This is a genomic window from Massilia sp. CFBP 13721 (assembly GCF_014842025.1).
In the GTDB taxonomy this organism is placed as follows: domain Bacteria; phylum Pseudomonadota; class Gammaproteobacteria; order Burkholderiales; family Burkholderiaceae_D; genus Telluria.
Genome location: NZ_JACYUY010000012.1, coordinates 1 through 114,248, shown reverse-complemented (window position 1 = coordinate 114,248; position 114,248 = coordinate 1). Strand labels below are relative to the sequence as shown.

The 114,248-nt window shown below is 63.4% G+C and carries 104 protein-coding genes, 2 tRNA genes and 2 pseudogenes (1 of these 108 running past the window's edge); 48 read left to right on the top strand and 60 right to left on the bottom strand.

Annotated elements, in window-relative coordinates:
- Positions 1-567, top strand: the end of a protein-coding gene (locus IFT60_RS13695; RefSeq protein ID WP_192052526.1) for a glycosyltransferase. 615 nt of this gene lie to the left of the window's left edge; only the last 567 of its 1,182 coding nucleotides appear in the window; its start codon lies off the left edge, out of view; the stop codon is at positions 565-567.
- Positions 568-605: 38 nt separating this feature from the next.
- Here the strand turns inward: IFT60_RS13695 and IFT60_RS13690 are convergent, their stop codons facing one another.
- From IFT60_RS13690 to IFT60_RS13680, 3 genes are all read right to left on the bottom strand, one after another.
- A complete protein-coding gene (locus IFT60_RS13690) occupies positions 606-2,054 on the bottom strand; it encodes an oligosaccharide flippase family protein (protein ID WP_192052525.1) in 1,449 nt (482 codons plus the stop codon).
- A 111-nt stretch (positions 2,055-2,165) separates the two neighbouring features.
- Positions 2,166-3,395, bottom strand: coding sequence for a pyridoxal-dependent decarboxylase, exosortase A system-associated (locus IFT60_RS13685; protein WP_192052524.1), 1,230 nt, complete (start codon positions 3,393-3,395; stop codon positions 2,166-2,168).
- Positions 3,392-4,978, bottom strand: coding sequence for an acyl-CoA ligase (AMP-forming), exosortase A system-associated (locus IFT60_RS13680; RefSeq protein ID WP_192052523.1), 1,587 nt, complete (start codon positions 4,976-4,978; stop codon positions 3,392-3,394). The genes IFT60_RS13685 and IFT60_RS13680 overlap by 4 nt, the downstream gene beginning before the upstream one ends.
- A gap of 153 nt (positions 4,979-5,131) precedes the next feature.
- On the opposite strand from IFT60_RS13680, the gene IFT60_RS13675 reads away from it, so the two are divergent.
- The 7 genes from IFT60_RS13675 (at position 5,132) to IFT60_RS13645 (ending at position 11,752) form a co-directional block, all read left to right on the top strand.
- Entirely contained in the window at positions 5,132-6,328 is a 1,197-nt protein-coding gene (locus IFT60_RS13675; RefSeq protein ID WP_192052522.1) for a DegT/DnrJ/EryC1/StrS family aminotransferase, read from the top strand.
- The gene (locus tag IFT60_RS13670) at positions 6,325-7,359 is read left to right on the top strand and encodes a GNAT family N-acetyltransferase (RefSeq protein ID WP_192052521.1); all 1,035 of its coding nucleotides are present in this window, start codon (positions 6,325-6,327) and stop codon (positions 7,357-7,359) included. Before IFT60_RS13675 ends, IFT60_RS13670 begins: the two co-directional genes overlap by 4 nt.
- Positions 7,360-7,378: 19 nt before the next feature.
- A complete protein-coding gene (locus tag IFT60_RS13665) occupies positions 7,379-7,627 on the top strand; it encodes an acyl carrier protein (protein ID WP_197986323.1) in 249 nt (82 codons plus the stop codon).
- The gene (locus tag IFT60_RS13660) at positions 7,624-8,463 is read left to right on the top strand and encodes a hydrolase 2, exosortase A system-associated (RefSeq protein WP_192052519.1); all 840 of its coding nucleotides are present in this window, start codon (positions 7,624-7,626) and stop codon (positions 8,461-8,463) included. The genes IFT60_RS13665 and IFT60_RS13660 overlap by 4 nt, the downstream gene beginning before the upstream one ends.
- Positions 8,460-9,290: a hydrolase 1, exosortase A system-associated gene (locus IFT60_RS13655; RefSeq protein WP_192052518.1), complete on the top strand. Its 831-nt coding sequence runs from the start codon at positions 8,460-8,462 to the stop codon at positions 9,288-9,290. The genes IFT60_RS13660 and IFT60_RS13655 overlap by 4 nt, the downstream gene beginning before the upstream one ends.
- Positions 9,260-10,537, top strand: coding sequence for a glycosyltransferase (locus IFT60_RS13650; protein WP_229510857.1), 1,278 nt, complete (start codon positions 9,260-9,262; stop codon positions 10,535-10,537). The genes IFT60_RS13655 and IFT60_RS13650 overlap by 31 nt, the downstream gene beginning before the upstream one ends.
- A 171-nt stretch (positions 10,538-10,708) precedes the next feature.
- A complete protein-coding gene (locus IFT60_RS13645) occupies positions 10,709-11,752 on the top strand; it encodes an acyltransferase (protein WP_192052517.1) in 1,044 nt (347 codons plus the stop codon).
- 121 nt (positions 11,753-11,873) lie between these two features.
- Here the strand turns inward: IFT60_RS13645 and IFT60_RS13640 are convergent, their stop codons facing one another.
- Both IFT60_RS13640 and IFT60_RS13635 read right to left on the bottom strand, forming a co-directional pair.
- The gene (locus IFT60_RS13640) at positions 11,874-13,577 is read right to left on the bottom strand and encodes a 6-pyruvoyl-tetrahydropterin synthase-related protein (RefSeq protein WP_192052516.1); all 1,704 of its coding nucleotides are present in this window, start codon (positions 13,575-13,577) and stop codon (positions 11,874-11,876) included.
- A gap of 315 nt (positions 13,578-13,892) precedes the next feature.
- A complete protein-coding gene (locus IFT60_RS13635; RefSeq protein WP_192052515.1) occupies positions 13,893-14,774 on the bottom strand; it encodes a glycosyltransferase family 32 protein in 882 nt (293 codons plus the stop codon).
- Between the two features lie 328 nt (positions 14,775-15,102).
- On the opposite strand from IFT60_RS13635, the gene IFT60_RS13630 reads away from it, so the two are divergent.
- The gene (locus IFT60_RS13630) at positions 15,103-16,146 is read left to right on the top strand and encodes a glycosyltransferase family 2 protein (RefSeq protein ID WP_192052514.1); all 1,044 of its coding nucleotides are present in this window, start codon (positions 15,103-15,105) and stop codon (positions 16,144-16,146) included.
- Between the two features lie 2 nt (positions 16,147-16,148).
- Here the strand turns inward: IFT60_RS13630 and IFT60_RS13625 are convergent, their stop codons facing one another.
- The 21 genes and pseudogenes from IFT60_RS13625 to IFT60_RS13525 form a co-directional block, all read right to left on the bottom strand.
- Positions 16,149-17,036, bottom strand: a complete 888-nt coding sequence (locus IFT60_RS13625) for a glycosyltransferase family 32 protein (RefSeq protein ID WP_192052513.1) — start codon at positions 17,034-17,036, stop codon at positions 16,149-16,151.
- A gap of 102 nt (positions 17,037-17,138) precedes the next feature.
- Positions 17,139-18,101 (bottom strand): glycosyltransferase family 2 protein, encoded by a 963-nt coding sequence (locus IFT60_RS13620; protein WP_192052512.1) that lies wholly within the window; start codon positions 18,099-18,101, stop codon positions 17,139-17,141.
- A gap of 56 nt (positions 18,102-18,157) precedes the next feature.
- On the bottom strand, positions 18,158-19,609 hold the full coding sequence (locus IFT60_RS13615; protein WP_192052511.1) for an oligosaccharide flippase family protein: 1,452 nt from the start codon (positions 19,607-19,609) through the stop codon (positions 18,158-18,160).
- Between the two features lie 166 nt (positions 19,610-19,775).
- Entirely contained in the window at positions 19,776-21,002 is a 1,227-nt protein-coding gene (locus IFT60_RS27075; protein ID WP_192052510.1) for a carboxylate--amine ligase, read from the bottom strand.
- A gap of 1 nt (position 21,003) precedes the next feature.
- On the bottom strand, positions 21,004-21,615 hold the full coding sequence (locus tag IFT60_RS13605) for an arsenate reductase/protein-tyrosine-phosphatase family protein (RefSeq protein WP_192052509.1): 612 nt from the start codon (positions 21,613-21,615) through the stop codon (positions 21,004-21,006).
- On the bottom strand, positions 21,612-22,670 hold the full coding sequence (locus IFT60_RS13600) for a polysaccharide deacetylase family protein (RefSeq protein ID WP_192052508.1): 1,059 nt from the start codon (positions 22,668-22,670) through the stop codon (positions 21,612-21,614). The genes IFT60_RS13605 and IFT60_RS13600 overlap by 4 nt, the downstream gene beginning before the upstream one ends.
- A gap of 68 nt (positions 22,671-22,738) precedes the next feature.
- Positions 22,739-24,463 carry a 6-pyruvoyl-tetrahydropterin synthase-related protein gene (locus IFT60_RS13595; protein WP_192052507.1) on the bottom strand — a complete coding sequence of 575 codons (1,725 nt, stop codon included), beginning with the start codon at positions 24,461-24,463 and terminating at the stop codon, positions 22,739-22,741.
- The gene (locus IFT60_RS13590) at positions 24,460-25,428 is read right to left on the bottom strand and encodes a glycosyltransferase family 2 protein (protein WP_192052506.1); all 969 of its coding nucleotides are present in this window, start codon (positions 25,426-25,428) and stop codon (positions 24,460-24,462) included. Before IFT60_RS13590 ends, IFT60_RS13595 begins: the two co-directional genes overlap by 4 nt.
- 56 nt (positions 25,429-25,484) lie before the next feature.
- Positions 25,485-25,910 carry a GtrA family protein gene (locus IFT60_RS13585; RefSeq protein WP_192052505.1) on the bottom strand — a complete coding sequence of 142 codons (426 nt, stop codon included), beginning with the start codon at positions 25,908-25,910 and terminating at the stop codon, positions 25,485-25,487.
- Between the two features lie 147 nt (positions 25,911-26,057).
- A complete protein-coding gene (locus IFT60_RS13580; RefSeq protein ID WP_192052504.1) occupies positions 26,058-27,497 on the bottom strand; it encodes a right-handed parallel beta-helix repeat-containing protein in 1,440 nt (479 codons plus the stop codon).
- A complete protein-coding gene (prsR, locus tag IFT60_RS13575; protein WP_192052503.1) occupies positions 27,494-28,855 on the bottom strand; it encodes a PEP-CTERM-box response regulator transcription factor in 1,362 nt (453 codons plus the stop codon). The genes IFT60_RS13580 and prsR overlap by 4 nt, the downstream gene beginning before the upstream one ends.
- Before the next feature lie 26 nt (positions 28,856-28,881).
- Positions 28,882-30,960, bottom strand: coding sequence for an XrtA/PEP-CTERM system histidine kinase PrsK (gene prsK, locus IFT60_RS13570; RefSeq protein WP_192052502.1), 2,079 nt, complete (start codon positions 30,958-30,960; stop codon positions 28,882-28,884).
- Between the two features lie 78 nt (positions 30,961-31,038).
- Positions 31,039-32,442, bottom strand: coding sequence for a TIGR03013 family XrtA/PEP-CTERM system glycosyltransferase (locus IFT60_RS13565; protein ID WP_192052501.1), 1,404 nt, complete (start codon positions 32,440-32,442; stop codon positions 31,039-31,041).
- 1 nt (position 32,443) lies between these two features.
- Complete coding sequence (locus tag IFT60_RS13560; RefSeq protein WP_192052500.1) at positions 32,444-33,511, bottom strand: SDR family oxidoreductase; 1,068 nt, start codon at positions 33,509-33,511, stop codon at positions 32,444-32,446.
- A gap of 106 nt (positions 33,512-33,617) precedes the next feature.
- Positions 33,618-34,908, bottom strand: a pseudogene (locus IFT60_RS13555) (nucleotide sugar dehydrogenase).
- A gap of 430 nt (positions 34,909-35,338) precedes the next feature.
- Positions 35,339-36,892 carry a glucosyltransferase domain-containing protein gene (locus IFT60_RS13550; protein ID WP_192052499.1) on the bottom strand — a complete coding sequence of 518 codons (1,554 nt, stop codon included), beginning with the start codon at positions 36,890-36,892 and terminating at the stop codon, positions 35,339-35,341.
- A complete protein-coding gene (locus IFT60_RS13545) occupies positions 36,889-37,263 on the bottom strand; it encodes a GtrA family protein (protein ID WP_192052498.1) in 375 nt (124 codons plus the stop codon). Before IFT60_RS13545 ends, IFT60_RS13550 begins: the two co-directional genes overlap by 4 nt.
- A complete protein-coding gene (locus tag IFT60_RS13540) occupies positions 37,256-38,215 on the bottom strand; it encodes a WxcM-like domain-containing protein (protein WP_192052497.1) in 960 nt (319 codons plus the stop codon). Before IFT60_RS13540 ends, IFT60_RS13545 begins: the two co-directional genes overlap by 8 nt.
- Positions 38,199-39,146, bottom strand: a complete 948-nt coding sequence (locus IFT60_RS13535; protein WP_192052496.1) for a glycosyltransferase family 2 protein — start codon at positions 39,144-39,146, stop codon at positions 38,199-38,201. The genes IFT60_RS13540 and IFT60_RS13535 overlap by 17 nt, the downstream gene beginning before the upstream one ends.
- 2 nt (positions 39,147-39,148) lie before the next feature.
- Positions 39,149-40,252: a DegT/DnrJ/EryC1/StrS family aminotransferase gene (locus IFT60_RS13530; protein ID WP_192052495.1), complete on the bottom strand. Its 1,104-nt coding sequence runs from the start codon at positions 40,250-40,252 to the stop codon at positions 39,149-39,151.
- 462 nt (positions 40,253-40,714) lie between these two features.
- A tRNA-Arg gene (locus IFT60_RS13525) sits at positions 40,715-40,790 on the bottom strand.
- A 197-nt stretch (positions 40,791-40,987) separates the two neighbouring features.
- Between IFT60_RS13525 and IFT60_RS13520 the strand changes: the two genes are divergently transcribed.
- Positions 40,988-41,893 (top strand): c-type cytochrome, encoded by a 906-nt coding sequence (locus tag IFT60_RS13520; protein WP_192052494.1) that lies wholly within the window; start codon positions 40,988-40,990, stop codon positions 41,891-41,893.
- A 97-nt stretch (positions 41,894-41,990) separates the two neighbouring features.
- Here the strand turns inward: IFT60_RS13520 and IFT60_RS13515 are convergent, their stop codons facing one another.
- Positions 41,991-42,464 (bottom strand): hypothetical protein, encoded by a 474-nt coding sequence (locus IFT60_RS13515; protein WP_192052493.1) that lies wholly within the window; start codon positions 42,462-42,464, stop codon positions 41,991-41,993.
- Between IFT60_RS13515 and IFT60_RS13510 the strand changes: the two genes are divergently transcribed.
- A complete protein-coding gene (locus tag IFT60_RS13510) occupies positions 42,448-44,439 on the top strand; it encodes an RIFT barrel domain-containing protein (protein ID WP_374001111.1) in 1,992 nt (663 codons plus the stop codon). The genes IFT60_RS13515 and IFT60_RS13510 overlap by 17 nt on opposite strands.
- Positions 44,440-44,593: 154 nt before the next feature.
- On the opposite strand, the gene IFT60_RS13505 is transcribed toward IFT60_RS13510, so the two are convergent.
- From IFT60_RS13505 to IFT60_RS13495, 3 genes are all read right to left on the bottom strand, one after another.
- Positions 44,594-46,663 carry a M13 family metallopeptidase gene (locus tag IFT60_RS13505; RefSeq protein WP_192052492.1) on the bottom strand — a complete coding sequence of 690 codons (2,070 nt, stop codon included), beginning with the start codon at positions 46,661-46,663 and terminating at the stop codon, positions 44,594-44,596.
- A gap of 150 nt (positions 46,664-46,813) precedes the next feature.
- Positions 46,814-48,898 carry a M13 family metallopeptidase gene (locus tag IFT60_RS13500; protein WP_192052491.1) on the bottom strand — a complete coding sequence of 695 codons (2,085 nt, stop codon included), beginning with the start codon at positions 48,896-48,898 and terminating at the stop codon, positions 46,814-46,816.
- A gap of 312 nt (positions 48,899-49,210) precedes the next feature.
- The gene (locus tag IFT60_RS13495) at positions 49,211-49,801 is read right to left on the bottom strand and encodes a hypothetical protein (RefSeq protein ID WP_192052490.1); all 591 of its coding nucleotides are present in this window, start codon (positions 49,799-49,801) and stop codon (positions 49,211-49,213) included.
- A gap of 280 nt (positions 49,802-50,081) precedes the next feature.
- Here IFT60_RS13495 and IFT60_RS13490 point away from each other — a divergent pair, with 280 nt between their 5' ends.
- A complete protein-coding gene (locus IFT60_RS13490) occupies positions 50,082-51,527 on the top strand; it encodes a S41 family peptidase (RefSeq protein WP_192052489.1) in 1,446 nt (481 codons plus the stop codon).
- 95 nt (positions 51,528-51,622) lie between these two features.
- On the top strand, positions 51,623-52,744 hold the full coding sequence (locus IFT60_RS13485) for a beta-ketoacyl-ACP synthase III (RefSeq protein ID WP_192052488.1): 1,122 nt from the start codon (positions 51,623-51,625) through the stop codon (positions 52,742-52,744).
- Positions 52,745-52,862: 118 nt separating this feature from the next.
- On the opposite strand, the gene IFT60_RS13480 is transcribed toward IFT60_RS13485, so the two are convergent.
- From IFT60_RS13480 to IFT60_RS13455, 6 genes are all read right to left on the bottom strand, one after another.
- A complete protein-coding gene (locus tag IFT60_RS13480; protein ID WP_192052487.1) occupies positions 52,863-54,893 on the bottom strand; it encodes an NADPH-dependent 2,4-dienoyl-CoA reductase in 2,031 nt (676 codons plus the stop codon).
- A gap of 76 nt (positions 54,894-54,969) precedes the next feature.
- The gene (locus tag IFT60_RS13475; protein ID WP_192052486.1) at positions 54,970-55,425 is read right to left on the bottom strand and encodes a hypothetical protein; all 456 of its coding nucleotides are present in this window, start codon (positions 55,423-55,425) and stop codon (positions 54,970-54,972) included.
- A 30-nt stretch (positions 55,426-55,455) separates the two neighbouring features.
- The gene (locus tag IFT60_RS13470) at positions 55,456-55,911 is read right to left on the bottom strand and encodes a DUF2721 domain-containing protein (RefSeq protein WP_192052485.1); all 456 of its coding nucleotides are present in this window, start codon (positions 55,909-55,911) and stop codon (positions 55,456-55,458) included.
- A gap of 102 nt (positions 55,912-56,013) precedes the next feature.
- Positions 56,014-56,970, bottom strand: coding sequence for a prolyl aminopeptidase (gene pip / locus IFT60_RS13465; RefSeq protein ID WP_192052484.1), 957 nt, complete (start codon positions 56,968-56,970; stop codon positions 56,014-56,016).
- Between the two features lie 51 nt (positions 56,971-57,021).
- Complete coding sequence (locus IFT60_RS13460) at positions 57,022-58,338, bottom strand: amino acid deaminase (RefSeq protein WP_192052483.1); 1,317 nt, start codon at positions 58,336-58,338, stop codon at positions 57,022-57,024.
- A 4-nt stretch (positions 58,339-58,342) separates the two neighbouring features.
- The gene (locus IFT60_RS13455) at positions 58,343-58,759 is read right to left on the bottom strand and encodes a DUF2750 domain-containing protein (protein WP_229510856.1); all 417 of its coding nucleotides are present in this window, start codon (positions 58,757-58,759) and stop codon (positions 58,343-58,345) included.
- 75 nt (positions 58,760-58,834) lie between these two features.
- Between IFT60_RS13455 and IFT60_RS13450 the strand changes: the two genes are divergently transcribed.
- Positions 58,835-59,494 (top strand): nucleotidyltransferase domain-containing protein, encoded by a 660-nt coding sequence (locus IFT60_RS13450; RefSeq protein WP_229510855.1) that lies wholly within the window; start codon positions 58,835-58,837, stop codon positions 59,492-59,494.
- On the top strand, positions 59,442-59,855 hold the full coding sequence (locus IFT60_RS13445; RefSeq protein WP_192052481.1) for a hypothetical protein: 414 nt from the start codon (positions 59,442-59,444) through the stop codon (positions 59,853-59,855). The genes IFT60_RS13450 and IFT60_RS13445 overlap by 53 nt, the downstream gene beginning before the upstream one ends.
- Positions 59,856-59,975: 120 nt before the next feature.
- Here the strand turns inward: IFT60_RS13445 and phbB are convergent, their stop codons facing one another.
- Together phbB and IFT60_RS13435 are read right to left on the bottom strand one after the other, a co-directional pair.
- Entirely contained in the window at positions 59,976-60,716 is a 741-nt protein-coding gene (gene phbB / locus IFT60_RS13440) for an acetoacetyl-CoA reductase (RefSeq protein WP_192052480.1), read from the bottom strand.
- A gap of 52 nt (positions 60,717-60,768) precedes the next feature.
- Entirely contained in the window at positions 60,769-61,947 is a 1,179-nt protein-coding gene (locus IFT60_RS13435) for an acetyl-CoA C-acetyltransferase (protein ID WP_192052479.1), read from the bottom strand.
- 479 nt (positions 61,948-62,426) lie between these two features.
- On the opposite strand from IFT60_RS13435, the gene minC reads away from it, so the two are divergent.
- The 12 genes from minC (at position 62,427) to IFT60_RS13375 (ending at position 75,003) form a co-directional block, all read left to right on the top strand.
- On the top strand, positions 62,427-63,218 hold the full coding sequence (gene minC / locus IFT60_RS13430; protein ID WP_192052478.1) for a septum site-determining protein MinC: 792 nt from the start codon (positions 62,427-62,429) through the stop codon (positions 63,216-63,218).
- A 59-nt stretch (positions 63,219-63,277) separates the two neighbouring features.
- Positions 63,278-64,093: a septum site-determining protein MinD gene (minD, locus tag IFT60_RS13425; protein ID WP_192052477.1), complete on the top strand. Its 816-nt coding sequence runs from the start codon at positions 63,278-63,280 to the stop codon at positions 64,091-64,093.
- 1 nt (position 64,094) lies between these two features.
- Positions 64,095-64,346 carry a cell division topological specificity factor MinE gene (gene minE / locus IFT60_RS13420; protein ID WP_192052476.1) on the top strand — a complete coding sequence of 84 codons (252 nt, stop codon included), beginning with the start codon at positions 64,095-64,097 and terminating at the stop codon, positions 64,344-64,346.
- 430 nt (positions 64,347-64,776) lie between these two features.
- Positions 64,777-65,469, top strand: a complete 693-nt coding sequence (locus tag IFT60_RS13415; RefSeq protein WP_192052475.1) for a response regulator transcription factor — start codon at positions 64,777-64,779, stop codon at positions 65,467-65,469.
- A gap of 163 nt (positions 65,470-65,632) precedes the next feature.
- Complete coding sequence (hemA, locus tag IFT60_RS13410) at positions 65,633-66,919, top strand: glutamyl-tRNA reductase (RefSeq protein ID WP_192052474.1); 1,287 nt, start codon at positions 65,633-65,635, stop codon at positions 66,917-66,919.
- Between the two features lie 90 nt (positions 66,920-67,009).
- Positions 67,010-68,086 (top strand): peptide chain release factor 1, encoded by a 1,077-nt coding sequence (gene prfA / locus IFT60_RS13405; RefSeq protein ID WP_192052473.1) that lies wholly within the window; start codon positions 67,010-67,012, stop codon positions 68,084-68,086.
- A 103-nt stretch (positions 68,087-68,189) separates the two neighbouring features.
- The gene (locus IFT60_RS13400) at positions 68,190-68,666 is read left to right on the top strand and encodes a disulfide bond formation protein B (RefSeq protein WP_192052568.1); all 477 of its coding nucleotides are present in this window, start codon (positions 68,190-68,192) and stop codon (positions 68,664-68,666) included.
- Positions 68,663-69,493: a peptide chain release factor N(5)-glutamine methyltransferase gene (prmC, locus tag IFT60_RS13395; RefSeq protein WP_192052472.1), complete on the top strand. Its 831-nt coding sequence runs from the start codon at positions 68,663-68,665 to the stop codon at positions 69,491-69,493. Before IFT60_RS13400 ends, prmC begins: the two co-directional genes overlap by 4 nt.
- Positions 69,494-69,787: 294 nt before the next feature.
- On the top strand, positions 69,788-71,755 hold the full coding sequence (locus IFT60_RS13390) for a DUF885 domain-containing protein (RefSeq protein ID WP_192052471.1): 1,968 nt from the start codon (positions 69,788-69,790) through the stop codon (positions 71,753-71,755).
- Positions 71,756-71,859: 104 nt separating this feature from the next.
- Positions 71,860-73,458: a glutamate--cysteine ligase gene (gene gshA, locus IFT60_RS13385; RefSeq protein WP_192052470.1), complete on the top strand. Its 1,599-nt coding sequence runs from the start codon at positions 71,860-71,862 to the stop codon at positions 73,456-73,458.
- 28 nt (positions 73,459-73,486) lie between these two features.
- Complete coding sequence (locus tag IFT60_RS13380; protein WP_192052469.1) at positions 73,487-74,533, top strand: histone deacetylase family protein; 1,047 nt, start codon at positions 73,487-73,489, stop codon at positions 74,531-74,533.
- Between the two features lie 17 nt (positions 74,534-74,550).
- Positions 74,551-75,003: a GNAT family N-acetyltransferase gene (locus IFT60_RS13375; RefSeq protein WP_192052468.1), complete on the top strand. Its 453-nt coding sequence runs from the start codon at positions 74,551-74,553 to the stop codon at positions 75,001-75,003.
- A 17-nt stretch (positions 75,004-75,020) separates the two neighbouring features.
- Here the strand turns inward: IFT60_RS13375 and IFT60_RS13370 are convergent, their stop codons facing one another.
- From IFT60_RS13370 to IFT60_RS13360, 3 genes are all read right to left on the bottom strand, one after another.
- Positions 75,021-76,319 (bottom strand): MFS family transporter, encoded by a 1,299-nt coding sequence (locus IFT60_RS13370; RefSeq protein ID WP_192052467.1) that lies wholly within the window; start codon positions 76,317-76,319, stop codon positions 75,021-75,023.
- Between the two features lie 125 nt (positions 76,320-76,444).
- Entirely contained in the window at positions 76,445-76,894 is a 450-nt protein-coding gene (locus IFT60_RS13365; protein ID WP_192052466.1) for an FKBP-type peptidyl-prolyl cis-trans isomerase, read from the bottom strand.
- Positions 76,895-76,985: 91 nt separating this feature from the next.
- The gene (locus tag IFT60_RS13360; RefSeq protein ID WP_192052465.1) at positions 76,986-78,863 is read right to left on the bottom strand and encodes a potassium transporter Kup; all 1,878 of its coding nucleotides are present in this window, start codon (positions 78,861-78,863) and stop codon (positions 76,986-76,988) included.
- 167 nt (positions 78,864-79,030) lie between these two features.
- On the opposite strand from IFT60_RS13360, the gene rarD reads away from it, so the two are divergent.
- The 3 genes from rarD (at position 79,031) to IFT60_RS13345 (ending at position 82,383) form a co-directional block, all read left to right on the top strand.
- Positions 79,031-79,921: an EamA family transporter RarD gene (gene rarD, locus IFT60_RS13355; RefSeq protein ID WP_192052464.1), complete on the top strand. Its 891-nt coding sequence runs from the start codon at positions 79,031-79,033 to the stop codon at positions 79,919-79,921.
- A gap of 65 nt (positions 79,922-79,986) precedes the next feature.
- Entirely contained in the window at positions 79,987-81,654 is a 1,668-nt protein-coding gene (gene ettA / locus IFT60_RS13350; protein ID WP_192052463.1) for an energy-dependent translational throttle protein EttA, read from the top strand.
- Between the two features lie 150 nt (positions 81,655-81,804).
- Entirely contained in the window at positions 81,805-82,383 is a 579-nt protein-coding gene (locus tag IFT60_RS13345) for an REP-associated tyrosine transposase (RefSeq protein ID WP_197986321.1), read from the top strand.
- A gap of 89 nt (positions 82,384-82,472) precedes the next feature.
- Here the strand turns inward: IFT60_RS13345 and IFT60_RS13340 are convergent, their stop codons facing one another.
- Positions 82,473-83,042 carry a porin family protein gene (locus IFT60_RS13340; RefSeq protein WP_192052462.1) on the bottom strand — a complete coding sequence of 190 codons (570 nt, stop codon included), beginning with the start codon at positions 83,040-83,042 and terminating at the stop codon, positions 82,473-82,475.
- Between the two features lie 180 nt (positions 83,043-83,222).
- Positions 83,223-83,819 (bottom strand): alpha-ketoglutarate-dependent dioxygenase AlkB family protein, encoded by a 597-nt coding sequence (locus IFT60_RS13335; RefSeq protein ID WP_192052461.1) that lies wholly within the window; start codon positions 83,817-83,819, stop codon positions 83,223-83,225.
- A gap of 51 nt (positions 83,820-83,870) precedes the next feature.
- Here IFT60_RS13335 and IFT60_RS13330 point away from each other — a divergent pair, with 51 nt between their 5' ends.
- A complete protein-coding gene (locus IFT60_RS13330; RefSeq protein ID WP_192052460.1) occupies positions 83,871-84,476 on the top strand; it encodes a putative pterin-binding protein in 606 nt (201 codons plus the stop codon).
- 4 nt (positions 84,477-84,480) lie between these two features.
- Here IFT60_RS13330 and IFT60_RS13325 read toward each other — a convergent pair whose 3' ends face one another.
- From IFT60_RS13325 to IFT60_RS13290, 8 genes are all read right to left on the bottom strand, one after another.
- Positions 84,481-84,843 carry a hypothetical protein gene (locus tag IFT60_RS13325; RefSeq protein ID WP_192052459.1) on the bottom strand — a complete coding sequence of 121 codons (363 nt, stop codon included), beginning with the start codon at positions 84,841-84,843 and terminating at the stop codon, positions 84,481-84,483.
- 124 nt (positions 84,844-84,967) lie between these two features.
- Positions 84,968-85,345, bottom strand: coding sequence for an MAPEG family protein (locus IFT60_RS13320; RefSeq protein ID WP_192052458.1), 378 nt, complete (start codon positions 85,343-85,345; stop codon positions 84,968-84,970).
- A 31-nt stretch (positions 85,346-85,376) separates the two neighbouring features.
- Positions 85,377-86,210 (bottom strand): Rossmann-like and DUF2520 domain-containing protein, encoded by an 834-nt coding sequence (locus tag IFT60_RS13315; RefSeq protein WP_192052457.1) that lies wholly within the window; start codon positions 86,208-86,210, stop codon positions 85,377-85,379.
- Positions 86,210-86,788 carry a DUF924 family protein gene (locus IFT60_RS13310; protein WP_192052456.1) on the bottom strand — a complete coding sequence of 193 codons (579 nt, stop codon included), beginning with the start codon at positions 86,786-86,788 and terminating at the stop codon, positions 86,210-86,212. The genes IFT60_RS13315 and IFT60_RS13310 overlap by 1 nt, the downstream gene beginning before the upstream one ends.
- A gap of 30 nt (positions 86,789-86,818) precedes the next feature.
- Complete coding sequence (locus IFT60_RS13305; protein ID WP_192052455.1) at positions 86,819-87,562, bottom strand: MgtC/SapB family protein; 744 nt, start codon at positions 87,560-87,562, stop codon at positions 86,819-86,821.
- Between the two features lie 78 nt (positions 87,563-87,640).
- Entirely contained in the window at positions 87,641-87,904 is a 264-nt protein-coding gene (locus IFT60_RS13300; RefSeq protein WP_192052454.1) for a hypothetical protein, read from the bottom strand.
- 2 nt (positions 87,905-87,906) lie between these two features.
- Positions 87,907-89,736, bottom strand: coding sequence for an aminopeptidase P family protein (locus tag IFT60_RS13295; RefSeq protein WP_374001115.1), 1,830 nt, complete (start codon positions 89,734-89,736; stop codon positions 87,907-87,909).
- 262 nt (positions 89,737-89,998) lie between these two features.
- Positions 89,999-90,685, bottom strand: coding sequence for a Crp/Fnr family transcriptional regulator (locus IFT60_RS13290; RefSeq protein WP_374001116.1), 687 nt, complete (start codon positions 90,683-90,685; stop codon positions 89,999-90,001).
- A gap of 157 nt (positions 90,686-90,842) precedes the next feature.
- On the opposite strand from IFT60_RS13290, the gene IFT60_RS13285 reads away from it, so the two are divergent.
- From IFT60_RS13285 to IFT60_RS13245, 9 genes are all read left to right on the top strand, one after another.
- Complete coding sequence (locus tag IFT60_RS13285) at positions 90,843-92,807, top strand: AMP-dependent synthetase/ligase (RefSeq protein ID WP_192052452.1); 1,965 nt, start codon at positions 90,843-90,845, stop codon at positions 92,805-92,807.
- Complete coding sequence (locus tag IFT60_RS13280) at positions 92,807-93,661, top strand: ABC transporter ATP-binding protein (protein ID WP_197986320.1); 855 nt, start codon at positions 92,807-92,809, stop codon at positions 93,659-93,661. Before IFT60_RS13285 ends, IFT60_RS13280 begins: the two co-directional genes overlap by 1 nt.
- A complete protein-coding gene (locus IFT60_RS13275; RefSeq protein WP_192052451.1) occupies positions 93,658-94,554 on the top strand; it encodes a branched-chain amino acid ABC transporter permease in 897 nt (298 codons plus the stop codon). Before IFT60_RS13280 ends, IFT60_RS13275 begins: the two co-directional genes overlap by 4 nt.
- 3 nt (positions 94,555-94,557) lie before the next feature.
- On the top strand, positions 94,558-95,616 hold the full coding sequence (locus IFT60_RS13270) for a branched-chain amino acid ABC transporter permease (protein WP_192052450.1): 1,059 nt from the start codon (positions 94,558-94,560) through the stop codon (positions 95,614-95,616).
- Between the two features lie 42 nt (positions 95,617-95,658).
- On the top strand, positions 95,659-96,960 hold the full coding sequence (locus IFT60_RS13265) for an ABC transporter substrate-binding protein (protein ID WP_192052449.1): 1,302 nt from the start codon (positions 95,659-95,661) through the stop codon (positions 96,958-96,960).
- Positions 96,961-97,014: 54 nt separating this feature from the next.
- Positions 97,015-97,833 (top strand): ABC transporter ATP-binding protein, encoded by an 819-nt coding sequence (locus IFT60_RS13260; protein WP_192052448.1) that lies wholly within the window; start codon positions 97,015-97,017, stop codon positions 97,831-97,833.
- A gap of 26 nt (positions 97,834-97,859) precedes the next feature.
- Positions 97,860-99,113 (top strand): phenylacetate--CoA ligase family protein, encoded by a 1,254-nt coding sequence (locus tag IFT60_RS13255; protein WP_192052447.1) that lies wholly within the window; start codon positions 97,860-97,862, stop codon positions 99,111-99,113.
- A 10-nt stretch (positions 99,114-99,123) separates the two neighbouring features.
- On the top strand, positions 99,124-99,567 hold the full coding sequence (locus tag IFT60_RS13250; RefSeq protein ID WP_197986319.1) for a PaaI family thioesterase: 444 nt from the start codon (positions 99,124-99,126) through the stop codon (positions 99,565-99,567).
- A gap of 87 nt (positions 99,568-99,654) precedes the next feature.
- Positions 99,655-100,290 (top strand): hypoxanthine-guanine phosphoribosyltransferase, encoded by a 636-nt coding sequence (locus IFT60_RS13245; RefSeq protein WP_192052446.1) that lies wholly within the window; start codon positions 99,655-99,657, stop codon positions 100,288-100,290.
- Between the two features lie 457 nt (positions 100,291-100,747).
- Here the strand turns inward: IFT60_RS13245 and IFT60_RS13240 are convergent, their stop codons facing one another.
- The 4 genes and pseudogenes from IFT60_RS13240 to IFT60_RS13225 form a co-directional block, all read right to left on the bottom strand.
- Positions 100,748-101,710, bottom strand: a complete 963-nt coding sequence (locus IFT60_RS13240; RefSeq protein WP_192052445.1) for an NAD(P)H-dependent flavin oxidoreductase — start codon at positions 101,708-101,710, stop codon at positions 100,748-100,750.
- Between the two features lie 365 nt (positions 101,711-102,075).
- Positions 102,076-102,858, bottom strand: a pseudogene (locus IFT60_RS13235) (MBL fold metallo-hydrolase); the annotation flags it as partial.
- 37 nt (positions 102,859-102,895) lie between these two features.
- Positions 102,896-103,099: a DUF1289 domain-containing protein gene (locus IFT60_RS13230; RefSeq protein WP_192052443.1), complete on the bottom strand. Its 204-nt coding sequence runs from the start codon at positions 103,097-103,099 to the stop codon at positions 102,896-102,898.
- Positions 103,096-103,533 (bottom strand): thioesterase family protein, encoded by a 438-nt coding sequence (locus IFT60_RS13225; RefSeq protein WP_192052442.1) that lies wholly within the window; start codon positions 103,531-103,533, stop codon positions 103,096-103,098. Before IFT60_RS13225 ends, IFT60_RS13230 begins: the two co-directional genes overlap by 4 nt.
- Before the next feature lie 140 nt (positions 103,534-103,673).
- On the opposite strand from IFT60_RS13225, the gene IFT60_RS13220 reads away from it, so the two are divergent.
- The gene (locus IFT60_RS13220) at positions 103,674-104,087 is read left to right on the top strand and encodes a ribbon-helix-helix domain-containing protein (RefSeq protein WP_192052563.1); all 414 of its coding nucleotides are present in this window, start codon (positions 103,674-103,676) and stop codon (positions 104,085-104,087) included.
- 32 nt (positions 104,088-104,119) lie between these two features.
- Positions 104,120-105,232, top strand: coding sequence for an extracellular catalytic domain type 1 short-chain-length polyhydroxyalkanoate depolymerase (locus tag IFT60_RS13215; RefSeq protein WP_192052441.1), 1,113 nt, complete (start codon positions 104,120-104,122; stop codon positions 105,230-105,232).
- A gap of 220 nt (positions 105,233-105,452) precedes the next feature.
- Here IFT60_RS13215 and IFT60_RS13210 read toward each other — a convergent pair whose 3' ends face one another.
- Positions 105,453-105,653 carry a cysteine-rich CWC family protein gene (locus tag IFT60_RS13210; protein ID WP_192052440.1) on the bottom strand — a complete coding sequence of 67 codons (201 nt, stop codon included), beginning with the start codon at positions 105,651-105,653 and terminating at the stop codon, positions 105,453-105,455.
- Between the two features lie 180 nt (positions 105,654-105,833).
- Here IFT60_RS13210 and argB point away from each other — a divergent pair, with 180 nt between their 5' ends.
- Both argB and IFT60_RS13200 read left to right on the top strand, forming a co-directional pair.
- Positions 105,834-106,763, top strand: a complete 930-nt coding sequence (argB, locus tag IFT60_RS13205) for an acetylglutamate kinase (RefSeq protein ID WP_192052439.1) — start codon at positions 105,834-105,836, stop codon at positions 106,761-106,763.
- A 37-nt stretch (positions 106,764-106,800) separates the two neighbouring features.
- A tRNA-Thr gene (locus tag IFT60_RS13200) sits at positions 106,801-106,875 on the top strand.
- Between the two features lie 17 nt (positions 106,876-106,892).
- Here the strand turns inward: IFT60_RS13200 and IFT60_RS13195 are convergent.
- On the bottom strand, positions 106,893-107,777 hold the full coding sequence (locus IFT60_RS13195; protein WP_229510854.1) for a TraB/GumN family protein: 885 nt from the start codon (positions 107,775-107,777) through the stop codon (positions 106,893-106,895).
- Positions 107,778-107,804: 27 nt separating this feature from the next.
- Here IFT60_RS13195 and IFT60_RS13190 point away from each other — a divergent pair, with 27 nt between their 5' ends.
- The 3 genes from IFT60_RS13190 to pabB are packed head-to-tail and all read left to right on the top strand — an operon-like array spanning position 107,805 to position 110,990.
- On the top strand, positions 107,805-108,545 hold the full coding sequence (locus tag IFT60_RS13190) for an HAD-IA family hydrolase (protein ID WP_374001118.1): 741 nt from the start codon (positions 107,805-107,807) through the stop codon (positions 108,543-108,545).
- A gap of 18 nt (positions 108,546-108,563) precedes the next feature.
- Positions 108,564-109,142, top strand: coding sequence for a nucleoid occlusion factor SlmA (gene slmA / locus IFT60_RS13185; RefSeq protein WP_192052436.1), 579 nt, complete (start codon positions 108,564-108,566; stop codon positions 109,140-109,142).
- Between the two features lie 18 nt (positions 109,143-109,160).
- Positions 109,161-110,990, top strand: a complete 1,830-nt coding sequence (gene pabB, locus IFT60_RS13180) for an aminodeoxychorismate synthase component I (protein ID WP_192052435.1) — start codon at positions 109,161-109,163, stop codon at positions 110,988-110,990.
- Here the strand turns inward: pabB and IFT60_RS13175 are convergent.
- A complete protein-coding gene (locus tag IFT60_RS13175) occupies positions 110,987-111,580 on the bottom strand; it encodes a glutathione peroxidase (RefSeq protein WP_192052434.1) in 594 nt (197 codons plus the stop codon). The genes pabB and IFT60_RS13175 overlap by 4 nt on opposite strands.
- A 30-nt stretch (positions 111,581-111,610) precedes the next feature.
- Positions 111,611-112,033 (bottom strand): CoA-binding protein, encoded by a 423-nt coding sequence (locus IFT60_RS13170; RefSeq protein WP_192052433.1) that lies wholly within the window; start codon positions 112,031-112,033, stop codon positions 111,611-111,613.
- A 119-nt stretch (positions 112,034-112,152) separates the two neighbouring features.
- Here IFT60_RS13170 and IFT60_RS13165 point away from each other — a divergent pair, with 119 nt between their 5' ends.
- A complete protein-coding gene (locus tag IFT60_RS13165) occupies positions 112,153-112,773 on the top strand; it encodes a peptidoglycan recognition protein family protein (RefSeq protein ID WP_192052432.1) in 621 nt (206 codons plus the stop codon).
- A gap of 60 nt (positions 112,774-112,833) precedes the next feature.
- Here IFT60_RS13165 and senA read toward each other — a convergent pair whose 3' ends face one another.
- Positions 112,834-114,042 (bottom strand): selenoneine synthase SenA, encoded by a 1,209-nt coding sequence (senA, locus tag IFT60_RS13160; protein ID WP_192052431.1) that lies wholly within the window; start codon positions 114,040-114,042, stop codon positions 112,834-112,836.
- Positions 114,043-114,248 lie beyond the last annotated feature (206 nt).

The window sequence follows — 114,248 nt, the reverse complement described above, 5'->3', positions numbered from 1 at the left end:
CCGGTCATCACGCTCGTCGGCGGGCTGATCGACTGGAAAGGACAGGACATCTTGCTCGACGCCGCACCGCGCCTGTTCGCCCGCTATCCGCGCGCGCGTATCCTGCTGGTCGGGTCGGCCTATGGCCGCGACGATCTGTTCGCGCGCCAGATCGCGCATCAGGTCGCGGCCCCGGCCATGGCCGGACGCGTGCTGCTGCTGGGTGGACGCAGCGATGTCGCCGATATCCTCGCAATCAGTTCGGTGGTGGTGCACGCCTCCACCAAGCCCGAACCATTCGGCCGCACCTTCCTCGAGGGCATGGCGGCCGCTCGCCCGGTGATCGCCGCGGCCGAAGGCGGCCCGCTCGACGTCATCACCCATGAACACGACGGCTTGCTGGTTCCACCGCGCGATCCCGGCCTGCTGGCGCAAGCCATCCTGCGCATCCTCGACAACCCGGAGTGGGCCGCCGGCATGGCGCGCAACGCAGCGCAGACTGCGCAGCGCTATTCCATCGGGCAGCACACCGACGCCGTATCGGTGATCCTGCAGCGCCTGACCGCAAAGGTGCGCGCGCACGCTTAGAGACAATCCAAGGAGGGTTTTTTAGCGACGCGATGGCATCAAGCCATCCGCGCGCGCACCAATCGCGACTTCAGTCCCGCCGCCAGCAGATGCACTTCGCCCAGCAAGGCATGGCGTGTGACCCGCAGCGCCAGATACCAGGTGGCCGCAAGCAGCAGCGCCATGGTCAACAGGCGCGCGACGACGGGCATCGATTCCGGCAGCACCAGCTTCAACCCCAAACAGGCGATCACGCACAGGAGCGTTACAAGCGCGCTCAAGCGCACGCTGCCCAGCGCTGCGCGGACCGGATAGCCAAGGTGCCGCCGCTGCTGCAAGGCCATCACGGGAGCCGCAGCCAGGGTCGCCAGGCAGATGGCCCAGGCAAAGGTATTCAGGGAACCGTCGAACAGCCAGAAACCGAACCCGATCCGGGTCAGCAAGGTGACCGCCACTGGAATCGCGCCCAGGTAAGGCAAGCCGATGGCGGTCAGCGCAGCGGGCGCATACTGGAACATCATCATCACGGCTGCGGCGATCGTCAGCGGCAGGATCGCCGGCACGGACCCGATCCATGTCGCGCCATACAGTACCAGCACGATCTCCTTGCCCAGCAGGGCGGTCAGCGCATAGGCCGGCCAACCGATCCCGGTCAGCAGCGCGGTTGCGCGACTGAGCACAGGCGACAGCGATTCGCCGCGGTGGTGCGACTGCGACAGATAGGAAACCGCGCCATAGTTAATGGTCGAGCCCGCAGCATGGGTGAAAATCGACACGGTCGAGTTGGCACGGCTGAACAGGCCGACGTGGTGCGCGCTGCCGAGCTTGCCAAGCAGTATGTCCGGAATCGCATTGTTGACTGCCGCCGTGCAGTTCGTGATGAGCGTGCCAACCCCGAAGTGGGCGATGCTGCGCCAATGGCGCAGCGACGGTAGCCACGGCATGCCCTGGGGACGCAACGGAATATAACAAAGCGCGCTGGTAACAAGGCTGATCAGGTTCGCCCAGGCCAGGCTCATGGTCCCGAAGCCGAGCGCGGCCAACACCAGGCAACTGACGCAATAGGCGACAGTCGAGGCGGCGATGACAATGGCCTGCTTGTCGGCGGCAAATTCGCGGATGAGCAGCGATTGCGTAATCGACCCGAATGGAATGACGAAGAACCCGAGCGCCAGCACCCGCATCACCGGCACGATGCCCGGCTCTTGAAACCAGGCGCCCAACCAGGAACTGCATGCGAACAGCAGCAGCGCGATCAGCCACGACGAGGCGAACAGCACGCCAATGGCCGAGCGCATCTTTTCCACCGTCAGGTCCGGCTCGCGCTGGACGTACGCGGTCACCCCGAAATCGCGAAAAATGTGGGCAACGTTGACGAACACGACCGTCATCGAGAACACCCCGATTTCACTCGGGCTGAGCATGCGCGCGAGCAGCACGCTGACGATAAATTGCAGGAAGGCCGCGCCGGAAGAGGAGAAAAAATTGATGACCAGCGAGCGACGCAAATTTGCCATGGTGATCCTGATGCTTCCTGATGTGCACGTGTTCGCACCGAGCGATCAAGTCAATCTCATCGGCGAATCGTCGATTTTACACTGACACCGCTCTTGTTTCCCCTAAACAAGTACCTCGGCCGCTGCCGGATGACCGAGAAAGGCCGCGGGACTGGCCGTGAGGCCATAGGCACCCGACTGGAACACCACGACGAGGTCGCCCGCTTTGGCCGCCGGCAGGTCCATCCGGTCAGCCAGCATGTCGAGCGGCGTGCACAGCGGGCCGACCACGCTCACGCTCTCGCGTTCGTCCGCATCCATCCGGTTGCCGATCGCAACCGGGTAGTTCTTGCGGATCACCTGCCCGAAGTTACCCGACGCCGCCAGGTGGTGGTGCAGGCCGCCGTCGGTGACGAGGAACACCTGGCCGCGCGACTCCTTGCGCTCGACCACGCGCGCCACGTAGACCCCGGCTTCGCCCACCAGGTAGCGCCCCGATTCCAGCGATACCCGCACCTGGCCCAGTCGCGCGCGCACGCGCGCCAGCCACTCGGCCAGGCCGGCGGCGACCGGCGCCAGGTCGAGCGCCGCTTCGCCGGGAAAATACGGGATGCCGAAGCCGGCGCCGAGGTTCAGCATCTGCGGCGCGAAGCCGCATTCATCGGCCAGGCGCAGCGCCAGCTCGAAGCTGCGCGCATGGGCTTCCACGATGGCATCGGCCTTCAGGCTCTGCGAACCCGAGAAAATGTGCAGGCCAAGCGGCGCGATGCCGAGCGCGCGCAGCTGCGCCAGCGCTTGCGGGATCCGTTCGGCATCGATGCCGAACGGCTTGGCGCCGCCGCCCATGCGCATGCCCGACGCCTTCAGCTCGAAGTCGGGGTTCACGCGCAGCACCACGCGCGGGGCGATGCCGAGCGCATCGGCCTGCTGCCCGATGCGTTCGATCTCGCCTGGCGACTCGGCGTTCAGGCACACGCCGGCGGCGATCGCGCGGCGCAGCTCGGGCGTGCTCTTGCCCGGGCCGGCGAAGCTGATGTGCTGTGGATCGAATCCGGTGTCGAGGGCAGTCGCCAGTTCGCCGCCGGAGGCGACGTCGAGCCCGTCGGCTAATCCGGCCATCAGCCCGACCACGGCCGCCATCGGGTTGGCCTTGATCGAGTAATGCAGCTTGAGCTCCTGCGGCAAGACTGCGCGCAGCGCGCCCATGCGGCTGGCGATCAGGGCGCGGTCATAGGCGTAGAACGGCGTCGAGCCGACCCGCTCGGCCAGGCGCGACAGCGCGATGCCGCCGACCTGCAGCTCTCCGCCGGCGACCGGAAACTGCGTTTGCGGCGCGTGGACAGGCTTGTTCATGGGGACTGGCTTTCAAAAAGGTCGAGGTAGGCCATGCGCAGCGCCGGACGATCGATCTTGCCGTTCGGATTGCGCGGGAAAGGCTCGGTGCGCAAGGCCACGTGCGCCGGCACCATGTAGGCCGGCAACTGGCGCTTGTACTCCTTCAGCAGGGCCGCCGCGCTTGTCTCGCCGGCCACGGCCAGCAAGACCACCGCCTGTCCCAGTTCGGGATGCGGCACGCCGAAGGCGACCGCCTCCTCCACCAGTCCGCTGGCATAGGCCTGTTCCTCAATTTCGGTGGGGCTGATGCGGTAGCCAGACACCTTGATCAGGTCGTCGGTACGCCCGACGAAATACAGGAAACCCTCCTCGTCGCGGCGCACGGTGTCGCCCGACCAGACGGCCATCTCGACCAGCGGCAGCGCCGGATCCTGGCCCGGGGCCGGGCGGAAACGCTCGGCGGTCTTGGCCGGATCGTTCCAGTAGCCAAGCGACACCAGCGCGCCACGGTGCACCAGCTCGCCCGGTTCGTGCGGCGCGCACGGCGTCCCGTCCGCGCGCACCACCATCACCTCGGCGTTGGGGATCGCGCGCCCCATCGAATCGGGGCGCCGGTCCAGTTCCGCCGGCGGCAGGTAAGTCGAGCGGAAGGCTTCGGTCAGGCCGTACATCAGGAACACCTCGGCCCGCGGCAGGGCGGCGCGCAGGGCCGCGAGGGTGGCGCCGGGCATCGCGCCGCCGGAATTGGTCAGATAACGCAGGCTGCAGTCGGCCGGCCACGGCAGGCGCGCGAGCTGGCTCCACAGCGGCGGCACGGCGGCCAGGCCGGTGATGCGCTCGGCCGCCACCGCCGTCACGATGTCGCGCGCGAACAGGTGATTGATCAGCACCACCGAGGCGCCGCCGAGGAAAGCGCAGGTCAGCTGGCTCAACCCATAGTCGAAGCTCAGCGGCAGCACCGCCAGGATGCGGTCCGCCGGCGTCATGGCGAGATAGGCGCAGACGCTGCGCGCCCCCGCCACCAGGTTGCGGTGCGACAGCACCACGCCCTTGGGCTTGCCGGTCGAGCCGGAGGTGTACAGGATGGCGGCGACGTCGGCGTCGATGCGGCGCGGCGCCGCCGGGGTGGGCTGGCACGCGGCCGCGTCCAGTGCGTCCTCCCAGGCGGCCAGCTCGACGCCGGCAGGCACGGCATGCCCTGCCTGCAAGCCGGTGGCGAGCACCGCGCGCAGGTCGGGGCAGGCGGCCAGCACCGGCGCCAGCGCCTTCAGGCGCTCGTGCGACGTGACCAGCACGCGCACGTTGCAGTCCTGCAGGATGTGGGCGACCTGCTCGGGCTTGAGCAGCGGGTTGACCGGCACGAACACGGCGCCGGCAGCGGTGGCGCCGAACATCGCCGCCACGTTCTCGACACGCTTTTCCAGGAAAACCGCCACCCGTTCGCCGGGCGCACGCAGGCGCGCCCCGAGTACGGCGGCGGCGCCATGCACGGCATCGGCCAGTGCCGCGTAGTCGAGGCGCTGCTCGCCATGGACGAGCGCAGGTGCGAGGGGAGTGCGCGCGGCGGCGGCAAAAATGAAATCGTGGACCAGCTCGCTCATGAGTGTTTCAGGTGTGCTTATCGGGCGTAATACGGACGTGACACGGATGTGATGCGGGTGTCATGTTGCAGTGCAAATAAGACGCTATGTTACCATTTCGTTTGCGAAACAAGGCACAATGACGCTGATACGCCATCCAGATACCGCACCTCCATGCCGCTTCCCGCCACCATCCCGCTCACGCCGCCCGGGCGCCCCTTCGTGCCGCTCGCGCCGGTGCTGTCGCGCGCGTCGTTCGGGCGCGGCCGGGCCAGCCTGCGCGGCGTGCTCGATGCCGGCCCGGCGCAACTGGTGACCAGCGGCCGGGTCGCGCTGGCGCTGGCGCTGCGCGAACTGGGCGTGAGCGCAGGCGACACTGTGCTGCTGCCGGCCTACCACAGCCTGTCGATGGTGCCGCCGGTGCTGTGGCGCGGCGCCGCACCCGCGTTCTACCGCGTCGGGATGGACACGAAGGTGGACCTGGACGACGTGGCGGCCAGGCTCGGACCGCGCGTAAAAGTCCTGGTGGTGACGCATTATTTCGGTTTTCCCCAGGACCTGAGCACCATCCGCGCCTTCTGCGATGCCCATGGCCTGGCGCTGGTCGAGGATTGCGCCCACTGCTTCTTCGGCGAGCACGCGGGACGTCCGGTCGGGTCGTTCGGCGACTACGCCATCGCCAGCAGCATGAAATTCTTCCCTGCCTACGACGGCGGAGTGCTGGTGTCGAACCGGCGCCCGCTGGCACTGGCCATGCGCCCGGCCGGCCCCGGATTCGAGATCAAGGCGCTGCTCAACACGCTGGAACTGGGTTTCACTTACGGCCGCCTGCCGCTGCTGCGCGCCCTGCTTGCGGCGCCGCTGGCCGCCAAGGACCTGCTGTGGCGCGCGCTGAAATCCGCGCGTCCCCAGGGCGCGCCGGCACTCGCGCCCGCCTCCTCCGAGAGCGGCGTCGAATTCGACCCGGCCTGGATCGACAAGCCGGCTTCGTGGATCGCGCGCCGCCTGTTGCGGCGCGCATCCGGGGCGCGCATCGTCGCGCAGCGCCGCGCCAACTACCTGCGGCTCGAACGGACGCTCGGCCAGTTGCCCGGCTGCCGGCCGCTGTTCGACCGCCTGCCGGAGGGCGCCTGCCCCTGGCTGTTCCCGCTGCTGGTGGACGATCCGGAACCGGCATTCGCACGCCTGTGCGCCTGGGGCGTGCCGGTGACGCGTTTCGCCTCCACCCTGTGGCCCGGCGTCGACGCGGCTACCTGCGCCAGCAGCGCCGCGCTGTCGCGCCGGGTGCTGGCCTTTCCGGTGCACCAGGAACTGCTCGAGCACGAACTTGCCTGGCTCTGCGAACGCGCCCGCGCAGCGCTTACGCCATGAGGTGGCGGCTGCTTCCCGCGGCGCGCTTCGACACGGTGGCGCCGCACTGGGCCGCCCTGCACGCTGCCGGGCCGGCCGCGCCGATGCTGGCGCCGGCCTTCGTGTCGGCCCTGCTGGCAGAACTTGCCGATGGACGCGAACTGCTGGCCTGGTGCGAGGATGGCAACGGCCCTTGCGCGGCGGCCGTGCTGGCGCCACAGGGACCGGGCCGCTGGGCCACGTTCCAGCCGGCGCAGGCGCCGCTCGGACTCTGGCTGCAACGCCCCGGCCTCGACACCGGGCGCCTGCTCTCTGGCCTGTCCGGCGCCCTGCCCGGCTTTGCGCTGCAGCTCGGCCTGACCCAATGCGACCCGCTGCTGCTGACGCGCCCCGCCGACGGCGGCCAGGCGCGCACCCTGGACTACATCGCCACCGCGCGCATTATGGTTGCCGGCAGCTTCGACGACTACTGGAACGGACGCGGCAAGAACCTGCGCAGCAACCTCAAAAAGCAGCGCAACCGGCTGGCCGCCGACGCTGTCGCGACCCGGCTGGAAACCGTGACCGACCCGCAGGCCATGGCCGCCGCGATGGCCGACTACGGCCGCCTGGAAAGCGCCGGCTGGAAGGCGCACAGCGGCACCGCCGTCGATGCCGCCAACGCCCAGGGGCGTTTTTACGCGCGCATGCTGGAAGCCTTCGCCCATCAGGGCGGCGCACGCGCCTACCGCTACTGGTTCGGCGAGCGGCTGGTGGCGATGGACCTGTGCATCCTGGAGCGCGACACCATCGTCATCCTGAAGACGGCCTACGACGAAAGCGTGGGCAGCGCGTTCTCGCCGGCGCTGCTGATGCGCGAGGAAGCCTGCCGCACGCTGTTCGCCGAACAGCGCTTTGCGCGCATCGAATTTTACGGACGGGTCATGGAGTGGCACACGCGCTGGACGGACCAGGTGCGCACTCTTTACCATCTCAACCATTACCGGTGGCCGGCGCTGGCACGCCTGCATGCACTGCTGCAGGAACGCGGCGCCACCACCGCTCGTAGCTGAATATGCAATGGAGCATGACATGTATCTGGAAGAAGTGAAGACCCTGCTGGCCGACGTGCTGAACCTCGGCGACGCCGGCCAGGCGCTGAGCGCCGATTCGCCGCTGCTGGGCGCCCTGCCCGAACTCGACTCGATGGCCGTGATCAGCGTCATCGCCGCCATCGAAGACCGCTTCGGCATCATGATCGACGATGACGACATCAGCGCGCGTACTTTCGAAACGCTGGGGAGCCTGGCCGCTTTTGTTGCCGATAAAGCACAGCAATGAGCGCAGCGGAGAACGCCGCCGCCCAGCCCTTCTTCCTCCCACGGGAAGATGGGCAGCGCTTTTGCATGTACCACCCGCCCGCCGGCGTCACCTGCCGCGGCGCCATCCTGTACGTGCATCCGTTTGCCGAAGAGATGAACCGCTCGCGCCGCATGGCCGCACTGGCTGCGCGCGCGCTGGCGGCGCACGGCTACGGCGTCCTGCAGATCGACCTGCATGGTTGCGCCGACAGCAGTGGCGACTTCGGGGACGCCCGCTGGCATGCCTGGAAGGCCGACCTGCAGGCGGGCTGCGCCTGGCTGCAGGAGCGCCTTGGCCAGCCGGTCACGCTGTGGGGGCTGCGCCTGGGCGCGCTGCTGGCGCTTGATTACGCCGCCACGGCAGCGGTGCCGCCGGCGCGGCTGCTGCTATGGCAACCGGTGATCAGCGGCGCGGCCTACATCACCCAGTTCCTGCGCCTGCGCATTGCCAGCGACATGCTCGGCGGCGAACCGACGGGCGCCGGCACCGACGCGCTGCGCGTCGCGCTGGCCGGCGGCGAGGTGCTGGAAATTGCCGGCTACGACCTCGCGCCGGCCCTGGCGGCAGCCATCGACGGCGCCGATGCCACCAAACTGGTGCCCATCGGGATACCGGTGGATTGGTTCGAGATCGTCGCCAGCGCGGAGCGCCCGGCGTCCCAGGCGGCCGAACGCACGACGTTCAACTGGCGCCTGGCCGGGGCCCGGGTGAACCTGCAGGCGGTCGCCGGCCCGCCATTCTGGTCGACCCCGGAAATGACCGAATCCGCAGCGCTGATCGAGGCCAGCTGCCGCACCTTGCTGGAGGAGCAATGACTGAAGAACGGGCGCTCGCCTTTCGCTGCGAGGAAGACTGGTTGTACGGTGTCGCCAGCCTGCCGCAGCAGCCGTGCACGCGCGGCGTGCTGATCGTGGTGGGCGGCCCCCAGTACCGTGCCGGCAGCCACCGCCAGTTCGCCCTGCTCGCGCGCGCCCTGGCCGACCAGGGCATCGCGGCGCTGCGCTTCGACTACCGCGGGATGGGCGACAGCCAGGGCGAGCCACGCAGTTTCGAGTCCGTGGATGCCGACCTGCGGGCCGCGCTCGACGCCTTTTTCGCGGCCGTCCCCAGCCTGCGCGAGGTAGCGCTGTGGGGCCTGTGCGACGGCGCATCGGCGGCGCTGTTCTACGCGGCGCAGGATGCCCGCGTGAGCGGCGTGGCGCTGCTCAATCCCTGGGTGCGCACCGAACGAGGCATGGCCAAGGCGACCATCAAGCACTACTACCGGGCACGCTTACTCGACCCGACGTTGTGGCGCAAGCTGCTGGCGGGACGCTTCCAGTTGCGCGCCGCCCTGTCCTCATTGCGCCAGCTGATGGGCAGCGCGCAGCAGCCTGCCGCAAGCAGCGCCGCCACCCTGCCCGAACGGATGCGTAGCGGGCTCGAGGCGTTCAACGGAAAAGTCCTGTTGATCACCAGCGGCAAGGACCTGACGGCGCGCGAATTCGACGACCTGGCGGCGGCCTCGCCGGCCTGGAAGCGCCTGCTGGGCGCGGCGCGCGTGACCCGCCACCGGCTGGGCGCGGCCGATCACACCTTCTCGCGCCGCGCCTGGCGCGACCAGGTCGCCGCATGGACGGCGCAGTGGGTTCGTACGTGGTGAAACGGGTGCTGATGGTGGCGTTTCATTTTCCACCGCAGCGCGGCAGCAGCGGTGTGCAACGCACGCTGGCGTTCTCGCGCCACCTGCCTGCGCTTGGCTGGCAGCCTGCCGTGCTGACCGCGCACCCGCGCGCCCATGCCAGCCGCGGCCAGGAGCAGGTCGGAGAAATTCCACCGGACTTGCCGGTCGAGCGTGCCTTTGCGCTCGACAGCGCGCGCCATTTGAGCATTCGCGGCCGCTATCTGGGCGCACTGGCCCTGCCCGATCGCTGGGTCGCCTGGTGCCTGGGCGCGATTCCCGCCGGCTTGCGCATGGTTCGCCGGCTGCGGCCGGCGGTGATCTGGTCGACCTATCCGATCGCCACCGCCCACCTGATCGGGCTGGCGCTGCATCGGCTGACCGGACTGCCGTGGGTCGCCGACATGCGCGACCCGATGATCGATGCCGGCTATCCGTCCGGACGCGCGGTGCGGGCCGCCTTCGGCTGGATCGAGGCGCGCACCATCCGGCATGCCGCGCGGGTGGTCTGCACCACGCGCGGCGCGCTGGCCGCCTACCGCGACAAATACCCGGATGCCGATCCCGCCAAATTCGTGATGATCGAGAACGGCTACGACGAGGACAATTTTACCGGCGCGCAAGCGGCTGCGCCGGCTGGCGCAGCGCGGCCCTTGCTGCTGCTCCACAGCGGCATCATTTATCCGTCCGAACGCGATCCAGTCCCCTTTTTCCAGGCGCTGGCGACGCTGCTGGCGGAAGGCAAAGTGTCGGCGGCGACACTGCAGGTCCGCTTGCGCGCGGCAGTGCATGATGCCTACCTCGGTGCGCTGATCGATCAATATGGCATCGGCGCCATCGTCTCGCTGGCGCCGCACCTGCCCTACCGCGAGGCGCTGTCGGAAATGCTGGCGGCCGACGCCCTGCTGGTGCTGCAAGGCGCGAACTGCAATTGCCAGGTACCCGCCAAGCTGTATGAATATTTGCGCGCGCGGCGCCCGATCCTGGCCCTGACCGATGCCGCCGGCGACACCGCGGCGACCTTGCGCAGCGCCGGCATCGACACCATCGGGCCGCTCGACGAGCCGCAGCGCATCGCTGCGGTGCTGCTCGATTTTCTGGCCAGGGTGCCTGCCGGCAGCGTGGTCTTGCCTGCCGATGATGTGGTGTTGGGCGCCTCGCGCAAGGCGCGCGCGGTACAGCTGGCGGCGCTGCTCGATGATGTAATGGCCACTCACGACAACGGCTGAATCAACAGCGTTTCGCATTGCCTGGTGGGGACTGAATGGTGGTGGTCCGCGCGCAACCTGAACAATCATGTTCAGTTTCGTGCGATCATGTTCCCGTCATCGCTCGCCTTTGTTTCGAACACTTCCCGGTAACACCCTCGGCTATATGTGAATCATAACCTGTCTTCTTTCGTGAACTCTACCCTGCCACGTTTAGCAAGCGTCGACTCTTTCCGCGTACTGGCCATGTTGGCAGTCATTGCCATACATACAGTCCCGTTTTCGGATACGAGATCTATCGGAAACGAGTTAAATCTTGCCATCGTCATCAATCAGCTGGCACGATTCGCGGTTCCGTTTTTCTTTGTTGCATCTGGATATTTCTGGTCAAAAAAGATTTCTACTAGCGACGACATACTCGGTTCGTCGAAAAAAACGGCCAAACGTATTTTGGCACTGTTCGTGTTATGGTCGCTCGCTTACGTCTGCATAACAGGAATGAATCTCCTGTTAATGAACGGCCGCATTGCTTTCCTTAAAGAAGTCGACTTCTTTATCGATGCCTTGATCCATCGACCTGTTACCTCTTTGCTTCAAGGAAGCAAAGCGCATCTCTGGTTCTTGCCAGCCTTGCTCATCAGCCTACTGCTTACAGCCTATTTTCTCGAAAAGAACCGACTCCGCGCACTGGTAATCGTCGCAATTGGTTTATATACCGTCGGCCTTCTAGGCGGAGCCTATAATGCCAGCCCGCTAGGAATCAATACGCAGTTCAATTTCCGAAATGGGCCATTTTTTGGCTTGTTGTTTTTCGTTGCCGGCCATGTACTACAGCAACTCAAGCCAACGCATTCCTGGTTTATCTATGGATTCGCTCTTACCCTTGCTGCACTTGTCTTGCAATTTCTTGAGCTGAATTATCTTTTTAAAACATGGGGAACCAGCCTGCGGCAAGATTATGTAGTCAGTACGTTCTTTGTAGGCATGGGCGTGTCCATGATGGCGCTCTCCAATCATCCCCGCCTTCGTTGGGATACGCTGTCTGGTGTCGGGCCAATCGTGTTAGGGGTATATGCCGTCCATTACGTTTTCGTCGATCTTTTTGCTTTCCGGCATCATTGGACTGGCATTGGATGGGTCGACGACATCTTCTATGTCATCGCTGTGTTCGCACTGTCCACGGTGGCAGCATTCGCCATGTCACGCTTGAGCATCACGAAACCACTTGTCGCCTGAATTTTCGGATATGGATCGGGGCTTGGGTTACTGCCGGTAAGCGGCATGTTCAGCCAATTATCTCTGCCCTTCGCGTATTGAACGAAAGGGTTTGGCGTCTTGCGCGCATCGGGTCCTCAAGTCACATCGCATTTGCTGTCACGGCGTGGCGGTGCGCGTGGCGCGCCAGCAAGAGCAGGATCAACAGCGCGCCCGCACTCATCCACAGCCCCGTGATTTCGGCTGGCAAACGACCGAATTGCAGTGTGACCTTATGTACCCCCGGCGCCAGATCAAGCGCAATGACGCCTGTTTCCTTATCTATATAAACTGTTTTCGCCTGGTCATTCACCGTGGCCTGCCACGCAGGGAATGCAAATACGGGCAAGCGCAGGCGGAGGGGGCGAGGTGTCTTGATGGTGGCTGTGAAGGCATGGCTGCGCTGGACGACATCGCTGCATTCGATGTTCAGGCGCGCGCAGTCTCCCGCCAGTGCGCCGGCATTGGCATAATCGATCCACAGCGGACCGCGTACAGCCAGCAAGTATTCAGGTTGGCCGAAACGGCCATTGAAATATTTATCGTGGCTCGCCATGCGCTCGCCGTCGCGCGCGATTTTCAGTTGCAGGATTGCGGCCTGGCCGCATTGCAATGCAATCAGGAGCACGGCAGCGCCACGCGCCACTTTGCTCCAGCGTGCCCAGGCGCCTTCGTTCAGGTGAATCATCAGCGCAATGCTGACCAAGATCGAGGCCAGGAACATGAAGCGGTAGGGAAACTGCAGCTTTTGCATCGGCGGCAATAGCGCGTACAACGGATAGGCCAGTTCGCTACCCAGGGCAAGCGCGCACAAGGCCACGATCGCCAGGCGCTTCGCATTGCGTTGGCGGGGAGTCAATGGCAGTGGTGAGCGCGGAACCAGCACGAGCAGGATCATGCCCATGCAAACGAGCGAGAACGGCCACTGCACGCCGAACCAGTAGGTACCGAACAGGAACTGGCTGACAAACGGCAAGGCGAAGCAGCGGCGCCAATTAAAATTTTCTTCCCAACCGGCCGGGTTGATCAGGTGCATCTGGGTCAGCGCCGGATAAACGAAGAACGCCGCCAGGGCCAGCCCAAGCACGATGCCGCCGAGCCAGGGGGCGTGCAAGGTCAGCGTGCGGGGTCGCAGTGGCACGACAACCAGCCGTGCCAAACCTGTGCACAGCAAGACCATCAATCCACTGAGCAGATGGCTCAGGCAAATCAGGCACAGCAGTACAGCAATGTAGCGCGCGCGTGGTTTGTCGCGCACGCTCTCGGCGGCGAACAGGATGCTGAACGGGATGCTCAACGTCCATGGAAAGGCCGCCAGGTGAGTCGACATGAAATACAGGGTCGGACAGCCGGCGACGAACATTGTCCCCAGCACGGCGGCGCGCATTGAATACCAACGCAGGAAATGCCAATATACAATTCCTGCAATCATCAAGAAGGGGATGACAGCAGCCAGGAGCAATGCTCGCTCCGGGCCTGCACCCAAAATTAGGAACAGGCTGCTGATGTAATAAAAAAGCGGCTGGTAGTAAAAAAAGGAAGGGTCGCCCAGGCCAAGCTGGGCGGCATTGGCCCACCTTGGCAGCAGGACACCATCCTGCAAGGCCGTATGGAACTGTTCCACCCAACGCAGGTGAACAGCGATATCGTTCTGATGCGCCAGCTTCAAGGTTGCCAAGGGATACAGCCACAACAGACCGATGAACAGGCACAACGCTACTACGGCGCCGGAGCGCAGCCGGCGTTCTGGCGCAATCGCGGATAAAACAGGCGCTGAGGTACGAATCTGACTCGAAAAGATATTCATATTTCGAGTATATGTTATTGTTTTTATAAATAAAATCTTTGTTACATCAGTCTATGAACCGTTATTTAATTTAACAAAATTTTAATGAATTTCCCGATGTCGGTGAAATGACTCAGCGAAATATTCATGCAATAAAGCCACGGACAGCTATCAAGGAACCGGCCGAACTCTTTTACCAGGCGGCGCACCAGTACTGGCAGGTCCGCACGCAAGCATTTCTGCACTGGAAATCAGGCGACTGATGGCGTGAATAACGCGTCATGCGTGACACCGTGTCCCGCGACAGGCACAGGATGCATCGGTCTATCAGCGTGTTCAGGATTTCGTCTTGCGCAGGCGGCCGCTGGCGACGTCGTAAGTGAACTGCACCATGCGCCAGAATCGCGTCATGATGCGTTTGCCGACACCAAGATGCAGTAAAGGATGGCTCTGCACCGAATAGTGCGATTTAAAAGCCGTTTCGTGCGACTGGTTACGGTAGATGTTGTATGTCAGGCCGAGATCACGCTCGCTGTCGGCGAGGCGGTGCGGATGCTGCGCCAGGATGCGATGGATGGCGCGCGTATAAGCGATGGGACCAGTCACCCGCAGCACGCCGTTCTTGCCCACGCCGTGCAGGCTCGGTAGGTAGGTATCGATATTGGCCAGGACGGTATCGATGACGGCTTTCATGAACGGATGGCCCGGTGCGCAAATGATGTGCCACTGCTGTAATTCACCCGCGGCGATGTCACGCAATTCATAGTGCTGACCCCAGCCATTTGCAGCGTCGTGTTCGTTCCAGTGCGACAGCACGAAACGATCGTCTGGCCGCAGCACGCTGTCGAACGGGCGCGCGGCGCCGCTTTTGATGTCGAGGTAGACGCCGCCCACCTTGTACATCAGCAGGTAACGAAACAAATCCGCCCGCGCGGCGCCGTAGCGTGCATCGATGCGCAAAAACCGTTCCAATACGGAGGCCGGGTAGTTTTCGCGAATGAAACGGACGATGTCGTCATCGGTGTAGAAGCGGTATTCCCAACCGGGATTTGCAGCCTGCAGCTGGTCGACATTGTGCTGCAACTGCGGCGCCAGCGTCCTTTCATAAAACGTCTGGTGCAAGATACGCGGAATGGCTGCGCCCATATCGTTAACAGGGACATCGCTCCGGCATACCGCGCGGTTCAGCGTTGGGAAGATCTTTTCTTTGACTGACATGAAGTCCTTGGAACGGTGCTGGATGCGTCGCCGAGTATACGCGCAACGCAGCTGATCGGTCGAGCCTCTTGGCAGCGCGCTTGCAAGACCTCGATTGGTTGGAAGGCGATGGTAAGATGCTGGATTACTATCTTTCTGTTTCGGATGGCCGGCCGGTTTCCACAGCACGCGTTCATGAGCACACTTCTCCAGATTTCATCCCGGACACCGCTGCTCCTCCCCCGCGCGCCGCAGCCCTCGTGAGCCACTGCCCTCAACGCGACTTCTCCTCGGGCGCGTCCTGAATCCGCTGGTTTTTTCCGGCTACTCTTATGAATCACCATAAATAATGAATACAGCAGTCTTGCAGCAGACCACGCAGCCGGCAACGCGGGCCAAGGTACTTATCAGCATCCTGAACTGGAACCGCGCGCAAAGAACGTTGCATTGCCTGGAATCCCTTCGTGACCAGCGGGCCGTCACGCAAGCCGATGTCACCATCCTGGTCATCGATAACGGGTCACGCCCCGACGATATCGCGCAGCTGGAGGCAGGAATGGCTGCTCATGACGCCATCCTGAAGCGGCTACCGGTCAACCTCGGCTTTACTGGTGGACACAACGTCGCTATCGACATTGCAATGAAGGAGGGCTACGACTTCATCTGGCTGCTGAACAACGATGCCGCTGTCATGCCGGGCACGCTCGAAGAACTGGTGACCGTGTTGCAAACCAGCCCGCAATGTGGCGCAGTCTCGCCTGTTTTGCGCGACATCGACGATGGCACTACGGTCGCGCGCTGCATCAATACCCACGACTGGGCCAAATTGCGGGACCGCCGCATCGTCTCGATCGAGGAAGGAAAACGCTTTCAGGCAGCGCATCCCGAGGCGACCTGGGTCGACGGCACCGCGGTGCTGTTCCGTGTGGCGGCCTTGCGTGACACCGGTCCGCTCGACGACAATCTGTTTGCCTACTACGACGATAACGATATCGGCGTACGACTGGCCGCAAAAGGCTGGTTCAGCCAGTGCGCATTCGATGCCACCGTCCTGCATGACGTCAAGAAAATGTACGAAGAGTTCCCTCTGTATATGGTCTATCTGCTGCAGCGAAACGAGCTCTTGTTCTGGCAAAAAAATACGCCAGCCGGCTACCGGCGTTTTTTGATCCCGCGCCTGCTCGACCGGGCGCTGTACGACGCCAACCGGCTGTATCGGAATGGCTGGACAAAACAGGCTGATACTACCCTGATCGCCGTGTCCGATTTTTTCAACCGCAAGTTTGGCGGCCCGTCATATGACCGCAAGGTGCCGTTGCTGATGCGGGCAGCATGCGCCATATCAGCACTGTATTACCGCAAGAAACTGCCGCCGCAGCGACAGCGTCCCTGAGTTCAGGCCTTCAGCTTGGCCGGGTCGCGGACCCGGTAATGCAGGTACTGAACCAGCCCATACACCCGGCTCACCAGGCGTTTGAGCGGGCTCAAACGCACGATCGGTGCCGTCTGTTTCGAATAATGGCCGGCGAACACCTTGACGTGTTGCATGTTTTCACCGTAGACGTTGTATTCCAGGCCAATCTCGTTGCGGCCATCGACGTCGCGGTGCGGATGATCCGCCATGATGCGCCGGATCGCCAGCGTATAAGCGATCGGCCCGGTGACGCGCAAGACCCCGGGCTTGCCGGTCTGATGCAGATAAGGATCATAGGCGTCGATGTTGGCCATGACCGCTTCCAGCACCGCTTTCATGTATGGATGGCCCGGCGCGCACAAGATGTGCCATTGCTGGAATTCGCCGCCGGGTATATGGCGCAGGTCATAGATAAAACCGTCGGAATGTTCAAATTCTCCATTCGGTAAATACCACTGCGACAGGATGAAGCGGTCGTCGGGCTTGAGGACGGAATCGAGCGGGCGCGTGGCCGTGCTCTTGATATCCAGGTACAGGCCACCGACCTTGTACATCAGCAGATAGCGGAAAAAATCGGCGCGCGCAGCGCCATAGCGCGGATCGATGCGTTCGAAATAACTCCACACCCATGCCGGGTAATTTCCTTTGATGAAAGTGGCAATATCGTTGTCGTCGTAAAACCGGTATTCCCATCCAGGATTCAACGCGCGCAACCGGTCCACATTTTCTTGCAAGCGGTCCGATAACTGGCGCTCGTAAAATGTCTGGTGAATAATGCGTGGAATCGACGTGCCAGCCTCGAATGGTTCGAGCAAGGCGCGGCGCGGGGCACGATTGAGTGTGGGGAATAGCAGTGTTTTGATCGACATGAAGGGCACGAAACAAAGAGAAATGGGCGAAACCGAACGAAGCAGAGCCTGGCAATATCAATGGCCCATGTTCGTGAGCGAGAGAGGCGACCGGTATGTCCTTTATTGGCTCAGGCGCCACAACAGCTGACGCGGCAGTGGCGGCAAGCGCGTGATCATGGCTTTGAGCCGGAATTTTTTGTCGCCTGGCGGCGGGCGCAGCACGTCCAGCATTTGCGTTGCCATGTCGAACGCGCCGCGCTCGAAGGCCCCATTGAAAACGCTGAGGCGGCGCTCTTTAATGCTCTCACGAATGGCTTCGCCATACAGCACCGCGCTGCGATGGTGGGCCAGCGCGAATTCCAGAATCTGGATCGTGCCATGGACCTGGCGCACATTGTCGCTCGAGTCATTGGCGCCGTGCCGTCGAATGCGAATCATCGGCGTAGCGCACACCGCCGTTTCGCCGGCCTCGACCAGACGCAGGGCAAATTCGAAATCTTCGGCACCGACGCCGTTGAAGCGGCTGTCGTATCCGCCCAGTTCGGTGTACAAGGAGCGGCGGATGACATTCCCCGACGGGAATAACGGTTGAAAGCGCAGAATGCGCTGGTACAGGTCGGGAATGCCATGCCAGAATGCGCCGCTGCGCTCGGCGCCATCAAAAAAGTCGCGCGGCGCGCTGGAAAGTTTATCGGCCTGCGTACCGTTTTCATCGAACGTCACGAAGTTGTTGTAAATGCTGTTGCATTCCGGGTGCGCGCGCAACCAGTCTTGCATTGCGTCGACGTAACCGGCTTCCAGTAAATCGTCGGAATCGCACAATGCAATGAATTCGCCGCGGGCGGCGGCAACGCCGCGATTACGCGCGCGCTGCACTCCGCCATTCGGACCGCCGAGGAGCTGCACCCGGCCTGCGTAGGAAGCCAAGACCGCCGTGGTGTCGTCGGTCGAGCCATCGTCGACGACGATTATTTCGAGGAACGGTGGATGTTGCGCCAGCGCGCTGTCGAGTGTCTCGGCAATAAGGTGGCCCCGGTTGTAGGTCGGGATGACCAGCGAAATGGTCGGGCTTCTGCAGTCCACGATGTCTCCAAATTGTTACTGTGATTAAAACGTCCTCGTCCACGCCGCCATATTCATCAGACGAACTGCGGCAAGCGTGCACGTACGCCCGCCACGATCTGGTGCACTTCGGGCAGCAATTCGTGGCGCGTCAGGCGCAGTGCGCCATACCAGATGGGGACCAGGGCCAGCATCAGCACCAGCAGGCGTGCCATCGGGGCCATCGTAGCAGGAAGCACGAGCATGATCGCTGCGCCACCAATCAGGCACATCAGCGTGACGGCCAGGCTGGCGCGAAGACTCATCAGCATGGGGCGCAAGCCAAAGCCAAGATACCGGCCTTGCTGGAAGATGATGACCGGGGCCACGACGATGGTGGCAATGGCAATCGACCAGGCATAGTTGGCCAGGTCGCCATTGAACAAGATAAAGGCAAGCACGATCCGCGAGAACAGGGTAAGCGCTGCCGGTAAGGCGCTCAGGTACGGCCGGCCAATGGCAGTCAGTGCCGGTGGGGCATACTGAAACAGGATCGATACCGCGGCAGCCACGGTGAGTGGCAGGATCGCCGGGACGCAGTTGAGCCACTTTTCGCCGTACAAGGTAAAGACGATATCGTGCCCCAGCAACGCCGTCAGCGCGTACGCCGGCCAGGCTACGCCGGTCAGCAGCGCCGTCGTGCGCGCCAGCGTGGGCGCGAGGGATTCGCCGCGATGGTGCGACTGCGACATGTAGGCCACCGCGCCATAGCTGATCGTGGAACCCGCAATGAAAGTGAACAGGGCCACTGTCGAGTTGGCACGGCTGAACAGCCCGACCGCGCGCGCGTTGCTGAGCTTTCCCAGCAGGACGTCGGGAAGCGAGTTGCTGAGCGCGTTCAAGGTATTGGTCATCAAGGTTGCCATGCCGAAGTTGGCAATCCCTTTCCAATGGCGGAATGAAGGCATCCAGGGCATGCCGGGCGGACGGTAAGGAATGTACATCAGCGCCGTGACGGCATTGCTGATCAGGTTTGCCCAGGCAATACTCAAGGTGCCGCAACCGAGCGCAGCCAGCGTGACGCAGCTGACGCAATAACTCACCGTACTGCCTGCCGAAACAACGGCCTGCTTATCGGCAGCCAGTTCACGCACCAGCATGGCGTGCGTAATGGCACCGAATGGAATCAAGAGGAAGCCGATCGCCAACAGGCGGATGATCGGGATGGTGGCGGGTTCATTGAACCAGGCGCCAATCGATCCGCTCGCCAGGTACAGGATGGTTGCCATCGACCAGGTCGATGCAAACATGACACCGATCGCCGAGCGGATCTTTTCCGGCGTCAGGTTCGCTTCGCGCTGCAGATAACTCGGCACACCGAAGTCACGGAACATGTGGGCAATGCCAACGAACACCATCGCCATCGAAAACACGCCGATTTCACTTGGGCTGAGCAGGCGCGCCAGGAAAATGCTGGTAATGAATTGCAGGAGCGCCGCCCCGGACGAAGAAAGGAAATTGATTACAAGTGAACGGCGAAGTTTTGTCATAGAGCTACAGCAAGGGTAAAACGGAAGAGCGGAGTGCGTATTCGAAAGGTGAAGGTGAACCGCCTGGCGACGCACGGCTTGCGCAGTTCTGCCGCATTATCGCGGCTAACATGGATTTTCCGTAGTGCGCACGGACCGGGCTTGCACTGGATGGATGTTCAACCGGCTAATGGCCCCGAATGCCTTGCCACCCCTTGCGCATCATCGCGCCGATGTCGGTGAAAAACGGTTTCGGATCGCGCATATCGAACACGTAATAGCGGCTGCCCGGCCGCAGAAAATCGACACAGAATCCCGCCAGCGTCGGTAGCCGCCGGAAGACCAGCGTCTTGTCGGCGATATGCCGTTGACCGAACAGGACACGCAGCAGGCGCTTCGTTTCCGGAACCATGTAACGGCAGCGCATGCCGCTGCGATACGGCGCATTTGTCACTTGTTCGCCCAGGCCGAGTACCTTGTAGCACAGGGTGGGGAAATTCGCGCCCGCATGGTAGGCCAGCGGCAGGCTGCCCCAGAAGCGGCCATTTATTTCCATCAATGCCGACTCGCCGCTGGCCGGGTCGTGTCGGTATTCGACCATCGCCACGCCCTCCCAGCCCAGCTCGCGCAGCAGGGCCACCGACTTGTCCATCAATTCGGCATGCCGTTCGCGACCAACCGATTCGCACATGCTCGAAAACCCGCCTTCCGGCGGCCATTCGTGCAGGCGCTTGTGCTGGAAGGTGTACTGCACCTGGCCGTCTTTGATCAGGATGAATTGGCCCAGGCCGTAACCCGGACAGTATTCCTGGATCAGGGGATACAGGCCGACGCCCTCGAAACGCCGCAGGTAGGCCAGCAACTCGGCGGGCGTGTCGCAGTAATGCGTCTTGTCGAGGTGCAGGCCGGCAGCGCCGAGCGCCTCGACGACGAGCAGCGGATTGGCCCATTTCAGCACCACCGGAAAGCGCAGCGAGGGCGCCAGTGCCTCGGCTTGCGCCATGCCGGTGACTTGCTCGGTGCGCGGTGTGCGAATGCCGACGCGCGCCGCCGCCGCATAAGTGCGGTCCTTGTTGAGAACGCTATCCATGCGCGCATCGTCGGCGAACATGATCTTGTAGCCGGCCAGGCGCGTCCGGTGGCGGTTCAGCAATGCGATGTCGCCTTCGGAAATGGCAAACAGGCAGGCCGTGCCGAGGCGCGCATTGAGCGCCACGAGTTGCGCAATGGTCGCTTCCTCGCCCTTCTCGCGTACCAGGCCCGCGCGCAGGTAACGCGAGGCCAGGCCGATGGCTTGCGCCGACCGCGCAATGCCATGCACCTCGATGCCGCTGCGTCCCAGGTCGCGCACGATCGTCAGTCCGATCGGCGTGTCGATGCCGAAGACCACGGCAGGGATCTTGTCCGTGCTCACACTATGCTGCATGTTGGCCGGCCTTCTGGCCAGGGCGTGCCCCTGCCGATGTGACATGGGCGTTCGGCACGTCGGCGTCCAGGCGCCGGATCGCTTGCCGGACCCGTTCGAAGCAACGGTCGAAATAGCGCTCGCCCAGCGTATAGGGGTCGTGCAGGTGCGGCATGACGGGTTTGCACCACATGCCGAGCAGGCAGATTTGCACGTCGTCGCGGCCGCCCAGCCTGCGCCTGACTTCATGGGCCTGGCGCACTTCCATGACCAGGAACAGGTCGCCGGAGCGCACCTCGAAATCCGGCCACGCGGTCGCGCGATGGATCGACAGGTCGATCCCTGCGCGGGCGGCGCTGGCGATGGCCGGGGCGGGCGAGCGTCCGCCGGTACTGGTCGACAGGCCCAGCGACGCCACGTTCAGGCCGTATTTCAGCGCCTCGTGGTGCCCGAATGCGCTGCGGCAGATGTTGCCGTGACAAACGAATACCAGGCGCCGCACCGCCTCGGGCTTTTTCAACATAAACGGTTGCAAGCGGCCGGCGGCCAGTTCGGCGCGGGCCAGCAACGCGCGCACCAGGCCGCGCCAGGTGCCGTATTGATTATCGATCCAGTTCTTCATACCAGGTTCTTGAATGCTCCATGTTTGCGGGCCAACATCCAGCGCCCGAAGCGGTGATACGCCACCTGCGCCGCCATGCGCGGCAAGGCATGCCGGAGCGCGCCTTTGAGGAGGGTATTTGCCGGCGCGGTAGTGGCAGGAATCGCCGCCGCCGCGGCCGCCATGCCCACGGCCTCGAAGCGGTCGCTGTTTTGCTGCAGGAACCGGCACAATTTTATTAACCGTTCCTGCGTCATGTGGTTGCGCCGTGTTTGCTGGAAGGCCATGTCGCGATTTTGCACGTATTCGAACGGATGGGTCAGCACCACCACCAGCGGAATGCCCTCGCTGCGCGCTTTCTCGAGCAAGTAGCGCGTTTCGGCAAAGCTCGAGCCGGCAATGGTGAGAGATTTGACGTTCTGTTTCGGGCCGATCTTCCAGTCCGAGAATGACAGGACCGGAAACTCCCTGACACCGTGGCGCTCGTGCTGGCCGCTGTAGAGCTTGTAGTGCGGATTGCCGCTGTCGTAGATCGCCACGCCGACGTTCGAGCTGTAGGGAATGCCGGCCTGCGCCAGTGCGCGGTACAGGTTGTCGCTGTGATGCAGGTTGCCGCTACGAAAAACCTGCGGACGGGGAAGCTGCCACGATGCGAACGTCTCGATGCCCTGGTTGATCAGCTTGACCGCCTCGTCGACGCTGCGCTTGCCGATATCGTCGGGTTCCTTCTGGCCGCGCGCCAGATTCCACCAGTCGGCATGCTGGAACAAGGACCAGCATGGATGGGTGTGCAATTGCACCTCGTGGCCTTCGGCATGGATGTGCTGCGCGATCGGGCGCATCGGGTCATGGCGAAAATGGTGCCGTTGCTGCGTCTCGACAAAAAAAGTCGCCTGCACGTCGTACTGGCGGAACGTCTCGAGCATGAAACCGAGGCCCTGCGAGCGGCCCTCGACATTGCACCAGACCAGCGGCTCGGCGACGGGCTGCCTTGCCTGGTCTCCAAAAGCACCGCCGATGCTGAATTCCGTGTCGATGGTGATGCAGACCCGCGTTCGTGCTACCGCTGTATTCATGATGTTAGTGAGTAAGTTTATTAGCAGGAAGCCGGGTGCCTGCGCCCTGCCGGATCAATGCCCAGCCGTCAGGCACTGCTCACCGCGTGCGATTCCTGTGCTGCATGTCGCTTCCCTACGTTCGTCCCGGCAGCGCTCGGTGGCGTGCGGCCGCAGCGCAAGCGGCTCAGCGCCATTGTGGCGAGCAGTGCCAGTAGCGCAATTCCCGTGATCCACCGGCCGGCGACTTCGGCAGGCAGGGGTGACCACGTCACGCTGACGCGATGTTCGCCCGGCATGAGTGTCACCAGGATCAGCCCGGCCGTGTCGTCGGGAACAAGCGCGACGGGTTTGCCATCGACCGTGACGCTCCAGGCCGGGAAGGCAAGGACAGGCAGCCGTACGCGCACCGGCGCGGAAGCGACAATCCGGGCCGAGAAATCATGGGTGCGCTGCACCGTGTCACTGCAAACGATGTTCAGGCGGGTACACTCGCCGACGAACTTGTTCGTTTCCAGATAGGCTTCCCAGCCAGGCTTGCGCACTGCGGGAATATATTCCGGCTGCCCGAACCTGCCCTGCATGAAGGCCGATTGCGCCGGCAGTTTGACACCGCGTTTGACCAGGTCCCATTGCAAATGCGCCATGATCGCACATTGGGCGAAAATGAGACCGAGCGCAAGCGTGCGGGCCAGCCAGCCCCAGCGCCGCCACGCCCCCTCCCCCAGCTGGATCACCAAGGCGATGTTTGCCAACAATAAGGCAATGAACACGAAGCGGTAGGGAAACTGCAGCTTCTGCAAGGGACTCAGGACAGCGTACAGCGGATAGGCAAGTTCGCTGCCCAGTACCAGCGCCGCAATGGCGACATAGCCCAAGCGTTTGGCGAATACCTTGCCCGGGGTGTCGGCGGCGCCGGCGAGCGGGGACACGATCAGCATGCTCAGCACCAGCGCGACCAGCGCATACGGTCCCTGGATGGCAAACCAGCGGAAACCGTACTGGGCAAACGTGAACGTCGGCAGGGCAAAGGCGCGGCGCCAGTCGAAATTGGCACCCTGCACCCAGCCGTCCGTATTAATCAGGTGCAGCTGGCTGATGGCGGGATAGAGGAAGAAACCGACCAGTCCCAGGCCCAGCAGCACGCCGGCCGCCCATTTAACATGACCGGCAATCGCCAGCCGATTGTTCGGGACGGCGAACAGCAGGCGCGCCAGGCTGACGCAGAGCAGCGCCATCAGGCCGCTGAGCAGATGGCTCAGGCAGACGAGGGCCAGGAAAACCGCGAGGCGCGCAGGCCGCGGTGCGTTGCGCGTGCTCTCGGCAACGAACAGCACGCTGAAGGGCAAGCTCAGCGCCCAGGGGAATGCGCCGACGCTGGCGGTCACGAAATACAGTACCGGACAGGCGAGAATGAAGGTCGCGCCCAGCAGCGCGGTACGGTTGCGGTAAGCGCGCAGCAGGTAGCAATAGACGATACAGCCGAGCAGCACGAACGGCACCATCGCGCCGCCCAGCAAGGCGTATTCGGAAGGCAGGCCGAGCAGCGAAAACGCACTCGTGACGTAATAGAACAGCGGCTGGTAATACAGGAAGGTCGGGTCGCCCAGGCCGCCGATCGAGGCCGAGGCCCAGCGCGGCAGCAGCCAGCCTTCACGCAGCGCCGCCAGGAACTGGTCCGCCCAGCGCAGGTGGACGAGCGTGTCGTTCTGGTAAGGCAGGCGCAAGGTCAGCAGGCTGGAGAGCCATACCAGCACGGTCAACAGCAGCAGCCACGCCACACCCCCGATGCGGGCGCGTCCCGACACTGTCATGGAGTCTTGCCGCTATCGGGCAAGCGCGCATCGCGCAGGTCGGAACCGAGCAGCCGGTTCACCAGGTACAGCGGACGTTGTTTGACTTCATTGAAGATCCGTCCCACGTATTCCCCGAGCAAGCCGATCGAAATCAGCTGCACGCCGCCGAGGAACAGCATGGCCGCCATCAGCGAGGGATAGCCTTGCACAGGGTCCGAGAACATCAATGCTTTCCAGACGACGAAGGCCGCATACAGCAGCGCCAGCACGGCGACCGACAGGCCGAGATAGGTCGCGACCTTGAGCGGCGCCACGGTGAAGGACGTGATGCCTTCCAGGGCGAAATTCCACAGGTTCCAGTAATTCCAGGTCGTCGTACCCGCCGCGCGGGGATCGCGGCGATAGAACACTGGTATCGAAGGGAAGCCGATCCAGGCGAACAGGCCCTTCATGAAACGGTGCTCTTCGCGCAATTTGCCGACTGCGTCGACCGCGCGCCGCGTCATCAGGCGGAAGTCGCCGGTATCGGTCGGGATATTCACGCGGCTGATCTTCTTGATCAGGCGGTAAAAATACTTGGCCGTCAGTTTCTTGAACCAGGTTTCGCCATCGCGCTGGGTGCGCACGCCATACACGACGTCATATCCGAGCCGCCAGGACGCGAGCATCTCCGGAATCAGTTCCGGCGGATCCTGCAAGTCCGAGTCCAGGATCACGACCACCTCGCCCTTGGTGTGGTCCAGGCCTGCGCTCAGTGCGATCTCCTTGCCGAAATTGCGCGACAGGTCGACCACGGTGACGTGCGGGTCGCGTTCGCGCAGCGCGTGCATCAGCGCCAGCGTATTGTCGCGGCTGCCGTCATTGACCAGCACGATTTCATAGTCGCAGCCCAACCCGGCGAGCACCTCGGTCACGCGGCGATGAAATTCGCCCAGCACTTCCTGCTCGTTGTAGGCCGGCGCGACGACCGAGATACTCGGCATGGCCGTCGCACCGCGCGGCGACAGGGAGGCGCTGATACCTGCGTTTGCAAATGCCGTTATTTCGTTTTTTGAAATATCCATTTTTTACTTATCAAGAAATTTGCAACGAGGATGGTGCAGGTGGCGATGACCTGGGCCAGCAGGAAATGCATGCCCAGGCTTGAAAGCTTGCTGACGATGAGTCCGTTGGCGACAGCGCCGGCCGCGGCCACCGCGAAGAAACGCGGCATCATCTCGCGGTGCGGGCGGGTGCTGGCGAAGGTAAAGCGCTGGTTCAGCCAGTAATTGACGCAGGCGCCGAGGCAGGCGCCTACCGCGGAGGCGGCACCGGGCGACATCAACGACAGCAGGACCAGGGTCGTCAGGGCGAGATAATGCAGCACCGTGCCGGCGGCGCCGACCAGGACAAAGCTCAGGAATTGCAGGATCGGGGAGCGCAAGGTCGGGCCGGAGTTGCGCTGGCCGATGCGAAATTCGTTCATAAGGCGGGGGGGCTCTAAACAGAAATAGGCTGGGCCCCACGACAGGACACTAGAAATATTCCAGTAATTTGTAGGATTTTTCTTAATCGAGGATTTTATCTTAATGGAACATCTACGGCATTATATCTGTTCATTGTTGCAACTTTACTACAGGCCACGTGACTGCAGGCGCGGTGCGGGCCGCAGGCAGGCGGCAAAGTCGTCGAAGGCCCCGTAGGCCGATCGCTCCTGGGGCGCCGTCTTGCACAGGTCGCCGTTGCCTACGCGCTCCGCGCGCTGCGGGCCGCTGCCATCGCTCCAGCGTAGATCGAGCTGTCCCGGATCGGCAAACCGGCCGCGCTGCGGATGCCGCCCCAGGTACAGCCAGGCGATGTCGGTGCTGAGGTTATCGCCCACCCGCAGCACGCCGCCGTCGCGCGATTGCAAGGGGCCGTCGACCAGGTTGCCCTCGAAGGTCGCGCCGCTTTCGGGAAAGCGCACCTGCACCCCGGCCGTATCGAGCAGGGTGTTGTCGAGCACCTGGGTGGTGGCCGAACTGTTGAGGTAAATCCCCGCATCCGAGCAGCCGGACACCAGGTTGGCGCGCATGATGCCGCCGTCATGCTCGGTAATGCAGCGTCCGTCGCGGCAGTAGGGCTTACCGGTGCCGCCGCCGCCGAAGGACAAGCCGACGCGCTGTCCCGGCTGGCCGGTCAGCGCGCGCTCGCACAGCACCACGTTGCGTTCGAAGACCGTGCGCTGCGCCCCGCCCTTGGCGAACACCCCGTAGCTGACGCCATCCCCCTCGGCCTTCACGAAATCCATGATCAGGTTGGCCCGGATGGTCCAGTCGCTGGCGGCCACCAGGTCGATCGGCGTCACCGGATGCGCGGTCGGCCGCGGCGCGCTGTTGTCGAGGGTGTTCGACTCGATCAGGCCGTGGTCCGGAAAGCTGCCGCCGTGCCCGTTGATCTTGAAATGGGCGTTGAAGTCGCGGATCGTGTTGTTGCGCGCGACGAAATGGTGGGCGTTGCCGACTACGTGGAACGCATGTTCGCAGTCGCCGGCGTAGCCGCAGGCGCCCTGGATCGTCAGGTTTTCGAAACGCCAGTACGGCGCCGACACGGCAAAGCCCTCGACGCCGTCGAGGGCGATGGTGACGGTGCCGGGGTCGGCTGCGCGCACCACGATCGGGGCGTCTGCCGTGCCGGCCTGGCGCGCGTACACGGTGCCGGCGATCGCATACGCGCCCGGCAGGAAGGTGATGACGTCGCCCGGTACGGCAGTCGCAATCGCCTGGCGTGCTTCGTCGGCGGATGTAACCAGGCGATCGCGGCCATGTGGAGATGCTGGACCCTCCGACTGTGCGCCCAATGTCAGCGCGGGCAGCACGTACGGCGCCACGGCGCCGCGGTCGAGCCGCCACAGGGTGGTGGCGGCAAAGCGGCCGGCTGCTTCGATCAGGGGATTGTGGCCGCTCGAGCGTTTGAGGACGTAAGGCGCCAGCGCGCGCGGCGCCACGCCCTGGGACTGCAGGTAGAACAGCCCGGCGGCGCCCGCGGCCGCCGCCAGCACCAGCGGCGCGGCCAGCAGCGCGACCAGCCTCATGCGGTGGTCTTGATGTTGTGACGGCTCATCAGGTCGTACATGGTCGGGCGGCTGATGCCGAGGATTTCGGAGGCCTTGACGATGTTCCCGTCCACGCGCGCCAGCGCCTTGATGATCGCCTTGTATTCCGCCTCGTCGCGCACCTGGCGCAGGTTGATCGGCTCTTCTTCCGCACCCTCGCCCGGCAGCCCGAGGTCGTCGGCAACAATCGTGTTCCCGTCGGCCATGATGACGGCGCGCTTGATGTAGTTTTCCATCTCGCGCACGTTACCGGGCCATGGATAGGCTTCGATGGCGGCGATCGCATCCGGCGCGAAGTGCAGCGCCGCGCGCCCTTCGGCGGCGCAGAATTTATTTTTAAAATGGTGCGCCAGCAGCGCGGCGTCGCCTTCGCGCTCGCGCAGCGGCGGAATCGTCACCACGATTTCCGAAAGGCGGTAATACAAGTCTTCGCGGAAGCGGCCCTGGGCGCACAATTCCTTCAGTTTCTGGTGCGTGGCGCAGACGATGCGCACGTCGACCGCGATCTCTTCATGGCCGCCGATGCGCTCGATCACGCGCTCCTGCAGGAAGCGCAGCAGTTTCGCCTGCAGCGGCATCGGCAGGTCGCCGACTTCGTCGAGGAAGAAGGTGCCGCCGTGGGCGAGCTCGACTTTGCCCTTGGTCTGCTTGGCCGCGCCTGTAAACGCGCCCTTTTCGTAGCCGAACAGCTCACTTTCGAGCAGGTTTTCCGGAATCGCCGCGCAGTTGATCGCCATGAAGCGCTCTTTCGCGCGCGGCGACAGCGCGTGCACGGCGCGTGCCAACACCTCTTTACCGGTGCCCGATTCGCCCAGCAGCATCACCGAGGCCGAGGTCGGCGCGACCTTTTCGACGTTGCGGCAGATTTTCAGCATCGACGGTGCGCGCGAAATCACGCCGGCCATCGGCGAATCGGCTTGCTGCTGCTGCATGCGGCGGTTTTCCTGCTGCAGCTGGTGCAGGAAGAAGGCGCGCTGGATCACCAGGTTCAATACCTCGGGGTCGCACGGCTTCTGGTGGAAGTCATACGCGCCCAGGCCGATCGCTTTTACGGCGTTCGCATGATCCTGGTTGCCGGTGAGGACGATCACGCGCGTGTCCGGGGCCAGCGCCAGGATCTGCTGCAGGGTGGCGAGACCCTCGGTCGAGCCGTCCGGGTCGGGCGGCAAGCCCAGGTCCATGGTCACCACCGCCGGCTCGTGGCGGCGGATCTGCGCCAGCGCCGCTTCGCGGTCGCCGGCGACGGCGACATCGTAGGCGTCGAGGCTCCACTTGAGCTGCTTTTGCAGGCCGGGATCGTCTTCGATGATCAGGAGTTTCTGTTTATTCTGGGTCACGGTAATCCTTGTATCTAATTCCACTATCAGGCTGCCCGTTCGAGCAGCGCATCGCGCCGGTACAGGGGCAGGATGACTTTGAAGGTGGTGCCGAGCGCCGGCCTGCTGGAAACTTCCAGGCGGCCGCCCAGCTCGTTGATGTATTCGCGGCTCTCGAACACGCCGATGCCCATGCCGGCCGACTTGGTCGATTCGAAAGGCTTGAACAAACGCTCGCGTATAAAATCTTCGCTCATGCCTTCGCCGGTATCGGTGATCTCGATGCGCACCGCGTCGCCGTCCTGATCGACGGCGATGATCACGCTGCCATCCTTGGGCGTGGCTTCGATCGCGTTCTGGATCAGGTGGCCGACGACGCGCTCGAGGCGCTCGCGGTCGGCCAGCACGCGCAGTCCGCTATCGCGCACCTCCAGCCGCGGACGCGGCTCGAAGGCCGCCTTGTTCGCCACCGCCTGGCGCACGACCTGGTCGACGGCGAGCGGCATCGGCTTTTCCTCGACATCGATGCGCGACAGCTTTTGCAGCATCAGCCGCATCTTTTGCACCGACAGCGAGACCGTTTCCAGCATGTCGGCCTGGAATTCGGGATTGTCCTTGTGCCGGGCGGCGTTCGCATTCATCAGCGACAGCTGCGAGACCAGGTTTTTCAGGTCGTGCACGACAAAGGTCGACATGCGGTTGAACGATTCGAACTGGCGCGCCACCATCAGTTCGTTGGCCGCATCCTGCTGCGCCAGGTAGCTGGCGGCCTGGCTGCCGGCGATCTCCAGCAAGTCCAGTACTTCCCAGTTCAGTTTTACGCGGCTGCGCGCGGTCTGCAGCACGACGAAGCCCGACAGTTTACTGCCCATCATCAGCGGCACCACCAGCCAGCCGCGCGGCCAGGCCAGCAGCCATGCGGGCATGATCAAGCCTTCGTATTTTTCCGGCTCGTCGGCATACTCGCCAAGGTCGATCACCCACTGGGTCGATTCGAGGAAGCGGCACAGGGCCGAATCGGCCGGCTCGCTGACGTCCGGCAGCGGCACGTCCCAGCCGGCCACCGGCTCGAAGTTGCCACTCTCGCGCCGTTGCCACAGCGCCCCGCCCGGGCTTTCGACCAGCGCCGCCACCGCCTGCACGGTGCGCTCGCCCAGGTGCGGTCCCGCCTCCGACAGGGTGCGCGTAAACCGCATCCACTCTTCGCGGTAGTCGTAGCCGTAACTATAAAAATGCTTGGAAATAAACACCTTGAGCCAGGCGCGGAAGGTGCCCGAGAACAGGATCCCGGCCAGCAGCAGCAAGGCGCCGAACAGGAAGGTGACCTGCATCACGGTGCCCCAGCTGCCGCCGAAATAGCGCAGGTAGTAGCCGGCCGAGCCCATCGCCAGCAGGTAGATGGCCGAGCCGAACAGGGCCGCCGAATGGAACATCGCGCGGCGCGACACCGCCAGCGGCGAGCGCCAGGATTTGGCGCGCCGCATCGACAGGGCCAGCAATGGCACCGTCAGCGCATTGATGATGCCGCGCGCGGCCCAGATGTCGGGATCGACCTCGCGGAACAGCATCGCATGGCTGTACAAATAAAAATCGTAGGCGAACATGGCGCCGATGCCGAGGCAGGCGAATTTTACCGCCCAGCGTTCCTGCGTGGTCTTGTTGCGGTAGGCCTGCTCCACCAGCAGCATGCCGCCCACGGCCTGCATCACGCGCGCCGTCACCGGCAGCACGCTTTCCAGCAAGGCCAGGTCCCAGTAACCGCAGCCGGCGGCCACCAGCGCCAGCACGTAACAGACGGCTGCCCCGAACAGCACCGGCCGCAGCCCGAGCGGCAGTTTGCTGTCGGGATCGCGCCAGTCGCCCAGCAGCACCACCAGGAACAGCGACCAGACGGCATTCCTGGCCACCTCGAAGCCGTCCGAGAGGCCGGTCCACATCATGAGGTCGGTGGCGGCCCAGGCCAGCGAGCCGGCCCAGAAGGCGGAGGTCAGGCAGGCCGCCACCAAGAGCGGGCCGTGCGCACGCCCGCGCCAGCCCGTCAGCAGGGGTACGCCCAGCAACAGGAAGCCGATGGCCGCGAGACCATAGCTGTAGGTGGCGATACTGGTCAGGGAAACACTATCCATGTGCGCCTGCCGGGTACACGGACCCGGCGCAAAATGTTATTGCGGTGTTGCCGCCAGGTGGCAATCGAAGTGGCAATCTCAACGGCCGCTGCGGAACAGCACGACCTTGAGGGTATTGATGAGCACCAGGACGTCGAGGAACAGGCTGTTGTTCTTCACATAATACAGGTCGTACTGCAGCTTTTGCAGCGCATCCTCGGCCGAGGAACCATAGCCGTAACGCACTTGCGCCCAGCCGGTGATGCCTGGCTTGATGCTGTGGCGGACATTGTAGTACGGGACCACTTCGATCAGCTGCTCGACGAAATACGGGCGCTCCGGACGCGGGCCGACGAACGACATCTCGCCCTTGAACACGTTCAGGATTTGCGGCAGCTCGTCGATCCGGGTCTTGCGCATGAAGTTGCCCACGCGCGTGACGCGCGGATCGTTCTGCGCCGCCCATTGCGGCTTGCCGCTCTTTTCGGCGTCGGCGCGCATGCTGCGGAATTTGTGCACGAAGAAGCTCTTGCCGTCTTCGCCGACCCGTTCCTGCGAATAGAACACCGGACCGCGGTCTTCCAGCCAGACCGCCAGCGCCGCCAGCAGCATCAGCGGGAAGGTCAGGACCAGGATCGTCGTGCTGCAGACCAGGTCGAAGGTGCGCTTCATGAAGATGCGCACGAAGCTCTGGTCGAAGCCGCCGCCGAAGACGAGCCAGCTCGGCTGGATCGAATCGACGCGGATCTGGCAGGTTTCGCGCTCGAAGAAGGTGGCGGCGTCGGTGACTTTCAGCCCTTGCAGCTTGCAGTCGAGCAGTTCCTTGATCGGAAAGCCGCCGCGGCGGTTCTGCACCGAGACCACGATTTCCGACACGTTGTACTGGCGTGCCAGCTTGACCAGCGAATCGCCTTCGCGCATTTTGAGCAGGTCGGACGGGCCGACGCAGAGTTCCTCGCCCGGGGCCGGGATGAAACCGGCGATGTCGTAGCGGTGGTAGCGGTTGGCGCGTTCGGCCAGTTCGCTGCATTCCTTGGCCAGTGCGCCGCCGCCGAGGAACATGATGCGCGACTGCAGGAAGCGCGCTTCCGAGGTTTTGAAGAAGATCATGCGCGCGACAAAGATGCCGAGCGCCGACAGTGCGAACACCAGCAGCAGAATACCGCGTCCGAACGACAACTCCGGTGCAATATAGAACACCAGGGTCAGGATCAGGAAGCCCATCACGAACGAAGGCATCAGCTTCATCAGGAACGGGTGGCGCAAGCCTTCTTCGAAATCGAGCTGGTACATGCCCATCGCGCTCATGCTGAACACGATCGCGGTCGCAAAGGCGACGGCCGAGGTGAAGAAATGTTCGAGCGGAGGCGTGCTCACCGTCGCATCGATGTCCATGAAGCGCAAGGCCGCACCCGCGTAGGCCGCGCCGAGCAGCACCAGCACTTCCACGACCAGCAGCATGGATACGATCTTCGATACGTAGTGATTAGAAATCCTGAACACGTCAGTCTCCTGATTCTTTGCTTGCTTGAAGGGCAGGCTCCTGCCCAAGCAGGTCGTGCACATACCAATCCATGGCCTCGCGCAAGCCTTCGCCGATCCGGTGCGTGGGCGCATAGCCCAGCAGCGTGGCGGCCTTGCCGATGTCCGCTTGCGAATGGCGCACGTCGCCGCGACGGAAGTCGCCGTACTGCGGCTGGTGCGCGTCCACGTGCGGGAAGCGCGCGCGCAGCAGGTCGCGCATCATCGCGTACAGCTGGTTCAGGCTGGTACGCTCGTTGAGCGCGACGTTGTACACCTGGTTCGCCGCTTCGGGCGCGGCCAGCGCCGCCAGCAGGTTGGCTTGCACGACGTTGTCGATGTAGCAGAAATCGCGGCTGGTTTCGCCGTCGCCATTGATGCGCAGCGGCTGATCCTTGATCAAGGCGGCGACCCACTGCGGGATCACGGCGGCATACGCGCCGTGCGGGTCCTGGCGCGGGCCGAACACGTTGAAATAACGCAGGCCGACCGATTCCATGCCATAGGTACGGCCGAACACGTTCGCATACAGTTCGTTAACGTATTTGGTGACGGCATACGGCGAGAGCGGATTGCCGATCACGTCCTCGACTTTCGGCAGAGCCGGATGGTCGCCATAGGTCGAGCTCGACGCGGCGTAGACGAAGCGTTTTACCTTGGCATCGCGCGCGGCGACCAGCATGTTGAGGAAGCCGGTGACGTTGACCTCGTTGGTCGTGATCGGGTTGTCGATCGAACGAGAGACTGAACCCAGGGCGGCCTGGTGTAATACAAAATCGACACTGGCGCAGGCTTGCGCGCAATCGGCAGGCACGCGGATATCGCCTTCGATGAAATTAAATTTCATCCAGGCCTCGTCCGTGACAGATTCTTTCACCTGATCCAGGTTATGGCGGTGCCCGGTAGCGAAGTTGTCGAGCCCGGTCACACGCTGGCCCAGCTTGAGCAGGGCCTCGACCAGGTTCGAGCCGATGAAGCCGGCAGCGCCGGTGACCAGCCAGTGATGGCTTTGCTGGCTCAATTGCTGCCTAACGTCTTGAATCTTATTCACAGTTCAATGCACTTTCTCGATAATGCGATGCAGTACGCGCGCTACAGCAGCGTCAGGACGAACAAAGCCGCCGCATGAAAAGCGGCGGCTCGTCCCGCTTGCTTTGTTACAGGCGCCAGACGCAATACCCAGCCTCGCGGAGGGCTTTTTCATCGAATTGCGACTTGACGTCGATGAAGCAGCCGCCGTCGTTGAGTTTGGATTGGAAGTCGGTCAGCGACATCGCCAGCACCTCCTTATGGGGCACGGCGGCGATCAGGGCGTCGGCCTTGGGCAGGCTGTCCCAGGTTTCCAGCTTGATGCCGTACTCGTGGTCGGCCTCGGCCGCATCGGCCATCGGGTCGTACACGTGCACGTCCACGCCATAGCTCTGCAGTTCGTGGACGATGTCGGCCACTTTCGAATTGCGCAGGTCCGGGCAGTTTTCTTTAAACGTCAGGCCGATGACGTTGACCTTGGCGCCCTTGACCTGGAAACCCGACGAAATCATCGATTTCACGGTCTTTTCGGCGACGAACTTCGCCATGCCGTCGTTGATGCGGCGCCCGGCCAGAATCACCTGCGGGTGGTAACCGACCATCTCGGCCTTGTGCGTCAGGTAATAGGGATCGACGCCGATGCAGTGGCCGCCGACCAGGCCCGGACGGAATGGTAAAAAGTTCCACTTGGTGCCGGCCGCTTTCAGCACTTCCAGGGTATCGATGCCGATCTTGTCGAAGATCAGCGCCAGTTCGTTCATCAGGGCGATGTTCAGGTCGCGCTGGGTGTTCTCGATCACCTTGGCCGCTTCCGCCACCTTGATGCTGGACGCGCGGTGCACGCCGGCGGTGATCACGGATTCGTACAGTTGCGCCACGCTTTCCAGGGTCTCGGCGTCGTCGCCCGAAACCACTTTCAGGATCGTGGTCAGCGTGTGCTCCTTGTCGCCCGGATTGATGCGCTCCGGCGAGAAGCCGACGTGGAAGTCTTGCAGCCATGTCGTGCCCGAATGCTTTTCCAGCAACGGGATGCAGATTTCCTCGGTGGCGCCTGGATAGACGGTCGACTCGAAGACGACGATGGCGCCCTTTTTCAGGTTTTTACCAACCGTGGTGCTGGCGCCGATCAGGGGGGGTGAAATCCGGGTTGTGGGCGATGTCGACCGGGGTCGGCACGGCGACAATGACGTAATCCGCCTGCGCCAGCAGCGCCGGGTCGGTCGTCACTTCCAGCTTGCTTGCCGCTTGCAGCTGCTCGGTCGATACTTCGCCGGTCGGGTCGATGAATTTTTTGTAGTTGTCGACTTTGGACGTGGACAGGTCGAAGCCGATCGTGCGTACTTTCTTGCCAAACTCCACTGCCAGCGGTAAACCAACGTAACCCAGTCCAACTACTGCAACGACCTGATCTGCTTTCATTATCAGCTTCCGATTCCGAATAAAGTTTTGCTATTTTGCAATTATTAAATATAGCATGGGAACTAGATGCACCTCAACTTGGGCATCTGGTTTGTACGACATCAACAACAGTGCATAAACAATGTTGTAGTTGTAGCCGCATGATTTGTTGTTTTCTCGTGCTCTATGGCCGGTCGGCCGCGCCGCTACCTGGTTCATTCCAGGGGGCATCGGTCGCGGCGCATAGGAAATGGCCACGCACTCCGCAGTACAGCGTGCAATATAGCATTTTCCGCCTAACAAGTTCCGCAAGAAAATGAATTGTGCGCGGGGTACACATTCAGAACAGGCGAACATGGACAACTGGCGGTCTGCTATGTCTACCTCGGCGCCGGCATGTATTTGCATTAAAAGGGGCTATCGCAAGTCCCCCTTTATCGCCATATGGGCCTTATTTCAACGATCCGCCATGCGCGACGCCCGGTGTTTTCCCAAGCTTGAGCAAATAGAAATCGCCGCTGCGGCGTAACGACCCTTCCTGGGGCCACACTGGCATTTCCTCGAATTGCTTGGTGAACGCGCCGCGTTCGGCAGGTGACACCGCACGGACCGGGCCGAAGCCGAGCAAGCGGAGGTAGGCCGAGATGCGTACCGGGTTGCCGAAATCCCATTTAAAAAACGAACCGCGGGTCGTGCTGGTTTCGGCCGTGGCGTAAAGGGAAGCATTCACTTGCTCGTCATAGCCATAGGTGTCGAGCCAGATTGGCTTGTCGACACTGTCTTCGCCACGCAAGGTCAGCAGGCGACGCCCGATTTCAAAGCCCATGACACGGTCCTGTTGTTGGGCCAAGGTCGCGGTCACGATGTACTGCGAAGTCAGATTGATAATTTGTAGCTGAAAGACGGCAAACACCAATACGCCAACAATCCAGGCGGCACCACGCTGGAACGTCAGCGTCAGCAGTGCGCTTAGCCAGATGACATAAGGCAAAGCAACCATCGCACGCAAAGGCAAGCCCGGGCCTGTCACCAGGAGCAACAGGAATGGTGCTCCCAGCAGAACAACGAAGAGCAGCAGATGCGGCACGCCTGTCCGCGCACGGGCGCGGGTGACTGCCACAGCTGCACAAATAAGCGCCACCGCGGCGGCAGGCATGGCGGCACCGAACAAGCCGGCAGCGCCTGAATAGGCTTTCAATGCATACATGGCGATCGAGCCAACCAGCCAGTACGGCGCCTTCAGGTTTTCCAGCCGGACGAAACTTCCGATGTAATCAGGCGGCGTGTTCGTAATAATCATGGCCAGCTTGTTGAACACAAAGTACAGCACAGCGCCGATCAGCAGGCAGAGAGCGCCGAAAAAAATCTGTGAAAACGTCTGCCGCCATGAGAACAAGTCGGTGCTTTGGATCGAACGGCACAGGACCATGCCAATCGTTCCGCAGGCGAATAACACTAACAAGGTCTGGTAGGCACCCGCGCTCAGCGCAAGCAGCAGCCCGATTGCCAGCAACCGCACAGCGTCGGGACGCGAAAAGTGGCGCCACGTGGCCACCTGCCTTTCCGCCTGCAGCAACATCGCGGCAGCGACCAGGAAAAATCCGAGGCCGGTGGCCGGGACATTTGCCGCAAATTCTTCTATCAGCCACCAGGTGGGATACGTGATGAAGAGGCAGAACGTCGCGTTGGTGCGCCAGCTTGGCATCATTCCGTGTGCACGCACAAGCAACATCTGCGTCAGTGCCATCATGACGACCAAAAACAAATAGGGACTGAACGGGATTGACGCCTGGGGAAACAGCAGGGTTTCCAGCAGATAGATGGTAAAGCGCCCCTGCGAAATCCAGACTTCGCTGCTGGAACGCACAGCCGCCAATTCATCGTCGATGGAGGGCGAATAATTGGTCAAAAAATAAATATTGGCCAAGGCGCCGATCATTACCAGGACAGAAAATTCGCGCCAGCTGAAGCGGTGGCGTTGCACCCAGGAAGCAAATGAACTCATCGGATCTTTCCAACAAAGGCAAATTTCGACAGAAAATACGTCAGCGGGAGGGTGACCGCAATGGAAATGGCCGGCGCTAACATCGGGTGCTGGTGCAATACATCAACCCAGGCCCAGACCACGGCGGCGCCCGTCAAGTACTGGATCAGGTACACCAGGGGCAGGATGAGCGCCGAGCGGTAGCCCCGGTGTGCTTTGAAGACGAAGACGCGACCGAGCACGTAACTGATGGCGATGCCACTGACAAAGGCGATTGCGTAACTGACCTGGACGCCCGCCACATGCAGCAGCCCCAGGTACATCAGATAAGTAACGGCGGTATTCAGGCCCCCGGCAAGCAGAAAGCGCAGGGCGCTGCCGCCCTCACGCATGCCGGTGCGACGTCAGCGCGACGTATTCGTCGTAGCTGCGGATATAGTCAGCATTATCATAATGGTGCGATGCGAACACCAGCAATACGGCATCGCTCGAGTATTTGTACTGGATACCCCAGGTCATCGGCGGCAGGTACAGCCCGGTGGTCGCCGCATCGAGCACGAATTCCTCGCGCTTGCTGCCGTCGAACGCGACCACATGCACCGAACCTTTAATGGCGATCAAGAACTGATGGCATTCGTGATGCGCATGTTCGCCACGCGTTTCCACGGTCGGCACGCCATACACCAGGAAATATCGTGCTGGCACGAACGGTATGTCGCGCTCGAATTCACCCACCGACAGGCTGCCGCGAATATCGGCCGCTTCCTTCATCGTGTGCACGGTGACACCCCGCACATCGGTGGCCTTGACGTTCGACGCGGGGCGCGCTTCACCCACTGGAGCACGGGCAGCGGCGACTACCGCCTTGGCATCGACATAACCGACGATTTTTGCGGGATTGCCTACCACAATGGCGTCCGGCGGAACCGAGCGGGTGACGACGGCGCCGGCGCCGATCATCGCGCCCTGCCCGATGGTAATGCCCGGCAAAATGGTCGCATTCGCGCCAATCGAGGCACCGCGCCGAATGATCGTGCGCGCGAATTTTTCCGGGAATTTTTTACTGCGCGGGAAAATATCGTTGGTAAACGTGGCGTTCGGTCCGACGAATACGTCGTCTTCGAGGGTGACGCCGTCCCACAACTGCACCCCGCATTTAATGGTCACGCGGTCGCCCACGCGCACATCGTTTTCTATGAAAACGTTATCGCAAACATTACAGTCTTCGCCAATTTTTGCTTCCGGCAACACATGGGCAAAGGCCCATACGCGCGTGCCTTTGCCGATATGGGACGATTCGCATAAGGCGCGTTCGTGGACGAAATAATCAATGTTGGCAGACATGGTTTCCTTCGAAAACGTGAGATTGGCGATGAATGGCGTTAGGCCGTTGTTTGGTGTTTTCGTAGGTGCGCCAGGCATATACACCGACGATACCGAGACCGAGCAGGTTCATTGAACCAAGCAGGGCGATCGTCAGGATGGTCATGGCGTAGCCGGGCACGTCGATCAGCCCGTTGAGGCGTGCCGCCATGACGACGACACCAAGCGCGGCGACAAATGCGGTGCCGATGGCGCCAATGCGAATCAGCAATTTGATGGGAAGGTCCGTGAACGAGAACACGCTGTCCATCAGGTACTTCCACTTTTTCTTGAAGGTCCACCCGGATTTGCCGTGCTGACGCTCCAGCCTTGTATAGCCGACGATTTTGCGGCGGTAGCCGACCCAGAACAGTTGTCCGATCAGCGACGAATGCCGTTCCTCGAGCGTCAGCAAGGTATCGCGGAAATCGCGGTTGCAGCCAAACATGTCGACACCGCCTGGCGGAATGTCAGCCATCACATATTTGCGGTATAGCCACCAGAAGGCGCCGGACATGAGGCGGGAAGACAACGGATCGTTGCGCCCTTCGCGCACGCCGACGACCACATCGGCTTCGTCGCACTGCAGGATGGCGTCCATCTGCAGCACCAGCTCGGGCGGCTCTTGCAAGTCCGCCGCCATCACGGCAAAGCGCTGTCCCTGGGCAAATTGCAACCCCATGCGAATCGCCGCAAAGGAACCGAAGTTGCGCGACAAAAGCACCAGCTGCGAGCGAAAAGCTTGTTGAGGCAATTGCTTGCGCAACAACATGTAACAGTTGTCGGGACTGGCGTCGACCACGAACACCGCTTCGAATTCGCCGCCCAGGTTGTCGTTCAGCCTGGTGACCGCGGCGAGCAGTTCCGGCAGCGAACCTTCGTTCCCGTAGACGGGGACAATCAGACTGAGCATTTTTAGTTGCTGGCCCTGAAGTAGCCCTGCACGGCCGCAATGACGCGTTCGACACTGCCGGCGTCGAGCCCAGGGAAACATGGCAGCGTCACGACTGTGGCGCTGGCAGCTTCCGACACAGGCAGCGATGCGCCCGCTGCATCGGGATAGGCCGTTTGAAGATGGTCTGGCACCGGGTAATGAATATCGGTTGCAATGCCGGCGGCGGTCATGGCGGCGATAAAAGCGGCGCGCTCCTTGACCCGAATCACATACAGGTGGGCGACGAAATCGTCGCCGGTCGAGGCCGGCAACTGCACGGGCAAGTCCGAAAAGGCGGCGTTGTAACGCTTGGCGATGTCGCGGCGCTGGGCATTCCAGCCGTCGAGCATTGGCAATTTTTCGCGCAGCACGGCGGCCTGCAACTCGTCCAGGCGGCTGTTGCGTCCGCCCGCTTCGGTGACGTGGTATTTGCTGCTCCAGCCATACTGGCGCAGGCGGCGCGCCCGGGTGTCGAGTTCGGCGCTGTTGGTGGTGATGGCGCCGCCATCCCCGATCGCACCGAGGTTTTTGGTCGGATAAAAACTGTAGCAGGCGATATCACTGAAACTGCCGGCACGGCCACCACCGTGGATAGCGCCATGCGACTGGGCACAGTCTTCGATCAAGGGGACGCCGGCGGCCGCAGCCAGGGCGACGATCTGCTCGATATCGGCCATCTGCCCATACAGGTGGGTAACGATGACGGCATCGACGCCAGCGGCCAGCGCCGCTTGCAGGGCGGCGGGCGCCATGGTCAGTGTGGCGGCGTCGACGTCGACGTAGACAGGCTCGGCGCCGACTGCATGCACTGCGGTGCTGCCATAAAATCCGGCGTTGGCTACCAGGGCAACGCGTTTGCCGGCACCAATGTCCAGCGTACGCAGGGCAATTTCAAGCGCGTCCGTCCCATTGGCAAGCGAAATGCACGATTTCACGCCCTGATAAGCCGCAAATTCAGTTTCGAACGCAGTCACTTCACTACCAAGAACATACCAGTTTCGCTCGACTACACGTCCCATTGCACCAATCAAATCAACGCCAGTATTGGCAATTTGCGACGAGAAAAGTGGAACTTGAGTAGTCATTACTTGCCTTAAGGTAACAATTGATAAGCACTAATGGTAAGAATGATACAACACTTTCATATGTGTAACGGAATATCAAAATGACTTACTTGCAGTTGTTGTAAAGGCATCTCACCAAGCCTGATCCGCAACCCCTCGCTACAGCTCGGCATACGCCCAAAAACACCCTGTGGTTGGATAAAATTTCTGCCAAGAAAAGGTAGATGTGTGATCAGGTATTTGCTTATAAAAAGCAAGGCTTACTTGTGTCGCGCGCAACTTGGCCCTTTGCGGACCTGCGGCATGACAGAAAAATCGTGGATTGCGGGACGAGGTAATCAGGACACAATGAATCGTGGCCCGATGACGCGTTCTACGCGTCTCTTCATTACTGGACTTGGTAACAACCCCTCTGATGAGGACATTGTTCTTAAGGACGGCATCTAAATTCCTCAGTTAAAAACCTGAGAAGAGCCTGATTGATGGTGCGGCTGGCTGGGATCGAACCAGCGACCCTTGGCTTCGGAGGCCAATACTCTATCCACTGAGCTACAGCCGCACGGAGAAACTCCTGAGCGAAGCGAAGGATACAGTCTTTCCGGCCAGCCGTCCACGGAAAAGGTGCGAACTTGCTCATGTTGGATGTGCCATAAGGAATCTTTTGGGTCTATAATCGCCGATTGCGGCCTTTGCAAAGCGTCACGCAGGAAGAACAAACGCCGGATAGCAGGTTTTTTTAATCGTATTAAGGAAATCATGAGCGACGCACACAGTGAACAATCGTTTATCCGGACGCCCAAGCAACTGATCGGCGTGGTCGCAGGCTTCTTCCTGGTCATCGTGATCGGCATCATTCTGCTTGTCTCCTTCGTCACCAATGACAAGCTCGCGGGCGCCGGCACCAATAGCCTGGGTCCGGAAGCGGTTGCACAACGTCTGCGTCCGGTGGCGGAAGAAGGTTTTACGCTGCGCGATGCCAATGCACCCAAGGTACTGCAAGCCGGCAATGCCGTGTATGCCGCCGTGTGCGCCGCCTGCCACACCAGTGGCGCCGCCGGAGCGCCAAAGGTAGGCGTTGCCGGCGACTGGAATGCGCGCTTGGCCCAGGGTTACGACACGCTGGTGAAACATGCGATCGAGGGCATCCGCGCCATGCCGGCCAAGGGCGGCAATCCCGACCTGGAGAATGTGGAAGTCGAACGCGCTGTTGTTTATATGGCTAACCAGAGCGGCGCCAAGTTCAAGGAACCGGCCGTGCCGGCGCCTGCCGCGGCACCTGTAGCCGCTGCCGCGTCGGTTGTCCCGGCGGCGGCGAATGCCGCAAGCGCTTCTCCAGCCGCTGCCATGCCGGCTGCTGCCCCACCCCCTGCACCGGCCGCCGCACCAGTCGCCGCACCAGCGGTTGCCAGTGCCGAAGTCGGCAAGGCGCTCTACAACAGCGCCTGCATCGCCTGCCACGGCGCGGGCATTGCCGGCGCGCCAAAACTTGCCGACAAGGCTGCCTGGGCACCACGTATCAAGCAGGGTAACGCCGTCTTGTATGAGCATGCGCTCAAAGGTTTCCAGGGCAAGGCAGGTGTGATGCCGCCAAAAGGTGGCTCGAGCGCCCCGGATGCCGACGTCAAGGCGGCCGTCGATTTCATGGTGGCATCCTCGCGATGAGGCTTGCTGAACACCCCTAAAACAGACCGCCTACAGGGCGGTTTATTTATTTGCACAGAATTTTAAATTGGCTATATAAATATGTAAGAATCGATTTCTAAACGAATAATATTCGTAAAAAAATCGACAACCTTTCGTTGTATTTTGAACGGATATGGAACAACAGCTTTGATTTTGCTGTTACTGGGTTTTGCTTTGGCGTAACCTTTGGGAATTCCACCGGGCAATAATTTATACCCGATTGCAACTCACGAAGAACTGCCATGACACTCCCACTCCAGAATTTTGCATCGCGAATTGCCGCAGCCGCGGTATTCGGTGCCACGCTTGTCGCCTGCGGCGGCGGCTCCAGTGCTCCTGCTACGCTCCCTACCTCTGCAACGGCTGCACCAACCGGTGTGCCAGCAGCTTCGGCAGCGCCTGCTACGTCTGCCGCTGACGCTTCAGCCGAATTGGCGACAGCAGCGAAAGCGATCGCGACAAGCCTCTCTGCAACCCCTGCTGCAGACGCCATCGCAACCTCCGCAGCCCCCATCCCTGCCGCTTCGAGCAACGTGTTCGGCGTCGTCACCGATGTGCGCCTCCAGAATACTGCGAAAGTCGCGCAAACGAATGTGCCGGTGACCTTTGGCCAAGTATTTGCCGTCGGCGATATGCAGCCGGGTAATACGCTGGTCGGCCGCTTCGACAATGGCGAGACGGTTTACCTGCAAATGGACGTCAAGGCCACCCATGCGGACGGCTCGATTCGCCACGCCGTCGTGTCGGGTATTGTCCCGAGCCTGGCCGTGAACGAAACGCGCACCCTGTCGCTGATGAAAACGAACGCGCCAAAGACTGCGGGCGTGTCACCGAAAACCCTGCTGCAGAACGGTTTCAGCGCATCCGTGCAAGCCACCATCGGCGGCGTGACCTATCGCGTTTCGCCTGACGACTTGATCAAGAATGGCAACGCCTCCCAGACCTGGCTCTCCGGCGCCGTCGCCAACGAATGGCTGGTGAACGCACCACTGCGGGACGACAAGGGTGTCGCCCACCCGCACCTGACTGCGCGCTTTGCAATCCGCTGGTACGACGCCGTCAAAAAGGCGCGCGTCGACGTCACCCTCGAAAATACCTGGGCCTATGAGCCGAACCCGCAGAACTTCACCTACGATACTCAGGTCACGGTGCAGGGCCAGGTGGTCTTCTCCAAGCAAGCCCTGGAGCACGTCCACCACAGCCGCTGGCGCAAGGTCTTCTGGTGGGGCGGCGACGGCTCGCAAGTGCACGTGAAGCACAATACCGCTTATCTGATCGCCAGCCGCGCGCTGCCGAACTACGACCAGAGCGTGGTGCCGTCTGAAGCAACCCTGGCAGGCTACAAGCGGAGCTGGACCGGCCCCGGCATCGAGCCGATGGGTGTTGGCATGGCCGATCCTTACATGCCGAGCACCGGCGGGCGTCCGGACATTGGCCTGTTGCCTGGCTGGGCCGCCAGCTACCTGCTGTCGATGGATGCACGGGCCAAAGAGGTCACGCTGGGCACCGCCGACCTGGCCGGCACCTGGTCGACGCACTACCGCGACAAGAATACCGGCCGCCCGGTAAGTCTGATGGACTATCCGTACATGACCATCCTGGGACGATCTGGTGATACCTATAACCCGGTTACCAGACAGCATGAATCGTTCCCGAATTGCGCACCCGGCGCCAGCTGCGCAACGTATAAGACCCATGACAGTGCGCACCAGCCAGGCTTCGCTTACCTGCCTTACCTGGTCACCGGTGACTACTATTACCTGGAAGAGCTGCAGTTCTGGGCCATGTACGACATATTCGAGTCCAATCCGGGCTACCGCGACAATATCAAGGGCCTGCTGTCGTGGCGGGGTCAGGTACGTGCCGAGGCCTGGAGCCTGCGCACGGTGGCGGAAGCAACCTACATCACGCCGGATAGCGACACGTTGAAAGGGCACTTTACCCGCATCATGACGAACAACATGGAATGGTATAACGCCCGCTACACGAACAACCCCGGCGCCAACATCTTCGGCGTACTCGACGGCGAAGGTGCAGTGGTCTACGGTGGCCGTGGTATCGCCCCGTGGCAGGACGATTTCTTTACTGCTGCCGTTGGCCACACCGCCGAGCTGGGTTTCAGCGGCGCCCAAGCCCTGCTGGCCTGGAAAGCCAAGGCGCCGGTACTGCGCATGAGCGAGCCCATGTGCTGGGTTGACGGTGCGATGTATTCGATGAACATTCGCGATTCGTGGGACAGCCCCAACTATACGACGATGGCCCAGCTGGCAGCCGCCAACCCCACGACGAACCCGAACCTGCCTTGCAATAGTCAGGCAATGGCAAATGCCCTGGGTTTGCGCGTCGGCGAAATGACCGGTTATTCCTCGACTAATATTGGCTACCCGTCGAACATGCAGCCAGCCCTGGCGTATTCGGTGGATGCACGCCTGCCGAATGGCGCGGCCGCATGGGCCAAGTTCATGTCCCGTTCGGTCAAGCCGAACTACAGCGAGAGCCCGCAATTTGCGATCGTGCCGCGCTAAGCGACCGGTGTAGCACCAGGCCCCAACCGCCGCCAGGCTGTTGGGGCTTTTTTATTGCCGCAGCGCGTAACATAACATGAACGAAAAAAAACACCGCCAGGCAAAGCCGGGCGGTGTTTTGGCCGCTGTGATCAGCAAAGCCGGAAGGCTGCGCTTACCAGATGATCACACGCTCTTGCGGTGCCAGGTACATCTTGTCGCCCTGCTTGACCTTGAAGGTTTCATAAAAACCCGGCTGGTTCATCAGGGTGCCGTTGGCGCGGAACTGGCCCGGCGAGTGCGGGTCGGTTTTCACCTGGGCGATGCGGGCCGGCTCGCGCATCTTTTCGCGCCAGACTTGCGCCCAGCCCATGTACAGGCGCTGCTCGCCGCTCAGGCCATCGATCACCGGCGCCTTTTTCCCCTTCAGCGAAATTTTATAGGCTTTCGCCGCGATGGCGAGACCCGAGTTGTCGGCGATGTTTTCGCCCAGGGTCAGTTCGCCGTTGACGTTATAGCCAGGCAGCGGGCTGTAGCCGTTGTACTGCTTGACCAGCATCGCCGCCTTGGCCTTGAAGTTCTTGTGGTCCGACGGGCTCCACCAGTCGCGCAGGTTGCCGTCGCCGTCGTACTGGGCGCCCTGGTCGTCGAAGCCGTGGCTGATCTCGTGGCCGATCACGGCGCCGATGCCGCCGTAGTTGACGGCGTCGTCCGCATTCGCGTCGAAGAACGGCGGCTGCAGGATCGCGGCCGGGAACACGATTTCGTTCATCTCCGGGTTGTAGTAGGCGTTGATCGTCTGCGGCGTCATGCCCCACTCTTCGCGATCGATCGGTTTACCCAGTTTATTCAGTTCGCGGTCGGCTTCGACCACGCGCGAACGCATCACGTTGCCGACCAGGTCGTCGCGCTTGACGACGAGGGCCGAATAATCCTTCCACTTGTTCGGGTAGGCGATCTTCGGGGTAAACTTCGCCAGCTTGGCTTGCGCTTCCTTCTTGGTCGCCGGGCTCATCCAGTCGAGCTTGTCGATGCTCTGTTTATAGGCCGCCAGCAGGTTCTGCACCAGCTTTTCCATGCGCGCCTTGTGCTCGGCCGGGAAGTACTCGGCCACGTACAGTTTACCGACCGCTTCGCCCTGCGCACGTTCGACCGCGCCCACGCCGCGCTTCCAGCGCGGTTCCATCTGCGTCACGCCCGACAGGGTCTTGCCGTAGAAATCGAAACGCTCGTCGACGAAATTCTTCGACAGGAAGTTGGCGTAGGATTCGATCAGGTGCAGCGACAGGTAGGCTTTCCAGGTATCGAGCGAGGTCTTGTTGGAGACGTCGACGAAGGCTTTCAGGTAGGTTGGCTGGCTGACGATCACATAGCTCGCCTTGCCCGACAGGCCGGCGGCATCGAACCAGCTGTTCCAGTCGTAGCCCGGGGCGACCTTGCCCATGTCGGCGACGTTGACCTTGTTGTAGGCCTTGACCGGATCGCGCAGTTCGACCTTGGTCCACTGCACCTTGGCGATCTCGGTCTCGAAGTCGACGATGGCCTTCGCATTCGCAGCGGCGTTCCTGTCGCCGGCCAGCGCCAGCATCTTTTCGGCGTGCTGCTGGTACTTGGCGCGCGTTTCGGCCAGCTTCTTGTCGTCCGCCTTCAGGTAGTAGTCGCGGTCGGGCATGCCCAGGCCACCCTGCATGATGTCGGCCACGTACTTGGTCGAATCCTTGTTGTCCTGGTGGATGGCAAAGTCGAACGGCACGCCGACGCCGATTTTACCGAGGCGCGCCAGCATGGCCGGCAGTTCCGACTTGTCCTTGATTGCGGCGATCTTGTCGAGCTCGCCCTTCAGCGGCGTCGCGCCCAGCTGTTCCAGGCGTGCTTCGTCCATGAAGCTGGCGTAGAAGTCGCCGATGCGCTGGGCGTCGGTGGCCGCGGCCGGGTTGCTGGCGGCGGACTTTTCGATGATGCCGCGCAGGCGCGGCAGGGTATTGTCGCGCAGCTGCATGAACGAACCCCAGCTCGCCTTGTCGGCCGGGATCTCGGTCGTTTTCAGCCACTTGCCGTTCAGGTATTCAAAGAAATCGTCTTGCGGACGCACGCTCGGTTCGATGTATTCGGTAGCGATACCGGAAGACAGGACCGGCGCCTTGGCGCTCTTGGCGGTGGCGGCAGCGCCGGCAGCGCCAGTTTCGGCATTGGCGACGCTGGCAACCAGCGCCAGCGTCAATGCGCTCAGCAGATATTGTTTCATGGGTCTCTCTTTGTTGTTTGATGGATGGTGACCAAAACGGCGCGGCCCGGCGCTCGTGGCGCCAGGCCCTTGTTTCACGCCTCGGCCGGACATATGCATGTCATGCCGACAGCGGCATGACGGCTGCGCAGATCCGGCCGATCGACGACTTTACCAGATCGTGACGCGATCTTTCGGCGCCAGGTACATTTTGTCGCCTTCCTTCACGCCGAACGCTTCATAGAAGGCCGGGTGGTTCATCACGGTGCCGTTGGCGCGGAACTGGCCTGGCGAGTGCGGATCGGTTTTCACTTGCACGATCTGCTGCGCCTCGCGCATTTTCGAACGCCATACCTGGCCGAAGCCCATGAAGAAGCGCTGGTCGCCGGTGAGGCCGTCGATCACCGGGGCCGGCTGGCCTTTCAGGGAGATTTTATAAGCCTTGTAGGCAATCGCCAGACCCGAGTTGTCGCCGATGTTTTCGCCCAGCGTCAGTTCGCCGTTGACGTTATAGCCCGGGATCGGGCTGTAGCCGTTGTACTGTTTCACCAGCATGTCGGCGCGTGCCTGGAAGGCGGCGCGGTCTTCCTTGGTCCACCAGTCGCGCAGGTTGCCTTCGCCGTCGGACTGGCTGCCCTTGTCGTCGAAGCCGTGGCCGATTTCGTGGCCGATCACGGCGCCGATGGCGCCATAGTTGACCGCATCGTCGGCGCGCATATCGAAGAACGGCGGCTGCAGGATCGCGGCCGGGAACACGATTTCGTTCATCGAGCTGCTGTAGTACGCATTCACCGTCTGCGGCGTCATGCCCCACTCTTCGCGGTCGATCGGTTTACCCAGTTTCGTGATGTTGCGGTTGTAGCCGAATTCGGCCGCGCGCTTGACGTTGCCGACCAGGTCGTCGCTGCGGATCGTCAGCTTCGAATAATCGCGCCAGGTGTTCGGATAGCCGACTTTCGGCACGAACTTCGCCAGCTTGGCTTGCGCTTCCTTCTTGGTCGCCGGCGTCATCCAGTCGAGGGTGTCGATGCTTTGCGCGTAGGCGGCGGTGACGTTGTTGACCAGTTCCTGCATGCGCGCCTTGCGCTCGGCCGGGAAGTATTTCGCCACGTACTGGCGGCCGGCGGCTTCGCCCAGCGCGCCTTCGACGACCGAGACGCCGATCTTCCAGCGCGGACGGTTTTCGGTGACGCCGGTCAGCGCGGTGCCGTAGAAGGCGAAGTTGGCGTCGACGAAGGCTTTCGACAGGTAAGGCGCGTATTCGCGCAGCAGCTGCCATTCGAAGTAGGACTTCAGGGTGGACAGCTCGGTCTTGGCCAGCACCTCGTTAAAACCGGTCAGATAGCTTGGCTGGGCCACGATCACGTAATCGAGCTTGTTGCCGACGCCGGCGGCGCCCAGGGCCGCGTTCCAGTCGTAGCCCGGGGTCAGCGCCGCCAGTTCGCGCACGCTCATCTTGTTGTAGCGTTTGACGGGGTCGCGGTTCTCGACCTTGGTCCACTGTACCTTGGCCAGTTCGGTCTCGAAGTCGACGATGGCCTTGGCCTGCGCGGCGGCATTCTTTTCGCCGGCGAGGGTCAGGATTTGCGCCACGTGCGCTTCGTACTTGGTACGCGCGTCGAGCATGCGCTTGTCGTCGAGTTTCAGGTAGTAGTCGCGGTCCGGCATGCCGAGGCCGCCCTGGCCGATGTAGGTCGCGTACCTGGTGGAAGCGCGCGCATCCTGGCCGACGCGGATGCCGTAGGGCGTGGCGACGCCGATCTTCGACAGGTGCGCCACCAGCTGCGGCACGCCCTTCTTGTCCTTCAGGGTGCGGATGCGCTGCAGTTCGCCGGCCAGCGGTTTCACGCCCAGGGTCTCGAGCTTCGCTTCATCCATGAAGCTGGTGTACAGGTCGCCGATCTTCTGGACGTCGGTGCCGGCCTTTTTGTTCTTGTCCTGCTGCGCCGCTTCGACGATTTCGCGCAGGTGCGCCTGGCTGTCGTCGCGCAGCTGCATGAACGTGCCCCAGCTGGCCTTGTCGGCCGGGATCTCGGTCGACTTCAGCCACTTGCCGTTCAGGTAAGTGAAGAAGTCGTCCTGCGGGCGCACCGAGGTGTCGATGAACTGGGTGTCGATGCCCGAGATCGGCGCCGACGTCGCGCTTGCGGCGGCGACTGCGGCGGCCGGCGCGGCATTGGACTTGGGAGGTTCGCCCGCATGGGCGAAGGTGGCCAGCACGGACAGGGTCAGGGTGCTCAGAAGGGTACGTTTCAAGGGAAATCCTCGTATGCCGATAATGTTTTGCCGATGTCGGCGCGCACCGGGCAAAACAGCCGAGCCCGTGTGCACCAACAGGATGGTGACGTTGACCTCGGCCGCGGCAAACAACTGTCCTTACACGACGCAACCTTGCCACCGCGGCATGGGTCATCCCGCAAGAATGCCCGATCCGGACCCATCCGTCGAGAGGGGATGTGGCAAAAATGCTGACACCGCGGCAACTGGGGCGGGGGTACGGCGCCCGTATTGACGGGCCTTATGGCAAATCGGGTGTGGCGCCGGCACGGCGCCGGATACGCGATCAGGCTAGAAACCGATGCCGCCGCCGGCACTTGCCCCAGCACCGGCGCCGCCGTTGCCAGGACGCCCGCGCCCGCCGCCCGGAGCGCCGTGCCCGCCTTCGCGCCCTGCGCCACTACTCGCTTTGCCTTCTGCATGCGCCGGCGGCGCGCCGTCACGCACGCGTTCGAGCTGGTCGGCCAGGAAGCGCAGCACGGTGCGGCGCTGGTTGTCGTCGAGGGCGTCGTTCATCGTCAGCCACAGGCTGCGCAGCTGCGCCTCTTCCTGTGCGCTGGCGGCCGCTTCGGTCTCGGCGGCCAGGCCAAGCTCGCGCAATTCGGCATCCTCGCGCGCGGCCAGCTGGGTCGCGCCCTTCTGCAAGCGCTCGCGGCGCGCCTGGCGCTCGCGCAACAGGGTGCGGGTGCGCGCCTCGCTCTGTTGCCACAGCAGCAGCTGGTTCGGGTTCAGCGCGAGCGCGTTGCGCAGGTGCGGCGCCATCGGCAGCAAGTCCTCGACACGCAGCTCCATCACGGGCGCGGCCAAAGCGCTGCCGGCGTGCAGCAGCAATGCCAGCGAAGCGACGCGCACGGTGTTGGCGAAGATGGCAGTCAATCGCATACGAACTCCAGGCAAAAAAAATGCCCACGACAGGGGCCATGGGCGAAACCACTGAGGAGTGGTGAGAGAAAAACTGGATTGACTATAAGATTGCCAACGGGTTGGCGCCCCGCTTCTTACAATTACTTACCGGAAGTGCAAGCCGCTTTACAAGTGGCGCTCGTTTGCGCGGGCGCACCCCGGCCCGGGCGCGATTCGGGTTTATACTGGGGGCGCGCTATCTCATGCGTTCCTCATTGGCGTTCACCTTTGCCTCACCACCGCCTCACCACCAACAGCTATGGGCTCCACTCTCAAGAATTGCGCTTTGATCGTCGCCGGCGTCACCGCCGGCGTGGCGGTGACCATGCAGTTTTCCGCGCTCGCCTACAAACCGGTCGAGCCGAGCATGCCGCTCGACCAGCTGCAGCAACTGGCCAAAGCGGTGGAGGTGATCCGCTCCGATTACGTCGAGCCGGTCGAAGGCGGCAAACTGCTGACCGATGCCATCTCCGGCATGGTCGATGCGCTCGATCCGCATTCGGCCTACCTCGACCCGGCCGCCTTTCGCGAGCTGCGCGAGGGGACCGAAGGCAAGTTCGTCGGCCTCGGCATCGAGATCGGAGAGAGCGACGACGGCTATGTCGAAATCGTCTCGCCGATGGAAGACTCGCCGGCCGAACGCGCCGGCATCCAGGCCGGCGACCTGATTACCCGTATCGACGGCGCCGACGTCCGTGGCCTCGGGCTGGAAGAAGCGGTCAAGCGCATGCGCGGCACGCCCGGCACCCGCGTCACGCTGACCATTGCGCGCCTGAACACGGCGCAGCCGCTGGTACTCACCGTCGAACGCCAGGAAATCGTGCAGAAAAGCGTCAAGGCCAGCATTGTCGAACCGGGTTATGGCTGGCTGCGCATCGCCCAGTTCCAGGAACCGACCGTCGACGACATGGCCATCAAACTGGCCGAATTGGCGAAGAAGGAACCGCACCTGAAAGGCCTGGTGCTCGACCTGCGCAACGACCCGGGCGGGCTGCTGCAAGGCGCGATCGGCGTCGCCGCGGCGTTTCTGCCCGACGGTGCGGAAATCGTTTCCACCAATGGCCAGCTGGCCGAATCGCGCCAGCGTTTTTATGGCCGCCCCGAACACTACATGCTCAGGAGCGGGCGCGATCCGCTGGCGAGCGTACCCGCCACCTATAAAACCCTGCCGCTGGTGGTGCTGGTGAATACCGGTTCGGCCTCGGCCTCGGAAATCGTGGCCGGTGCCCTGCAGGACCACAAGCGCGCGGCGATCGTCGGCACCCCGACCTTCGGCAAGGGTTCGGTGCAGACGATCCGCCCGATCGGGCACGACGCCGCCGTCAAACTCACCACGGCGCGCTATTTCACGCCCAACGGGCGCTCGATCCAGGCGCGCGGCATCGTGCCCGATTACGCGGTCGACGAAAACCGCGACAACGATGGCCTGAACGCGCTGCGCCTGCGCGAAGCCGACCTGCAGCACCACCTGTCGGGCGACGGTCTCGAAGAAAAGACCCGCCCGGACGATATCGAAGAGCAGATGGCCTTGCTCGACGCCGCGCGCGACCGCAAGCCGCTGGCCTACGGAAGCGCCACCGATTTTCAATTGGCGCAGGCCGTAAAACACCTGAAGGGCGAGCCGATGCAGCTGTCGCAGCGGACAGCGGCGCCGACACTGGCGCGCCACCATGCGCCAGGTCCCCGGCAAAAGCAGGGACAGTGATGGTCTACCCGACAATTCCCAGGCTCCGGCCGATTGTGTAGAATCGCCGTCATTCACACGGGAAGCACCCGTTATCTCCTTTGAAAGTCCCCACCATGAAACCTGTCGTCATCAGCGGCACCGGCCTGTTTACGCCTCCGTATTCCATCTCGAACGACGAGCTGGTGACGGCGTTCAATGCCTACGTCGAGCTGCACAACCGTGAAAATGCCGCCGCCATCGCCGCCGGCGAGGTCACCGCGCTGGAACCGTCGAGCAGCGGCTTTATCGAAAAGGCGTCCGGCATCAAGTCGCGCTACGTGATGGAAAAGGAAGGCATCCTCGACCCGAGCCGGATGACCTCGCGCATCGCCGAACGCGGCGACGACGAACTGTCGCTGCAGGCGGAAATGTGCGTCGCCGCCGCGCGCGAGGCGCTCGAGCGCGCCGGCCGCGTCGCCGCCGACATCGACATGGTGCTGGTCGCCGCCTCCAACATGCAGCGCGCCTACCCGGCGATGGCGGTCGAAGTGCAGGAAGCGCTCGGCATTGAGGGGTTTGGATTCGACATGAACGTGGCCTGCTCGTCGGCCACCTTCGGCATCCAGACCGCGATGGCCGCGGTGCAGACCGGCCAGGCACGTGCCGTGCTGGTCTTGAATCCGGAAATCACCAGCGGCCACCTGAACTTCCGCGACCGCGACAGCCATTTCATTTTTGGCGACGCCTGCACCGCGATCGTCATCGAAGCGGCCGACACGGCGGTGAGCGAACACCAGTTCGAGATCCTCGATTCGAAACTGAAAACCAAGTTTTCGAACAACATCCGCAACAACTTCGGCTTCATGAACCGTTTCGACGAAGCCGGCGCCGGCAAGGCCGATAAACTGTTCCGCCAGCAGGGCCGCAAGGTGTTCAAGGAAGTGTGCCCGATGGCGGCCGAGATGATCCGCGCCACGGTGGAGAATGCCGGCCTGCAGATCCCGCAAGTGTCGCGCTACTGGCTGCACCAGGCCAACCTGAACATGAACCTGCTGATCGCGCGCACCCTGCTCGGCCGCGACGCCGAGCCGAACGAGGCGCCGGTGATCCTCGACACCTACGCGAATACCTCGTCGGCGGGATCGATCATTGCGTTCCACAAGTACCAGGACGATTTGCCGGCTGGTGCGAACGGCGTGATTTGCTCGTTCGGGGCCGGGTACTCGATCGGTTGCGTGGTCGTGCGCAAGAAGTAGGTTTCGATTATTTAAACGTTGTAACGCGTGGACTCAGGAGTCCACCCTACGTATACCTCGGTTCGTAGGGTGGAGCGGGCGGCGAACCGCTCCCGACTCCACGCGGTACGGCATATGATCAGAGGCGTGCCGCCAACTCCGCTCCCTCCCGAATCGCCCGCTTCGCATCCAGCTCCGCCGCCAGCACCGCCCCGCCGATCTTGTGGAACGCCGTCCGCGGCGCCGCCTCTCCCCCCGTCAATTCATCCAGGCTCTCCTGCCCCGCGCAGATGACGACATTGTCCACCTCCAGCACGCGCGCCTCGCCGCCGACCGTGATGTGCAAGCCGGCATCGTCGATGCGTTCGTACTGCACCCCGGCCAGCATCTGCACGCCGCCGCGCAGCAGCGCCGCCCGGTGCACCCAGCCAGAGGTTTTACCGAGCCCTGCGCCCGGACGCGTGCTTTTACGCTGCAACAGGTACAGCTGGCGGTAAGGATGCGGCGCCACGGGTTTAACCAGTCCCCCTTCCACCGTCGCCGCCAGGTCGACGCCCCACTCCCCGGTCCACGCCGAGATCGGCTGCGGCAGCGGGTGCGCCGGGTCGTGCAGTAAAAATTCGCCGGTATCGAAACCGATGCCGCCGGCGCCGATGATCGCCACGCGTTTTCCGACAGGCGCCTTGTCGCGCAAGACCTGCAAATAGGACAGCACCTTCGGGTGGTCGATACCGGGAATCGCCGGCAGGCGCATGCGCACGCCGGTGGCGACGATGACGTGGTCGAAGCCGGCGGCCAGCAGTTCGGCGCGCGTCACGCGGCGGTTCAGTTGCACGTCCACGCCGCTGGACGCCAGCTTGCGCGCGAAATAGCGCACCGTCTCCCTGAACTCTTCCTTCCCCGGGACCTGCATGGCGACATTGAACTGGCCGCCGACCTGCCCGGCCGCTTCGAACAGCGTCACCACATGGCCGCGCTCGGCAGCCACGGTCGCTGCCGACAGCCCGGCCGGTCCGGCGCCGACCACAGCGATCCGGCGCGGTGTATTCGTCTTCGTGTAGACCAGCTCCGTCTCGTGGCAGGCGCGCGGGTTGACCAGGCAGCTGGCACGTTTATTCGAGAAGGTATGGTCGAGGCAGGCCTGGTTACAGCCAATGCAGGTATTGATCTCATCGGTGCGCCCACTCGCCGCTTTGGCGACAAAGGCGGCGTCGGCCAGGAAGGGCCGCGCCATGGAGACCATGTCGGCGTCGCCGCGCGCCAGCACCTGTTCGGCCTCGTGCGGCATGTTGATGCGGTTCGAGGCGACCACCGGGATGCTCACTTCGCGGCGCAGGCGCCCGGCCACGCTGGTAAACGCCGCGCGCGGCACCGAAGTGACGATGGTCGGCACGCGCGCCTCATGCCAGCCATAGCCGGTATTCAGGATGGTGACGCCGGCCGCCTCCAGCGCGCGCGCCACGGCCACCACTTCGTCCCAGGTGTTGCCGCCTTCGACCAGGTCGAGCACCGAATGGCGGTACATCAGGATGAATTCCGTACCCACGGCGGCGCGGATGCGGCGCACGACCTCCACCGCCAGGCGCATCCGATTCTCGATCGGCCCGCCCCAGCGATCCGTCCGCTTGTTGACGCGCGCGCATAAAAACTGGTTCAGCAAATAACCCTCGCTGCCCATCACCTCGACGCCATCGTAGCCGGCCAGTTTCGCCAGCTTGGCGCAGCGCACGTAGGCGCGGATGGTCGACTCGATGCCGGATTCGCTCAGTTCCTTCGGCTTGAACGGAGAGATCGGCGATTTCAGCGGCGACGCGGAGACGACAAAGGGTTGATAGCCGTAGCGGCCCGCGTGCAGGATCTGCAGCAGGATCTTGCCGCCCTCTTCGTGCACGGCGCGCGTGACGCGGCGGTGGTTGGGCACGTCGCCGATCATGTTCAGGGTGCCGCCCAGCGGCAGCAGCCAGCCTTGCCGGTTCGGGGAAATGCCGCCGGTGACGATCAACCCCACCCCGCCGGCGGCGCGCTCGCGATAAAAGGCGGCCAGCTTGCCGTAGTTATAAAACCGGTCTTCGAGGCCGGTGTGCATCGAGCCCATGATCACGCGGTTCTTCAGCGCCGTGAAGCCGAGGTCGAGCGGCGCGAGCAGATGGGGGTAGGCGGTGTTTGTCATTCCGGCATTATCATGGAATCACGCCGGAAATCAGTCGAGCGCTGGTTCTAAACGTACTGGCGCCCGCCCTACAAAATCACACCAAATGGCTCTCCGGCGCGCGCAATTCGGCGAACTGCTCGATGCTGCCGATTTTGACGGTCACCGGATTCAGGCTGGCATTCGGCGACAGCGAGCGCCAGGCAAATTTCCATTCGCGTTCCTGCGCCTCGGCGCCGGTCTTGGTGAACGCCGCGCCCAGCGGCGAGCGACTGCCGTATTCGACGGCGCCGTCGATGCCGGCCCAGTTCGGCAATGCGCGCTGGACCGCGCGGTGCAGGCGTTCGCCGAATTCCTCGCTGTTGTGGATGACGAGGCAGCAATCGGCCGGTCCCAGCACCTCGAACAGGCGTTTGTTCCAGGCCTGGGAGAACGACACGGTCAGGAAGCCACCGGCCGGCTGCAGCCGGAACAGGCCTTCCTTGAGCGCCTGTTCGAGTTCGTCGCGCATGCCGTAGCGGTGCAGGGTGGGTGGGCGCTGGTAGTCGTGCATGTGGTACTCGATTCGATGTGGAAAAGTAAATTAAGTGCGGCGCGCGCCCGGCACCAGGTGGGCGTCATGGCGCATGCGCATGAAGCGCGACGAAATAAAAATCTCGCGCAGGAAAAAGACGAAGCTGGAAATCAGGCCGCCCATGGCCAGCACGAAGGACGCGGCGATGTACTGGTCGAGCTTGATGTTGGCGCTATCTCCCAGGAACAGCATCGCGATCACCAGGCACACCAGGAAGCCGCAGGCGGTGCTCGAGGTGATCGCGTAGTTGATCAGGTGCGAGCGCACGTACAGCGTCTCCAGTTCTTCGGTGTAGTCGTCGTTCGGGCCGATCTGCAGGCGGTCTTCCAGCACCCGGGTGCGGTCGATGATGCGCGCCAGCCGGTTGGTGAGCACGGTCAGCTTGGTGGCCACGCCCGTCAGCAGGAACACGGGGGCGATCGCCAGCTGGATCATGTGGCCGATGTCGCTAATCTGGATATTCATGGGAATACGTGCGTTGGCATTTTTGAGGCATTGTCGATGACGTTGTCTGTCCGTCAGGCGTAGTGTAGCAGCCGCGTCGCGGCAGAATATGCCCGCCCCAGCTCAATCGAAGCGTCCGTAGCGCTTGAACTGTTCGGTCGCGCCGACCAGCGCGCGCGCGATGCCGATCTCGAGCGCGCCATGGCCGGCGTCCGGGACCATGCGCATGGCCGAACCGGGCCAGGCCGCGTGCAGGCGGTGCGCCGCCAGCGGCGGGCAGATCACGTCGTAGCGGCCCTGCACGATCACGGCCGGCAAGTGGGCGATGCGGCCGATGTCGCTGATGAGCTGGTCCTCTTCGATAAACGCGCCGTTCGCCATGTAGTGCGCTTCCAGGCGGCCGACGCCGAGGTCGAGCGTGTCGGACGGCTGCTCTTCTTCCTGCGGCAGCAGGAACACCCGCCGCCCCTCGAAACGGCTCCAGGCGCGCGCCGCCGGCCAGTACAGGCGCGGGTCGTCGCACAGCAGGCGGCGCGCATACGCCCCCAGCAAGTCGGCCCGTTCCTCGAGCGGGATCGGGGCGATGAATTCGTCGTACAGTTCCGGATAAAACCATTGGACGCCGTACAGGAACCACTCGACCTCGGCTTTCGTGCACAGGAAAATCCCGCGCAAAATGAAACCGAGGCAGCGCTCCGGATGGGCCTGGCCATAGGCCAGCGCCAGGGTCGAGCCCCAGGAGCCGCCGAACACCAGCCAGCGCTGGATGCCGAACATGACGCGCAGGCGCTCGATGTCCTCGATCAGCAGAGCGGTCGTGTTATTCTTCCATTCGCCCAGCGGCGTCGATTTACCAGCGCCGCGCTGGTCGAACAGGATCACGCGGTAGGCGTGCGGATCGAAAAAGCGCCGGTGCTGGGGAGACAGGCCGGCGCCCGGACCGCCATGCAGAAACAGGACCGGAATGCCGTTCGGATTGCCGACCTCTTCCCAATAAATCGTGTGCAGCGCATCGACCGCCAGCATGCCGTGGCGAGTCGGTTGGATCGGCGGAAACAGCGACGGCGGGGTGGCGGGCATGGCAGCTTTCTTGAAGTTCAGGCAAGGATTGTAGCTTACCCGGCCGCTGCTTTAGAAGAAGGTATTGTAGGCCCCGCGCACGTGATAATCGTCGTCGACGGCGAGCAGCAGCGGCCACTTGTCGAAGGTGGTGCACGGGTGCGAGATGCCGCAGCCGACCAGGTCGCCCACGGCCAGTTCGGTGCACAGCGGGTGGCCGTCGGGCAGGCGCAGGTAGGCGTGCTGGTCGTTCAGTTTGTCGATGCGGCAGCCGGCGGGCAGCGCGTGCGGCGTGCCCGGTCCCGGACGGTGGTAGAGCAGCGGCGTCGGCAGGTCGGCGTCGTACGAGGCGTCGCGCTTGCCCATGGTGAGGATGGCCAGCGTCGGCTCCGGGCGCGACTGCACCATCGACCACACTTCCAGGGCTGGCCGCAGGCCGTCGGATTCTGTTTCGCGTGCGTTCAATTCGCCGATCATGCGTTCGTAGGTGCCATGGTCGCTGGTCAGATAACAGCCGCTGCGCAGCACGGCGCGCACGGGCCGCGACAGGCCGGGCACGGCGGCAAAGCCGCGCGCCACCAGGTCGAAATACGCCGAGCCGCCGGCCGACAGCAATATCTCGGCGCCGACGAACAGCCCTTCGTCGTCGGCGCTGCGCACCAGTGCGACCAGCTGCGCCAGAAAGGCGTCGACGTGCGCCAGATCGGCGCCGCGGTCGTCGCTCACCAATAGCCCTTCGTAACCCTCGAAGCCGGCCAGTTGCAAGCCAGGGGCGCCGGCGATGGCACGCGCCACCGTCAGCGCTGCTTCCGGCGAACGGCAGCCGGCGCGTTGACCCGATAAGCCCAGTTCGACCAGCACCGGCAGCGGCCGAATTAGCGGATGCAGCGCCACTGCCTCGGCCAGGCGCGCCACACCCGCCAGCGAATCGGCCAGCACGATGCAGTCGAAATCCGGGTCGCCGCGCAGCAGCGCCAGCAAGCTGCGGATGTCGCTCGGCGCCACCAGCTGGTTCGCCAGCAGCACACGGCGCACCCCGAAGCGGTGCGCGACCTGGAGCTGCGTGACGTTCGCCAGCGTGATGCCCCAGGCGCCGTTGGCCAGCTGGGCGCCGAACAGTTGCGGACTCATGGTGGTCTTGCCGTGTGGCGCCAGCGTGACCCCGTAGCGTTCGCAAAAACGCCTCATCCAGTCGAGGTTATGGCGCAAAGCCGACGTTTTCAGCACCGCCACCGGGAAGCTGGTATCCGCGTGCAGCACGTTCCAGCCCTGCACGCCGAGCGCGCCCTGGCGCAATGGCTCCGTAATCGGCAAGCCTTTCATACCAGGCTGCAGCAGTTGCTCGTCGAGGGCGCCCAGCGCCAGGCCGTCGTATGGGAGCGTGTGCATGGTCTCAATCGCCAGACTGGCCCGGCAAGCCGGCGCGCTGGCGCAGGCGCAATGCCAGGTCCTTGCGCAGCTGGGCGTGCGAGGGAGTGAGCCCGTACTCGTCGGGTGTATAGGTGATGCCGGGCAGGATGCCGTCGGCTTCGAGCTGGGGCAGCAATTCTTCCAGCAATTCCTGCAAGCCGAATTCCTGCGGGATGTAACCCGTCCACTCGAGCACGGCGCACTGCTGGGCCAGCGCATCTGTCGGCCAGAGCGGAAACACGAGGGCGCCATCGTCGGTCTTGCCGATCGCCCAGCCGTCGTTGACCAGGCCCCAGACCCGGCCGGTATCGGCCACGCGGCGAATAAAGTGGTCGTAGCGCAGGGCTTTCGGTAGGGCGAGGACGTCGGCTTGGGCGTCGGGCTGGGAGTCAATGGTCATGGCGTGCATCGGAGTGGTCTCTGCACACAGGATACAAAAACCGGCGCAAACCGGCCACGCTCTTGGGAAACCGCGTTGACCACTCCCATTTTGGGTACTATCATTCCCAAAATGAGTATGCTTCTCGACTTTCTTTTTACGTCTACCCAACAGCGCTTGCTGGGAATGTTGTTCGGCCAGGCCGAGCGGTCTTTTTACGCAAACGAGTTGATTGCCCGTGCCGGCATAGGTACCGGCGCGGTACAGCGGGAACTCCTTCGCATGGAAAAGGCGGGGTTGCTTAGCACGCAACGTATCGGCAACCAGAAGCACTATCAGGCAAATCCACGTTGTCCGATTTTTGCGGAATTGCGCGCGATTGTCCGCAAGACCCTGGGAGCCGCCGATCTTCTGCGTACCGCCCTCGCTCCCGTGTGGGACAACATCGACGTCGCATTCGTGTATGGCTCGGTAGCCGAAGGCACCGAACATGCCGACAGCGACGTCGACCTGATGGTGATCAGCGCTGCATTGTCGAATGCGGCACTATTGCGTGCACTGGAGCCGGCCCGGGTAGAACTCGGCCGTAGCGTCAATCCGACCTTGTACACGCCGGAGGAATTCTTCCAACGCGTGCGCGAGCGCCGCTCCTTTATACTGCGTGTACTCGCCAAGCCCAAATTGTTCATCAAGGGGGCGGAAAATGAGCTCGTCCAAACTGAAAAATTTGTCGACGATCGGCCAGCTCAAGCCTGAAGCGCCTGATCCCAATGAGCGCGCCGGCCTGTTGCGTTCCGCAATCGAGCGCTTGCAGGATGCGCGCATCCCCAGCCTCTCGCTTGTCAGTCGCTTTGATCTTGCCTACAACGCTGCGCACGCGGCCGCATTGGCGGCGCTGCGCGCACACGGTTATCGCAGTGAAAACCGTTTTATCGTTTTCCAGTGCCTGGAACATACGGTTGGATTTACGGCCGAACAGTGGCGCCTGCTCGACCAGGCGCACAGAAAGCGCAATCTTGCCGAGTACGAAGGTGATTTGGATGTTACTTCTGGATTCGTGGACGAGTTGATCGAGCAAGTTGCCGTACTTATCGGCGTTGTCGAAAAGCTGCCGTGACCGATCAAACACTGCGCTGTTTTGGTCAGGTAACCGCAGATTATGCAGTTCACCTGGTATAAAAAAAGCACCGTTCGGCTGCTCGCCGACACGGTGCTACTGTTTCAATGCGCAAGCCCCTTACGACATGTGCTGACCACCATTGATGGCGATGTTCGCGCCGGTGACGAACGCCGCTTCGTCCGACGACAGGTAAGCGACCAGGCCGGCCACTTCGTCCGGTTTGCCCAGGCGGCCCATCGGGATTTGCGGGATGATCTTGCTTTCCAGGACTTCACTCGGGATTTCCATCACCATCTTGGTGCCGATATAGCCCGGCGAGATGGTGTTGACGGTGACGCCCTTGCGCGCCACTTCCAGCGCCAGCGCCTTGGTAAAACCATGCATGCCGGCTTTGGCGGCCGAATAGTTGGTCTGGCCGAAGGCGCCCTTCTGGCCGTTGACCGACGAGATGTTGATGATCCGGCCCCAGCCGCGCTCGACCATGCCGTCGCAGACCGGCTTGGTCATGTTGAACACGGAATCGAGGTTGGTCTTGATAACCGCATCCCAGTTCACCTTGTCCATCTTCTTGAAAGTCATGTCGCGCGTGATGCCGGCGTTATTCACCAGCACGTCGATTGGACCGACTTCCTGCTCGACCTGTTTGACGCAAGCCTGGGCCGAATCGTAGTCGGCCACGTCGCACGGATACGCCTTGAAATTGAAACCCTGGTCGCGCATCGAGGCCAGCCAGCCCTCGGCCTTGGTGTTGCCCGGCGAGTGGGTGGTGACCACCGTATAGCCGAGTGCCGCCAGCTTCATGCACACTGCCTCGCCGAGGCCGCCCATACCGCCCGTTACCAATGCTACTCGTGCCATGTTGTCTTCTCCTATGTTTTATTATCCGAACCGAACTGCAGAACTACCCTGGTCAGTCGCGCTCGACCGCCAGCGCCACGCCCATCCCGCCACCGATGCACAGGCTGGCAAGACCGCGCTTGGCATCGCGCCGGACCATTTCGTGCAGCAAGGTCACCAGCACGCGCGCGCCGGAAGCGCCGATCGGGTGGCCGAGGGCAATGGCGCCGCCGTTGACGTTGATCTTCGACGTATCCCAGCCCATTTCCTTGTTGACCGCCACGGCTTGCGCGGCAAAGGCTTCGTTGATTTCCATCAGGTCGACCTGGTCGTGGGTCCAGCCGGCCTTTTGCAGGCACAGGCGCGAAGCCGAGACCGGGCCCATGCCCATGATGGTCGGATCGAGGCCCGAGGACGAATACGCCTTGATGCGCGCAATCGGGGTAAGACCGAGTTCGCGCGCCTTGGAGGCGCTCATCATGATCACGGCGGCGGCGCCGTCGTTCAGGCCGGAGGCGTTGCCGGCGGTGACAGTGCCTTCCTTGTTGAAGGCCGGACGCAGGCTGGTGAGCGCCTCGATGGTGCTGCCCGCTTTCGGATACTCGTCGGTATCGAACACGACGGTGCCCTTTTTCGACGGGATCTCGATCGGGATGATCTCGTCCTTGAATTTGCCGGCGGCCTGGGCCGCCTCGGCCTTCAGTTGCGAGTTCAGCGCGAACTCGTCCTGCTCGGCGCGCGAGATCTCGTACTTGCGGGCGACGTTTTCGGCGGTGACGCCCATGTGGTACTGGTTGTAGACGTCCCACAGGCCGTCGACGATCATGGTGTCGACCAGTTTGGCGTCGCCCATGCGGAAACCGTCGCGCGAGCCGTTCAGCACGTGCGGCGAGGCGCTCATGTTTTCCTGGCCGCCGGCGATGACGATGCTGGCGTCGCCGCAGCGGATCGCCTGGGTGGCCAGGTGGGTCGCTTTCAGGCCGCTGCCGCAGACTTTGTTGATGGTGTAGGCGGGCACCATGTCGGGCAGGCCGGCCTTGATGACGGCCTGGCGCGCCGGGTTCTGGCCGGCGCCGGCGGTGAGCACCTGGCCCATGATGACTTCGCTGACGGTGGCCGGGTCGATGCCGGTTTTCGCCAGCAGCTGGCGGATGACCTGCGCGCCGAGTTCGGCCGCTGGGACTTTGGCGAGCGAGCCGCCGAATTTGCCGACCGCGGTACGGCCTGCGGCTACGATGACGACGTCTTCCATTATTGTCTCCGGTATTCTGGCTTGGCCAGGGTTGAAGGGGGCAGCGATAGCTCGCTACGAGTGCGTGAAAAAATCGCCATGGCGGCGTTGCACCGCCTTGCCGTACCCACGTACTGTCTTCGGCGGCGCGCCGGGCGTTCGTATCCCTTGCCCTGACGATTTTTTCACACACTCGATGCTCTGTAGCGATGGCATGTACACCCGGATACGGTGCAGGGCTGCCGATTCGGCCTGGCGGAAACCTCGAATGGTAGGTTTCACGCCTGCGTTTACGTTTGAGCGAAGTCAATCTTATCAGCTTATCCACGGAAAACAACCAGTAATGCCGTCAGGTTGATAAGGGGTTTCCACAGGGTGATTTCCGGCAAAATATTGAACACTTTCGCAGCCTCCATTGCCCTATGGAATGATAGGGAAATGCTGCCCTTTTCAGCACATTTCACAGTAGAATGCACGGGCTAATCCAACCTGATCCGTTTATGTCGAAAAGCCCGTCCAGCCTGCCCATCGAAATCAAGATTTCCACGGTCGTCGCCATCTCGGCGATCCTGCACTCGGTCGATCCGATTGCGATCGATGCGGCCCTCCAGCAGATGACCGGCGGCGTCTCGGACTTCTTCGAGGATGAATTCGCGGTGATCGACGTCGGCGCGCTCGCCGGCGACCACACCTATATCGACTGGCGCGCGCTGGTCGACCTGCTGAAAAAATACCGCCTGAACGCGGTCGCCGTGCGCGGCGCGACGCCGGCCATGTTCGAGGCCATCAAGGCGCGCGGCCTGGCGCTCGACGAGGGGCAAGCCGGCGCCGAGCGCGCACGCGAGGACGTGGCCGCGGCCACCGCGGCGGCGAATGCACCTGCCGCGGCGCCGCAGCCTGCACCGCAGCCCGCACCGGCGCCGGCGCCACCCCAGCCGCAGACGGTCGCCCTGCCGGCGATGATCGTCGACACGCCGGTGCGCGCCGGCCAGCGCGTGTATGCGCGCGGCTGCGACCTGATCATCACGGCGGTGGTGAACAATGGCGCCGAGATCATTGCCGACGGCAGCATCCACGTGTACGCGCCGATGCACGGGCGCGCGCTGGCGGGCGCCTCCGGCAATGCCGATTCGCGCATCTTCGGTTTGTCGCTGCAACCGGAACTGGTGTCGATCGCAGGCGTGTACCGTACCTTCGACGACGGCTTCCCGGCCGAGCTGGCACGCCAGCCGGCACAAATTCGCCTGGTCGGCGACCGGATCGATATATCATCCATGACTTCGCATCGCTGACTCCGGCTTCGTCGGGCGCACAAGCGCGCTACTGACCAGATACTGTAAAGGACACTTTTGTGGCAAGAATTATTGTTGTGACGTCCGGCAAGGGCGGCGTGGGCAAAACCACCTCCAGTGCAAGCTTTTCCACCGGGCTGGCCCTGCGCGGCCACAAGACCGCGGTGCTGGACTTCGACGTCGGCCTGCGTAACCTCGACCTGATCATGGGTTGCGAACGCCGTGTGGTGTACGACCTGGTCAACGTGATCAATGGCGAGGCGACGCTGAACCAGGCCCTGATCAAGGACAAGCACTGCGACAACCTGTTCATCCTGCCGGCTTCGCAAACGCGCGACAAGGATGCGCTGTCGGAAGACGGCGTCGAGCGCGTGCTGAACGAGCTGGTCAAGATGGATTTCGAGTTCATCATCTGCGATTCGCCGGCCGGCATCGAGCATGGCGCGCTGATGGCGCTGACCTTCGCCGACGAGGCGCTGATCGTGACCAATCCGGAAGTGTCGTCGGTGCGCGATTCGGACCGCATCCTCGGCATCATCCAGGCCAAGTCGCGCCGCGCCCAGACCGGCGGCGAGCCGGTCAAGGAACACCTCCTGATTACCCGCTATTCGCCGAAGCGCGTCGAAAACGACGAGATGCTGTCCTACCAGGACGTGCAGGAAATCCTGCGCATCCCGCTGATCGGCATCATCCCGGAATCGGAATCGGTGCTGCACGCATCGAACCAGGGCAATCCGGCGATCCATTTCAAAGGCACCGACGTGGCCGAGGCGTATGAGGACGTGGTCGCCCGCTTCCTGGGCGAAGAGCGTCCACTGCGCTTCACCAACTATGAAAAGCCGGGCCTGCTGCAGCGCATCTTTGGGGCAAAATGACATGGCCTTGCTCTCATTCCTGTTCCCCGAAAAGAAGAAGAGCGCGACCGCGGCCAAGGAACGGCTGCAGATCATCATCGCGCGCGAGCGCACCAACCGCGCCGGTCCCGACTTCCTGCCGGCCCTGCACCGCGAACTGATCGAAGTGATTTCTAAATACACCAAGGTCAACGCGGACGACATCAAGATTTCGCTCGACCGCCAGGGCAACCTGGAAGTGCTCGACGTCAACGTGGTGCTGCCTGACGCCTGACGCCGGCCACTCCTCCCACATCAAGGCGCCCCGATCGGGCGCCTTTTTCTTTTGCGACGCCATCTTGTTCACCTTGCCGGCATGCCTTACCCTGTTCGGCTAAATGTAGGACAGCACGCTAGCCCGACATCAGGTACTCTTTAAAATGTACCAGCAAGTTAGTAAAATCCTGCAACACTGTTGTTTTTTGGCTATTAATGTTGCTTTTATGCGGCAATCGTTCAAGCTAGGAACACTCTCATAAAACTGCCGGAATTGAGCGCGCATAGAGTGAGAATGGCTGAGAAAACGCTGGGCGCGTCCGACACTTTTCTTCTTTCGGTAAAAAATGAAAATTTGCGATTAGCATTATTTTGTCAAAGTCTGATATAGTCGGTTTAACGTTGTAGGACTCATCCTACAGTACGAATTTGACAAGTAATGTGCCGCCATGAGAATAGCCGTCTTTGATAATGACCGTAGTCAGGCAGACCTGGTTTGCCAGGTGCTCAGTGCCGCTGGCCACAGTTGCCAGTTTTTCGACAGCGGCAAGGATATGCTGGCGCAGATGCGCAAGGACAGCACCGATCTCCTGATCATGGACTGGCCGGCCGGCGATATGGAGGCGGCCGACATCCTGCGCCGCGCCAAGGAAAAGATGGCGCCCGAAGCGCCCGCCATGTTCCTGGTCAGCGGCAATGCCGAGGACGATATCGTGGCCGGCATGGCCGCCGGCGCCGACGATTACCTGGTCAAGCCGCTGCGCCGCGGCGAACTGGTGGCGCGCGTGTCCGCCCTGCTGCGCCGCGCCTACCCTTCCCAGACCGGTACCGAACAGCTGCAGTTCGGCTCCTACGTGTTCGAAACGCGTCCGGGGCGCCTGCTCAAGGATGGCAGCGTCATCGACGTCACCCAGAAAGAGTTTTATCTGGCCCTGCTGTTCTTCCGCAATATTGGCCGTCCGCTGTCGCGCGCCTATATTCACGAAGCCGTCTGGGTGCGCGAAACGGCCGTACCGTCGCGTACCATGGACACCCACGTCTCGCGCGTGCGCAATAAACTCAGCCTGCGCCCCGAAAACGGTTTCAGATTGGTGCCGGTGTACAGCTACGGCTACCGCCTCGAAAAGCTCGGCGCCGCCTGATTTTCCGCGGCTGGGTACCCCGTGCCCAGCCGGACCTCCCCCTATGATACTGTTCGTGCAAGCTTCCCATGGACACAGGGCGCCTCTCGTGGCCCGGCCCACGCTACACCCCGCGCGCATGGGGGTATAATGCGGCTCACCGTCTTCCTCTTTTCACCCCAGCATGCAATTGCTCGCCGTTGGCCTGAACCACACCACCGCCCCCGTCTCGCTGCGCGAGCAGCTGGCGCTCGGACCCGAGCAGCTGGGGCGTGCGGTGCACTCGGCACGCGAATGGTTTAGCCGCTTCAAGGGTGCTGACGTTGGCGGCGGCGGCGACGAGGCGGCGATCCTCTCCACCTGTAACCGCACCGAGCTGTATGCCGCCAGCGGCGTGCCCAATCCGCTCGACGCCTCGGCCCAGTTCCTGGCCCACTACCACGCCCTGAATTTCGCCGAACTGCGCCCGCACCTGTACATGCTGCCGCAGGACGATGCCGTGCGCCACGCCTTCCGCGTCGCCTCCGGGCTCGATTCGATGGTGCTGGGCGAACCGCAGATCCTCGGCCAGATGAAGGATGCGGTGCGCACCGCCGAAGAGGCCGGCGGCCTGGGCACTTACCTGCACCAGCTGTTCCAGCGCAGCTTCGCGGTGGCGAAAGAGGTGCGCACCACCACCGAGATCGGCGCCCACAGCGTGTCGATGGCGGCTGCCTGCGTACGCCTGTCGCAACGCATCTTCGACAGCATCGCCGACCAGCACGTGCTGTTCATCGGCGCCGGAGAGATGATCGAACTGTGCGCCGCCCACTTTGCCGCGCACAACCCGAAATCGATCACGATCGCGAACCGCACCCTGGAACGCGGCGAATCGCTCGCCACCCGCCTGAACGCGCGCGCGATCCGCCTGGCCGACCTGCCCGACTGCCTGGCGCAGTTCGACATCGTCGTCTCCTGCACCGCGTCCACGCTGCCGCTGCTCGGCCTCGGCCTGGTCGAGCGTGCGATCAAGGCGCGCCGCCACCGCCCGGTGTTCATGGCCGACCTGGCGGTTCCGCGCGATATCGAGCCTGAAGTGGCGCGACTCGACGACGTGTTCCTGTACACCGTCGACGACCTGGCGCAAGTGGTACAAACCGGCATGGAAAGCCGGCAAGCGGCCGTGGCCCAGGCCGAAGCCATCATCGAGACCCGGGTCGCCTCCTTCATGCACTGGATCGGCGACCGCGCCGTGGTGCCGGTGATCCAGCAACTGCACGAGTCGAGCGAGGCGCTGCGCCTGGCCGAGCTTGAGCGCGCGCGCAAGCTGCTGGCCAGGGGCGAGGATGTCGACGCCGTGCTGGAAGCGCTCTCCAAGGGTCTCACCGCGAAATTCCTGCATGGCCCGCAACAGGCGCTGCACCGCGCCGAAGGCGACGAACGCGCACGCCTGGCGAACCTGCTGCCGCAACTGTTCCGCGGCCGCCGTTAGCGTCGTTTATTTTTTGCAGTTGCGCCGTCCACGGGCGCATCCGGGCGCCCTTGCGCCCTCCTGTCATCTCTTCTGCTCTCAAAAAACACCATGAAACCATCGATGCTGGCCAAGCTCGACCAACTGGCGAACCGCCTGGTCGAACTCGACGAATTGCTGACCCACGAAGGCGCCACCGCCAACATGGACAATTATCGGAAGATGACCAGGGAGCACGCCGAGATCGGCCCGCTGGTCGCGCTGTATCGCCAATACCAGGAAGCGAATGGCGACATCGCCACGGCCCAGGAGATGCTGGCCGACCCGGAGATGAAGGAATTCGCCCAGGAAGAAATCGAAGCGGCCAAAACGCGCCTGGGCGCCCTCGACCTCGACCTGCAGAAAATGCTGCTGCCGAAGGATGAAAACGACGAGCGCAACATTTTTCTTGAGATCCGCGCCGGCACCGGCGGCGATGAATCCGCCCTGTTCGCCGGCGATTTATTGCGCATGTACACCCGCTTCGCCGAACGCAACCGCTGGCAAGTCGAGATGGTGTCGGAATCAAGTTCGGACCTGGGCGGCTACCGCGAAGTCATCGTGCGCGTGATCGGCAACGGCGTGTATTCGAAACTCAAATTCGAATCGGGCGGCCACCGCGTGCAGCGCGTACCGGCCACCGAAACGCAAGGACGCATCCACACCTCGGCCTGCACGGTCGCCGTGATGCCGGAGGCGGACGAGGTCGAGGACGTCTACATCAACCCGGCCGACTTGCGCATCGACACCTACCGCGCCTCGGGCGCCGGCGGCCAGCACATCAACAAAACCGATTCGGCGGTGCGCATCACCCACCTGCCGACGGGGATCGTGGTCGAATGCCAGGACGACCGCAGCCAGCATAAAAACAAGGCGCAGGCGATGAAGGTACTGGCCGCGCGTATCAAAGACGTGCAGTTGCGCGAGCAGCAGTCGAAGGAAGCGGCCACCCGCAAGAGTCTGATCGGCTCGGGCGACCGCAGCGAACGCATCCGCACCTATAACTTCCCGCAGGGACGGCTGACCGATCACCGCATCAACCTGACCCTGTATAAACTCGATTTCATCATGGACGGTGACTTGACCGAACTGACCAATGCGCTGGCGGCCGAGCACCAGGCGGAGTTGCTGGCGGCGCTGGGCGATTAAGGTCGCGTTAAGACAATAAGGTCTTGCCAATGTGAAAATGTGGCGGCGATCCTGACCTATGCGAGAATCGCCGCCATCCTCTCACCACGAAAGCCACCACGTGATGCCACGTTCCCGCTCCGTTTTACTGCTCATTTCCCTCGTCAGCTTCGCGCTGGTCGGCGCCGCCGTCTATCTGCAGCATGTGCACGACATGCTGCCCTGCCCGCTGTGCGTGATCCAGCGCTATGCCTTCATCGGCATCGGCCTCGCCGCCCTGATCGGTGCGCTGAGCGGCAAGATCCGCGCCGGCGCCGGCGTGGCGCTGCTGGCGGCGCTCGGCGGTCTCGGCACGGTCGGCAAGCATTTATATGTGCTGGCCAATCCCGGCTTTTCCTGCGGTATCGATCCGATGGAAACGACACTGAACACGATCCCGACCGCCACCATGATGCCGTGGCTGTTCAAGGCCGAAGGCTTGTGCGAGAGCGCCACCGACGGCTTGTTCGGCTTGTCGATTCCGCAATGGTCGGCGGTCTGGTTCGTGCTGCTGACCCTGGGCCTGGTCTGGGTCCTGTTCGCAAGCCGGCGCACGCGATGAAAGTTGTCGCCGGCACCACGGTCAAGGCGCTGCAGGCCAGCTTGCCGCTCGATCCGCTGGAAAACCGCATCCTGATGTGCCATGCGCTGGGCCTCACCCGCGTCGGGCTGATCACCAATGCGGAACGTGTGTTGAACGAGGAAGAAGCGGTGCAGCTGGACGCGCTGCTGGCGCGCCGCCTGGGTGGCGAGCCGATCGCCTACATCGTCGGGCAGCGCGAATTCTTCGGGCTGCCGTTCCAGGTCAGTCCCGCCGTGCTGATTCCGCGTCCGGATACGGAATTGATCGTCGAACTGGTGCTGGAACGGCTTGCACCCATTCCTTCCACCACGCGCCTGCTCGACATGGGCACCGGCAGCGGCGCCATCGCGGTCGCCGTCGCTCACACGCGGCCGGACGCCAGCGTCACCGCGCTTGATGTCAGCGAAGCGGCGCTGGCCGTTGCGCGCGCCAATGCCGAGCGCAACGGCGCCAGGGTCCGCTTCCTGCGCAGCGACTGGTTCGCGGCGCTGGAGGACGAAACATTCGACCTGATCGCCTCGAACCCGCCCTACATCGCCGCCGGCGACGAGCACCTGGCACAAGGCGACCTGCGCTTCGAGCCGAGCGGCGCGCTGACCGATTTCGCCGACGGTCTCTCGGCCCTGCGCACGATCATCCATGGCGCCCCCGCGCACCTGGTCGCGGGCGGCTGGCTGCTGCTCGAGCATGGCTACGACCAGGCCGCCGCGGTACGCAGCCTGCTGGCGGACGCCGGCTATACCGACGTGCAAAGCTGGCGCGATTTGAGTGGCATCGAGCGCGTCAGCGGCGGCCGGCGCGGGTAGCTCGCAGGCCGGATTTGTAGGGTGGACTCCCGAGTCCACGCGGATCTTCGCACAGTGTTGACAGGGTTACACCTGAGGCGCTAACGACACACGAGCGGTGACCGCGCGGTTATGCAGCTTCGTCTGGCTCCGCTCATGTATAACGCTGAGCTAATTTCCGCGTGGACTCGGGAGTCCACCCTACAGTACTTCGGCATTGCAGGGCATAGTGATTACAGCCACCCCACCTCCCCACGGTGCGCGGCCTTCTTGTCAGCATTGCTACAATGCGGAGTCCTCCACCGCCCCTTGCCGATGCGACGCCTCGTTATCCTCCTGCTCCTGCTATCCGCCCTGTTCCACGGCGCCGCGCACAGCGCGCCGGGCGCGGCCGCGGTGCTGTTCGAGCGCGACTGGCAGTGGCGCCTCGAGCAGTCTCCGGAATACGCGACCGCCCTCGGCGAGCGCCGTTATAACGACCGGCTGTCCGACCTTTCCCTGGCGGCTGCCCGTGCCCGGCGCGAGCACGCGCGCGTCATGCTCGAGGAAGCGCGCGCCATCGAGCGCGCCGGCCTGTCCGCGCAAGAGCGGCTCTCGCTCGACCTGTTCGTGTTCGAAAAAGAACGCCAGCTCGCCACCCTCGCATTTACCCTGGTCGACCCGCAACTGCTCACGGCCTGGGATGGCGTACAGGTGCGCCTGCCGCGCCTGGTCGCGCAGACGCCTTTCGCCAGCGAGGAAGACTACCGCAACTACATCGCGCGCCTGAACGCCCTGCCGGCACACGTGGATGGCCTGATCGAGCAGCTGCGCGAAGGCATACGTACCGGCTGGACGGCCCCGAAAGCCAGCGTGCGCGCCGTGCCGGACCAGCTGCGTGCACTGCGTGAACGCATCACCGATGGGCCGCTGGGCGCGCCTTTGCAGCGCATCCCCGCCACCATCGAGCCGGCGCTCCGCGCGCAATTGCTGGCCGCCGGCACCACGGCCCTGAACGACAGCGCCGCGCCCGCCCTGGGCCGCCTGGAAGCGTTCATGCGTAGCGATTACCTGCCCGCCGCACGCGATACGCTCGGCGCCGCCAGCCTGCCGGGTGGCCCCGGCTATTACGCCTTCCTGGCCAGGAATGCCACTGGCGGCGAGCTGACCCCGGCCGAGCTGCATGCGCTGGGACTAAAAGAGGTGGCGCGCATCCGCGCCGCGCTGAAGGACGTCGTCGCCCAGACCGGTTTTCGCGGCAACGTCGCCCAGTTCCTTGCGTTTGCGCGCAGCGACCGGCGCCTGTTCGCGCGCGAACCAGAAGCGCTGCTGGCACGCTACCGGCGCGTGATCGAACGCGCCACGACGCGCCTGCCGGCGCTGTTCGGCGCGCTGCCTTTGGAAGACATCGGCGTCAAGCGCCTCGGCCAGGCCGGCGCGGCCAGCCAGGTGGCGGCCTATTACGAAGCCGGCACGCTCGATCGCAGCGCGGCGCTGGTGGTCAATACCGAGCGTCCTGCCGGCCAACCCCTGTGGGAAATCGAGACGCTGGCACTGCACGAAGCGGTACCGGGCCACCACCTGCAAGTGGCGCGCGCGCACGCCTTGCGCGAGCTGCCGGCATTTCGCCGCCATGGCTGGGACGACGCCTTTGGCGAAGGCTGGGCCACCTATGCCGAGGGGCTGGGACCGGAACTCGGTTTCTTTCGCGATCCCTTCTCCCGTTTCGGCTACCTGAACGACGCCATGTTCCGCGCCGCGCGCCTGGTGGTCGACACCGGCATCCACGCCTTTGGCTGGACACGCCAGCAGGCGCTCGACTACCTGAACGCGAACACGGCCAACGCTTTACTGGACAACGAGGTCGAGGTCGACCGCTACATCGCCCAGCCGGCGCAGGCCCTCAGCTACAAGGCGGGGCAATTGCGCATTGCCGCCCTGCGCGACAAGGCGCAGGCCGCGCTCGGCACGCGCTTCGACCTGCGCCGCTTCCATGATGCGCTGCTGGGCAATGGCGTGCTGCCGCTGCCGCTGCTCGAGCGCGTGATGAACAAATGGCTGGTAGGCGAGGTGAACGGCGCGGAGCCGGCGCCAGCGCCCGGCAAAGCGGTCCCCCCGGCGGACACGCCCGGCAGCGCGCCTGCTGCGGCACCTGCCACGGCGCCTGTCGACAAGCCACCTGCCACGCCCGCAAAGCCACCGGCCGCCGAGCGCGCCGGTCTGCCCGCCAGCGCGCCGGCCAGCGCGCCCGCCAAGTCCCCCGCGTCGCCGCCTGCTGCGCCGCCCGTGCCGGCGCCCGATTGACACCCGCCGGCGGCTCCCATAAATGGGCCCGGCACCGACGCGCTGTTCGATTTTCGGTTACTCTCTGCACCAATCACTAAGGCAGTATAAGAAAGGAAACACCCGTGTCGAACCAACTGACCCGCCGCCTGGCCCTGCTCGACGACGATGCCCATCGTGGCCTGCTCGGCCAGGGCTTGCGCGGCATCGAACGCGAGACCCTGCGTATCGACCCGCACGGCCAGCTCGCGCGCACCCCGCATCCGGTCCAGCTGGGCGCGGCGCTGACGCACCCGCAAATCACGACCGATTACGCCGAAGCGCTGCTCGAATTCATCACCCCGGCCGAACACGACATCGGCCTGGCGTTGCACCGCCTCGACGCCACCCACCGTTTCGCCTATTCGAAACTGGGCGACGAAATGCTGTGGAGCTCGTCGATGCCGGGCGAACTGCCTGCCGAAGAAGACATCGAGATCGCCTGGTATGGCAGCGCCAACATCGGCATGCTGAAACACGTGTACCGCCGCGGCCTGGCCCTGCGCTACGGCAAGGCCATGCAATGCATCGCCGGCATCCACTACAACTATTCGCTGCCGGAACAGCTGTGGCGCCTGATCCTGGCCAGCGAGGGCGTGCCCGAAGAGCGGCGCAATGCCTTGCGCGACTTCCAGTCCGAAAGCTATTTCGCCACCATCCGCAACTTCCGCCGCTACAGCTGGCTGCTGATGTACCTGTTCGGCGCATCGCCGGCCCTCACCACGAGTTTCCTGCGCGGGCGCGAGCACGGGCTGGAAACGCTGTCCGACGACACCCTGTACCTGCCGTACGCGACCAGCCTGCGCATGAGCGACCTGGGTTACCAGAACGATGCCCAGTCCGGCCTGCGTCCGCACGAGAACAGCCTGGAAAGCTATGTCACAAGCCTGATGGATGCCGTGAACCGCCCTTACGAGCCGTACGCCGCGCTCGGCACCAAGCGCGACGGCGAGTGGATCCAGTTGTCGACCAACGTGCTGCAGATCGAGAACGAATACTATTCGACGATCCGCCCGAAGCGCGTGATCCGCACCGGCGAGCGTCCGGTGCAAGCCCTGTGCAACCGCGGCGTGCAATACATCGAAGTGCGCTGCCTCGACGTCGACCCGTTCGAGCCGATCGGGATCGCCATCGAGACCGGCCGCTTCCTCGACGCCTTTTTACTCTTCTGCGCGCTCGACGAGAGTCCGCTGATCAGCGCCGCCGAAGGACAGATCCACGCCCGCAATTTTGCACGCACGGTGAAGGAAGGACGCCGCCCGGGCCTGACGCTCACGCGCAACGGCGAAGAGGTACCGCTGGCGGCATGGGCCGATGAACTGATCGAACGCATCCGTCCGCTGGCGCGCCTGCTCGACGCCGAGCATAACGAAAGCGGCGTGCACGAAGCCTCGCTGGCGCAGCAAAAGGGCAAGATCGCCGATCCGACCACCACCCCGTCGGCGCGCGTGCTGGACGAAGTGCGCAAGCTCGGTTCGGCCGCCGCCTTTGGACTGCAGCAAAGCCGGCTGCATGCGGCCACCTTCCGCGATAGCCCGCTGATGCCGGCCGAGGAAGCCGTGTTCGCCGAGATGGCCGCCGCTTCGCTGGCCGAGCAGGTGATCGTCGAACAGCAGGACACGGGCAGCTTCGACGATTTCGTGGCGGCGTACAACAGCAGTACGCTGTGCGGCAACCAGCAGTAATCCGGTGCTCTGACCCGCTGGGGATGCCTTGCTCACCTTTTATAACGAACACCATGGCCAGCACCGCGCCCAGCTCGTGCAGACCCGGGCGTCGTTCGACCAGCCCGAGCGGGTGGCACTGGTATTGAAAGAGCTGCAGCGGCGTGGGCTGGGCGAGATCGTCACCCCGCACCGCGCGCCGCCGGTCTCGCTCGAACGCATCCATACGCCGCGTTATTTGCACTTCCTGCGCAGTGCCTGGAGCGAGTGGCTGGCGCTCGACCCGGCCAACGTTGACAAAGATGCGCAGGCGCTGAATTGGCCGGTGCGCGGCCTGCGCAGCGACGTCGAACCAAGCAGTGTCCTGGGTTGCCTCGGCCTGTATTCGACCGACGCCACGGCGCTCAGCGCCGGCACCTGGAACGCAGCCAGGACCGGCGCCGACTGCGCCATCAATGCGGCGCACGCGCTGCGCCTGGGCCAGCGCGGCAGTTTCGCACTGACCCGTCCTCCCGGCCACCATGCCGGCGCCGATTATTTCGGCGGCGGCTGTTTCCTGAACAACGCGGCGCTGGCGGCCCAGCACCTGCTCGACGATGGCCTGCAACGCGTCGCCATCCTCGACATCGATTACCACCACGGCAGCGGCACGCAAGCCATTTTTTATGGCCGTAGCGACGTCTTGACCATCTCGCTGCACGCCGACCCGCGCGTCGATTTCCCTTATTATCTGGGCCACGCCGACGAAACCGGCAGCGGCGAAGGCAGCGGCTACAACATGAACCTGGTGCTGGCGCGCGGCACGGGCGCCGCGCAATGGCTGGCGGCGCTGGAGACGGCCTGCCTGAAACTGGGCATGTTCGCGCCCGAAGCGCTGGTGGTGGCGCTCGGCGTGGGCGCGCGCGGCGACGATGCGGAGGCCGGCGCCAAGGCGGAATTCACGCTCAATGGCGCCGACTACCTGCGCATCGGCGAACGCATCGCCTGGCTCGGCTTGCCGACCGCCTTCGTGTTCGAGGGCGGGCAGGCGCACGCCGAACTCGGCATCCACACGGTCAACGTGCTCGAAGGTTTCGAGACGGCCGCTTATCTTTAAACACGAACGGATTCACAATGATCGAATGGCAATGGTGCAGCTTCGCCGACCTCTCGGGCGCGCAACTGTATGAAGTGCTGGCGCAGCGCCAGCAAGTGTTCATCCTCGAGCAGACCTGCCTGTACCCGGACATCGACGGCTACGACCTCGATGCCCACCACCTGCTCGGCTGGCGCGACATCGGCGGACGGCGCGTGCTGGTCGCCTACCTGCGCTGCCTGGCGCCGGGCGCCAAATACGACGAGATGTCGCTGGGGCGCATCCTGACCACGAACGACGTGCGCGGCTCGGGCGCCGGGCGCGAACTGGTCGCGCACGGCCTGCAGTACGCCGAACGGCTGCACCCGGGCCACCGCATCCGCATCGGCGCCCAGCAGCGCCTGGAAAATTTTTATCAAAGCTTCGGCTTCGAGACCGTCTCCGCGCCCTACGACGAAGACGGCATCCTACACATCGACATGCTGCGCTAAGGGATATACCTTAAGACTTAGCCTTTTAGCAGGCCCGACTTGCTCGGGTCGGGCATGCGCAGAGCGACGATAAAGGCGAGCGCGCACATGCCGCTGACGTACCAGTAAAAATTCTGCTCCACGCCAGCCTGCTTGAACCACAGGGCCACGTATTCGGCCGAACCGCCGAACAGCGCATTCGCCACCGCATACGAGACACCGACGCCCATCGCGCGCACTTCGACCGGGAACATCTCCGCCTTGATCAAGCCGCTGATCGAGGTGTACAGGCTGATGATCGCCAGTGCGCAGATGATCAACATGCCGGCCACCCAGGGGTTGGTGACGCCGTGCAGGGCCGACTCGATCGGCACCGTGCACAGGGTCGCCAGGGCGCCGAACCAGATCATCGCGGTACGGCGGCCGATGCGGTCCGACAGCGCGCCGAACAGCGGCTGCATGCCCATGTAGACCAGCAGCGCCCCCGTCATCACCGCGCTGGCGGTCCTGGTGTTCATGCCGGCCGTGTTGACCAGGTATTTCTGCATGTAGGTCGTGAACGTGTAAAAGATCAGCGAGCCGCCGGCGGTAAACCCGAGCACCGTGATGAAGGCACGCTTGTGTTTCATGAGGCCGGCCAGGCTGCCCGCTTCCTTGCGGCTGCGATCGGAGGCGGTGGTGGTTTCGGTCAGCGAACGGCGCAGGTACAGGGACACGATCGCGGCGGCGGCGCCGCACACGAACGGGATGCGCCAGCCCCAGGCGCGCAGTTCGGCTTCGGTCAGGAGCTGCTGCAGGATCACCAGCACCAAGAGCGCCAGCAACTGGCCGCCGATCAGCGTCACGTACTGGAACGAGGCGAAGAAACCGCGCCGTCCCGGCAGCGCCACTTCGCTCATGTAGGTGGCGCTGGTGCCGTACTCGCCGCCGACCGACAGCCCCTGGAACAGGCGCGCCAGCAGCAGCAGCGCCGGCGCCGCGGTGCCGATCTGCGCATAGGTCGGCAGCATGGCGATCATCAGCGAGCCGCCGCACATCATCAGCACCGAGATCATCATCGAATTCTTGCGGCCGTACTTGTCGGCGATGCGGCCGAACATCCAGCCGCCGATGGGACGCATCAGGAAGCCGGCGGCAAAGATGCCGGCGGTGTTCAGCAGTTGGGTGGTTGGATTCCCGGATGGGAAAAAGGCCGCGGAAAAATACAGGGCGCAGAAAGAATAAATATAAAAGTCGAACCATTCGACCAGGTTGCCCGAGGAGGCGCCGACGATGGCCATGACGCGCTGGCGTGGTGTCAGTTCCTCGATTTCGGTTTTAGTAAGGTGTTCCGCCATGTTGTATTGCTCCGATGTGTTTACGCAAACGGGCGACCGTTGTGGTCGCCCGTTTCACATCGTACCCAATCCGGGTAATTCGCGGCGTCCCCCACGCCGGCAGGCGCTGGCGGACAGGGGACGCTTTATTCCACCTTGGTCAGCTCCACCTCGAACAGCAGGCCTGCATTCGGCGGGATCGGGCCGCGGCCGGAACTGCCGTAGGCGAGGCTCGATGGAATCGCCAGGGTGCGCTTGCCGCCCACCTTCATGCCGGCCACGCCCTGGTCCCAGCCGGCGATGACGGCGCCGGTGCCGAGCACGAAGCCGAAGCCGGTGCTATTGCTCTCGAACTGGGGACCCTTGTGGTCGGCGGCGCTGGCACTGTAGTACCAGCCGGTGTAATTGACGGTGACCTTCTTGCCGTTGGTGGCGGTCGCGCCGCTGCCGACGACGCTGTCGGTGACCACCAGCGTGGCCGGGTTGCTGACGGCAATCGCCGGCGCGCTGTCGCCGCCGCCGCCACCACCGCAGGCGCTCAGGCTGAGGACGGCGGCGCAGCAGGCCGCCAGCAGGGAAAGTTTAACTTGTTGCATGGGAACTCGCGGAAAATGTGTTTAAGAGGAAACACAGTACCTTACCGCAGGCCTCCACGCCAGACTGTCCGCTTTTTGTCGGGCAGATGTATCAGATTTCGACTTGTGTACCGAGTTCGATGACGCGGTTCGGCGGGATCTGGTAATAGTCGGCGGCGCCGCGCGCATTTCTCGACATCGCCACGAACAGGTGTTCGCGCCACGGCATCATGCCGCCGCCCGGCGCTGAGATCACGGTCTGGCGCGCGATGAAGAACGAGGTTTCCATCATCTCGAACGGCAATCCCAGCGTCGCGCAATGGCGCATGATGCCCGGGATGTCCGGCTCGTCCTTGAAGCCATAGTGGATGTTCAGCTGGTAGCAGTTGTGCCCGAGTTCGACCATCTCCACCTGCTCGGCGGGCGCCACCCAGGGTTCTTCCTTGATGCGCACGGTGAGGAACACGACGCGCTCGTGCAGCACCTTGTTGTGCAGCAGGTTGTGCAGCAGCGCATGCGGCACGCCATCGCTTTCTCCGCGCAGGAAAATCGCGGTGCCGGGCACGCGCGTCGGCGGTCCGACGAACAGCGACTGCAAGAAGGCGTCGAGCGGGATCGCATGCCGTTCCAGGTTTTCGAACACCAGTTCGCGGCCGCGCTTCCAGGTCAGCATGCCGGTCAACAGCACCGAACCGAGCAGCAACGGGAACCAGCCGCCATGGAACAGTTTGAGTGTCGTCGACGAGAACAGCATGATGTCGATCACCAGGAAAAAGCCGGTCGCGCCGATGCACAGCACCAGCGGCAGCTGCCAGCGGTAGCGCGTGACGAAAAAGGTCAATATCGTGGTCGCCATCATGGTGGCAGTGACGGCGATGCCGTAGGCGCCGGCCAGTTCTTCGGAGGAACCGAAGCCGATCACGGCGATCAGCACCACGCCCAATTGCAGCCAGTTCACGGCCGGAATATAAATCTGGCCGATCTCGCTTTCCGACGTGTGCAGGATGCGCATGCGCGGCAGCAGGCCAAGGGCAACGGCCTGCTTGGTCATGGAGTAGGTGCCGGAAATCGTCGCCTGCGAGGCGATCACCGCCGCCATGGTCGAGAGGATCACCAGCGGGATCACGCTCCAGCTGCCGAGCTGGTGGAAGAAGGGGTTGTCGATCGCGGTCGGGTCGGCGATCAGCAAGCCGCCCTGCCCCAGGTAATTCAGGGTCAGCGCCGGGAAGGCGATCATGAACCAGGCCAGGCGGATCGGCTTCTTGCCGAAGTGGCCCATGTCGGCATATAAGGCTTCGGCGCCGGTCACGGCCAGCACCACCGCGCCAAGGGCGACAAAGGCGAGGAATTCGTTGTGCAGCATGAAGTCCAGCGCGTACCACGGATTGAGGGCATTCAGGATCGCCGGGGTTTCGATGATGTTGACGATGCCCATCGCCGCCAGGCTGATGAACCAGACCAGCATCACTGGCCCGAAGAAACGGCCGATGCCGGCCGTGCCATGGCGCTGCACGCTGTACAAGGCCACCAGCACCACGATGGTCAGCGGCACCACGTAATGCGACATGCCGGGCGCCGCCACTTCCAGGCCCTCGATCGCACCGAGCACGGAGATGGCCGGCGTGATCACGCTGTCGCCATAGAACATGGTGGCGCCGAGCACGCCGATCACCAGCAATGGAAAATGCCATCTCGAATGGCGGGTGACGGAATTCAGGGCCAGCGCCATCAGCGCCATGATGCCGCCCTCGCCGCGGTTGTCGGCGCGCAGCACCAGGGTGACGTATTTCAGCGAGACGATGATCGTCAGGCTCCAGAAAATCAGCGAAATGATGCCGAGGATATTCGAACTGGTCAGCGGCAAGCCGTGCTCGGGGTCGAAGATCGCACGCAGGGTATATAAAGGGCTGGTACCGATGTCGCCGTAGACGATGCCGACCGCGGACAGGGTCAGCGCGGCGATGCTGCTCTTCTTGTTTTCAGCCGTCAAAATTGCACCATTTTTTCTGTTTTGGTGCGGCGCACCATAAAATAACGACAAGAAAATTGCAAGAACATTTCGTCAGGCATCATACACCGCCATAAAAAGGGGCAGCGCCTGCAGGGATCGGCCGCATCGGGGATAATGTCAGCCCTGCAATCCCTTCCTCTTTCCCCATGCGTACCGGCATCATTTCCGCCGCCCTGGCCTTCCTGTGCTGGGGTTTGTTTCCTCTCTATTTCCACGCCATTAGCGAGGTGCCGGCGCTGCAGATCCTGGCCAACCGCATGCTGTGGTCGCTTGCCTTCCTGTTGATCGTGCTGGCGCTGCGCAGGCAATGGGGGTGGCTCGAGCAAGTGCGCCAGCCGCGCGTATTCTGGAGTTTTGCGGGCTCCGCCGTGCTGCTGGGCGCCAACTGGCTGCTGTATATCTGGGCCGTCAACAATGGCCACGTGATCGACGCCAGCCTTGGCTATTTCATCACACCGCTGGTCAACATCATGTTCGGCTTTCTCATCCTGAAGGAGCGCCTGCGGCCGTTCCAGTGGGGCGTGATCGGACTGGCCGCCCTCGGCGTTGCCTGGCTAACCTGGCAAGCCGGCAGCGTGCCCTGGATCGCCCTGTTCCTGGCGGCGACCTTCGGCGCCTACGGCTTGCTGCGCAAGACCGCCGCGCTCGGCGCTTTGGAGGGTTTGTCGTTCGAGACCATGGTGCTGTTCCCGCTGGCGGCCGCCTATATCGGCTGGCTGACCCTGCATGGCGACAACGCTTTCATGAACACAGCTTCCAGCAGCACGCGCTGGCTGCTGGTGGCGTCCGGTCCGATCACGGCAATCCCGCTGCTGCTGTTCGCCAGCGGTGCGCGCCAGATTCCGCTGTCGATCCTCGGCTTGCTGCAATACCTGGCGCCGACGATTCAATTTTTGCTGGGCGTGCTGCTGTTCCGGGAAGCGTTTACAGCTGACCGCCTGGTCGGCTTCGCCCTGATCTGGACGGCGCTGGCGCTGTTTGCCGGCGAGGGACTGCTGCGGCGCGGGCGCGGTGAGCCCGCAGTGAAAGTTTCGTGATGGGGGTGCCCGCGGGCGCGCTTCTATCGTATCCTTTGCACCTTGATTTTCTACAGAATTGAATAATGGCCAATTACGTCTATACCATGAACCGCGTGGGCAAAATCGTCCCACCGAAGCGGCAGATCCTGAAGGATATTTCGCTGTCCTTCTTCCCGGGCGCGAAGATCGGCGTGCTGGGCTTGAACGGCTCAGGTAAATCGACCCTGCTGAAAATCATGGCAGGCATCGATACCGACATCCAGGGCGAAGCGCGTCCGATGCCGGGCCTGAACATCGGCTACCTGCCGCAGGAACCGCAACTCGATCCGGAAAAAACCGTGCGCCAGGAAGTCGAGTCGGGCCTGGGCGAAGCCTTCGAGGCGCAAGCCAAGCTGGAAGCCGTGTACGCCGCCTACGCCGAAGAAGACGCGGATTTCGACGCACTGGCGAAAGAGCAGGAACGCCTGGAAGCGATCATCTCCTCCTCCGACGGCGGCAATTTGAACCTGCAGCTGGAAATGGCCGCCGATGCGCTGCGCCTGCCGCCCTGGGATGCCAAGATCGCTGTCCTGTCCGGTGGCGAAAAGCGTCGCGTGGCGCTATGCAAACTGCTGCTGAGTAAACCGGACATGCTGCTGCTCGACGAACCAACCAACCACCTGGACGCCGAGTCCGTGGAATGGCTGGAACAGTTCCTGCTGCGCTTCCCGGGCACCGTGGTCGGCATCACCCACGACCGCTACTTCCTCGACAATGCCGCCGAATGGATCCTGGAACTGGACCGCGGTTCGGGCATTCCATGGAAGGGCAACTACTCGTCGTGGCTGGATCAGAAACAGGCGCGTCTGAAACAGGAAGAATCGACCGAATCGGCACGCCAGAAGGCGCTGCAGAAGGAACTCGAATGGTCGCGCCAGAATCCGAAAGCCCGCCAGGCCAAGTCGAAGGCACGCCTGGCGCGCTTCAACGAACTGAGCGAATTCGAATACCAGAAGCGCAACGAAACCCAGGAGATTTTCATCCCTGTGGCCGAGCGCCTCGGCAATGAAGTCATCGAGTTCAAGAATGTCTCGAAAGCGTTCGGCGACCGCCTGCTGCTCGACAACGTCTCGTTCACGGTACCGCCGGGCGCGATCGTCGGCATCATCGGCCCGAACGGCGCCGGTAAATCGACGCTGTTCAAGATGATTGCCGGTAAAGAGCAGCCGGACAGTGGCGAAGTCGCGATCGGCAAGACCGCGCGCATTTCGCTGGTCGACCAGCACCGCGACGAACTGGCGAACAATAAGTCGGTGTTCGAAGACGTCACCGCCGGCGCCGACATGCTCAGCGTCGGCCGCTTCGAAATGCCGTCGCGCGCCTATCTCGGCCGTTTCAACTTCAAAGGTTCGGACCAACAGAAAATCGTCGGCAACCTCTCGGGTGGCGAACGCGGCCGCCTGCACCTGGCGAAAACCCTGCTACAAGGCGGCAACGTCCTGCTGCTCGATGAACCGTCGAACGACCTCGACGTGGAAACCCTGCGCGCGCTGGAAGACGCCCTGCTCGAATTCGCCGGCAGCGTGATGGTGATCTCGCACGACCGCTGGTTCCTGGACCGCATCGCGACCCACATCCTCGCCTTCGAGGGCAATTCACAAGTCACTTTCTTCGATGGTAACTATCAGGAATACGAAGCGGACAAGAAGAAGCGCCTGGGTGAAGAAGGCGCCAAACCGAAGCGGATTCGTTACAAGCCGCTGACGACCTGATCGCCGTCTGAAGCACGAGGGCCCGGCTTTGCCGGGCTTTTTTTTGCTTAAAATTTATGCGCGGAAACGTAACGCGGCAGTGAGCGGCAGTGTGTAGAATCGAGCGCCGATGAGGCTTATCGTTCCCGCCTCCCATTTGCGCCAATCGACATGGCGACCACCATCGATCGGCACACTTTGCCCATGACCGACTACCGCGATAACCGGGTCCCCGGTGGGACCTTTTTCTTCACGGTTCGCCTGCTGGACCGTGGCAGTTCCTTGTTGACGGACCACATTTCCGCCTTCGCCGATGCGATCCGCCAGGCGCGCGTGCGCAAACCCTTCCATGTCGATGGCTGGGTGGTGCTACCAGACCACGCCCACGCGATGTGGACACTGCCGCCGGGCGACCACGACTGTTCCAGCCGCTGGCGCGCCGTCAAGATTGCCTTCTCTAAAGCCTTGCGCAAGTCGCTCGGTGCGGCAAGCGACGATGGCGCGATCTGGGCGCGTCAGTACCAGGAATTTCGCGTGGCCGACGATGCCGAATATGCTTCCCTGATCGACTACATGCACACCAATCCGGTGCGCCATGGCCTGTGCGCGAGCGCGCACGACTGGCCGTGGTCGTCGGTACACCGGTTTGTTTCCGCAGGTTTAAGTGCGCCGCAGGTGGAGACGCCGCCCGTGTTGCCGCCCTGGTCGATGGGACGCGGTGGCGTCACAGGCGCCGCGCCAGCGCTATAAGGCCAAACGGGCTGCAACCGGCCCACGCATCCTCCAATACAAAAAGGGCCCGCAGGCCCTTTTTGTCGTTACTTCAGCGAAGTCCCAGATTAGAACTGGTACTTGGCGCCGATGGTGAAGACGTCCGGCTTCGGACCGAAGTCTTTCTTGGTGCCGTAACGCTCGTACTCGGCCAGCAGTGCGACTTGATCGGTCACCTTGTACTGCATGCCGAGGGCGCCGTAGCCGGCGTTGTCGCTGACCTTGCGGTTCAGGCCAGCGGTAGCCGAGGTCTGCTCGTTGCTGGTGTGGGCCACGCCCAGCTTGGCGTAGACCGATGCCTGGTCATTGAAGTTCTTGCTGGCCTTGGCGGCGATGTAGGCGCCGTAGCCTTCGTTCTCGGTGTTGACGTTCACGCCGTTGCGCGTGTAGTTGCCGCCTGCCTTGCGGAAGTCGGTGTAGCCGATTTCGGCGCCGAAGTTTTCGTGCACTTGCGCGCCGGCGAAGACCTTGCCGCCGAACTTGTAGCCGCCATTGTTATTCATGGTGGCGCCCGGGACGTTGTACTCGCGGTCGGCGCCGGAAGCACCGATACCGACATACGGACCGGTAATGGTCTGGGCTTGAGCAGCGGTCATGACAGCGGAGCCTGCGATCAGTGCAAAGATGAGCTTTTTCATACGACAATCCTTTTCACGTTTTAGTCTGGCTCGCAATTCATCGTGAATCGCGATGTGTCCAAGATAGCATCATGAAAAGCGCACACCCATGCCAATCAGGTAAGAACTGTAATCAAATGTAACATAACTGACTTACGGTTCAGTTATTTTTACACCAGTCCGGTGCTTGCATTTAGCAACTTAGACGATGTACCGAAAGGTACAATTCACCCGTTCTCCGAGGGAGCGCGTCGACTTGTTGATGCCGTGGAGCCAATGTTTTTGTAACTGGCCGCTCATCAATAACAAACTGCCATCTTCCAGAGGTAAGCGAACCGTCTGTTTGTTGTTTTTATGCCTCAAAACAAACGTACGCGCCGTGCCATAGCTGAGCGACGCGATGACCGGGTCGTCACCGAGTTCCGCTTCATCGTCGCTGTGCATGCCCATGCTGTCGCGCTCGTTGCGGTAGCGGTTCAGCAGCACGCTGTTAAAACGGTGTCCGCACGCGGCCTCGACGGCAGCGCGCAATTCCAGCAACAGCGCCGTCCACGGCAAGGGTTCCAGGCGCAGGCCGGAATAGGTATAGCTGGCGTCGCCGTACCAGGCCGTCAGGCGCGGTTGCAGGTGGCGCTTGCCGTAGACGACGACGCTTTCCGCGCGCCATGGTGTTTCCGCCAGCAGGCGCGCCAGGATGGCGGCGTTCGATAGCGGCAGCGCGAGTTGCGGCAGCAGCGCCAGTTCGCCATCCATGATGGGGATCGGCACGAGCGTGCCGGGGGTGTCGAATAGATCCATAAGACAATCAAGCGTTTATCATGGGCGGATCCCATGATTGAGAATTGTCGCATGAACAAACGTGACTTCCTCGGCGCCGCGCTCGCCGCCGGCGCCCTGCCTGCCGCCACGGCGTCCGCAGCTAAGGAGCCAGCCTGTACGACAGCGGCCGGCCCCGCCCTGCTGACCATCAGCGGCGCCATCCGCCGCCCGAACCGCGGCGCGCTCGATGGCGCGCTCGACCAGATGATGGCCAAGCACAAGCTGGCATTTACGCAAGCGCGGGCGCTCGACTTCGCGGCACTGGCGCGGTTGCCGGCGCGCTCGATCCGCCCCACGCTCGAATACGACGGCAAGCCGCATGGGTTGCGCGGTCCATTGCTGTTTGAGGTACTGGCGCTGGCCGGCGCACCTACCCGGCCGGATACGCGCATCACCCTGCGCGCGGTCGACGGCTATGCGGCGACCATCACGCTGCGCCAGGCACGCGCCCAGGGTTTTATTGTCGCCACCCACCTCGACGGGCAGCCGATGGCGCTCGGGGGCCTGGGACCGCTATGGGCGATTTATGACGCCGACCGGGTGCCGGAGATGGCGGCGCAGCCGCTGGCCGCGCGTTTTGGCAGTTGTCCATGGGCGCTATATCACATCGACGTGCAGGCAAGGCCGGGCGCTTGACAACTCAGGCGTAGGCTTCCGCCATGCTCATCACACGCCGGGCGACGCTGATGCCGAGCTTACTGAACAGACTGTCGAGGGCGGCCAGGTTGGCGCTGCACTCGTCGGCCTTCCAGCCTTTGAAGACGTCGGTACCGTCTTTTTCGAAATGCAGGTCGAGCACGCGGCCACCGTCGCGGTGCGTGTATTTCTTCTGGTAACTGCCCTTGAAGCCGAGCTCGGCCAATGCGGCAAGCAGCGCCTGCGGCGGATTGTCGGGATCGGTGGCCAGGTAGACCCCAAAGGTTTTACCGGGCGGCTTGGCGGCGAGGTCGACTTCGTAAATACCCGGCGCCTTCATGACTGCGGTACTTTTCAGAAAGAGCATGCTGCCTCCTGCGCATCGGACCGGCCCGGGCGCGACGCGCACCAGTCACCGGCATGATGGATTCAACCGCCAAGCTTATTGCCGATTAAGAACTCTGTCGATTCCTCAATGCACATAATTTGCTCTACTGCATTAATAAACCGACGACGGTGCCACCAATTAACAACGCACTTGCCACCATGCCAAGGACAAAACCGAGTTCGCGCTGCGCCGGATCGCGGTAATAGCCGAGCGCGTACGCAATGCGGGCGCCACACCACAGCAAGCCGCCGGCAGCCGCCCAGACATCACCGAGGTACGTGGCGCACAGCCACAAGGGCACGATCACGATCGGCAACTGTTCCAGCGTATTGATGTGTACCCGCTGCGCGCTCTGGAAGGCGGCGGGACCATCCATCGATGGCGCCGGCACCTTGTACTTGACGCGCGCATAGCCGGCCATCACGCCGGTCCAGAAATACACCCCGAGAACGGCCAGCATGGCCCAGGCGGTCAACAACATCGGTACTCCTCAATAAATGATCCGGGACGCATCAGGGCGCGCCGCGCCGCTTGCGTTCGGCCAGCGCGGTGGTGGCGTCGACCAGGGCCGCGTACAGGTCCGCCGTCGGGGCATCCCAACCCTGCAGCGCCGCCTGCTGGCGCGCCACCGTCGCCATGTCGCCACGCGCGACCGGCCCGCTGAGGGCGGCGGGTGCCCCGAGCCGGAATACATTATTGAGCGTTTCACCCGCGAGCGGCCGCGCCAGCTCGCGCGCAACCTCGGGCGGCACCCCGGCCGCGGCATAGGCGCGCAGGGCGGCGTCGAGCACTGTCACCAGGTAGTTCGAGGCGAACACCGAGGCGGCGTGGTAGACCGTCTTGGCGGCGGGGTCGATGGCGACCAGGCGCGCCCCGATTGCCTCGAAGGCGGGCGTCAACAGCGCCAGCGCCTGCGGATCGCCTTCGATGCCGCACCAGGTGCCGTCGAAAGCGGCGGCGACGGCGTGCGGATCGGCGAAGCTGCGTACCGGGTGGATGCTCGCCACCCGCGCGCCGCGGCTGCCTGCCGCCAGCAGTTCATCGGACGCCTTGGCGCCGCTGCAGTGAAACACGGTGGCGCCGCCCAACAGGCCGGCCGCCGCCAGCGCGGCGCAAGTGCCGGCGATCTGGTCGTCGCCGACGGCCAGCATCCAGACCTCGGCCGGGCGCAATTCGGACAGCTGCGCCAGCGCGCGCCCGGCGCCGATGAAAGCGACGGCATCTTCGGCACTGGCAGCGGAGCGCGTCAGCACGTCCTGGACCGCGAACACGCCGTGCGCATGGAACAGGCGGCCGAGGGTGCGCCCGACGTGGCCGGCGCCGACGAGGTTGAGCGTGGGGGCCATCAGAACCCGGCGCCGGGCTGCGCCAGGTATTGCAGTTCGTCGGCGCTGGAGGCGCGGCCAAGAATCGGATTGCGGTGCGGGAAGCGGCCGAAGCGCGCGATCACGCCGCGGTGGCGGTGCGCATAGTCGAGCATCTCGCCGAACCCTTCATGTTCAGCCGCCAAACACGCGAACAGGTCGACCGCGCATTGCTGCATGCGCGCGTCTTCCGCGTGCTCGTAGGGCATGTAGACAAAGGCGCGCTGGAACGGCGCCAGCTGGCGGTCGGCGCCGCTGTCGACCAGGGATTGCGCGGCCAGCAGCGCCAGCGTGTCGCCCATAAACGCTTCGGGCGTGTCGCGGTGGGCATTGCGGGTGAACTGGTCGAGCACCAGGATGCGTGCCAGCGCCCCTTGCGGCCCTTCCATGTCCCACTCGCGCAAGCCGCCGGCGACCGCCTGCCCGATCAGGCTGCCGAAGCGGTCGCGGATCTGCGCATCGAAGGCGGCATCCTTGCGAAACCATGCGGGGCGCGCCTGGCCGTAGCCGGGATCCTCAGGCGGCAGGAACCAGAAATCGAGAACATCTTGAGCCTTCATGCGTACTACCCCAGTCATTGATTATTTTAGTTAGTTACGTGCGTGCGAGAGTTGAAACCCTTCGACGCCTTCGGACGCCGCCAGTTCGGCCGCCAGTTCGGTGAGCGTGGCGCGGTTGTGGCGCGACAGGGCGATGGCGACAAAACGCCATTCCTGGCGCCGGTTGCTGCTGGAGACCGTCAGCGAGCTGCCGGCGATCTGGTAGCCGCGTTCGAGGGCCGCTGCGCGCAATGCGTCTTCGCGCGGCAGGTAATCCTCGCGAAAGCGCAGCGTGACGGCCACCGCGCGGCGCGACGGCAGCACCGCCTCGACGCGGTTCAGGTAAATCATGATCATGGCCGAAAAGAAGGCGAGGCCCATCGCGGCCAGGTAAAAGCCGACGCCGACCAGGATGCCGATCACCGACGAGCTCCAGATCGAGGCGGCGGTGGTCAAGCCGCTGATATTGAAACCTTCGCGCATGATGACGCCGGCGCCAAGGAAGCCGATGCCGGTCACCACGCCCTGCATCACCCGGGTCGGGTCGACCACGCCGATGGCGCCGACCTGGCCGCCGAACCACATCTCCGGATAGCCGCTGACGATGGTCAGCGCGCACGACGCCATGCACACCAGGCCATAGGTACGCATGCCGGCCGCGCGCCCGTGATACGAGCGCTCGTAACCGACCAGCAGGCCGAGGAAGAGCGAGCCGGCCAGGTGCAGCAGGATCACGGCATTGGTCGCGATCTCGGTCGGCGACCAGTACGGCATCAAAAAATCATGGTTCGTCATGGCGGACTTTATAAGACTGCGACAGCTGCGGACCGCCTCGGGGTTTTACTTTCTCGGTCTCGATTTTGCTCAGGCTTGCTACTCGGGTTTTTTCTTGACCAGCTGCTTCTCGAAAGCGATGTCGTTCTTGGTCATGCGCCGGATTTCCTGCGGTCCGAGGCCGTTGACGAAGGCGACGAATTCGTCGAGTTCGAGCGGTTCGCACAGCGGCGGCGAACCCGGCATCTCGGACAAATAAAAGCCGCCGCTGGCGGTGCGGGCCATCGAATAACCGGTCTGCCCGGTACGGCGTTTCAGCCGTTCGATGGCGGAGCTGGCGCGGGTGGAGCGGGAAGAAGCCATGATCAAATCGCTTTCGTGCGCAGTTCGAGCCAGGCGCGGGCGCTGCCGTCCACATGCGGCAGCAGGCGCGCGCGTACCTGCGCGTGGTAGTCGTTGAGCCACTCGACTTCGTGCGGCTGCAGCAGGGTCATGTCGAGGCAGCGCGTATCGATCGGGCACAGGGTCAGCGTCTCGAAGCGCAGGAACTCGCCGAATTCGCCCGCTTTTCCGTCCCCCTCCGCAGGCACGTTCAGCACCAGGTTCTCGATGCGGATGCCCCAGCGCCCCGGCTTGTAGATGCCCGGCTCGATCGAGGTGATCATGCCCGGCTCCATCGCCGTGTGCGGATCGGGAGAGGCGCTCGGCGAAATCACTTGCGGGCCTTCGTGCACGTTCATGAAGTAACCGACGCCGTGACCGGTGCCGTGGCCGTAGTCGACGCCGGCCGCCCAGATCGGCGCGCGCGCAATCGCGTCGAGCATCGGCGAGCGGGTGCCGCGCGGGAAGTGGGCCTGCGACAGCGCCATCATCCCTTTCAGCACGAGCGTAAAGTCGCGCCGGTGCGCGTCCGTGATCTGCCCCACCGGGACCACGCGCGTGATGTCGGTGGTGCCGCCCAGGTACTGGCCGCCGGAGTCGATCAGGAGCAGGCCATCGCCTTCGATCAGCGCATGCGATTCGCGCGAGGCGCGGTAATGCATGATCGCGCCGTTGGCGTTGAAGCCGGCGATGGTATTGAAACTGGGGCTGACGAAGTGCGGACGGCGCGCACGCGCGGCCGTGATCTGCTCGTCGATGGTCAGTTCCGTCAGCGGCGCGCGCTGCGGGTTGGCCAATTCTCCTTCCAGCCAGGCGAAGAATTCGCACAGGGCGGCGCCATCCTGCTCCATCGTCGTGCGCACGTGCGCCGCTTCGGCATCGCTCTTGCGCGACTTGGCGAAGGTGGTCGGGTTGATCGCTTCCACGATGTTGACGCCGTCGGCCACCGCCGCGCGCATGCCGGCCGTGATCCGGCGCGGGTCGAGCAGCAGGGTACTGGCGGCCGGCAGCGCCGCCAGCGCATCCGCGGCTTGCGCATACGGCGCCAGGCGCACGCCGTCTTCGCGCAGGCGCGCCTGCAGTTCCGGCGAGGCCTTGCCTTCGGCGACGAACAGGGTCGCGCCATCGCGCTCGATCAGCGCGTGCGCCACGAACACCGGATTGAAACTGACGTCGGCGCCGCGCAGGTTGAACAGGTAGGCGATGTCGTCGAGCGTCGAAATAAAATGGCGCTCGGCGCCGAGGGCGGCCATCGCCGCGCGCGTGGCCGCCAGTTTATCCGCGCGCGCCAGCGTCGCATGCGGCGCCGCGTGTTCGTAGAGCGCTTCCGTCGGCAAGCCGGGACGGTCGGCCCAGATGGTGTCGAGCAGGTCGATATCGGTGCGCAGGGTGACGCCACGCGCGCTGAGGGCATCGTTCAGCAGGCGCGCCACGGCCAGGCCGAGCACGCGCGCATCGACCGCCACCGTCTGGCCGGGCTGCATGTTGGCTGCCAGCCAGTCAATGTGCAGCAGGCTGGCGCCCGACGGGATTTTCATCAGCGCGATGCCGGTACCGGCCAGCTCCGTTTCGGCTTGCGTGTAGTAGCGGCCATCGGTCCAGACGCCGGCAAATTCCGCAGTGGCGATGAAGGTGCCGACCGAGCCGGTGAACCCGGAGATCCACTCGCGGCCCTGCCAGCGGCGCGGCAGGTATTCGGACAGGTGGGGGTCGCTCGACGGCACGATGCAGGCGTCGATGCCGTGGTGCGCCATGGCGGCGCGCAGCTGTTGCAGGCGCTCGGCGCGGGGGGATGAATTGGATTGATTAGGCATGCCTAATATCATACCCCCAACGAACCATCACACGCGAGCCGATAAGGTCGTGCACCGTATGGGGTCGTTGAGGCCAATAGCCTCAACGACGGGTGCACCGGGCTCGCGAGCCCACGCGGTACAAAATATGCAAATCGACATGCATGCGCAGTACCGTGCTGCATGCCTTACCGACCTTCGCGACCTTTGCGGTACTCGACCGTAACGCGTGGACTCGGGAGTCCACCCTACTTTACGCGGCTAGTTAAGTCCTCTTTGCGCCTCAGGCCTGGAAGTTTCGTAAACCGTCCAGATCCAGCACCCGGATCCCGCCGTAATCGAGCCGCAGCAGCCCGGCTTTTTCGAGCAGCTGCAAGGCGCCATTCACGCGCTGGCGCGAGGCGCCCGACAGGTAGCCGATCTCTTCCTGCGACAGGTGGACCAAGGTGTCGAGCCCCGGATACAGGTGGTCGTTGAACATCGCCGCCAGGCAGCGCGCGACGCGGGTGTCGACGTCGAGCATGCGGTCGGTTTCGACCTGGCCGATGAACTGGCCGAGGCGCTCGTTGAGCTGCATCAGCAGGAAGCGGTTGAACGGCAGGCTGGTCTCGAGCAGCCACTCGAAGGTGGCGCGCGGCATGCGCGCCACGCGGGTATCGCGCAGCGCCATCACGTCGTACTTGCGGAATGCGTCCTTGAGCAGCGACCCCTCGCCGAACCAGCCGCCGGCGGTCACCCCCGTAAACGTCACGCTTTTTCCGGATGGCGAAAAGTTATTGATTTTTACCAGGCCGTCGACGATGCCGACCCAGTATTCCAGCGGCTCGCCCTTGCGGCAGACAAAGCCGCCTTTCGGCACCAGTTGCTCGAAACAGACGGCCTCGACCCGCGCCATTTCGGCGGGCGTGAGCACACGGCCCCAGATGGTGGCGCGCAGGTGTTCCACGAGTGTCGGTGTCGGCATCTTCATTTGTGCAATGCGTTTGTGCAACGCGTCATCGAAAGTCGGGCCAATTGTCATGCAAATGACAACGTGGCGCGCCAACGCAAAGTACTATCTTCACATAAAAATTCCACCGGTCACAGCTTTTGCGCCGCGCCGGACGATGCTAACTGAGGAGACAGCGATGGAGACATCGGAGCGTTTGCCATTGCAGACTTTTCCGCGGCGCCTGCTCGACCACGCCCGACAACGCGGGGCGCGTCCAGCCTTTCGCGAAAAATACCTGGGCATCTGGCAGACCTGGTGCTGGCGCGACGTCGACGCCGAGGTACGGGCGCTGGCCTGCGGCCTGGCCGCCCTCGGTTTCGAACGCGGCATGAACCTGGCCATCATCGGCGACAACCGCCCGCGCCTGTACTGGGCGATGCTGGCGGCGCAGTGCCTGGGCGGGGTGCCGGTGCCGCTCTATCAGGATGCGCCCAGCGCCGACATGGCCCACGTGCTGAGCGACGCCGACATCGAATTCGCCGTGGTCGAGGACCAGGAGCAAGTCGACAAGCTGCTCGAGCTGCAAGCCACCTGCCCGCGCGTGCGCCACATCGTGTTCGAGGATGAACGCGGCATGCGCCACTACCGGCACGCCGGCCTGCTCTCCTTCGCTTCCCTGCAGGAGCTCGGCCGCGCCTGGGACCGCGAGCATCCCGGCGCCTTCGACGAGGCCATCCAGCGCGGCCAGGGGGGCGACACCGCCATCATCCTCTACACCTCGGGCACCACCGGTAAACCAAAAGGCGTGATGCAGTCGCACGCGGCCCTGATTGCCGCCGGCAGCGGCGGCGTCGGCTTCGACAAGCTCACCGACCGCGACGACGTGCTCTCCTATTTACCGATGGCCTGGGTAGGCGACTGCCTGTTTTCGTTCGCACAGGCGATGGTGGCCGGCTTTACGGTGAACTGTCCGGAGTCGAGCGACACCGTGCTCAACGATTTACGCGAGATCGGCCCCACTTATTATTTTGCGCCGCCGCGCGTGTTCGAGAACATGCTCACCACCGTCATGATCCGCATGGAAGACGCCAGCCGCATCAAGCGCCGCATGTTCGATTTTTACATGGGCGTGGCGCGGCGCAGCGGCGCCGCCCTCCTCGACGGCAAACCGGTGAATGTGCTCGATCGTCTTAACTATGCGCTGGGGCGCCTGCTGGTCTACGAACCACTGAAAAACGTGCTCGGCCTGTCGCGCGTGCGCGTGGCCTACACCGCCGGTGCGGCAATCGGCCCCGACCTGTTCCGTTTCTATCGGTCGATCGGCGTCAATCTGAAACAGCTGTATGGCTCGACCGAGACCTGCGCCTACGTCTGCCTGCAACCGGACGGGAACATCAAGTTCGACAGCGTCGGCGTGCCGGCGCCCGGGGTCGAGGTAAAACTGGCGGCGAATGGCGAAGTGCTGGTCAAAGGGGTGTCGAACATGGGCGGCTACTTCAAGCGCCCGGATGCGACGGCCGAAGTGATCGACGCCGACGGCTATTTTCATACGGGCGACGCCGGCATGTTCGACAGCGATGGCCACCTTAAAATCATCGACCGCGCGGCGGACGTCGGCACCATGCAGAACGGCGCCATCTTCGCGCCCAACTACATCGAAAACAAACTGAAGTTCTTCCCATTCATAAAAGAGGCGGTCGCCTTCGGGAATGGTCGCGACCAGGTATGCGCCTTCCTGAACATCGACATGGAAGCGGTCGGCAACTGGGTCGAGCGCAGAAATCTCGCCTATGCCGGCTATACCGATCTCGCAGGGCACCCGCAGGTGCTGGAACTGATGCGCGACTGCGTGCAGCAAGTGAATGCCGGCCTGGCCAACGAGGCGCTGATGGGCCACACGCAGATCCACCGCTTCCTGGTGCTGCACAAGGAGCTCGACCCCGACGACGACGAACTGACCCGCACCCGTAAAGTGCGCCGTAAATTCGTCGCCGACAAATACGCGGTGCTGATCGAGGCGCTGTACACCGGCAAAGCCGCGCAGCACATCAGCACGCAGGTGAAATTCGAGGATGGGCGCACCGGTACCGTCAGCGCCGACCTGCGCATCGTCGATGCCGCGACCTACCCGCTGATGCAGAACATGCAGGAGGCAGCGTGATGCAGATGACGCAACCGCCGGCCAGCCCCGATAGTCCCGGCACTGGCCGCAAGATCGGCGACGTGATCCTCGACCTGAAAAACATCTCGCTGGCTTTCGGCGGGGTGAAAGCGCTGACCGACATTTCGTTCGACGTGCGCCAGCACGAGATCCGCGCCATCATCGGCCCGAACGGCGCCGGCAAAAGCTCGATGCTGAACGTGATCAACGGCGTGTACCGCCCGCAGCACGGCGAGATCGTGCTGCGCGGCGCCCGGCGCACCAACATGGATTGTTACGGCGCGGCGAAAGCGGGCATCGCGCGCACTTTTCAAAATATCGCGCTGTTCAAGGGGATGACGGTCCTCGACAACATCATGACCGGCCGTAACCTCAAAATGAAAACCAACTTCCTGCAGCAGGCGTTTTATCTCGGCGCGGCCCGGCGCGAGGAAATCGCGCACCGCGAAAAGGCCGAAGCCATCATCGACTTCCTGGAAATCCAGGCGATCCGCAAGACGCCGGTGGGCCGCCTGCCCTACGGCTTGCAGAAGCGCGTCGAACTGGGCAGAGCGCTGGCCGCCGAACCGGACATCCTGTTGCTGGACGAACCGATGGCCGGCATGAACGTCGAGGAAAAGCAGGACATGTGCCGCTTCATCCTCGACGTCAACGACCAGTTCGGCACGACGATCGTCCTGATCGAACACGACATGGGCGTGGTGATGGACATCTCGGACCGCGTCGTCGTGCTCGACTATGGCAAGAAGATCGGCGACGGCACGCCGGACCAAGTGCGCAGCAACGAGAACGTGATCAAGGCCTATCTCGGCCAGGCCCATGAGGGGACAAACGAGCAGGAGGCAAGCACATGAGCTTTTTCATCGAAGTGCTGCTCGGCGGCCTGCTGTCCGGGGTGATGTATGCGCTGGTCGCGATCGGCTTCGTGCTGATCTACAAAGCCTCGGGCGTGTTCAACTTCGCGCAGGGGGCGATGGTGTTCTTCGCCGCCCTCACCTGCGTCGGCATCGTCGACAAATTCGGCGTCTCTCTGTGGGTTGCGGTTCCGCTGACGATCCTGGTGATGATCGCCCTCGCCGTTGCGATCGAACGCGTGGTCTTGCGCCCGCTGGTGAACCAGCCGGAAATCACGCTGTTCATGGCCACCATCGGCCTCGCGTTTTTCATCGAGGGCCTGGCGCAGCTGGTCTGGGGTTCGCAGGTACGCAAACTCGAGTTGCCGATCGAGGACGTGCCCAACGAATACCTGATGGAACACTTCAATATCCTGGTCTCGCAGTTCGACATGATGGCGGCGATCGTGTGCGCGGTGCTGGTGGTGGCGCTGGCGCTGCTGTTCACCAAGACCCGCGTCGGGCGCGCGCTGCGCGCCGTGGCCGACGACCACCAGGCGGCGCTGGCTGTCGGCATTCCGCTGCAGCGGATCTGGGTCGTGGTGTGGTCGGTGGCCGGCCTGGTCGCGCTGGTGGCGGGCATGCTGTGGGGCGCCCGCAATGGCGTGCAGTTCGCGCTGACGTTCATTGCCCTCAAAGCGTTGCCGGTGCTGATCCTGGGCGGGTTCACCTCGGTGCCGGGCGCGATCGTCGGCGGCTTGATCATCGGCGCCAGCGAAAAGCTGGCCGAAGTCTACATCGGACCGCTGGTCGGCGGCGGCATCGAAGGCTGGTTCCCGTACGTGCTGGCCCTGGGCTTCCTGCTGGTGCGGCCCGAGGGGCTGTTCGGCGAAAAAATCATCCGGAGGATCTAGACCATGCTGTATCGCGAAGCCGGACAATTCAAGACCAGCTATGCGGCGGATGGGCAGATCCTGCCGATCCGCCAGGACCGCATCGGCTTGTTGGCGCTGCTGCTGGTGGCGCTGGTGGTGGTGCCCCTGTTTGCCTCCCCTTACCTGCTGTCGGCGATCCTGATCCCGTTCCTGATCTTTGCGCTGGCGGCGCTGGGGCTGAACATTTTAACGGGCTACGCCGGCCAGCTCTCGCTCGGCACAGCCGCCTTCATGGCGGTCGGCGCCTACGCCGCCTTTAACTTCGTGGCGCGCATTCCGGGCATGCCGTTGCTGCTCGCCTTTGTGCTGGGCGGCCTATGCGCGGCCATGGTTGGAATTGCCTTCGGCCTGCCCTCGCTGCGCATCCGCGGCTTTTATCTGGCGGCCGCCACGCTGGCGACCCAGTTCTTCGTGATCTGGTGCCTCACCAAGATCCCGTATCTGACCAATTACAGCGCCTCGGGCGTGGTGACGGTGCAGACGATGCAGATTGCCGGCTACCGCTTCGTCACGCCGGCTTCGAAATACCTGCTGGTGCTGGGCATCGTGGCGACGATGGCGCTGCTGGCCAAGAACATGATCCGCTCGAACGTCGGCCGCTCGTGGATGGCGATCCGCGACATGGACATGGCGGCCGAAGTGATCGGCTTCCGGCCGCTGCGCACCAAGCTGCTCGCCTTTGCCGTCAGCTCGTTTTATTGCGGCGTGGCCGGCGCCCTGTATGCCTTTGCCTACCTCGGCACGGTGGAGCCGGAAGCGTATAGCCTGGACCTGTCGTTCCGCATCCTGTTCATGGTGATCATCGGCGGCGTCGGCTCGATCCTGGGTTCCTTTCTCGGCGCCGCCTTTATCGTGCTGCTGCCGATCTTCCTGAACATGCTGGCGCACACGCTCGGCATCGCCACCAATTACGCGTCGAACCTGGAATTGATGGTGTTCGGCGGCTTGATCATCTTCTTCCTGATCGTCGAACCGCACGGCCTGGCGCGCCTGTGGCAGATCGGCAAAGAGAAGCTGCGTTTGTGGCCCTTCCCGCATTGATTCGTATTCCCATTCAACGATGTTAATAAAAAGGAGACACCCATGAAAGTCATCAAATCGATCGTGCTTGCGGCCACGCTGGTCAGCGTCGGCGGGCAGGTGCTGGCCGCCGACCAGTTCGTGGCGCTGCAGTCCTACCGCGTCGGCCCGTATGGCGCCGGCGGCTCCGGCTTCTACGGCGGCATGATCGACTATTTCAATCTGGTGAATGCGAACGGCGGCATCAATGGCGTCAAGATGACCTGGGAAGAGTGCGAGACCGAATACAACGCCTCGCGCGGCGTGGAATGCTACGAACGCCTGAAAACCAAGAATGGCGGCGCCACCCTGGTCGACCCGCTGTCGACCGGCATCGCCTACGGCATCGTCGACCGCGTCGCGGTCGACAAGATCCCGATGACCATGCTCGGCTACGGGCGCTCGGACGCCGCCAACGGCAAGGTTTTTCCGTATGTCTTTCCGCTGGTGACCAGCTACTGGAACCAGGCGGCGGCGATGATCAAGTATTTGGGCGACAAGAACGGCGGCTACCAGAACCTGAAAGGGAAGAAGATCGTCTACCTGTACCACGATTCGGCTTTCGGCAAGGAAGCCATGCCGGTGCTGGATGCGCAGGCCAAGCAGTACGGCTTTGAACTGATCAAGATCGCGGTGGCGCCGCCGGGCAGCGAACAGCAATCGCAATGGCTGCAAATCCGCCAGGCGCGTCCCGACCACGTGATCCTGTGGGGTTGGGGGGTGATGAATTCGGTCGCCATCAAGACCGCCCAGCGCAACGGCTTCCCGCGCGAGAAAATCCTCGGCGTCTGGTGGGCGGGTTCGGAAGAAGACACGATCCCGTCGGGCGAAGCGGCAAAAGGGTATACCTCGATGACCTTCAATACGCCCGGCAACTATCCGCTGATGGACGAGATCCGTAAAAAGGTTTATGCAGGCGGCAAGGGCAACCTGGCCGACCAATCGCGCATCGGCTCCGTGTACCACATGCGCGGCGTGACCCTGGGCGTGCTCTGGGTCGAGGCGATCCGCACCGCGCAGGAAAAATTCGGTAAAGGGAAAACCATGACCGGCGAGCAGGTGCGCTGGGGCCTGGAAAACCTGAACGTCGACGCCGCGCGCCAGAAGGCGATCGGGGCTTTCGGCATGTTCCCGACCATTAAAACCAGCTGCGACGACCACGAGGGGTCGGGCGCGGTGAAAGTCCAGCAGTGGGATGGCAAGAAGTGGAATGCGATCACGCCGAACTGGGTCGTGGGCGACAAGGCGCTGACGCGCAGGCTGCTGGAAGAATCGTCGCTGGCGTATGCCAGGGAAAAGAACATCACGCCTGGCTGCATGCAGTGATCGCTTGACCTACCCGCCTCGCCGCCGCGGCGGGGCACTCCTGGACGAGAAACCATGACCAGCACCAGCGAACAACCCTACCTGTCGGTGAACAACATCGAAGTCATCTACGACCACGTGATTTTGGTGTTAAAGGGCGTATCGCTGCAGGTACCGAAGGGGAAGATCGTCGCCCTGCTGGGCGCGAACGGCGCCGGCAAGTCGACCACCTTGAAAACGATTTCCACCCTGTTGCGCGGCGAACGCGGCGACGTCACCAAGGGAGAGGTGCGCTTCCAGGGCGAACGCATCGACCAGCTGACGCCGAACGAACTGGTGCGGCGCGGCTTGTCGCAGGTGATGGAAGGACGCCACTGTTTCGGTCATCTCACCATCGAAGAGAATCTGCTGACGGGTGCGTACACCCGCAAGATCGGCCGCGGCGAGCTGAAAACCGCGCTGGAATCGGTGTATCACTATTTCCCGCGTTTGAAAGAGCGCAGGAGCAGCCAGGCCGGCTATACCTCGGGCGGCGAGCAGCAGATGTGCGCGATTGGGCGCGCGCTGATGGCGAATCCGTCGATGATCCTGCTCGACGAGCCGTCGATGGGGATCGCGCCGCAGATCGTCGACGAGATTTTCGGCATCGTCAAGGACCTCAACCGCAAGGAAGGCGTCTCCTTTCTTCTCGCTGAGCAGAACACGAACGTCGCCCTGCGCTACGCCGACTTCGGCTACATCCTGGAGAACGGGCGCGTGGTGATGGATGGCGCGGCGCAGGACCTGGCCAACAACGAGGACGTCAAGGAGTTTTATCTCGGCGTCTCGGGCGCCGGCCGTAAAAGTTTCAGGGACATGAAGTTTTATAGGCGCCGCAAACGCTGGCTCGCCTGAACGCCTCTACTTAATCGGAGAAGCACATGACAGGCATCACCCTCGATGCGTTGGAAACCCGCGCGCCGGCAGAACGCGAACGCGACCTGCTGGCGCGCTTGCCGGCCCTGATCGCACGGGCGCAGGCGGCGCCGGGCTGGGCGAACATCCTGGACGGGGTCGACCCGCACGCCATCACCAGCCGCGCCGCGCTGGCACAACTGCCGGTGACGCGTAAGTCCGATTTGAAGGCGCTGCAGGAGCGCGATCCGCCCTTTGGCGGCTTGACTGCGACGGCGGCGAGCGATCTGGCGCACGTGTTCATGTCGCCCGGACCGATCTTCGATCCCGAAGGACGAGGCGCCGACTGGTGGCGCTTCGGGCGGCCGCTGTTCGCGGCCGGCGTGCGCGCCGGCGGCCTGCTGCAGAACTGCTTTTCGTACCACTTCACGCCGGCCGCCTTCATGGTCGAAAGCGGCGCCGCGCGCATCGGCTGCAGCGTGATCCCGGCCGGTACCGGGCAGACCGAAATGCAGGTGCAGGCGATGGCGGCGCTGCGCCCGGATACCTATGTCGGCACGCCCTCCTTCCTGCGCATCATCATCGAAAAGGCACGCGAAACGGGCCTCGACATCAGCAGCGTGCGGAATGCCCTGCTCGGCGCCGAGGCGCTGCCGGAATCGTTACGCAGCTGGTTTCATGAGCACGGCGTGCCGCACGTGTTCCAGACCTATGCCTCGGCCGATATCGGCAGCATCGCCTACGAGACGGAGACGAACGGCGTGCTCGATCCGGGCATGGTGCTCGACGAAGAGGTGTTATTGGAAATCGTGCGGCCCGGCAGCGGAGAACCCGTGGCGCCGGGCGATATCGGCGAAGTCGTGATCACCCTGTTCAACGATGACTATCCGTTGATCCGCTTCGCCACCGGCGACTTGTCGGCGCTGCTGCCCCAGGCGGCGCCGGGTGTGCGCACCAACAGCCGCATCCGCGGCTGGCTGGGCCGCGCCGACCAGACGACCAAAGTGCGGGCAATGTTCGTGCATGCGTCGCAGGTGCAAAACATCGTGCGCCGCCATCCGGACATCCTGAAAGCGAGACTGCTTGTCTCGGGGCGGATGGCGAACGATCTGATGACGCTGCAGTGCGAGGTGGCGGGAACGCCGGACCCGGGACTGGAAGCGGCGATCGCCGCCTCGATCCGCGAAGTGACCAAGCTGCGCGGCGAGGTCGCCTTTGTGGCGCCGGGTTCGCTGCCCGACGACGGCAAGGTCATTGAAGACGCACGCGATTACAGCTGAAGGGGTAGCGATGACCATGACTCTCGATCCGCAGGTGGCGCAACAAGTGCGCGCCAGCTTCGCGCGCCAACAGGCGATGCGCCTGATCCGGGCCAGCCTGGAACTTGTCGAACACGGCCGTACCGAGATCGGTTTGCCGCACTGGGAAGGCGTCGAGCAGCAGCACGGTTTCATTCATGGCGGCGTGGTCGGCATGATCGCCGATTCGGCGGCCGGCTATGCAGCCATGAGCGTGGCCCCGGCAGGTGCGTCGGTGCTCACCGTCGAATACAAGCTGAACCTGATGGCGCCGGCGGACGGCGAACGGCTGGTGGCGCGCGGCGCCGTGGTGCGGGCGGGACGCAAGCTGGTCGTCACCCGCGCGGACGTGTTTGCCATTCGCGACGGGCAGGAAACCCTGTGCGTGCTGATGCAGCAAACCATCATGGTCATGCATGGCAAAGAAGAAAAATAACCCCCACACCGCAGCCTGCCAAATGTCCGCCTGTCATTGACGATTTTCGCGATAATTGATGCATTGCCCCCTTATCCATCAATGTCCATGCAAGATTTTCATGTTACGCGCGCGCAGGCCCTGCTCCAGAACGCGCAGGAGATCGTCACACCAGCACAGGTGCAGGCGGCGGTAAGCCAGGTCGCCGCCGTGCTCAATGAGCGTTTCCAGGCGCCCGGCGCCGGCTTTCCGCTGGTGCTCGGCGTGATGGGCGGCGCCGTGGTGTTTACGGGGACCCTGCTGCCCCAGCTCGACTTCCCGCTCGAGTTCGACTACATCCACGTCAGCCGCTACGGCGACGATGACCGCGGCGGCCAGGTCGTGTGGAAAGTCATCCCGCGCCAGAACGTGGCCGGACGCACGATCGTCGTGCTTGACGACATCCTCGACGAGGGAGAAACCCTGGCCCATGTGAAACAGCGCCTGCTCGACATGGGGGCGGCCGAGGTCATCATCGCCGTGTTCGCGGACAAGGATATCGGACGCAGCAAGCCGATCGCGGCCGACATCATCGGATTGACGCTGCCGAATGCCTTCGTGGTCGGTTTCGGCATGGACGTGTACGGTTACTGGCGCAACCTGCCGGGGCTGTGGTCGATTCGCCAGGAAGATTTGAAGCCGGCGGAACCGGAGACCGAGTATCCGATTCCGGATGTAAAAGTCTCCGGAAATGGAGTAAACTAAATAACCGGTTTTGTAAAAAAAGGCCTCCGGATGGAGTAATGCCGTTCAGTTAAGCGGTTTGCCACGCCTTCGAGCTAATGCCAAGCCGTATCGCGCACGCCGAGTGGCGCGATACGTAGGGTGGACCGGGCGGCGAACCGCTCCGTCCACGGCCTTTCTCGTGCATATCGAAATGCGCCAAGTAGCCCGGAGCGCGCACGTACGGGCTTCCCTAGTATGAAGGAATGCAACGAAACGGCCGTGGACTGAGCGGTTCGCCGCCCGGTCCGCCCTACGATTATCGAAACGCAGGCAGTGTTGCCTGGCTCACCGCTGGTAGAGAGTTCGCTCAGGCTTCACTGAAGCGCATTACTCTCGATAGAGGCCTTTGCTTGTGGCGCCGTGTCGGCATTTTCAACCGGCTAACACTGTGCATCATTCCGCGTGGGCACAGGGGGCGCCCACCCTACCTACCCTTTCAGCGCAGCGCCAGGCGTGCGCGTGCGGCGGCGTATTCGCGCGCGAGGCGTTCGACCATCTCGGCCACCGTCGGCACGTCGTGCATCAGGCCCACGCCCTGGCCCGCGCCCCAGATGTCGCGCCAGGCCTTGGCCTTCGAGCTGCCGTCGCCAAAGCTCATCTTGCTCTTGTCCGATTCCGGCAGCGCGTCCGGATCGAGCCCGGCGTTGACGATCGATTTTTTCAGGTAGTTGCCGTGCACGCCCGTAAACAGATTGGTGTACACCACGTCGGCCGCGCTCGATTCGACGATCGCGTTGCGGTAGTCGTCGCTGACGTTCGACTCTTGCGTCGCCAGCCAGCGCGAGCCGATGTAGGCGAAATCGGCGCCCATCGCCTGCGCCGCCAGGATCGCGTCGCCGGTGGCGATCGAACCGGACAAGGCGATCGGGCCGTCGAAGAATTTGCGCACCTCGCCCACCAGCGCGAACGGAGACAAGGCGCCGGCGTGGCCGCCGGCGCCGGCCGCGACCAGGATCAGGCCGTCGACGCCCGCTTCCAGCGCCTTGTGCGCGTGGCGGATCGAGACCACGTCGTGCAACACGATGCCGCCATAGCTGTGCACGGCGTCGAGCATCTCCTTCGGCGGCGCACGCAGCGACGAGATGATGATCGGCACCTGGTGTTTGACGCAGATTTCGACGTCGTGCTCGAGGCGCGCGTTGGAGGCGTGCACGATCTGGTTCACCGCGATCGGGCCGACTTTTGCGCCCGGATTCGCAGCGGCGTAGTCGGCCAGCTCCTTCTGCAGATCGGTCAGCCAGGTATCGAGCAGTTCGGCCGGACGGGCGTTCAGGGCCGGGAAGGAACCGACGATCCCCGCCTTGCACTGCGCCGCGACAAGGGCCGGACCGCTGGCGATGAACATCGGCGAGGCAATCACGGGCAAGGAAAGGTTTTGCAGTACGGTAGGCAGCGACATGGGCAGCTCTTTCGGCGTGGGGTTATTCGGACTGGCTGATGATTATAGCCTCATAAAAAGCACGATCGTGCTAGATCGGTGGCTCTAATTTATGCGTCGACCAGGTCGGCGCCGTCGATGCGGGCAGCCTTGGCGCGCAGCAGGGAGGATGCGGCCCAAGTGGCGAGGTCGATGTAAGCGTCCGCTGCGGTATGCGACTGTGCGTTGAACGCGTGGGCGGAGGATCCGCCCACCTTACGGGTCTGTGCAAGCGTCGTGGCGATACCGACCTGACCGAGGGGCGCGCCTTGCGACGTAAGGTGGGCAGCTTCGCTGCCCACGCGTTCAACCAGCGCAGGATCCGTCGCCAGGCCAGCAATATCCATCTGCCGCATGGCGCTGGCGACCACCGGAATCGCCGCCAGCAGCGCCGGCAATGCACTGAGCGCAATCCGCTGGCGCTCGAGCAGAAGGAATTTCAGGAGCACCTTGACCGCATTCTCCGCATTCTTCTTCGGATCGGCCGATAAATAATCGAGCCGCGCGTACGCCCGCCCCAGGGCGCCCGCCACATTGGTAAACATGCGTCCATGCCCCGGAATCACCACCCGCGCATCGAGCGTGCCGATCAGGTCGAGCGTCGCGCGCGCTTCGCTGAAACCGGATTCGCCATCGAGTTCCGGAAAAATCACGCCAAACCCGTTTTCCCACAGCGCGTCGCCCGCAATCAGGATGCCCTCGCGCGCGCAGAACAGCAACACGGCATGCGGATCGTGGCCCGGCGCCGCCAGCACTTCCCACGCCATGCCGCCCAGTTCCAGCATTTGCCCCGGCGCCAGCAGCGCATCGTAGGTGAAGCGTGCGCATTGCTGGCCGGTGGCGCGAAAACTCAGCGCCTCCTCGTCCCAGGCGGCGACCTTGGCCGCCTCGCCTGCCGGGATCGCCGTGTGGCAGCCATACGCTGTCTGCAGCGCGCCATTGCCGCCGCAGTGGTCCGAATGCAGATGGGTGTTCAACAGGCGCGCCAGCGGACGTCCATCAAGCGCATGCCGTACCAGCGCCAGCGTCTGCGGCGCATGGGTCACGTAGCCGCTGTCGAGCAGCGCCGGGGCGTCGCCCGTGAACAGCACATTGTTCGACGACAGCCAGCCGCGCTCGAAGACAAGCATCGTCGGGGGCAAATGCAGAGGCAACTGCGCAGGCAGGTTAGCCAAAATCGAGGTCCGCTTCGCGACGGCGGATCTCGACCCACACCGCCCGTTTGTCCTCATCGCTGGCAGTGCCCCAGGCAATGATCTCGTCGATCGTACGCAGGCAGCCGCGGCACAAACCGGTACGCCCGTCCATCTCGCACAGGCTGATGCAGGGCGAAGGCACCGGGGTCTGCAGTTCGGGAGATGCCAGGCTCATGCGGCGTCTCCGGACGTTGCGCGTTGCTTGTTTGCGACACGCGCATTGAAACGGTCGACATCGATCACGCAGCGTTCGTGCGTGCCTTCGCAGATGCGCTCCTGCTCGTCCCAAGCCTGCACTTTGAAGCGCACGCGCTGGCCTTCGACGGCGAGCACTTCGCCCTCGATGCGCAACTGCATGCCGGGCGGCGTCGGCGCCAAATGTTGAAAGCTGACCATGGTGCCCAGACTCTGTTCGCGGGGCCAGTCGAGGAAGGGCAGCATGCCGTGCACGCAGGCCAGTTCCATCATGCCGACCAGGTAGCCGGTCGCCAGCACCTCGGGCATGTCGCGGCAAAACGGGGTGTCGTGGTACAGCTGCGGCACGGTCGCGCGCGGCGGGACCGTGTACTGCCATGCGAAGCGCAGGCCGGGTTGTAATTCTGGACTCATGAAGAAAGAGATTACCCGATTCAATCGAATTGCGCTTGACCTCAACACTCAGGAGCGTAGACTTGGCAGCAAATAAAACCATCCATGTGGATGGTACGGAGATGGTTTGAAAGGATGGTGTAAGCATGCGGGGTCAAGTTATGAGCACGCACGACACGAAGCCGAAGCTCGTGGATTCGGAAAAAATCACGATCAACCTGGGCATGATCGACCTGGGCCAGATCGATTTACTGGTGAGTGAAGGTTTTTACAGCAACCGTACCGACCTGATCCGCACCGCCATCCGCAACCAGCTCAATACCCATGCCGACGTCGTCCGGCAAACCGTGGCCCGCCGCAGCCTCGTGCTCGGCATGCACCATTACTCGCGGGCCGACCTGGAAGCGGCGCAGCAAGCCGGTATCCGGCTGCAGATCCAGGTGCTCGGCATGGCCAGCATCGCCAGCGACGTCCCCGTCGAACTGGCCCTGGCCACCATCGAATCGATTTCGGTCCTGGGCGCGCTGCATGCCAGCAGTGCCGTCAAGACCGCATTGGCAGAGCGCATCTTATAAAGCGCACAAAAGGAAGCCAGATGAAAATGAATATGAACATGAATAACAAACTGCTCGCGCAAATGCGTGCCGCGACCCGTAACCTGATCAAGAAGCCCCAGGTCGATACCAACAAGGTGATCCAGGATGCCCTGAAAAACGCCTCGGCGCTCACCCAGGCGGCGCAGGCGCAGATGAGCGGCCTGTCGCAGGCGAATGGCATGGCCAACCTGCGTTCAGCGGGAGACGTGCCCGACATGCTGGCTGAACTGAGCCGTAAATTCGGCCACGGCGGCGCGGCCGCCAACGAACCGGCGGCACTCTTGCCCGGCACCTTCAGCGAAGGCAGTTTTACCAATCGCGCCGGCACCCGCAGTTACAAACTGTATGTTCCTAGCAATTACCAGGGCGAGCAACATAAACCCACGGCGCTCGTCGTGATGCTGCACGGCTGCACGCAAGACCCGGACGACTTTGCCACCGGCACGCAAATGAATGCGCTGGCCGAGGAAACCGGCTGCCTGGTGGTCTATCCCTCGCAATCGCGTCAGGCCAATTCCTCGCGCTGCTGGAACTGGTTCAACGCCGTCGACCAGAAGCGCGACCAGGGCGAACCCTCGATCATCGCCGGCATCACCCGCGAGATCATGGGCCAATACCGCATCGACCCGGCCCAGGTATATGTCGCCGGCCTGTCCGCCGGCGGCGCCATGGCCACCATCATGGGCACGCTGTACCCGGAACTGTACGCCGCCGTCGGCGTGCACTCGGGCCTGCCCTACGCGTCCGCGCACGACCTGCCCTCGGCCCTGGCCGCGATGCAGGGTCAATTGCAGCGCCAGAACAAACGCGGTAAAGCGATCCCGATCATCGTCTTCCATGGCGACCAGGACCACACCGTGCACCCGACCAATGGCGACGAGCTGATGGTGCAGGCGCGCGACGCCGCCCATGCCATGGCGATCGAACCGGGCCGGGTACCCGATGGCCACGCCTTTACCCGCACCATGCACAAGCGCGCCGACGGCAAGGTGCATGGTGAACACTGGGTCATCCACGGCGCCGGCCACGCCTGGTCGGGCGGCAGCGCGCGCGGTTCCTATACCGACGGCAAGGGACCGGACGCCAGCCGCGAGATGCTGCGTTTCTTCAGTACCCATCGCTGAGGACCTTGATAAAGCTAATGCGCGTCGGCGCGACAGCCTGCGATGCTCGCTGTACTTCCGTACAGCTGCGCATCTCGGCTGCCGCTCCTTCCGCTCGCTACGCTTTCTCAAGGCCCTCGGACTCTACCGGCCGCGTCATGCGGCCCGGCGTGGCGTCGATGCCAGCGTCGTCTCTGTAAAAGATGATGCGCGCACGCCGGGCTCAGGTCACCGCAGCGCCTCAATCGTCAAGCGGGAACTTTTCGGCGGCGGGTCTGGCAGTCTCGGCAATATGCGCGCGCAGGCAGGCCGGGCACCAGCAGGCGGCATCGACACCCGGCACCGGCACCACCGGCGGCAGCGTCGTACACCAGCAGGGTTGGTTCGATCCATCGGCCATGGCGCAGCCGAAGGCGGCGCCGCAACGTGTACACAGGCTCATGGCACACCCTTGCGACATAAATTATTCGTCATGTGTAATATCGTACAAGCATCATAGAAGGTTTACTGGCAGCGATCCTGACCCGGTCATCCAATAAAATACAACAAGCGCGCCGCAGAATGCCTACAAGGGCGCCCGCGTTGCCTGTAAAATCTCCGCCACATTCTTTTCGGACTCCCCATGAACGCTCACGTGACCAGCTTGAAAACCGACGACCCATCGAGTGACCTGACCGGGGTTTCCCCGCAAATCAAGGCACAGATCCTGGCCGAGGCGCTCCCGTATATCCGCAACTTCCATGGCAAGACGATTGTCATCAAGTACGGCGGCAATGCCATGACCGACGAACGCCTGAAGCACGGCTTCGCGCGCGACGTCATCCTGCTGAAACTGGTAGGCATGAACCCGGTCGTGGTGCACGGCGGCGGTCCGCAGATTGACAACGCCTTGAAAAAAATCGGCAAGCAAGGCACCTTCGTGCAAGGCATGCGCATCACCGACGAAGAAACCATGGAAGTGGTCGAGTGGGTGCTGGGCGGTGAAGTGCAGCAGGACATCGTCATGCTGATCAACCATTACGGCGGCCAGGCAGTCGGCCTGACCGGCAAGGACGGCGGCCTGATCCGCGCCCGCAAAATGTCGATGCCCGACCGCGACAAGCCGGGCGAGTTCCTTGACATCGGCTTCGTCGGCGAGATCGAGGCGATCAATCCGGCTGTGGTAAAAGCGCTGCAGGACGACGCCTTCATTCCGATCATCTCGCCGATCGGCTTTGGCCAGGACGGGCAAGCCTACAACATCAATGCCGACGTCGTCGCCGGCAAGATCGCGGAAATTCTCAAGGCCGAAAAGCTGATCATGATGACCAACATCGCCGGCGTGCAAGACAAGGCCGGCAACCTGGTCACCGACCTGTCGGCGCGCGAGATCGACGAGATGTTCGAAGACGGCACGATTTCGGGCGGCATGCTGCCGAAGATCTCGTCGGCGCTGGATGCCGCCAAGTCCGGCGTGAACACCGTGCACATCATCGATGGCCGCATCGAACACTCTTTGTTGCTGGAAGTCTTGACCGAACAGGCATTTGGCACTATGATCCGGTCGCACTAAACAAATGTGACGGCTTCCATGCCGTCATGTCAGTACCGCCCTTTTAGCTCAGTGGTAGAGCACTCCCTTGGTAAGGGAGAGGCCACGTGTTCAATCCACGTAAAGGGCACCACTCCCCTCCCCGCAGTTTCAATACACCCGCTCCACGCGTAAACCGCGCTGGCGCAACAGTTCCGGTATCCCGTGTTTTCCCAATAAGTGCAATAAACCGACCGCGGCCACCGCATTGTCTTCGCGCGCCAGCAGCGCGGCGAGTTTGTCGGCCATCGGCCCGTTGCGTTCGATCAGCACCACGTCGCGGATGAACTTGCCGCTGACGCTGTCGTCGGTCTCGATACGGTGCGCGATGGCGTCCAGCGCGGTACGGTCGGCGCCTTCATAGGCCGCGAACAGTTCGCGCGTCTCGCGCAATTGTTGGCCCGATGCCATGTGCGCCAGCGTCTCTTCCAATACATCCCACTGCATCGCCAGCGGCAGCCGGTCGAGCAGCGCCGCCTGGTACTGCACCGATTCCAGTTCGGCGATGCGCGCCTTGCCGCGCGCCAGCGATGCCAGGTGCAGGTCGACGCCGAGGGCCGGGTCGACACCCAGTTTCGCCAGGTCCGCCACCGCCAGCATCGTCGCCAGCACCCAGGGTTTCAGCTGCGCCAGCGCACCCGGATCGATGCCCTGCAATTTGAGGCCGGCCTCGATGCGCTGGCGGCGCGCGGCCGGCAATTGTGCCACGCCGGCGCTGCCGGCCGCGACCAGGCCGTATTGCTGGAAGGCCGCCGCCGTGGCGCCGGGGTCGCGTTGTACGTCCACTTCCAGCGCCAGCGTCGGTGCGGCGGCGACGGCTTTGCCGAGGCGCGGCTCGAGCGGATAATAGTCCGCTTTGCCGGCGTGGATGGTGCCGTACAGGTACAAGCTATGTTTTGCGCCGCTCACCTTGAACAGCGCGCCGCGTTCGGCCGCGAGCGCCTGGCACGCCAGCAGAACGAAGCCGAGGAAGGCCACTATAATCGGACGTCGCATTTACTGCTCCTGTCATCCATATTCAACGTGTCGAATCATACTCCCGCCGCCCCCGTCTGGTTATTTGACCTGGACAATACCCTGCACGACGCCTCGCACGCGATTTTCCCGGCGATCAGCGCCAACATGAACACGTATATCGCGCGCGTGCTCGACGACGGCATCACGCCGGTGACCCAGGCGCGGATCGATGCCGCGCGCCTCGGCTACTGGAAGAAGTACGGCGCCACCCTGCTCGGCATGATGCGCCATCACGGCGTCAGCGCCGCCGATTTCTTGCGCGAGACCCATGATCTCAAGGATTTACGCGCCATGATGCGCTCCGAGACCGGCCTGGGACGCCTGCTGATGAAACTCCCGGGCCGCAAGATCCTGCTGACGAATGCGCCGCTCGATTACTCGACCCACGTGATGCGCCACCTCGGCCTGGGGCGCCATTTCGCGCACCATATCGCGATCGAGCAGATGCACGTGCACCGCCAGCTCAGGCCGAAACCGTCGAAGCTGATGCTGGCGCGCCTGCTGCGCAAGTACGGCATCGCCGCGCGCGACTGCATCCTGGTCGAAGACACGCTGGCCAACCTGAAAAGCGCCAAGCAGCTCGGCTTGCGCACAGTGTGGATTACCCAATACCTGCGCCGGTTCGAGCGCAGCACGCTGGCGATGGCGCGCCCGCGGCGGGTGATTCGCCCCAATTACGTCGATGTCAAAGTAAAATCCGTGCGCCAGCTGCCGCAGCGCCTGCAGCGGCTACGTTTTTTCGACTAACTCTTCTTCCGGAATCCCATGGCAAGCACCAGGCCAGGCCAGCGCAAACTGCAAATCCTCCAGGCCCTGGCGGCCATGCTCGAGCAGCCCAAGGTTGACAAGATCACCACCGCCGCGCTGGCGGCGCGTTTATCGGTGTCGGAAGCGGCGCTGTACCGCCACTTCGCCAGCAAGGCGCAGATGTTCGAGGGGCTGATCGATTTCATCGAGTCCAGCGTGTTCGGCGTGATCAACCAGATCAGCGAGAAGGAAGAACGCGGCGTCGACCAGCTGCACGCCATCCTCACCACGCTGCTGGCCTTTGCCGCCAACAACCCGGGCATGACGCGGGTCCTGATCGGCGACGCGCTGGTGGGCGAAGACGAGCGCCTGCAAGCACGCATGAACGGTTTTTATGACCGCGTCGAACTGGCCTGCAAGGGCGCCCTGCGCCTGGCCGTCACGCAAGGCCACGGCAGCGAAGACGACGTCGCCGCGCGCGCCAGCCTGCTGGTGAGTTACGTCACCGGACGCTGGCACCGCTATGCGAAGAGCGGTTTCAAACAGCATCCGGCCGATGCCAGCGGCGTACAATTGTCGCTGCTGCTGGCGGCCTGATTCCAGGACCGACTCGCCATGGACAACGTCTTTGCACTGCTCGACGATGCGAGCGCGGAGGGTCATGCGCAAGCCCGCTCGCGCCTGTACACCGGCCACGCCGGCACCCTTGCCTGCGTCGATGCCGCCGGCTGGAACGGCGTGCTGGCAGACCTGCAGGCAGCCCTGGCGCGCGGCCTGTACGCCGTGCCGCTGCTCAGCTATGAACTGGGCGCGCACCTGCTCGGTATCCCCACTAAAAGCCTGCCAGGCCCGCTGGCGCAGGTCCTGCTGTTCGAGCGCTGCGAATTACTGAACGCCGACGCGGTGCACGCCTGGATTGCCACCCGCACTGGCGCCTCCCCGGCCGGCGTCGCCGCCGTGACGGCGAACGTCGACGAGGCGCGCTTCGTCGCTGCGATCAATCGCATCCGCGCCTACATCGCCGCCGGCGACACCTACCAGGTCAACTACACCTACCGCCTGCGCTTCGACGCCTTCGGTTCCGTAGTTGCGCTCTACAGCCGCCTGCGCGCACGCCAGCCGGTGCCCTACGGCGCCCTGGTTGGCTTGCCGGATGGCGGCGCGGTGCTGTCGTTCTCGCCCGAGCTGTTCGTGCGCCACAGCGGAAATACGCTGCTGGCGCGGCCGATGAAGGGTACCGCGCCCGCCAGCGACGACGAAGCCATTAACCGCGAACGCGCCGCCGCGCTCGCGCTCGACCCCAAGAACCGCGCCGAAAACCTCATGATTGTCGACCTGCTGCGTAACGACTTGGGGCGCGTGGCGCAAACCGGCAGCGTGACGGTGCCAAAACTGTTCGAGGTGACGCGCTTCGGCGCCGTGCTGCAGATGACTTCCACCGTGCAGGCGACCTTGCGCGCGGACGTCACCCTGGCCGACCTGTTCGCCGCGCTGTATCCCTGCGGCTCGATCACGGGCGCACCCAAGCGGCGCACGATGGAAATCATCGACGAACTCGAACCAGACCCGCGCGGCCTGTACACGGGCGCGATCGGCTGGTTCGATCCGCCGGGCGACGGCCATGCCTTCGGCGATTTTTGCCTGTCGGTGCCGATCCGCACCCTCGCATTGGGACCTGGAGAGGGATTACGCCGCGGTGAACTGGGCGTCGGCGCCGGCATCGTCTACGACAGCGATCCGCAGGGAGAGTACGCCGAATGCAAGCTGAAGGCGCGCTTCCTGACCGGTTTGAGTAATGACGTCGACCTGTTCGAGACCATCAAGGCATCCTGGGCAGACGGTCCGCGCCACCTCGACCTGCACCTGGCGCGCATGCAGGCATCGGCTGCCTATTTCGGTTTGCCCTTCGATGCGACCGCCGCCCACGCGCGCGTGCTCGACGCCTGCCTCGGCTTGCCGCCGGAGGGCGGCGTGCACCGGCTGCGCCTGGCGCTCGGGGCGGATGGCGAACTAGCGATCACGACGGCGCCGCTGGCGCCCCTGCATGAACCGGTGCGCCTGCTGCTGGCAGATACGCCGACCGCATCGAACGAGGTCTTCCTGCGCCATAAAACATCGGTGCGCAGCCGCTACGACGCCGCCTGGCGCGCCGCCGAGGCGCAAGGCGCGTTCGACACCCTGTTCTTCAACGAGCGCGGCGAACTGACCGAAGGGGGGCGCAGCAACGTGTTCGTGCGCCTGAAGGGGAACTGGTACACGCCGCCGCTATCCTGCGGCCTGCTGCCGGGCGTGATGCGCGCCGTGATGCTGGCCGCGCCGGCCTGGGACGCGGCCGAGCGCGTCATCACGCGCGAGATGCTGGCGCGTGCCGAGGGGATCGTGGTGTGCAATGCGCTGCGCGGGCCAATGCTGGCGATTCTCGGAGGCGCACCGCTCGCCGCTTAGCGCCCCAGCGCGCCCTCGACTTTGGCCACCAGCTGCGGATCTTCCGGCGCCACCTTGCTCGGGAAGTGCTCGATGACCTGGCCATCGCGCCCGATCAGGTACTTCGCAAAATTCCATTTCGGTTGCTGGCCGGTCTGCCGCGCCAGCGCCGCGTGCAGCGGGTTGGCGTTGGCGCCGGTGACCACGGTCGGCGCGAACATCGGGAATTTCACGCCATAGGTGTTGTAGCAGAGGTCGGCGATTTCCTTGGTGCTGGCCACTTCCTGTTTAAAGTCGTTGGAGGGAAAGCCGAGGATCACCAGGCCGCGCGGGCTGTATTTGGCGTACAGCTTTTCCAGGCCCTCGTACTGCTTGGTATAGCCGCATTTGCTGGCCGTGTTCACCACCAGTACCACTTTGCCGGCGTACTGGCACAGGTCCTGGGGCGCTTCGTCCTGCAGGCGTTTGAAACTTTGCTTTAATAAAGCCGGGCAGCTGGCCGGCGCCGGCGTGGCGGCGACGGGTGGGCGCGGATTCGCCACACCCGTGGTCTGGGCGCTGACGGATGCCACGGCGGCCAGCAGGGAAAGCGACAAGGTGGTTTTCAACATGATGAGGTCCGTTCGGGTCTATGGTAATCGTCAGGCGTTGAGCTGGCGGTGCTCGATTTTCAGGCAGTGGTTCATCACCACGTCGAGGCCGGCGGCGCGCGCCAGGTCGGCGGCGGCCTGGTTCTCGATCTCGAGCTGCATCCACAGGCAGCCGGCGCGCACGGCGATGGCGTCGCGCGCCAGCGGCGGAATGTCTTCCGACTTGCGGAAGCAGTCGACGATGTCGATGCGCTGGCCGCTCGGCGCCAGCGCATCGGCCGCCTCCTGCAGGCTGGCATAGACGCGCTCGCCGAGGATCTCGTCGCCGGCGTAGGCCGGGTTGACGGGCAGGATGCGGTAACCCTCCCCTTGCAGGTAGTGGGCCACGCCATAGCTGGCGCGTTCGGGTTTGTTCGACAGGCCGACGATGGCGATGGTCTTGCTGTCTTTAAGTATCTGGGCAATCGTTCTCATGGTCGCTTATTGGCTTTTTTCGGTCCGTGTAAGCTTAACAGGAAAGCATCGCACGGCGCGCGTTGCGCGCACCCGGCCAGCTGTGGAAAGATGGCGGCTTCCCCCCTCTGGACTCATCCATGAATTTCAATCTACGCACGCGCGCCCTCCCCGCCCTGGCATTGGCACTGCTGCTGGCCGGCTGCGCCAGCCAGCCACCTGCGACGCCACCGATTGTGCCGGTGGCCGACTGGGGCGGCACCCCAGCCGATGCCGCCAGGGCGCGGCGCCACGCCATCACCCACATCACCCTGCACCACCAGGGCGAAACGTTTAAAGCGGGCACCGACGTGCGCCAGTACCTGCGCAACCTGCAGACCTGGTCGCGCAACACCAAGGGCTGGCTCGACATCCCCTATCATTACGTGATCGACCTCGAGGGTAAAACCTGGGCCGCGCGCGACATCGCCTATGCCGGCGACACGAATACCGAATACGATCCGAGCGGACATGCGCTGATCGAAGTGGTCGGCAATTTCGAGGAAGTCGAACCGAATCAGCAGCAACTCGATGCCGTGGTCGACCTGATGGCGCTGCTGGCGAAAAAATATGGCGTGCCGGTCGAGCGCATCGCCAGCCACCGCGACCATTCGAATAACACCGTGTGCCCGGGGGCGAACCTGTACCGCTACGTGGAGAGCGGTTACTTTCGCGAGCAAGTCGCGGCCCGGCTGGCGCCTCCGCGTAACGCTGCCAACTGACGGCTTGACGCGGCACGGACGGCCGGCCAACCGCAGGTGCCGGGCGCTGCCGCCACCGGCTTAGCAGGCACAGGTACGAAATCCCGTGAAGATGTCATCACGCTCGGGCGTATAAAAGTTGCGAAAATGGGGCGAGCGCAAGCGCCGGGGCGTGGCGAAGGAGGCGCCGCGCAAGCTTTGCCGGCTGCCGAAGTATGGCGCCGAGTATTCGCGGTAGCGGTCCGCGACGAAACCCGTATAGGGGAGGAAGCACGACGCGGTCCATTCCCACAGGTAGCCCCAGGCGAATCCGGGATGGCTTGAAGTCGCCGCGTATTCGCACTCCTCCTCCAACGGCAGGCGCCTGCCGGCCCAGCTGCAATATGCCTGTGCCTCGTGCAGGCTCACATGGCGTACCGGCTCGGCAGGATCGAGCGCTGCCGGGCTTCCGAAGCGGACGGTATTCCAGCCGCGCGTGCCATCCGGCTCCCAGTAGCGTGGCGCCACGCGCTGGCTTTGCATTACCCATGCACGTCCGGCCTCGCTCCAGTAGCGCGCGTCCTGGTAACCGCCATCGCGGATGAATGCGGCGTAAGCCGCATTCGACACCAGACCGGCGTCGATCACGAAAGGGGCGACGTGGCAAGGCGCCGCCTGCCTTTCGTTGTCGAACACGAATCCACGCGACTGTTCGCCGCCGCGCAGCAGGCTCCCGCCTGGGAAGGCAAGCTCGCCTGGCGCCAGGGAGGCGGGTCCTGCTTCAGTCAAGTGCAAAATGAAAGCAGGCCAAGCCACGCCAAGCGTTTGCAAGGTGTAAAGCAGGGCTTCGCCATGCATGTCCTCGTGCGCCAGTACCAGCCGATAGGGGTAGAGCGCCGGATCGTCCTCGCCGGCCGACACCAGGCGCGCGCATATCCTGTCGAGCACTTCGCCACAATATGTCTTGAGCACGCCGGGTGCGGGCAGGTCCAGCGCCCAGCGCTTACCGTGCGCCACCGTATTCGAGTCGAACCAGCGATCGCCGTGTACCAGCAGCGACGCGCCGGCCGCGTCGCCCGGGCTGCTGCTGGCCGCATCGCGCAGGACGAACCATTCCGCAAACCAAGCCACATGTCCGAGTTCCCACAGGGGCGGGTTCAGGCTGGCAAGGCGCGGTACCTGCACGGCCCGGTCGTAACCAACGGCGGCGAATGCCTCGAACAGCGAAAGCGTATGGTGCCGTGCTTCCTGCAAAGCGAGATCGAGTTCGCCTGGCCCCATCCGGCGAAACGCTGAAAGGTTTTCTGTCATGTGTTCATTGTACGGCGGTGCGCTGCCCGCAGTCCCGTCTCGTGTTGCAAGGGCCAGCGACGCCATGCAGCGCCTATCGGCGCCTGGGCGCGTGATATCGGCCAGGGCAACCACAACAAAAAAAAAGCAGCGCCGAGGCGCTAATGCCGTTCAGTTAAGGTCCTTCTTCAGGACGCGAACGGTGTAACGCTGAGGCAAGGCCTTGA

What these genes read in the sequence shown, in the direction of transcription:
- IFT60_RS13685 (WP_192052524.1), bottom strand. Translation starts at nt 3,395, where the DNA reads ATGAACAAGCCTGTCCACGCGCCGCAAACGCAGTTTCCGGTCGCCGGC.
- IFT60_RS13680 (WP_192052523.1), bottom strand. Translation starts at nt 4,978, where the DNA reads ATGAGCGAGCTGGTCCACGATTTCATTTTTGCCGCCGCCGCGCGCACT.
- IFT60_RS13675 (WP_192052522.1), top strand. Translation starts at nt 5,132, where the DNA reads ATGCCGCTTCCCGCCACCATCCCGCTCACGCCGCCCGGGCGCCCCTTC.
- IFT60_RS13670 (WP_192052521.1), top strand. Translation starts at nt 6,325, where the DNA reads ATGAGGTGGCGGCTGCTTCCCGCGGCGCGCTTCGACACGGTGGCGCCG.
- IFT60_RS13665 (WP_197986323.1), top strand. Translation starts at nt 7,379, where the DNA reads ATGTATCTGGAAGAAGTGAAGACCCTGCTGGCCGACGTGCTGAACCTC.
- IFT60_RS13660 (WP_192052519.1), top strand. Translation starts at nt 7,624, where the DNA reads ATGAGCGCAGCGGAGAACGCCGCCGCCCAGCCCTTCTTCCTCCCACGG.
- IFT60_RS13655 (WP_192052518.1), top strand. Translation starts at nt 8,460, where the DNA reads ATGACTGAAGAACGGGCGCTCGCCTTTCGCTGCGAGGAAGACTGGTTG.
- IFT60_RS13650 (WP_229510857.1), top strand. Translation starts at nt 9,260, where the DNA reads ATGGACGGCGCAGTGGGTTCGTACGTGGTGAAACGGGTGCTGATGGTG.
- IFT60_RS13640 (WP_192052516.1), bottom strand. Translation starts at nt 13,577, where the DNA reads ATGAATATCTTTTCGAGTCAGATTCGTACCTCAGCGCCTGTTTTATCC.
- IFT60_RS13635 (WP_192052515.1), bottom strand. Translation starts at nt 14,774, where the DNA reads ATGTCAGTCAAAGAAAAGATCTTCCCAACGCTGAACCGCGCGGTATGC.
- IFT60_RS13630 (WP_192052514.1), top strand. Translation starts at nt 15,103, where the DNA reads ATGAATACAGCAGTCTTGCAGCAGACCACGCAGCCGGCAACGCGGGCC.
- IFT60_RS13625 (WP_192052513.1), bottom strand. Translation starts at nt 17,036, where the DNA reads ATGTCGATCAAAACACTGCTATTCCCCACACTCAATCGTGCCCCGCGC.
- IFT60_RS13615 (WP_192052511.1), bottom strand. Translation starts at nt 19,609, where the DNA reads ATGACAAAACTTCGCCGTTCACTTGTAATCAATTTCCTTTCTTCGTCC.
- IFT60_RS13605 (WP_192052509.1), bottom strand. Translation starts at nt 21,615, where the DNA reads ATGAAGAACTGGATCGATAATCAATACGGCACCTGGCGCGGCCTGGTG.
- IFT60_RS13600 (WP_192052508.1), bottom strand. Translation starts at nt 22,670, where the DNA reads ATGAATACAGCGGTAGCACGAACGCGGGTCTGCATCACCATCGACACG.
- IFT60_RS13595 (WP_192052507.1), bottom strand. Translation starts at nt 24,463, where the DNA reads ATGACAGTGTCGGGACGCGCCCGCATCGGGGGTGTGGCGTGGCTGCTG.
- IFT60_RS13590 (WP_192052506.1), bottom strand. Translation starts at nt 25,428, where the DNA reads ATGCCGAGTATCTCGGTCGTCGCGCCGGCCTACAACGAGCAGGAAGTG.
- IFT60_RS13585 (WP_192052505.1), bottom strand. Translation starts at nt 25,910, where the DNA reads ATGAACGAATTTCGCATCGGCCAGCGCAACTCCGGCCCGACCTTGCGC.
- IFT60_RS13580 (WP_192052504.1), bottom strand. Translation starts at nt 27,497, where the DNA reads ATGAGGCTGGTCGCGCTGCTGGCCGCGCCGCTGGTGCTGGCGGCGGCC.
- prsK (WP_192052502.1), bottom strand. Translation starts at nt 30,960, where the DNA reads ATGGATAGTGTTTCCCTGACCAGTATCGCCACCTACAGCTATGGTCTC.
- IFT60_RS13550 (WP_192052499.1), bottom strand. Translation starts at nt 36,892, where the DNA reads ATGAGTTCATTTGCTTCCTGGGTGCAACGCCACCGCTTCAGCTGGCGC.
- IFT60_RS13545 (WP_192052498.1), bottom strand. Translation starts at nt 37,263, where the DNA reads ATGCGTGAGGGCGGCAGCGCCCTGCGCTTTCTGCTTGCCGGGGGCCTG.
- IFT60_RS13540 (WP_192052497.1), bottom strand. Translation starts at nt 38,215, where the DNA reads ATGTCTGCCAACATTGATTATTTCGTCCACGAACGCGCCTTATGCGAA.
- IFT60_RS13535 (WP_192052496.1), bottom strand. Translation starts at nt 39,146, where the DNA reads ATGCTCAGTCTGATTGTCCCCGTCTACGGGAACGAAGGTTCGCTGCCG.
- IFT60_RS13530 (WP_192052495.1), bottom strand. Translation starts at nt 40,252, where the DNA reads ATGACTACTCAAGTTCCACTTTTCTCGTCGCAAATTGCCAATACTGGC.
- IFT60_RS13520 (WP_192052494.1), top strand. Translation starts at nt 40,988, where the DNA reads ATGAGCGACGCACACAGTGAACAATCGTTTATCCGGACGCCCAAGCAA.
- IFT60_RS13505 (WP_192052492.1), bottom strand. Translation starts at nt 46,663, where the DNA reads ATGAAACAATATCTGCTGAGCGCATTGACGCTGGCGCTGGTTGCCAGC.
- IFT60_RS13495 (WP_192052490.1), bottom strand. Translation starts at nt 49,801, where the DNA reads ATGCGATTGACTGCCATCTTCGCCAACACCGTGCGCGTCGCTTCGCTG.
- IFT60_RS13490 (WP_192052489.1), top strand. Translation starts at nt 50,082, where the DNA reads ATGGGCTCCACTCTCAAGAATTGCGCTTTGATCGTCGCCGGCGTCACC.
- IFT60_RS13485 (WP_192052488.1), top strand. Translation starts at nt 51,623, where the DNA reads ATGAAACCTGTCGTCATCAGCGGCACCGGCCTGTTTACGCCTCCGTAT.
- IFT60_RS13480 (WP_192052487.1), bottom strand. Translation starts at nt 54,893, where the DNA reads ATGACAAACACCGCCTACCCCCATCTGCTCGCGCCGCTCGACCTCGGC.
- IFT60_RS13475 (WP_192052486.1), bottom strand. Translation starts at nt 55,425, where the DNA reads ATGCACGACTACCAGCGCCCACCCACCCTGCACCGCTACGGCATGCGC.
- IFT60_RS13470 (WP_192052485.1), bottom strand. Translation starts at nt 55,911, where the DNA reads ATGAATATCCAGATTAGCGACATCGGCCACATGATCCAGCTGGCGATC.
- pip (WP_192052484.1), bottom strand. Translation starts at nt 56,970, where the DNA reads ATGCCCGCCACCCCGCCGTCGCTGTTTCCGCCGATCCAACCGACTCGC.
- IFT60_RS13460 (WP_192052483.1), bottom strand. Translation starts at nt 58,338, where the DNA reads ATGCACACGCTCCCATACGACGGCCTGGCGCTGGGCGCCCTCGACGAG.
- IFT60_RS13455 (WP_229510856.1), bottom strand. Translation starts at nt 58,759, where the DNA reads ATGACCATTGACTCCCAGCCCGACGCCCAAGCCGACGTCCTCGCCCTA.
- IFT60_RS13445 (WP_192052481.1), top strand. Translation starts at nt 59,442, where the DNA reads ATGAGCTCGTCCAAACTGAAAAATTTGTCGACGATCGGCCAGCTCAAG.
- phbB (WP_192052480.1), bottom strand. Translation starts at nt 60,716, where the DNA reads ATGGCACGAGTAGCATTGGTAACGGGCGGTATGGGCGGCCTCGGCGAG.
- IFT60_RS13435 (WP_192052479.1), bottom strand. Translation starts at nt 61,947, where the DNA reads ATGGAAGACGTCGTCATCGTAGCCGCAGGCCGTACCGCGGTCGGCAAA.
- minC (WP_192052478.1), top strand. Translation starts at nt 62,427, where the DNA reads ATGTCGAAAAGCCCGTCCAGCCTGCCCATCGAAATCAAGATTTCCACG.
- minE (WP_192052476.1), top strand. Translation starts at nt 64,095, where the DNA reads ATGGCCTTGCTCTCATTCCTGTTCCCCGAAAAGAAGAAGAGCGCGACC.
- IFT60_RS13415 (WP_192052475.1), top strand. Translation starts at nt 64,777, where the DNA reads ATGAGAATAGCCGTCTTTGATAATGACCGTAGTCAGGCAGACCTGGTT.
- hemA (WP_192052474.1), top strand. Translation starts at nt 65,633, where the DNA reads ATGCAATTGCTCGCCGTTGGCCTGAACCACACCACCGCCCCCGTCTCG.
- prfA (WP_192052473.1), top strand. Translation starts at nt 67,010, where the DNA reads ATGAAACCATCGATGCTGGCCAAGCTCGACCAACTGGCGAACCGCCTG.
- IFT60_RS13400 (WP_192052568.1), top strand. Translation starts at nt 68,190, where the DNA reads ATGCCACGTTCCCGCTCCGTTTTACTGCTCATTTCCCTCGTCAGCTTC.
- prmC (WP_192052472.1), top strand. Translation starts at nt 68,663, where the DNA reads ATGAAAGTTGTCGCCGGCACCACGGTCAAGGCGCTGCAGGCCAGCTTG.
- IFT60_RS13390 (WP_192052471.1), top strand. Translation starts at nt 69,788, where the DNA reads ATGCGACGCCTCGTTATCCTCCTGCTCCTGCTATCCGCCCTGTTCCAC.
- IFT60_RS13375 (WP_192052468.1), top strand. Translation starts at nt 74,551, where the DNA reads ATGATCGAATGGCAATGGTGCAGCTTCGCCGACCTCTCGGGCGCGCAA.
- IFT60_RS13370 (WP_192052467.1), bottom strand. Translation starts at nt 76,319, where the DNA reads ATGGCGGAACACCTTACTAAAACCGAAATCGAGGAACTGACACCACGC.
- IFT60_RS13365 (WP_192052466.1), bottom strand. Translation starts at nt 76,894, where the DNA reads ATGCAACAAGTTAAACTTTCCCTGCTGGCGGCCTGCTGCGCCGCCGTC.
- rarD (WP_192052464.1), top strand. Translation starts at nt 79,031, where the DNA reads ATGCGTACCGGCATCATTTCCGCCGCCCTGGCCTTCCTGTGCTGGGGT.
- ettA (WP_192052463.1), top strand. Translation starts at nt 79,987, where the DNA reads ATGGCCAATTACGTCTATACCATGAACCGCGTGGGCAAAATCGTCCCA.
- IFT60_RS13345 (WP_197986321.1), top strand. Translation starts at nt 81,805, where the DNA reads ATGGCGACCACCATCGATCGGCACACTTTGCCCATGACCGACTACCGC.
- IFT60_RS13340 (WP_192052462.1), bottom strand. Translation starts at nt 83,042, where the DNA reads ATGAAAAAGCTCATCTTTGCACTGATCGCAGGCTCCGCTGTCATGACC.
- IFT60_RS13335 (WP_192052461.1), bottom strand. Translation starts at nt 83,819, where the DNA reads ATGGATCTATTCGACACCCCCGGCACGCTCGTGCCGATCCCCATCATG.
- IFT60_RS13330 (WP_192052460.1), top strand. Translation starts at nt 83,871, where the DNA reads ATGAACAAACGTGACTTCCTCGGCGCCGCGCTCGCCGCCGGCGCCCTG.
- IFT60_RS13325 (WP_192052459.1), bottom strand. Translation starts at nt 84,843, where the DNA reads ATGCTCTTTCTGAAAAGTACCGCAGTCATGAAGGCGCCGGGTATTTAC.
- IFT60_RS13320 (WP_192052458.1), bottom strand. Translation starts at nt 85,345, where the DNA reads ATGTTGTTGACCGCCTGGGCCATGCTGGCCGTTCTCGGGGTGTATTTC.
- IFT60_RS13315 (WP_192052457.1), bottom strand. Translation starts at nt 86,210, where the DNA reads ATGGCCCCCACGCTCAACCTCGTCGGCGCCGGCCACGTCGGGCGCACC.
- IFT60_RS13310 (WP_192052456.1), bottom strand. Translation starts at nt 86,788, where the DNA reads ATGAAGGCTCAAGATGTTCTCGATTTCTGGTTCCTGCCGCCTGAGGAT.
- IFT60_RS13305 (WP_192052455.1), bottom strand. Translation starts at nt 87,562, where the DNA reads ATGACGAACCATGATTTTTTGATGCCGTACTGGTCGCCGACCGAGATC.
- IFT60_RS13300 (WP_192052454.1), bottom strand. Translation starts at nt 87,904, where the DNA reads ATGGCTTCTTCCCGCTCCACCCGCGCCAGCTCCGCCATCGAACGGCTG.
- IFT60_RS13295 (WP_374001115.1), bottom strand. Translation starts at nt 89,736, where the DNA reads ATGCCTAATCAATCCAATTCATCCCCCCGCGCCGAGCGCCTGCAACAG.
- IFT60_RS13290 (WP_374001116.1), bottom strand. Translation starts at nt 90,685, where the DNA reads ATGAAGATGCCGACACCGACACTCGTGGAACACCTGCGCGCCACCATC.
- IFT60_RS13285 (WP_192052452.1), top strand. Translation starts at nt 90,843, where the DNA reads ATGGAGACATCGGAGCGTTTGCCATTGCAGACTTTTCCGCGGCGCCTG.
- IFT60_RS13280 (WP_197986320.1), top strand. Translation starts at nt 92,807, where the DNA reads ATGCAGATGACGCAACCGCCGGCCAGCCCCGATAGTCCCGGCACTGGC.
- IFT60_RS13275 (WP_192052451.1), top strand. Translation starts at nt 93,658, where the DNA reads ATGAGCTTTTTCATCGAAGTGCTGCTCGGCGGCCTGCTGTCCGGGGTG.
- IFT60_RS13270 (WP_192052450.1), top strand. Translation starts at nt 94,558, where the DNA reads ATGCTGTATCGCGAAGCCGGACAATTCAAGACCAGCTATGCGGCGGAT.
- IFT60_RS13265 (WP_192052449.1), top strand. Translation starts at nt 95,659, where the DNA reads ATGAAAGTCATCAAATCGATCGTGCTTGCGGCCACGCTGGTCAGCGTC.
- IFT60_RS13260 (WP_192052448.1), top strand. Translation starts at nt 97,015, where the DNA reads ATGACCAGCACCAGCGAACAACCCTACCTGTCGGTGAACAACATCGAA.
- IFT60_RS13255 (WP_192052447.1), top strand. Translation starts at nt 97,860, where the DNA reads ATGACAGGCATCACCCTCGATGCGTTGGAAACCCGCGCGCCGGCAGAA.
- IFT60_RS13250 (WP_197986319.1), top strand. Translation starts at nt 99,124, where the DNA reads ATGACCATGACTCTCGATCCGCAGGTGGCGCAACAAGTGCGCGCCAGC.
- IFT60_RS13245 (WP_192052446.1), top strand. Translation starts at nt 99,655, where the DNA reads ATGCAAGATTTTCATGTTACGCGCGCGCAGGCCCTGCTCCAGAACGCG.
- IFT60_RS13240 (WP_192052445.1), bottom strand. Translation starts at nt 101,710, where the DNA reads ATGTCGCTGCCTACCGTACTGCAAAACCTTTCCTTGCCCGTGATTGCC.
- IFT60_RS13230 (WP_192052443.1), bottom strand. Translation starts at nt 103,099, where the DNA reads ATGAGCCTGGCATCTCCCGAACTGCAGACCCCGGTGCCTTCGCCCTGC.
- IFT60_RS13225 (WP_192052442.1), bottom strand. Translation starts at nt 103,533, where the DNA reads ATGAGTCCAGAATTACAACCCGGCCTGCGCTTCGCATGGCAGTACACG.
- IFT60_RS13220 (WP_192052563.1), top strand. Translation starts at nt 103,674, where the DNA reads ATGAGCACGCACGACACGAAGCCGAAGCTCGTGGATTCGGAAAAAATC.
- IFT60_RS13215 (WP_192052441.1), top strand. Translation starts at nt 104,120, where the DNA reads ATGAACATGAATAACAAACTGCTCGCGCAAATGCGTGCCGCGACCCGT.
- IFT60_RS13210 (WP_192052440.1), bottom strand. Translation starts at nt 105,653, where the DNA reads ATGAGCCTGTGTACACGTTGCGGCGCCGCCTTCGGCTGCGCCATGGCC.
- argB (WP_192052439.1), top strand. Translation starts at nt 105,834, where the DNA reads ATGAACGCTCACGTGACCAGCTTGAAAACCGACGACCCATCGAGTGAC.
- IFT60_RS13195 (WP_229510854.1), bottom strand. Translation starts at nt 107,777, where the DNA reads ATGCGACGTCCGATTATAGTGGCCTTCCTCGGCTTCGTTCTGCTGGCG.
- slmA (WP_192052436.1), top strand. Translation starts at nt 108,564, where the DNA reads ATGGCAAGCACCAGGCCAGGCCAGCGCAAACTGCAAATCCTCCAGGCC.
- pabB (WP_192052435.1), top strand. Translation starts at nt 109,161, where the DNA reads ATGGACAACGTCTTTGCACTGCTCGACGATGCGAGCGCGGAGGGTCAT.
- IFT60_RS13175 (WP_192052434.1), bottom strand. Translation starts at nt 111,580, where the DNA reads ATGTTGAAAACCACCTTGTCGCTTTCCCTGCTGGCCGCCGTGGCATCC.
- IFT60_RS13170 (WP_192052433.1), bottom strand. Translation starts at nt 112,033, where the DNA reads ATGAGAACGATTGCCCAGATACTTAAAGACAGCAAGACCATCGCCATC.
- IFT60_RS13165 (WP_192052432.1), top strand. Translation starts at nt 112,153, where the DNA reads ATGAATTTCAATCTACGCACGCGCGCCCTCCCCGCCCTGGCATTGGCA.
- senA (WP_192052431.1), bottom strand. Translation starts at nt 114,042, where the DNA reads ATGACAGAAAACCTTTCAGCGTTTCGCCGGATGGGGCCAGGCGAACTC.